Genomic DNA, 111,825 nt, shown 5'->3' with positions numbered 1-111,825 from the left:
GTGGCTCCGGCCCCCGCGCCGAGCAGCGCGAGCACCGACACGCCCGTGGCGAGCCAGGTGGCGCCCAGCCAGTGGGCGCCGAAGTAACCGAGGGCGACGCTGTAGGTGGCCCAGGAGAGGCCGGCCAGGGCGGACCAGGGCAGGAAGTCGCGGGCGCGGCGGTGGGCGGCACCGGCGCCGAGGGAGACGACGGAGCGGCCTGCGGGGGCGAAGCGGGCGAGGACGACCAGCGCGCCGCCGCCGCGGGCCAGTGCCGAGCCGAGACGTTCCTGCGCGAGGCTGAGGCGGGGTGAGCGGGCGATCGCGCGGTCCAGGCGGTCGCCGCCGCGCCAGGCGAGGCGGTAGGCGACCAGGTCGCCGAGGACGGAGGCGGTGGTGGCGCACAGGGTGAGGGCGAGGATGTCGGGCACGTCGTGCGGGACCTTGCCGGTCGCCGCGCCGGTGCCGGCGGCCGCCGCGGTGGCGGCCATGATGACCAGCACCCCGCTCGGCAATACGGGCAGGAACACATCAAAAAGGATCGACACGGCGACCACCGCGTAGATCCATGGGCTGCCGGTCAGCACCCCCACACTCTCCAGCACCGTCACTCCCCGTTGTCCCCCGTAAGCCCCCGAGCCTACGCCTGGGGTGTGACAGAGGGTTCACGGGGGGCTCGTGTGCTCGGCACAGCGTGTTCACGACGACCGTGTCCACGACGACCGTTTCACCGCGACGACAACCGTTTCGCCGCGACGACAACCGTTTCACCACGACGACAACCGTTTCACCACGGCCGTTCACCGCGACGGGGGAGGCGGGGCGGCCCCGAGGTGTTCTCGGCGCCGCCCCGCCGGTGGTCAGGCCGCGACCGGCGACTGCCGCGCGGCCGCTTCCGCTTCCGGGGCCGTGGCGCGGCGGGTGAACAGCCGGTCCAGGCCGAAGGCGCCGGAGCCGGTGAAGACCAGCAGGAAGAAGGCCCAGCAGAACATCGCGGAGGCCTCGCCGCCGTTCTCCAGCGGCCACAGCGCCATCGGCTGGTGGACGTCGAAGTAGGCGTACGCCATGGAGCCGGAGGCGATGAACGCCGCCGCTCGGGTGCCGAGGCCGAGCAGCACCAGGGTGCCGCCGACGAGCTGGATGACGGCCGCGTACCAGCCGGGCCAGGTGCCCGCGTCGATCGTGCCGCCCTCGGTGCCGGCGGCGCCGCCGAGCACACCGAACAGCGAGGCGGCGCCGTGGCAGGCGAAGAGCAGGCCGACCACGGCGCGGAACAGGCCGATCACATACGGCTGCGCACTGTTGAGACGTCCGGTCATAGGGGGCTCCTTCGGTCGGTGGGGCCGGGTGGACCCGTGGGGGACAGAACCGAGTGGAGCGCCCACGTTAGGTGTGCCTAATCAATGCTTGCAAGTTCAACATTTAGCCAGTCTTTAGGTTCCGCTCGCGGTTCCGCGGCCTTCCGCAGCACCGCCCGCGCCACCGCGTCCGCGTCCGACAGCGTCACCGAGTCCACCCCCGGACGGGCCCCCGCCGCGGTCACCCAGTGCACGCCCTCCGTGGGGACGCCGAACGCGAACCGCCGCTCGTGCGGACGGCCGTGCCGGTCCCGCAGGGCGTACGGCCGCGCCGTCACGTCCAGACCTCCGGTCTCGTAACCGTCGACCGTGTGCGGGCGCGCCTGTCCGCTCTCCAGCAGCGCGGCGAGCAGGCCGTCCGCGGTGCGGCGCACGTCCGGTTCCGGCAGCCGCGCCTCGACCAGCGTGGTGACCCGCACCGCCGAACCCGGCACCCGCGGCGACCGCGCCACCCAGGCACCGTCCGCGCAGGACACCTCGAGGCGCGGTCCGAGCACCTCCACCACGCCCGCCGCGACCAGCGCGGCCAGCTCCTCGACGCGCCGCCGGGGCGGGCCGATGGAGAGGAAGGCGTTCAGCGGGGTGTACCAGCGGTCGAGGTGGTCCCGGCGGGACGCGCCGGTCAGTCCGGCGTGGTCGACGATCAGCCGGATCTCGTTGCGCAGATCGCGCAGCACGTCGAGCGCCGCCTTGAGCGGTCCGCGCACATTGCCCAGGGCGGCCTGGGCGGCGTCCTCGCGCAGATGCCCGAGCAGCCACTCCCGCCACTCCCGCGGCCCGGCGAACTCCCGGTCCCCGTAGGGCCGGGATATTCGGTCCCAGGACCAGCGCTCGGCCTCCGGCACGCCGAGCTCGTCGAGCAGCCGCACCTCCTCGGCGGCGCCGTGCGGGACGGCCAGGAACCGGTCGGTGACCTCGGGTCTGCGCAGCAGGGTGGCGTAGTAGACCGTCTCCACCTCCTTCGCCACCAGCGGCCAGATCTCCGCGAGGAAGTCCGGCGCGTCCCCGGAGTCCGCGCGCTTGCGGAAGCCGGAGACGACCTCCGGGGTGAGCACGAGGGGGGTGTGCCTGCCGTAGGGGCCCTTGGCGTTGTCGCCGCGCGCCTGGTGGGGGACACCGCGCCGGGAGCCGGCGTACAGGCGGGGCTCGCGGCCGGAGGGGACGTAGGCCAGCCGCTGTCCGTGCCGCACGAAGCGGCCGCCGCGGCCCGTGGTGAGCAGGGCCATGTGGTCGAAGAAGTTGAGGCCGAGTCCGCGCAGCAGCACCGGTTCGCCGGGCGCCACGCCGCTCAGGTCGGTGTCCGCCGGGTTGGCGGGCGGAACGTGACGCAGGCCGTGCCGGGCGGCGTACGACGCGAGCCGCCGCTGTTCCGGGTCGGCGGCGACCGGCAGATGGCCCTGCGCGAGGACGACGGCGGCGAGGCCGGTCAGGGTGCGGCCGTCGTCCAGGGTCAGCGTCTGCCGGCCGTCGGCGGCGTCGTCGAGCCGCACCGCGCGGGCCCGGTGGACCTGGACCCGCACCTCGGGCGGCGCCTGACGGACCGTCCGGGCGAACACCCACTCCAGGTAGCGGCCGTAGTGGGCGCGGGTCGGGTACTCGTCCGGGCCGAGGGCGCCGGCCGCCCAGGTGTACAGGCTCGGTCCGGGGCGGATCGGGCCCGAGCAGTCGACGCTGTCGTCGGTGAACAGGGTCACCTGGGAGGCGACGGTGTTCATCAGCAGCTCGGCGGACTGGGCGGTGCGCCAGACCTGTCCGGGGCCGGGCGGTGCCGGGTCGACGACGTGGACCGTCAGGCGGGCGCCGGGCGGCAGCAGTTGAGGGGCGGAGGCGCAGAGGCGTTCCAGGACGCTGGTGCCGCGTGGTCCGGCGCCGACCAGGGCGACGGAGAGCCGAGCCGTGGGGTGCGCGGGTGCCGTGGTCTCGGTGTGGTCGGCGTTGGCGGTAGACAAAGGGGTGACTCCCGGGCGTGTGGGGCGCGTTGGAGCAGACCGCCCGCAGGAAGCGGACGGTCCGCCTCATCATGCCGTCGGCCGCCACACAAGCCAACGCGCGCCCCCGACATCCCGGATGTCCCGCAAACGGTCCTCATGGGGTGGTCAGGACCGACTCCTCCACCGTGGTCAGCCGGGCCGGACCGTCCCCCTTCGCCCCCGCGTGCTCCAGCCGCAGCAACGCCGAACGCCCCTGCAGTGTCAGCGTCATGAGCTGGTTGCCGAACCACGGCCCAGCGGTCCTGCGCCAGTCGACCGGCGGCAGCGGGACCCGCCCGTGCCCGGCCAGCCGCCGCCCCACGAACCGCGCCGGACCGCTCCAGGCGACCTTGAAGGCGAGCCGCAGCGGCAGCGGGACGGCGTTGTGCACGGGCGAGCAGGTCAGTTGCAGCACCCGGGCGTCCGGGCCGCGCCCGGCGGGCCACACCGGCTCGGCCACGTAGGCGTGGTGCACGTCGCCGGAGAGCACCAGCACGCTCGCGGGCGCGTCCGGTCCGGAGCCCGCCTCGGCGATCACCTCGGCCAGTTCGGCGAAGGACTCCGGGAAGGCCGCCCAGTGCTCCAGGTCGGCGGCCTGGCGCAGCTTCTCCCCGAGACGGGCCCAGCGCGGGCCCTTCTCGCCCCGGCACAGCGCCGCGTCCCACCCTTCGGCGTCGTGCATCAGCTGTGGCAGCAGCCAGGGCAGCGAGGTGCCGATGAGGAGGTGGTCGCGGGAGCCGGGGTCGTCCAGCGCCTGCTCGCGCAGCCAGGCGGCCTCGCCGGGGTGGAGCATGGAGCGGGCGCCCTCCTCCAGGACGCGGGCCGCGCGGGAGTCGACCATGAGCAGCCGGACCCGGCCGAAGTCGCGCCGGTAGCTCCAGCGCACCGAGGCGGCGTCGGCGTCCGCGCCGACGGCGAAGGCGCGCACCAGGTCGGTGGCGTCGGCCGTGTCGTGCACGGCGGCGTACAGCGGGTCCTCGGCGAGTTCGGCCGGGGACAGGTTGCCGATGTGCTGGTGCACCCAGTACGACATCAGTCCGCTCAGCAGCCGCTCGCGCCACCACGGCGTCTTCCGCATCTCTTCGAGCCAGGCGGCGGAGGTGTTCCAGTCGTCGATGACGTCGTGGTCGTCGAAGATCATGCAGCTGGGGACGGTGGAGAGCAGCCAGCGGACCTCGGGGTCGAGCCACGATTCGTAGTACAGCCGGGTGTACTCCTCGTAGTCGGCCACCTGGGCGCCGGGCGGTTCGCTCAGGTCGCGGCGGGCGGCGAGCCAGTCGCGGGTGGCCGGGGAGACCTCGTCGGCGTACACCTGGTCGCCGAGCAGCAGCAGGACGTCGGGCCGCTCGCCCTCGGGCGCGGCGGCGAGGCGTTCGGCGAGGGTGTCCAGGGCGTCGGGGCCCGCGGGGTCGGAGCCGTGGCCGGGCGGCGCGGCCCAGCGGCAGGAGCCGAAGGAGATCCGCACCGGGTCGTCGGTCAGGCCGGTGCGGATGACCGAGGGCGGGAAGCGGGAGTCCGGCAGCGGCCAGACGTGGTGGTCGTCCAGGATCACCTCGTAGGCCGTCGTGGTGCCGGGGGTGAGGCCGGTGACCGTCACCAGGGCGTAGTGGTGGCCCGCGACCTGGAAGGTGCGGGAGGACCCCCGGGCGCCGTCGGCGCAGCGCACCTCGGCGGTGCAGGGGCGGCTCGTCTCGACCCAGACGGTCGCGGACGTGCCGTCGGTGAATCTCAGCAGTGGTCCCAGGCGCAGTTCGGCCACGGTGATCGCCTCCTCCGTCGCCCCGTACGGTACGGAACGACGGAGGCGAGCGCGGCGGTTCCGGCCAAGTGTTCGCCAGGAGTCGCGCAAGAGATCAGCCGGGGCGGCGCGAGGATCAGCAGGCGGCGAGGTAGCTCGTCAGCGCGCTCTTCTCGGCGGAGTCGACCGAGAGGCCGTAGTAGTACTTCACCTGCACCCAGGCGCGCACGTAGGTGCAGCGGTAGGCGGTGCGGGACGGCATCCAGGTGGCCGGGTCCTGGTCGCCCTTGGCCTGGTTGACGTTGTCGGTGACGGCGATGAGCTGCGGGCGCGTCAGGTCGTTGGCGAAGGCCTGGCGGCGGGAGGTCGTCCAGCTGTCGGCGCCGGAGTCCCAGGCCTCGGCGAGCGGTACCAGGTGGTCGATGTCGAGGTCGGAGGCGAGGGTCCAGGTGGCGCCGTCGTACTGCGAGTACCAGCTGCCGCTGGTGGCGGCGCAGGCGGAGTCGGTGACGACGCCCGAGCCGTCGCGCTTGAGGACCGTCTCGCGGGTGTTGCAGGCGCCGCTGATGGTGATCCAGTGCGGGAAGAGGTCGCGGTTGTAGCCGGTGCGGTCCTCGGCGGCGACGGTGAGGGAGGCAAGATAGGTGCGCGCGGTGGCGGCGCTGACCGGGGTGGGGAGGGCGGCGGAGGCGGAGGGGGCGGCGAACAGCGCCATGGAGGCGATGAGGGCGCTGAACGCCGCGACTATGCCGAGCCGTCGACGCGCGTAGAATCTGGCCATGCGAACTCCCTTGCGAGGTGGGGGTGTTGGCGTGCGAGCGTGGGAATGCTCGCGCCGGAGCGTTGCGAACGGGTGTGCGTCCGGTAAGAAGCTAGTGACGTGCACATGGCACGACAAGGTGCCGAAAGGTTCGGGTTCGAACTTTCGGTCGTGAGCACACGTGAGCGGTCGTCGGTGGGCGGTCGCGTACCATGGGGAGCGCAGAAGGGGAGTAGCTCTTCGCCGGACCGTCGACATACTGCTCAGCTCAGCTGGGCCGGCGCCCGGAGCCGGGTCCCTCGTGGACCGGCCAGCGAGACCTTCGGCAAGCAGTGCACACCCGTGCCCCACGGCACGGGTGCCGTGTGCTGTCCTTGCCGAGGTGTCGTCCGAAGGGCTCAGCACTCTCGGTGGGGGCGGTCCCGACCGATTGAGGAACCTTGATCAGCTTCACCGTGACGGCGCTCGTCTTCGGCGTCGTCTTCCTGGCCGAGCTGCCCGACAAGACCGCGCTCGCCGGTCTCGTGCTCGGCACCCGCTACCGGGCCTCCTACGTCTTCGCCGGAGTGGCCGCCGCGTTCGCGCTGCACGTCGCGCTCGCCGTCGCGGCCGGCAGTGTGCTGACCCTGCTGCCGCAGCAGATCCTGCACGCGCTGACGGGCGTGCTCTTCCTGGGTGGCGCGGCGGTGCTGCTGATGAAGAAGGACGAGGACGAGGAGGAGATCCGCCGGCCGGAGAACCAGTCCTTCTGGAAGGTCGCCGGGTCCGGCTTCATGCTGATCCTCGTCGCCGAGTTCGGCGATCTGACCCAGATCATGACGGCGAACCTCGCGGCGCGCTACGACGATCCGCTCTCCGTCGGCCTCGGTGCGGTGCTGGCCCTGTGGGCGGTGGCCGGACTGGGCATCGTCGGCGGAAAGGCCCTGATGAAGCGGGTGCCGCTGCGGCTGATCACCAAGATCGCGGCGGTCGTCATGCTGCTGATGGGCGTCTGGAGCCTGTGGGAGGCGGTGGCCGCGTGAGCCGGTCGCGGGCGACCGCCGAGCTGAACAGTGGGTGAACGATTCGCCGGGGCGCTGGCGGGATGCCGGATTTATTTTGTACCGTAGAGAAACAAAGTGGCTCCCGCCCGTTTTCCCTGACCGGCGGGCGGGGCCGCTCTGTTCCTCCGGGGGCCACCACCCCTGCGCCCCGCCCCGCGTTCTGGAGCTGCCGATGACGGCCACCGCCGTACTCAACGCCCGCGCCCTCCTGCTCGACATGGACGGCACCCTCGTCGACTCCGACGCCGTCGTCGAGCGCGTCTGGCGCCGCTGGGCCGACCGGCACGGGCTCGACGGGGACGAGGTGATGAAGGTGGTGCACGGCAGGCAGGGATACGCCTCGATGGCCGTGCTGCTGCCGCACCGGCCCATGGAGCAGAACCACGCGGACAACGCGCGCATGCTCGCCGAGGAGACCGCCGACATGGACGGTGTCGTCCCCGTCCCCGGTGCCCCCGGCTTCCTCGCCGCCCTGCGCGGACTCCCGCACGCCCTGGTGACCTCGGCGGACGTCGCCCTCTCCACGGCCCGGATGGCCGCCGCCGGCCTTCCGCTGCCCGATCTCCGTGTCACCGCCGAGTCCGTCGGCGCCAGCAAGCCCGACCCCGAGGGCTTCCTCAAGGGCGCCGCCGAACTGGGCGTCGACCCCGCCGACTGCGTGGTCTTCGAGGACTCCGGCGCGGGCATCACCGCCGGCCGCGCGGCCGGCATGCGCGTCGTCGGCGTCGGCCCTCGCGCGGCCGTCCACCGCCCGGACGTCCTGGTCCGCGACCTGACCGAGGTGCGGGTGGAGGACGCGGGCGACGGCACGATCCGCCTGCGGTTCGGACGGGACGGCTCCTCCGAGGCCCGAACGGCCGCTCAGCGGCGCGTGTAGCGGCCCGGGGTGGCGCCCACCACGCGTTTGAAGTGGCGGGTGAAGTGTGGCTGGTCGTAGAACCCGGCCTCGGTGGCGACCTCGGCCGGGCGCAGGCCGTCCAGCAGCAGCCGCCGGGCGCGGTCGACGCGGCGGGACATCAGGTACTGGTGCGGGGCGATGCCGAAGGCGGCGCTGAAGGACCGCACCAGATGCGTGGGGTGGGCGTGCAGCAGCCGCGCCGCCTCCTCCAGGGCCAGGCCCTCGCGCAGCCGCGCGTCGAGGAGGTCCCGCAGTTCGTGGGCGACCCCTCGGCCGTCCGCCGGGCGGGCCGTGACCGGCAGCGGACGCAGATGGCCCCGCAGCCGCTCGCAGATCAGCGCGAGCCTGCTCTCCGCCTCCAGTTCGTCGCCCCGGTGCCGCAGCGCGGTGTGCAGCTGTCCGACGCGGTGCCGCAGGACCGGGTCGGCGAGGTCGGGGGAGTCCACGGCGGGACCGATGAGGGTCTCGTCCAGCCGGGTCAGGTCCAGGTACAGCACACGTTTGCGGAAGCCGTCCGCGGTGGCCGGCGAGCCGTTGTGCGGGATCTGCGGCGGCAGCAGGGTGACGGTGTCGTGCGGGGTGCCGTGCTCGCGGCGTTCAGGTCGTAGCGCACCGCGCCGGTGTCGACGACCAGCAGCGTCCACGAGTCGTGGACGTGCATCGGGTACGCGTGCTCGGTGAAGCGCGCGTGGAGGACCTCGACCACGCCCGGCACCCGTGGGCGCCACGCGGAGATCTCCTGCCGGGCCACCATGCAAAGAACGTACAAGACGGCCCGCCGGCGCGGACGGCAGGCTCGGACCATGACAAGCACCGATGACGCCGCCGCGAACGCCCCCGTCCGTTTCGACACCAAGATCGCCGTGCTGCTGCGCGAGGACCTGGAGTCCTGGCAGCGGCTGAACGTGACGGCCTTCCTCGTCAGCGGCCTCGGCTCACGGCTGCCCGAGGTGGTCGGCGAGCCGTACGAGGACGCCGACGGCACGCCGTACCTGCCGATGTTCCGCCAGCCCGTGCTGGTCTTCGAGGGCACCAAGGAGACGCTGACCGCCGCGCACGGCCGGGCTCTGACCCGCGCACTGCCCCGGGCCGTGTTCACCTCGGACCTGTTCGCCACCGGCAACGACCGCGACAACCGGGCGGCGGTGCGGGCGGTGCCGGGGGATCAGCTGGATCTGGTCGGCCTCGCGGTGTACGGGCCGCGCAACGCGGTCGACAAGGTGCTCAAGGGCGCCCGTATGCACCCGTGAGGATCACGGCTCGCGGGTCTCCGCCTCCAGCATCCGCCGCGTCTCGGGCCCGTACACGCTCAGCTCCTCCTGGAGACCCCGGGACCACTGGTAGTTGCGCAGCGCCTGTTCCAGGGGGTGGTTGAAGTAGCCGTGGGCCTCGTCGTTGTACAGGTACAGCTGGCCCAGCCGGAGCTGGAGTTCCGTCACCTCGGGGCCGCGGTCGCCGCGCTGGAGGGTGGGACCGGTCGCCGCGGGCGCGCTCGACTCGGTGGCCCGGTCCGGCGTCGCCGACCGGGTCGGCGTGGGCGTCGGGGTGGGTGTGGGCGTCGGGGAGGCGCTGGACGCGGACGGGCTCGGCGAGGCCGACGCACTGGCGCTCGCGGAGGGCGACGGCGAGGCGGACGGGCTCGGCGAGGCGGAGGCGCTCGGGGAGGCGCCGGTGCTGGGGGTGCGGGACGCCTCGGTGGTCCGGGCGTCCGGTACGGCCTCCCGGACGTCCTCGGGCAGCGCGGTGTCCCGCGACGGCGTGTCGTAGGAGAAGAACCCGCTGGCCAGTCCGGCCGCGGCGACCACGGCGACGACCGCGCCCGCCGCCGCGAGCAGCACGGTACGGCGTCGGCGGCGGGCCCTCTCGGGCTGCGGTCCGGGGCCGGCCGGCCGCGGCGCGTCCTCGAACAGGTGCAGGTCGGTCGCGCTGGGCGCGTTGGGCGGCGGCGCCAGCGGCGTCGGCAGCGCGGTGGTGACCGGCTCGGGCTCCACCGCGCGCAGCGGCATGGTCAGCTCGGCGTCCGCCGGCTGCGGGGCCGCCGGGGGCTCGCCCGGGCCGGGGCCCGGAACGGGTCCAGGGCCCGCGCCGGGGCCGGTGCCGTCGAGGTCGACGTACGGCCGGATGCGCAGCGGGTCGAAGTCCTCCGCCGCCGCCTGTTCCGCCGTGCGCGCGTCGCGCAGCGCGTCGGCCGCCCGCCGGCCGCAGCCGCACGACGGGGTGTTGTCGGCCCCCCGGGCCGCCCCGCACTCCGGGCACGCATGCCCCTTCGGCTCCGCCACGCGTCCGTCCCCTCCCCTTGTGACTCCAGTGATTATGCAGATTCCGTGGAGGACATCGACGCGGCCCTTGTCGATCCAGGGGACTCAACAGGCCATAACGGGTCACACCGATCACGATGGAAAGTGTCGATCGAGCCTCGGGAGGTCTTCATGGCCGAGGATGCGCGCAGCACGGCGGCCCAGGTGCCGGGTCCGAAGCGGGGGGTGAGGACCCAGGAGCATGTCTCCCGTGACGTCCTCGTCTCGATCGGCGCCCTGCTGCTGGGGATGCTGCTCGCCGCGCTCGACCAGACGATCGTGTCGACCGCGCTGCCCACCATCGTCAGCGAGCTGGGCGGCATGGACCACCTGTCGTGGGTGGTGACCGCCTATCTGCTGGCGTCGACGGCGGCGACTCCGCTGTGGGGCAAGCTGGGCGACCAGTACGGGCGCAAGCGGCTCTACCAGACCGCGATCGTGATCTTCCTGATCGGTTCGGCGCTGTGCGGCATGGCGCAGAACATGCCGCAGCTGATCGGCTTCCGCGCCTTGCAGGGGCTCGGCGGCGGCGGGCTGATGGTGCTGTCGATGGCGATCGTCGGCGATCTGGTGCCGCCCCGCGACCGGGGCCGCTACCAGGGTCTGTTCGGCGCGGTCTTCGGCGCGACGAGTGTGCTCGGCCCGCTGCTCGGCGGTGTCTTCACCGAGCACCTGAGCTGGCGCTGGGTGTTCTACGTCAATCTGCCGGTCGGTGTGGTCGCGCTCGCGGTGATCGCCGCCGTGCTGCACATCCCGCGCACGCGGACCCGGCACGTCATCGACTACCTGGGCACCTTCCTCATCGCCGCGGTCGCCACCTGCCTGGTGCTGGTCGCCTCCCTCGGCGGCACCACCTGGAGCTGGGCGTCGGCACAGATCGTCGGCCTGGCGGTGCTCGGTGTGCTGCTGGCGGTGGCGTTCGTCGTGGTGGAGCGGCGGGCCGCGGAGCCGGTGCTGCCGCTGAAGCTGTTCCGGATCCGCACCTTCACCCTGTCCGCGGTCATCAGCCTGGTCGTCGGCTTCGCCATGTTCGGCGCGATGACCTATCTGCCGACCTTCCTCCAGGTCGTCCAGGGCGTCTCGCCGACGATGTCCGGCGTGCACATGCTGCCCATGGTGCTGGGCCTGCTGCTCGCCTCCACCGCCTCCGGGCAGATCGTCAGCCGCACCGGCCGCTGGAAGGTCTTCCCGATCGCCGGCACCGGCATCACCACGCTCGGCCTGCTGCTGCTCCACGAACTCGACGAGAACAGCTCGGACGGGCAGATCAGTTTCTTCTTCTTCGTCTTCGGGCTGGGGCTCGGCCTGGTCATGCAGGTGCTGGTGCTGATCGTGCAGAACGCCGTGTCGTACGAGGACCTGGGCGTGGCCACCTCCGGCGCGACCTTCTTCCGGTCCATCGGGGCGGCGTTCGGGGTGGCCGTCTTCGGCACGGTCTTCGCCGGCCGTCTCGGCGACAAGCTCACCGACGCCTTCCGGGGCGCCGAACTGCCGCCCGGGGTCTCCGTGGACGCGCTGGAGGCCGATCCGCGCGGTCTGGCCGAGCTGCCGGGCTCGCTGCGGCCGGCGGCGCTGCACGCGTACGCGACGGCGATCACCGATGTCTTCCTGTACGCGGCGCCGGTCGCCCTGGTCGGCTTCGTGCTGGCCTGGTTCCTGAAGGAGGACCGGCTGCGCGCGTCCGTCACGGCACCCGACGTGACGGAGACGCTGGCCAGCAACCCGGTGGAGCGGTCCTCGTACGACGAGGTGTGCCGGGCGCTGTCGGTGCTCGGCACCCGAGAGGGCCGGCGGGAGGTCTACCGGAAGATCACCGCGCGGGCGGGCTACGACCTGCTGCCCGCGTCGAGCTGGCTGCTGCTGCGGATGAAACGGTACGGCTGGGTGGAGCCCGCGGTGCTCGCCGAGGACACCCATGTGCCGCTGAGCGTCGTCCTGGAGGCGGCCCGGCAGGTGGAGGAGCGGCGGCTCGCCACCCGCGACGGCCTCGACATGGTCCTCACCGACCAGGGGCGCGTGGTCGCCGGGCGGCTGGCGGCCGCGCGGGAGGAGTCGCTGGCGCGGCTGCTGGGCGACTGGTGGGGACCGGACCGGCCGACCGACCTGTCGCGGCTGGTGAAGGAGCTGAACGAGGAGTTGTGCGGTTCCGCGCGCGAGGAGCCGCACGAGTCGCGGCCGGCGCCGAGGTTCAGCTGAGCCGCTTGCCGAACCAGTGCTCGGCGTACGGCTCGTCGTTGTGCGGCGCGGTCTCCTCGTAGCCGAGGCGGGCGTAGAGCGCGCGGGCCTCCACCAGGTCGCCGCGGGTGTCGAGGACGAGCCGGGTGGCGCCGAGCGCGCGGGCGGCGTCCTCGGCGGCGGCGACCAGCGGGGCGGCGCCGCCCCTGCCGCGCAGTTCCGGCAGCAGGAAGACCCGCTTGAGTTCGGCGACGGACGGGTCGGCGGTGCGGCGGACGCCCGCGGTGCCGGCCGGGGTGCCGCCGTACCGCGCGACCAGCAGCAGCCCGCCGGGCGGGGTGAGCCCGCCCTCCGCGCCGGCCGCGATCTCCCGCTCCAGCTCGGCCGGTTCGGTGCGGCGGCCCTCGTGGAGCAGGTACCAGCGGTCGCTGACCTCCGTGTAGTACGCGCGCCAGAGCGCGGTGGCGGCGGGGGAGCGGACGGGCTCCGGGGCGAAGGTCCAGGCCGGGGGGCGGGTCATGGGGGTCATTGTCGGGAGGGCGGGGGGCGCGGGCGCAACCGGATTCCGGGTGGCGGGCGACCGCTCTCGTTTGGACGGGGGTCCTCGGGCAACCCGGACAACGATTCGAGAACCGGAGGGCAAACCCGATGTCCACAGGCTTGATCGTTGCTTTGATCGTGATCGGGGCGGTCGTCGTCATCGCGGCCGTCCTGCTGACCATGCGGTCGCGCCGTGGCGCGACCGGCGGACGGGACCTGAAGCGGCGCTTCGGGCCCGAGTACGAGCGGGTCGTGGCCCGGCACGACGGAGACACCAAGGCCGCCGAGCGCGAACTGACCGAGCGCCTGGAGCGCCACGGCGATCTGCGTGAGCGTCCCCTGGAGCCGGCTCAGCGGCAGCAGTTCGAGGAGCGCTGGGCGCTCGCCCAGGAGCGGTTCGTCGACTCGCCGCAGCAGGCGGTGACCGAGGCGGACCGGCTGCTCGCCGAGGTGGCCGGGGTCCGGGGCTTCCCGGACGGCGGCCAGTACGAGGAGCAGCTGGCGGCGCTGTCCGTGCACCACGCCGACCATGTGCACGGCTACCGGCGCGTCCACCGCATCGCCAACGGCGACGGCGGTGCGGCGCGGACCGACGGCGCGGCCACGGAGGAGATGCGCGAGGCCATGGTCGAGGCCCGCGCCCTGTTCGAGGACCTGGTGGCCGTCGGCCACCGGGACGCCCACGACACCGGCGACCGCCGTCCCCCGTCCCACGCCCGCCGCGGCGGCGCCCATGCGCCGTGGGGCTTCACCAGGCATCACGCGAAGGGGAGTTGAGCCATATGACCGAGGTCCCGCACCGCAGCGGTGACGAACGCAGGCCGCTGGGCACGGACACGCCGGGCACGCAGTCGGCGGGCGGCGCGATGCCGCAGGCGCCGGGTGCCGCACCGGTCCCGCAGACCGCGGGCGGCACGCCGCAGGGCTCGGGCGGACAGCTGCCGTACACCGCGCCCGGCCAGGCCGGGCAGACGGGCGCCACGCAGACCGGCCACGTCACGCAGACCGGCCAGTCTCCCGTCGGTGGCCAGGCGGCCGCCGCGGAGCGCGGGCGGACCGCCGGGGTGGAGTCGGGTGCCGCCCGTTCCGCCAAGGCGTCGCACTCCTCGCCGCTGCTCGCGCACAGCGAGGCCGACAAGCTCTCGGCCCGGCTCCAGCACGCGGTGTCCGGTTTCGTGGACGGTCCGCGCGCGGCCGTGGAAGAGGCCGACCAGGTGCTGGAGGAGATCGCGAACCGCTTCACGGACGCGGTGACCCAGCGCCGCCGTACCCTGCGCCACTCCTGGCAGGAGACGGACGAGGCGACCCCCGGCACGACCGACACCGAGCAGCTGCGGCTCGCGCTGCGCGACTACCGCGAACTCGCGGACCGGCTGCTGCACCACTGAGGCAGCACGGCTGGGGCCGACGCCCTCAGCCTCCCGCCGCCCGGCCCTCCCGCCACCGGCGTACGACGTCCTCGACGTCGTACGGCTTCAGTCCCAGCGGAGGGCCGGGCGGCGGCTTGTACATCATGTCGCGGATCTTGACGTTGACGTCCTCGACGATTCTGCGTGCGGCCCGCTCCGACGGCGCGGCGACGGCCGCGAGCAGCGCGTCCTCCGCCTCCTTGCGCAGCGCCAGCGTCGGCGGCAGGACCGACAGCCCCTCGCGGGCCAGTTTCCGCCTGATCCACCACTGCTCGTCGTACGCGGCTTCCACATCGCTCGGCAGGGGCTTGCCCGCTCCCGGCAGCCGCTCGAACTCGCCGCGCGCCGCCGCGTCTCGGATCTGCTTGTCGGTCCAGGACTCGAAGCTCACGCCGGGTGGCTTTCGCTCGGTCATGCGGCCATTGTGCCGGACGCCGCCGCGCCGGGCGATTTATCATGCGGCGGCGGCAGGCCGATCCGGCCGTCGCGCGAAGGGCGTCACAGGACTAAGGAGCAGCACGTGCTCGAACTGACCATGGCCTCCGTCTCCGGGGCGGACGCGGGTGCCACGGCCGGCATGCTCATGGCTGACGCGCCCAGCGAACCGGGGGCCGTGCTGAGGGTGGGGCGGGACAGGGCCGTGTGCCGTCTGGTGACCCCGGACGACTGGCTGTTCGTCTCGCGGGTGCACCTGGAGTTCCTGTGCGGCCCGGACGGCGGCTGGCAGGTGACCTGGCTGCGCGGCTCCCAGCCCGAGCCGTCCTCGGAGGTCCGGCTGGTGATGGGCGAGTACGCGCAGCCGCTCGCCTACGGCGGCACGGTGCCGCTGCCGCGCGGCGGCAACGGCGAGATCGTGATCCAGGACCGCACCGCCCCGCAGAGCGTCAACGTCGGCTTCTACCACGAGGTCTGACGGGTCCTACGCGAGCACCCGCGCCAGCGCGAACCCGTCGTACCCCTTGGCCCCCACGGTCTGGATCGCGGTGGCGCTCAGGCGCGGGTGGGAGCCGATCAGCTCGATGGCCGCGCGGGTGCCCCGGACGTCCGGGGCGTCGCTGTCCGCGTCGGCGATCCGGCCGCCGCGCACCACGTTGTCGACGACGATCAGGCTGCCGGCGCGGGTGAGCTTCACCGCCCACTCCACGTAGTGGGCGTTGTTGTCCTTGTCCGCGTCGATGAAGACGAGGTCGAAGGGCGGCGGGTTCTCGTCGGCGAGCCGGGGCAGCGACTCCAGGGCGGGGCCCACCCGCACCTCGGCGATCTTGTCCAGCCCCGCGCGGGCGAGGTTGCGGGTGGCGACCTCGGCGTGCCGGGGGCTGTACTCCAGGGAGACCAGCCGGCCGTCGGCGGGCAGCGCGCGGGCCAGCCAGATGGTGCTGTAGCCGCCGAGGGTGCCGATCTCCAGGATGCTGCGCGCGCCCTGGATCTCGGCGAGCAGCCGGAGCAGCTTGCCCTGTGCGGCGGTGACGCTGAGCTGCGGCAGTCCGGCGGCCTCGCTGTCGCGCAGGGCGGCGGTGAGGGGTTCGTCCTCGGGGCAGAGGCGCGAGGAGAGGTATCCGTCGACGGCGTCCCAGATCTGCGACTCGCTCATGCTCTCTGCCCTCTCACAGTCGATTAGAAGACCTAACTAGATGCGCTAACGAAGGTAGTCGGGTCCGGGTTCCCCGGCCGGTAGGGCACGCCGTGCCCCGGCCCGGGACCGCCGTACGACGAGCACCGCCACCGCCGCCGCGACCGCCGCCAGGGCCCCGCCCACGGTCAGCAGCCACGCCGGGACGCCGGCGATCGTGCGCAGCCTGTCCTCGTAGACGACCTGCTGGTAGGTGCTGTCCGTGGCCGTGCGGCGCAGCTCGTGGTCGCCGGAGATCCGGTCCGGCGCCGGGAACTCCTGGGCGACGGCGGTCAGGAACGGCGTGCCCTGGGCCAGTTCGGCGAGCGGTCCGGACGTCTCGCCGACCCGCCCGGCGTAGGTGACCCGCGGCGCGGCGCCGCCGATGTCGTCGCGCGGCTCCATGCGGTGGCCGGCGAGCACGTACAGGCCGAGCGACTGCGGGGTCATGGCGAGCCGGGACAGCCGCATCGGGTAGACCGGGGCGTCGGCGGCGAATTCGAGGTGGATCGTGTCCAGGGTGCCGGTCAGGGCGAGGCCGTCGGCGTCGGGGGCGAGCCGGATCGCCACGTACTCCCAGCGCCGCTCCACGTACGGCGCCAGGGCCTCGCGCAGCCGGGCCGGGAAGGCGAAGCCGTTGTCGCGCAGCCAGGTGTCCAGGGCCGCCGGGTCGGTCGCGGTCAGCCGGGCCACGTCGAACGCGCCGAGCCGCTGCCGCCCGACGACCCCCACTCCGGACCCGGCCGCGTCGCCCGGCATCGGGGCTCCGGCGCTGTCCCCGTCCGCGGTGAACGGCCAGTCGCCGTGCTGCGGCCAGAAGTAGGTGCGGTCCCGGTGCACGGGCGCGGTCGCGGCCCGCACCTCGTCGAACAGCCGCGGGTCGCCGAGCCTCACGGTGGCCCGGTCCGGCACCGGCATGATCCAGGCGGCCCGTTCGGCGTCCCCCTCGACCGTCAGGCTCATCACGATCTGCTCCCGCCGCCCGTCCCAGCGCAGGACGGACTCCTCGCGGTCCACCCGCACCCGCCGCGCGTCGTCCGGCACCATCGCCCCGCAGCCGCACGCGTACGCCGGCCCGATCAGCAGTGAGCCGATCTGGAGGCCGAGCAGTGCGAGGACCACCGCGACCAGCCGTCCCCGGGTCCGCGCCCTGGCTGTGCCCATCACTCTCGCCGTCCCTTTCGTGGAGCCGCTCTCTCTGAGCTGCCGACGGCTGGGCGGACCGCGCGGTTCCACCGGTGGCGTCTTTCAGACAACATGAAAATCGGATGTCAGGTGACAGAGAGTGCGACCTGCGTCTTTCCGTATAAGCCGGTGCGACCCTCTCATAAGGTGCGCACATCGATGCACAGCGCCCACGGAACACACACCTGGGCCTATGGGCGGGAGGCCGGCGAGGCGTGGCGAATGCGGAGCACAGCGAGCGACCTGCGGGCGCCTTCGGGGCGACGGCGGTCGGCGCGACCAGAGCGCGGCTGCGGGCCGCCCGCCTGGGCCTGTGGCTGCTCGCCGCGGTCCTCGCCGTACGGCAGCTGACCCTCGCGCTCCTCACCCGTCCGGCGGAACAGGCCCCCGCCTGGGGGTGGACTTTCGGCACCCTGCTGCTGGTCGTCGCGCTCGGCCTGGTCGCCGCCCGCGCGCTGCCCCAGCCGGTCAGCCACCGCACGGAGCTGTTCGCCGCGCCCGCCGCGATCAGCCTGCTCATGCTGTCGCTGCCGGTCCGCAACGCCTTCTGGCTCGGCCAGAGCAGCATCCTGCCGGTCCTGCTGGTGCTCCTCGGCTGCTTCGCCGTGCGCGGCCGGCGGGCCGGCGGCGCGCTCATCGGGATCGCCGCCGCCCTCCAGCCGGCCCTGCTGCTGTTCACGCCCCTGCTGTGGTTCACCGGCCGCCGCACCGCCGCCGCCTCGCTGGGCACCGCCTTCGCCGTCTGTACGGCGTCGGCCTGGGCGGCGACGCCGCACGACTCGTACACCTCCTGGGTGCGCCACCTGACCGGCGACGGGCCCGCCGACGACCTCGCCAACCAGTCCCTGCACGGCGCGCTGCTCCGCCTCGGCCTCTCCGGCCCACTGGAGATCGGCCTCTTCCTGGCGCTCGGCGCGGCCGTCGCCGTCCTCGGCGTCCGCCGGGCCGTGCGCTACGCGCGCGACGGCCAGCTGCTGCTCGCCGTCGCCGTCACCGGCTGCGCGGCGATCGCGATCTCGCCGGCCACCTGGCAGCACCAGCTCCTGTGGGTGCTGCTCGCGGTCGTCGGCCGGGTCGGCAGACGGGCCGCCGACCGCCCCGTCTGGCCGGTCGCCGTCATCCTCGTCATGACCCTCCCGGCCGGGATGATGCTGCCGGACATGGGCTTCCTGCACCCACTGCGGGACAACACGGCGCTGTTCGTGGCCCTCCTCGCTGCCGCGGCCGTCCCCTTCCTCTCCCGCACCTCGCCGTACTACCGCTCGCCGATCCCCACCGAGTACGCCGCGCCGGTCGCGGCCCGCTTCCGGTGGGTGCCGCTGCTGCCGTTCCTGCACCGGGTGCCGGCCCGGCCGAACCTGCTCCTGGAGCTGCTGCTCATCCGCGTCACCTACGCCGCCTACTCCCAGGTCCGGCTCGCCGCGACCGGCGGCACCATCTCCGGCGGCCGGGAGCGGGCCGAGCGTCACGGCGAGCAGATCCTGTCCCTGGAACGCGTGCTCCACCTCGACATCGAGCACGCCGTCAACCACGCCGTCGTCGACGTCGTCTGGCTGCGCGGATTCTTCGACTTCTACTACACGTCCTTCCACTTCGCCGTCCCGCTGACGGTCCTCGGCCTCCTCTACTGGCGCCGCCCGGTCGACTACCGCTGGGCCCGCTCCACGCTCGGCCTCACCACCCTGCTCGCCCTCGTCGGCTTCTGGCTCTACCCGCTGGCCCCGCCCCGGCTGATGCCGGACCTCGGCGTCATCGACACCGTCCACGGCGTCCAGGACTTCTCCCAGCCCGACTACGGCACCCTGACCGCGCTGACCAACCAGTACGCCGCGATGCCGTCCCTGCACTTCGGCTGGTCCCTGTGGTGCGGCCTGGTCATCGCGATCGTCGCGCCCCGAGCGTGGATGAAGACCGCCGGACTGCTGCACCCGCTGCTCACCGGCCTGGCCATCGTCGCCACCGGCAACCACTGGGTGCTGGACGCGGCGGGCGGCGCGGCCGTCGTCCTCGGCGGTTTCGGCCTCGCGTACGCCCTTCAGGGCCCGAGGGCCGCCGTCGCCGCCGCGCACTCGAACCACACGGTCTTGCCGCCGCCGGACACGGCGTCCACGCCCCACTTGTCCGCCACCGCGTCCAGCAGCACCAGCCCGCGGCCGGTCTCCGAGTCGGCGGACAAGCCGGCGGAGAGGGACGGCAGGTGATCCGACCCGTCGGTCACCTCCACCCGGACCGCCGCGGTCTGCCGCAGCAGCACCACCGTGCAGCGGCGGTCCGGGACATGGCGTACGACGTTGGCGACCAGCTCGGTCACCCCCAGCTCGGCGGCGTCCGCCAGCCCGGCCATGTCCCACTCCTCGAGGAAGGACCGCACGATCCGGCGGATGTGCCGCGCGGAGTGCGTCCCGACGGTGAGGGACATGCGGTACTGGGGAGTGCGTGGCCCCAGGTGGGGCGGGAGAAAGTATGCGTTCACGGTACGAGGCTGACGGGCCGTCGCTACTCTTTGCTACCGAACGGACACAACGGGTCCTGGTGTGGACCGAGTTGTCAGAGAGGGGCCGTACGTGAACATCAACGTCCTTGACCCGGGGGCCTCACCGCTCGACTACTACGGCTTCGAGCTGCGCAGACTCAGAGAGGCCGCGGGGCTCACGCAACGGCAGCTCGGCGACATCGTCAACTACACCGGCTCGCTGGTGGGCCAGATCGAGACGGCGAGGAAGGTTCCGACGGCGGAGTTCAGCGAGCGGGTGGACGCGGCGCTGGGGTCGGACGGGTTGCTGTCCCGCTTGGTGTCGCTGGTGCTGCGCAGTCAGCTTCCGGCGTGGTTCCGGCAGGTGGCGGAGCTGGAGGCGCGGGCGGCCGAGATCTGCACCTTCCAGATGAACATGGTCCACGGTCTGCTTCAGACCAACGCGTACGCGAGGGCCGTGCTCGGTGTGCTGGACGAGACCAACCTCGACGACCGCACCGCCGTGCGGCTGGCCCGTCAGCAGATCTTCGAGAAGGAGACACCGCCGGTGTTCTGGGCGGTGTTGAGCGAGGCCGCGCTGCACCAGGAGATCGGCGGCCGGGAGGTCATGCTCGGGCAACTTCAGCGCCTGTTGTCGTTCGAGAGCAACCCGAGGATCAACATCCAGGTGCTGCCGTACGAGGTCGGCGAACACGCCGGACTGACCGGCTCATTCACCCTCTTCCGCTTCACGAGCGACCCGGCCATCGTCTACACGGAGGGCTATGGCAGCGGCCATCCCAGCGCCAACCCGGAGACCGTCAACGACTGCTCACTCCGTTACGATCATCTGCGAGCCGCCGCCCTCTCCCTCAGAGATTCGGCGGAGCTGATCCGACGCGTGATGGAGGAACGCTATGGCGAGCAACGCGATTGCGGCGGGGGCTCAGTGGCGTAAGTCGAGCTACAGCAGCGATCAGGGCGGCGAGTGCGTCGAGTGCGCGCCGATCGGCGGGCTGGACTGGTGGAAGTCGTCGTACAGCAGCGATCAGGGCGGCGACTGCGTCGAGATCGCCGAACTGTCCGCCACCGTGGCCGTCCGTGACTCCAAGAACCCCGGTGGGCCGATCCTCGCCCTGGCCCCCGGCACCTTCTCGGAGTTCATCGGCTGGGCCGCCCAGCGCTGAACCGCTGACGTGAAAACGCCCGAAGGCGGTGGCCCGGGGATCAGGGGCCACCGCCTTCGGGCGTGCCTCAGGGGTGCAGGTTCGGCTTAGTACCAGCCGTTCGCCTGCCAGAAGTTCCAGGCGCCGACGGGGCTGCCGTAGCGGGAGTTCATGTAGTCCAGACCCCACTTGATCTGGGTCTTGGGGTTGGTCTTCCAGTCGGCGCCGGCGGCGGCCATCTTGTTGCCGGGCAGGGCCTGGACCAGGCCGTAGGCGCCGGACGACGGGTTGGTGGCGTCGACGTCCCAGCCGCTCTCGTGCTCGACGATCTTGCTGAAGGCGTTGTACTGCGCGGCGTTCGGGATCAGCTGCTTCGCGATCGCCTTCGCCTGGCTGGGCGAAGCGTTCGTCGCGGCGTGCGCCGGAGCGGCGGTCAGCGCCATGCCGACGGTGGCGGCGGCCACGGCGGCGGTGGTGAGGGCCTTCTTCGGGGACGCGATGCGGCGGGCGATGCGGGCGACAGTCACGGAGAACCTTTTTCTTCGGGGACGGTGGTGTCGCTGCCTGCCGTGACCCCGCGATGCGAAGTGCCTGACACGCGTCGGCGCCGAGGCCCGTGGGGGCTTGTCGGCGCCGTGCGACGTCATCCAGAGAAGCAGCCAGGAAAGCCGTCCGCAATGACCCCCTTTACTAGTTGTGGCCGCATACCTGACGAAGGTCCCTTGTGTGACGTGGCTCTCAATGCGCAGGTCAGGCGCAGTATTGAGGTGAGCATGGCGTCCGATTTGTCTACTATTTCGTGTCGTATGTGACCTGGGTCCTGTGGGCCGCTTCACGCGCGATGTCCGATTTCGGCCCCTCGAATGTGACCGCGGTCTCGAAAGCGGCCCGTCGGGTGGCCCGCCGGAGGGCCTTCAGCACGGCCGGGCCGACGGCGAAGGTGAGGAGGACCGTCACGAGCGCGCGGCCGAGGTCCCAGCCGAGGGAGGTGGCGAGGCAGTAGGCGAGGAAGCGGGCCACGTTCGCGGCGGTACCCAGGTTCGGATCCGGCGCGATGTCCGAGCCGTCCCGTGGGAGGAAGGGCCAGCCCTGCGCGTTCATCACCAGGCCGTAGGCGAACGCGGCCAGGAAGCCGTAGACGGCCAGCAGCAGCAGCTCACCGCGACCGCGCAGCCGATGCGGACCCGGCAGCAGCCCGGCCCCCATGGCGAACCACCCCGCCGACAGCATCTGGAACGGCATCCACGGACCCACGCCTCCGGTGAGCAGCGCGGACGCGAACATGCTGACCGAACCGAGCGTGAAGCCGAAGCCGGGACCCAGGACCCGGCCACTCAGCAGCATCAGGAAGAACATCGGCTCGATGCCGGCGGTCCCGGCGCCCATCGGCCGCAGCGCGGCCCCCGCGGCGGCCAGCACACCGAGCATCGCCACCGCCTTCGCGCCCAGCGCCGACTCCGCGATCGACGCGGCCACGACGGCGACCAGCAGGACCAGCAGACCCGCGAACAGCCATGGGGCGTCTTGGCTGTGCGCCGTCACCGCCGCCTCGGGCATGGCGAAGAACGGCCACACCACCGCCGCCACGCCGACGGCGCTGACCAGGACGAGCGTGGCGATCGAGCGCGGTCCGAGGCGGACGGGGCGAACCTGGCGGTCGGTCATCGCAGGGCCTCCCGCACCTGGCTCACCGTGAGCCACTCCTGCGGCGCGAGGATCTTCGTCACCTGCGGCGCGAACGACGGAGAGGACACCACCACCTCCGCCGTCGGCCCGTCGGCGATCACCTCGCCCTCGGCGAGCAGCACCACCCGGTGCGCGATCTCCGCCGCCAGCTCCACGTCGTGCGTGGCCAGCACGATGGCGTGGCCCTCGGCGGCCAGCCGGCGCAGCAGCACGGCCAGCCGTGACTTCGCGGCGTAGTCCAGACCGCGGGTCGGCTCGTCCAGGAGCAGCAGCGGCGGGCGGGCGGTCAGCACCACCGCCAGGGCCAGGGTCAGCCGCTGGCCCTCGGAGAGATCGCGCGGATGGGTGTCGTCGGCGACTCCGGGCAGCAGCTCAGAGACCAGCGCCCGGCAGGTGCCCGGCTCCGCGCCCGCGTCCGCGTCGGCCGCCGCGCACTCGGCGGCGACCGTGTCGGCGTAGAGCAGGTCTCTCGGTTCCTGCGGGACCAGGCCGACCCGGCGGACCAGGTCGGGCGGCGAGGTGCGGTGCGGCACGGCGCCGCCGACGCGGACCGAGCCGGACGCCGGCTGCACCAGCCCGACCAGCGACGACAGCAGCGTGGACTTGCCGGCGCCGTTGCGGCCCATCAGCGCGACCGTCTCACCCGCGCGGACCGTGAGGTCGACATGGCGCAGCGCGGCGATCCGGCCCCGGCGGACAGCCAGCGCGCGGACCTCGGCGGCGGGCGCGGCGGCCTCGGACGGCCGGCGGAACCAGCGGCGCGGCATGGGCGGGACGGCGTCCGGCCGCGGTGCCACGGGCAGGGCCGGCGCGGCCGGCGCTTCCTCGTCCCGGAGGCGTTCACGCAGGCCGGACGCGCGACGGCGGGCGTCGCGGACCGTCAGCGGCAGCGGGGACCAGCCGGCGAGCCGGCCCAGCTCCACCACCGGCGGACACACCGGGGACACGGCCATCATCTCGGCCGGCGGGCCCAGCAGCGGGGCGGCGCCGGGGGAGGGCAGCACCAGGACCTGGTCGGCGTACTGCACGACCCGTTCCAGCCGGTGCTCGGCCATCAGCACCGTCGTCCCGAGATCGTGGACCAGCCGCTGGAGGACCGCCAGGATCTCCTCGGCCGCCGCCGGGTCCAGCGCGGACGTCGGCTCGTCGAGGACGAGGACGCTCGGATGCGGCGTGAGCACCGAGCCGATCGCGACCCGCTGCTGCTGGCCGCCCGACAGGGTGGCGATCGGACGGTCCCGCAGGGCGGCCAGGCCCAGCAGGTCCAGGGTCTCCTCCACCCGGCGGCGCATCACCTCCGGCGCCAGGCCCAGCGACTCCATGCCGTAGGCCAGCTCGTCCTCGACGGTGTCCGTCACGAAGTGCGACAGCGGATCCTGGCCGACCGTGCCGACCACGTCCGCCAGTTCGCGCGGCTTGTGGGTGCGGGTGTCCCGGCCGGCCACCGTGACCCGGCCGCGCAGGGTGCCGCCGGTGAAGTGCGGGACCAGACCGCTGACCGCGCCCAGGATCGTCGACTTGCCGACGCCGGACGGGCCGACCAGCAGGACCAGCTCACCCTCCGGCACCTCGAGGTCCACGCCCCGGACGGTGGGTTCCGTGACTCCGTCATAGGTCACGGAGACGTCCTCGAAGCGGATCACGACGGCTCCTTCGGATTCTCGGGCGATGGGGTGACGAACGCGGGGAGCAGACCGAGCAGGACGGCCGCCGCGGGCCACACCGGCAGCGTCGGCGCGACCAGCGGCACGACGCCCGGATGCAGGGCCGCCGGATCGGCGGAGGCGGCCAGCGTCAGGGCCGCGGCCACCGCCGCACCGGAGCCCGACACCAGCCAGGCGCGCGCACCCCACGGGTCCGGCCGGTACCGGGTGCGCAGCGAGCGGCGGCCGCCCAGCCACAGCCCGGCCAGCGCCGCCGCCAGTCCGGCGAGCAGCACCGGGACGCCGTAGCCGGCGCCGTCGGCGGTGAGCAGTCCGTACGTTCCCGCGCAGACCCCGAGCAGACCGGTCAGCGTCAGCGCGGCCGTCGTCCGCCGGACCGCCGGTGGGACCAGCGCCGTACGGCCGTAGCCACGCGAGTCCATCGCGGCGGCCAGCGCGACCGACCGCTCCAGCGCGCCCTCCAGGACCGGCAGGCCCACCTGGAGCAGGCCGCGCACCCCGCGGTCCGGCCGGCCGCGCAGCCGGCGGGCGGCACGCAGCCGCCGCGCGTCCGCGATCAGATGCGGCGCGAAGGTGAGCGCCACCACCACGGCCACCCCCGTCTCGTACAGCGCGCCCGGCAGCGACTTCAGCAGCCGCGACGGGCTCGCCAGCGAGTTCGCCGCGCCCACGCAGATCAGCAGCGCGGCCAGCTTCAGACCGTCGTAGAAGGCGAAGACCACCACCTCGGCGGTCACGTCACCGCCCAGCCGGATGCCCTGCGTCCACTCGGGCAGCGGGACCTCCGGCAGCGACACGAGGACGTGGGTGCCGGGGATCGGCGAACCCAGGGCGACCGCGAACACCATCCGGATCGCGATCACCAGCAGCGCCAGCTTCAGGAACGCCCCGTAGGAACGCGCCCACGGCGCGTTCGGGCGGCGGGCCGCGACGACGTACGCGGAGACCGCGATCAGCTCGCCGAGCAGCAGCGGGTTGGTGGTGCGGGTCGCGGCGACACCCAGCGACAGCGCCCAGAGCCACCAGGCTCCGGGATGCAGCGAAGAGCCGGGACGAAGCGAGGGGCCGGGCCGGGAGCGCGCGTCAGCCATGCCTGCGTCGCCGGGCCTGCCAGACCGCCGCCGCGCCCAGGACCAGGACCGCCGCCGCGCCCGCGAGGAGACCGACGGACGGACCGCTCCCGTCGTCCTCCCCGGCGCTTTTCGCCTCCCGTGTCGCGCTGTCGCCGCTCACCTGCTCACCGCAGCCCTTCTCCGGATAGCCGGAGATGGCGCACAGCAGCGCGTTGGTGTCGTAGCGCAGCGGCTTCGCCACGGCCGCCAGCGCCTCGGCCGTCGTCGCGTCCGGCGCCACGCTCGCACACGCCGTACGGCGCTCCGGCGGCGTCTCGCCGGACGGCGCGTCCGCCGCCGTACCGAAGTCGATCACCAGGGCGACCCGCTTGCGGTCGTCCCGCTCCGGGGTCCGCGCGCAGATGACGTCGAAGTCCGCCGTGCCGCGCGGCTGCGCGGAGCCCTCGGAGTCCTCGCTGACGGCGAACCGGAAGCCCTGCACGTCACCGTCGGCGGGCCGGGCGGTCGCCGGGCCCTGGGTGGCGTAGCTCCAGCCCTCGCCGTCGCGGTCCCAGAAGGACCAGTAGCGGTAGCCGGTGGCCTGCGCCTGGCCGGTGCCGAGCACGAGGAACAGCACGGCCAGGAGCAGTCCGGCGGCACGGCGCGGACTCACGCCGTCCGCCCCTTGCGGCGACCGCTGATGAGGATCCCGCCGCCGACACCGGCGACGAACAGCGAACCGACGATCCACCACACGCCGGTGCCGTCGTCGTTCCCGTCCTCGTCGGCGGTCCGCTCGTCGTCGCCGGCCGCGCTCTCGGCGGCCACCGGCGCCGGGCCGGTCGCGTTCAGCAGGGCGACCAGGTCGTGGCCGCCGAAGTCCCGCGGGTCGGCCTTGGCGGCGCGGGCGGCGAAGATCAGCTGGGCGTAGGCGGCCGGACCGCTCTGCTTCGCCCAGGCGGCGGAGTTCTGCTCCAGCCACTTCAGCGGCTTCTCCGCCTGCTCGGCACCGCCCTGCGCGGCGAGCGCGACGACCGCGTCGGCGGTGTTGCCGTAGTCCGGCTGGTCCTCGGCGCCCGGCAGCGCGGAGGTGAGGTGGCCGCTCTCGGCGACCGCGTCGGCGAGATAGGCGGCACCGTTGGCGGCGGCCTGCTCGGTCGTCCTCGCCGCCGCGCACTTCGGCACGCCGGCCTTCGCGCCCGCCGGGGCGGCCAGGCCCTCGCCGAGCGAGCCCAGCACGGCCGCGGCGGTCGCGTCCGCGTTGGCGGCCAGCTCGCCCTTCTTGTCCGGCTGGTAGGCGAAGGCGCCGCCGCCGTCCTCGTCGCAGGCGATGGCCAGGCCGAGCAGCGCGTCCAACGGCGACTCGCCCTTCTTCGTCACCTCCGCCGGCTTCTCGCCGACCGCGGCGAGCGCGCCGACGACCACCGAGGTCGAGTTGGCGTCGCTGGGCGATCCGGCGCCGTAGCCCCAGCCGCCGTCCTCGTTCTGCACGGACTTCAGCCAGGCGACGGCCTTGCCGGCCGCCGCGTCCCGGCCGCCGAGCGCGGCGAGCGCCTGGACGGCGGCGGAGGTGGCGTTGGTGTCCAGCATGGTCTTGGCGTCACAGGCCTTGGCGGCGTCCGCGCGGAACGAGGCGAACGCGCCGTTCGCGCACTGCTGGCCCACCAGCCAGTCGACGGCCTTCGGAGCGGGCCGCACACCGACGGCGTCCTGCGCGAGCAGCGCGAGCGACTGCCGCCACACGCCGTCGTAGGTCGGGTCGCCGGCGCCGTACAGCCCGGCGGGTATCGCCGGTGAGGCGGACGGGGACGAGTCGGCGGCCTGGGCGACCGGGGTCGCGGCGACACCGATCACTGCGGCGGCGGCCAGGGCCGCGGCGCTGCGGCGGACGTTCATGATCGGCGGATGCCCTTCCCTACGGGGAACCGGGCGGCACGGGAGAACCCCGGGCGGCCCGGCTCCGTGAACCTCGACGGTGCTGAGCCGTTCCACGTCCGCCCGAGGCGATCCGGCTCGCCGAACCCCCGGGGTCCGACTCACGGTTGCGGGTCAGCGCCGGATTTGCACCGGCTTCCCCCCGTACGGGTGTGATGACGACGCGGCCACTTTACCGGGGAGTACAGGGGGTCACTCCGAGTGGTACGTCACGTGGGGCGGGGGCCGTGGAGCGGGGACGGGACGCCGGAAGGTGTCACGCCGTCAGGCGTCCGCCGCCGTCAGGTCGATCAGCCTGCACGCCGTTTCGATGTCGACCTTCACCTGGGCGATGGACGCGCGGCCCGACAGCCAGGTGATGAGGGCCGAGTGCCAGGTGTGTTCGATGACGCGGACGGCGGAGAGCTGGGCGGGGTCCGGGTGGTCCTGGCCCATCGCGTCGAGGATGATCGCCGTGGTCTGGCGGGAGACCTGGTCGACCTCGGGGCTGACGCCGCGGTCGGCGAAGGTCAGGGCGCGGACCATCGCGTCGGCCAGCTGCGGCTCGCGCTGGAGGGCGCGGAAGGCGCGCATGAGGGTCTCCGCGACGCGCTCGCCCGCCGTCTCCCCGGCCGGAGGCCGTCTGCGCAGGGTGCCGTGCATGTGCTCCAGCTGGTCCTGCATGGTCGCGACCAGCAGATGGATCTTGGAGGGGAAGTAGCGGTAGAGCGTGCCGAGCGCCACCTGCGAGGACTCGGCGACCTCCCGCATCTGCACCGCGTCGAAACCGCCCCGGCAGGCGAGCTGCGCGGTGGCGCGCAGGATGCGGCGCCGGCGGGCCTCCTGCCGCTCGGTGAGGGGCGAGGCGGGGCGGGCGGGGGCGGCTTCCACCTTCTCCATGGGTCCCGTTCCGTGACAGTCCGTGAGGGTGTGCGATCACACAGCATGGCAGGGGTTCGCGGCGGGCGCGGGCCGTGGCGTGAATCACCTGATCCACTTCTCACAGCGGCGCTACCTGCCGGTAGATTCAGAGCCTCTTGAACGATCAAGTCTGAAACTTGTTCTAGGTTAGCGTCCCGGCATAATCTCGCGGGACAGTGCAGGCAGAAGGGGGCCCGGAGTGACCGCTGAGGCCAGTCGGGACCTTTCCGGAGAGCGCCCGCTGCGCATCGCGCTCCTGACGTACAAGGGAAACCCGTTCTGCGGCGGCCAAGGCGTCTACGTCCGCCACCTCTCCCGCGAACTCGCCCGCCTCGGCCACCAGGTCGAGGTCATCGGCGCCCAGCCGTACCCGATCCTCGACGAGGGCTACGACGGCCTCAGCCTCACCGAGCTGCCCAGCCTGGACCTCTACCGCCAGCCCGACCCGTTCCGCACCCCGAAGCGCGGCGAGTACCGGGACTGGATCGACGCGCTGGAGGTCGCCACCATGTGGACCGGCGGCTTCCCCGAGCCGCTGACCTTCTCGCTGCGGGCCCGCCGCCATCTGCGCGCCCGGCGCGGCGACTTCGACGTCGTCCACGACAACCAGACGCTCGGCTACGGCCTGTTGGGCGACCTGGGCGCCCCCCTCGTCACCACCATCCACCACCCGATCACCGTGGACCGGCAGTTGGAGCTGGACGCGGCCGAGGGCTGGCAGCGCCGGTACTCCGTGCGGCGCTGGTACGCGTTCACCCGGATGCAGAAGCGGGTCGCGCGCCGCCTGCCGTCCGTGCTCACCGTCTCCGGCACCTCCCGCCAGGAGATCGTCGACCACCTCGGCGTCGAGCGCGACCGCGTCCACGTCGAGCACATCGGCGCCGACACCGACCTCTTCTCGCCCGACCCGTCGGTGCCGAAGGTGCCCGGCCGGATCGTCACCACCTCCAGCGCCGACGTGCCGCTCAAGGGGCTGGTGTTCCTCGTCGAGGCGCTGGCGAAGGTGCGCACCGAGCAGCCCGACGCCCACCTCGTCGTCGTCGGCAAGCGGCCCACCGAGGGCCCGGTCGCCCAGGCCGTCGAACGGTACGGGCTGGAAGGCGCCGTCGAGTTCGTCAAGGGCATCTCGGACGCCGAACTCGTCGACCTGGTGCGCTCGGCGCAGGTGGCGTGCGTGCCGTCGCTGTACGAGGGCTTCTCGCTGCCGGCCGCCGAGGCCATGGCCACCGGCACACCACTGGTCGCCACCACCGGCGGAGCCATCCCGGAGGTCGCCGGAGCGGACGGGGAGACCTGCCTTGCCGTACCGCCGGGCGACGCGGGCGCGCTCGCCGCCGGCCTCGCCCGCCTGCTGGGCGACGAGGACCTGCGCCGCCGGCTCGGCACCGCCGGACGCGACCGCGTCCTGCGGCACTTCACCTGGGCCCGCGCGGCCGAAGGCACGGTGGCCCGCTACCGCGAGGCCATCGCCGGCGCCTCGGGCGCCCCCAGCATCACCAGTGTCACCGGCGTCTACCCCGAAAGCAGGGCCACGTGCTGACCGTCGACTTCTCCCGGTTCCCGCTCGCCCCGGGCGACCGAGTCCTGGACCTCGGCTGCGGCGCCGGCCGGCACGCGTTCGAGTGTTACCGGCGCGGAGCGCAGGTCGTGGCGCTGGACCAGAACGCCGAGGAGATCCGCGAGGTCGCCAAGTGGTTCGCGGCGATGAAGGAGGCCGGCGAGGCCCCCGAGGGCGCCACCGCGACCGCCATGGAGGGCGACGCGCTGGCGCTGCCGTTCCCCGACGAGTCCTTCGACGTCGTGATCATCTCCGAGGTGATGGAGCACATCCCGGACGACAAGGGCGTCCTCGCCGAGATGGTCCGGGTCCTCAAGCCCGGCGGCCGGATCGCGATCACCGTCCCGCGCTACGGCCCGGAGAAGATCTGCTGGGCGCTGTCCGACGCCTACCACGAGGTCGAGGGCGGCCACATCCGCATCTACAAGGCCGACGAACTCGTCGCGAAGGTCCGCGAGGCCGGGCTGAGGCCGTACGGCTCGCACCACGCGCACGCCCTGCACTCGCCGTACTGGTGGCTGAAGTGCGCGTTCGGCGTCGACAACGACAAGGCCCTGCCGGTGCGCGCGTACCACAAGCTGCTGGTCTGGGACATCATGAAGAAGCCCCTCGCCACCCGCGTCGCCGAGCAGGCGCTCAACCCGCTGATCGGCAAGAGCTTCGTGGTCTACGCGACCAAGCCGCACCTGCCCCGGGTGGACGCCAAGTGACCACACCCAGGACGGAACACCTCGTCCTGCCCGGGGTGCTCACCGCCGAGCAGGCCGCCGCGACCGTCCGCGGCATCCTCGCCGTGCAGCGCGAGGACGGCGCGATCCCGTGGTTCCGCGGCCACCACCTCGACCCGTGGGACCACGTCGAGGCCGCCATGGCACTGGACGCGGCCGGCGAGCACACCGCCGCCGAACAGGCCTACCTGTGGCTCGCCCGGCACCAGAACGAGGACGGCTCCTGGTACGCGGCGTACGCCGACGGCGACGCCCACGACATCACCGACCGGGGCCGCGAGACCAACTTCGTCGCCTACGTCGCCGTGGGCGTCTGGCACCACTACCTCTCCACCGGCGACGACACCTTCCTCGACCGCATGTGGCCGGTGGTGCACGCCGCCGTGGAGTTCGTCCTGCGACTCCAGCAGCCCGGCGGGCAGATCGGCTGGAAGCGCGAGGACGACGGCACGTCCACCGCGGACGCGCTGCTCACCGGCTCCTCCTCCATCCACCACGCGCTGCGCTGCGCGCTCGCCATCGCCGAACAGCGCGAGGAGCCCCAGCCCGACTGGGAGCTGGCCGTCGGCATGCTGCGGCACGCGATACGCCGGCACCCGGAGCGGTTCCTCGACAAGGACCGCTACTCCATGGACTGGTACTACCCGGTGCTGGGCGGCGCCCTCACCGGCGCCGAGGCCAAGGCCCGCGTCGAGGAGGGCTGGGACCGCTTCGTCGTCCCCGGGCTCGGCGTGCGGTGCGTGGTGCCGAACCCGTGGGTGACCGGCGGCGAGTCCGCCGAACTGGCCCTCGCCCTGTGGGCGATGGGCGAGTCGGACCGCGCGCTGGAGGTCCTTCAGTCCATCCAGCACCTGCGCGATCCGGAGACCGGCCTGTACTGGACGGGCTACGTCTTCGACGACGACGCCGTCTGGCCGCGCGAGCTGACCTCCTGGACGGCCGGTTCCCTGCTGCTCGCGGTCGCCGCTCTCGGCGGCCACGAGGCGACCTGCGCCGTCTTCGGCGGGGACCTGCTGCCCAGGGGCCTGGACGAGCCGGAGTGCTGCGAGGCCTGACGCCGGGCCGGTGGTCAGTGACGGTAGATGCGGTTGGCGATCGCGTGCCCCACGAACAGGTACACGACCGCGGCGAGACCGTAGCCGGCCACCACGCGCGCCCACGCCTCGTCGAACGTGAACAGATCGTGCGACCAGCCTGCCAGCCAGCGGGCCACGTCGTGCACGAACTGCACGAAGTCGTTGCCGCGGTTGGCGTCGAACAGGTACATCAGGATCCACAGTCCCAGGATGAGGGCCATGATGTCCGCGACGATCGCGATCGCCCGGCCTGCCTGGGTGGAGCGATATCGAGAGGCCATGGACGTCGGATTGCCGCTCCGCCCGCCTCGAAACCGTGTGCGGTCCAGCTTCCCCCGGATTCACCGGAGTTGACCTTCGGGCGGCGCCGTCTTCCCGTGACACACCGCCCGCACGACGACGGCCCCCCGCCGGAAGGGCGAGGGGCCGTGCACGTCTTGCGGCGGGCTGTCAGCCGCGCTGGATGCCGCTGGTGTCCTGAAGGACACCCCGGCGACCGTCCTGCGTCTGCGCGACCAGGGCCGCACCGCGCTGCTCGACGGCCAGGTACCAGGTGCCCGGCGCCAGTTCGGCGATCGGGGTGGGCGAGCCGTCCTCCGCGAACAGCGGACGCGGCACCGGAACGGCGAACCAGAACGGGGAGAAGTCACCCGCCGGGGCCTGCGGAGCCTGCGGGGCCTGCGCCTGCTGGGGCTGGTGCGGCTGACCGCCGTACGGCGGCTGCTGCGGACCGGGACCCGGCTGCGGCTGACCGCCGAACGACGGCTGCTGCGCGCCCGGGTAGCCGTAACCACCCTGGGGCTGGCCGCCGTAGGGCTGCGGGGCGGCCGGGCGCGGGGCGCCGACGAGGGCGGCCTTGAGCGCCGGGACCAGCGGGGTGGCGACGGCCGCGGCGGCCAGGACCAGGGTCGCGATGAGCGCCAGGATGAGGCCGACGCCGGCGTCGGGACCGTCACTGGTGTCACCGACGTTGTTGGCGCCGCCCGCCGGGTCGAAGATGTTGCCGAGCGCGCTCCAGGCCGCGAACACCGTGAAGGCGACGCCGAACTGGCCCAGGTCCAGGCCCGCGATCTTGCGCGGCTGCGGCAGCCCCCGGGAGACGACGACGAGCGCGGCGCCGATCAGACCGGCGAGCACGACACCGAGCAGAACCGGTCCGCTCGCCCAGAGGTTCGGGAGGTCGTAGCTGTCGGGGATCCCGTCGATCGAGTACAGATCGAGGAACGACGCGATGAACAGCAATACCGCTGCTCCGATCACCACGCCGTCGCCTCTAGTGAGGGAGCGGATATTCACTTCAGGTCCTTCGTCAGTCGTCTCGTCGTCAGTGGAGGCATCGCTGTCACCATGTCGCCGTCAGGCCCGGGTGTGAAGCGCGGGGGTGGCCCCTCATCGTACGGACGACCCTATCGCCCGCCCGGTGAGGCTGTCCGCCGGGATACCCGCGCCGATCACTACCCGCGCAGGAAACTCACGATTCCCTCAGAGATCCCCCGCGCGGCCTTCTGCCGCCAGGCGCCGCTGGTCAGCAGTGCCGCGTCCTTGGTATCGCGCATGTTGCCGCACTCGATGAACACCTTGGGAACCGTTGACAGATTGAGACCGCCCAGGTCCTCACGCGTGACGAGTCCGGTACCCCCGCCCACGTAGTTGGAGGGCGCGCTGCCGGTCACGCGCACGAAGCTCCCCGCGATGCGCTCACCCAGGTCCGCGGAACGACCCACGATGGGGCGGGTGTCGGCGGCACCGGCGTGCACCTCGCCCGGCAGGATCACATGGAATCCGCGGTTCCCGGCCCCGGAGCCGTCGGCGTGGACGGACACCACGGCGTCCGCGTCCGCCTCGTTCCCGATCCGCGCCCGCTCGTCGATACAGGGCCCGTACGGCCGGTCGCCGTCCTGGGTGAGCTTCACCGTCGCGCCCTGCTCCTCCAGGAGGTCACGCAGGCGGTGGGCGACGTCGAGGGTGAACTCGGCCTCGGTGTAACCGTCGTCGGTGGAGGTGCCGGTGGTGTCGCACTCCTTCGACCCGGTGCCGATCCCGACCTGGCGGTTGATCTCGCCGGTGTGCCGGAAGTTGCCGGGGTTGTGCCCGGGGTCGATGACGACGACCTTGCCCTTGAGCGGACCGCCGCGGGGGCCGGCGGTGGCGCTCGGGCCGGTGGCGGCCGGGTCCGGCTTCGCGTCGCCGGAGCCGCTGGGCGCGGCGGAGGACCCGGAGGCGGACGGCGAGGTGCCCGCCGTGCCCGAGGCCTGCCGGCCGCCGCCGTCCGATCCGCCGGTGCCCTGCACCACCAGCCACCCGGCCAGCGCGCCGGCCACCAGCGCGGCGCCCACCACGGCCATCAGCCTGCGGCGCGGACGGCGGGCGGGGGGCGGATCGAATTCCGGACCTGCGTACGACACGGGGCCACCCTACGGCCTCACCGGGCCGGCGCCCGCTCCTCGGCCGGCAGCCAGACCGCCATCACCATCGCGCCCACCACCAGCACGCCCGCCGACACCCGGAACGCCAGCGCGTACCCTTCCGTGAGTTCCACGGCCCCCGCGCTCCGCCCGGTCCGTGCCGCCGCGATCGTCGACATCACCGCGAGCCCCAGCGAACCGCCCATCGTGCGCGAGGTGTTGACCATCCCCGAGACGAGTCCGGCGTCGCGCGGGTCCGCGCCGGAGGTGGCGAGGGAGGCGAGCGGTGTCGCCGCCAGGCCCGCGCCGAGCATCATCAGGACGCCCGGAATCATGATCCCGGTCAGATACGTCCCCTCCGCGCTCATCGTCGACTGCCAGCCGAAGCCGGCCGCCGCGACCAGCGTGCCCAGCACCGCGACCCGGCGGGCGCCCAGGCCGCGCATCAGACGCGGGGCGGCCTTGGAGCCGACGACCACGGCGAGCGAACTGGGCACCAGGGCGAGGCCGGCCTCCAGCGGCGCGTAGCCGAGCACGTTCTGCGCGTACAGCGTCATGAAGAACCACATGCAGAACATCGCCGAACCGCTGAGGAACATGGCCGCGTTCGCCGATGCCACCGGCCGCAGCCCGAGCAGCCGCAGCGGCATCAGCGGCGCCGCCGTACGCGCCTCCACCAGCAGGAACAGCCCGATCAGCAGCAGCCCGGAGACCAGCGGGACCAGGGTCGCGGACGCCGCCCAGCCCTCCGCCTCGGTCTGTGAGATGCCGTACGCCAGCGTGCCGAGCCCCGCCGTCACCAGCACCGCGCCCGGCAGGTCGAGGCGGCGGCCGTCGCCCGCGCGGCTCTCGGTGAGCCGGAGCAGGGCCGCGGCGAGGACGACGGCGCCGACGGGCACGTTGATCAGCAGCACCCAGCGCCACGACAGCCCCTCGACCAGCGCGCCGCCGACCAGCCCGCCCGCGGCGCCGCCGCCCGCGCCGACCGCCGTCCAGGTGGCGATGGCCCGCGCCCGGGCGGCGCCCTCGGGGACGGCGGCGGTGAGGAGGGTGAGCGTGGACGGGGCGAGGACGGCGGCGCCGAGTCCCTGCACCGCCCGCGCGGCCAGCAGTTCCCAGCCCTCCTGGGCCAGCCCGCCGGCCGCCGAGGCCAGCGTGAAGAGCGCCAGCCCGACGAGGAACATCCGTTTGCGGCCGTAGAGGTCGCCGGCCCGCCCGCCGAGCAGCATGAACCCGGCGAAGGCGATGGCGTAGGCGTTCACCACCCACTGGAGTCCGGGACCGCTGAGCCCGAGGTCGGTGCGCATCGACGGCAGCGCCACGTTGACGACGGACACGTCGAGCACGACCAGGAACTGTCCGGCGCAGGCGAGCGCCACCACCAGCCAGGCGGGGGGCGCGGGGCGGCGCGGGACTCGGGTGGTGGTGTCAGCGGCTCGGAGCATGAGAGCCATGTTCTCAACCACCGGGTGCCTCAGGCATCGGTATTTCGTCCCGGAACCGACTCGGTCGTACGGCCCGGAGCGGGTCGTACGACCGAGGAGGGACGAAGGTCCGGGTCAGGAGGCCGTACAGGCTCCGATCACCGGGGCCGCCGAGTTGCCGTTCTTCATGACGGTGAAGCCGAAGCTGGTCGAGGCGCCGGCGGCCAGGCTGCCGTTGCCGCTCGGCCGCATCGTCATGACGTTGCCGCTGCTGTCCCAGGTGGGCGAGCCGTTCCAGGTGGTGACGATCTTCTGCGGCGAGGTGACGGTGACCGTGGTGCTCCAGCCGGTGATCGCCGTGCTGCCCGCGGTGATGGTCACCCGGCCGTTGAAGCGGTCACTCCACTCCTCCGCCTTGCTGTAGGTGGCGGTGCAGGTCGCGCCGCCGGGCGTGCCGCCGCCGGAGGAGCCGCCGAGCGCGGTGAGCACGGCGGTGTACGCGGGCTTCTTGACGTAGTTGGAGTCGAACAGCAGCGGGGTGCCGCTGGACCGCCAGGAGTACTTGTCGGTGATGCCCCAGACGGTGATGCCGGTGCAGCGGGTGACGGCCAGACAGGCCTTGACGACGTTGCCGTAGCTCGTCGCCTGGCTGGTGCCGGAGCCCTCGATGTCCAGCTCGGTGATCTGGACGTCGACGCCGAGGTCGGCGAAGCGCTGGAGGTTCGCCTGGTAGTCGGCGGGGACCGGGGAGGCGCTGTTGAAGTGGGACTGGAAGCCCACGCAGTCGATGGGGACGCCGCGCGCCTTGAAGTCCCTGACCATGTTGTAGACGGCATTGCTCTTCGCGTTGACGCCGTCGGTGTTGTAGTCGTTGTAGCAGAGCTTGGCGGCCGGGTCGGCGGCGCGGGCGGTGCGGAACGCCTCCTCGATGAAGCCGTTGCCGAGCTTGTCCTGGAAGGGCGAGCTGCGGCGGGCGCCGCTGCCGCCGTCCTGGAAGGCCTCGTTCACCACGTCCCAGGAGTGGATCTTGCCCTTGTAGTGGGCCATGACCTGGTTGATGTGGTTGTTCATCGCCGTTCTGAGGTCGGAGGCGCCGAGGCCCGAGACCCAGCCCGGCAGCTGGGAGTGCCAGACCAGGGTGTGGCCGCGGACCGCCATGCCGCGGCCCTGGGCGTGGCTGACGATCCGGTCGGCGGCGCCGAACGAGAACGAGCCGCGGCTGGGCTCGACGGCGTCCCACTTCATCTCGTTCTCCGGGGTCACCGAGTTGAACTCGGTGTTGAGCGCCGAGACGTACGCCGCCTCGCCGAGGTGGTTGGCCGCGACCGCGGTGCCGAAGTAGCGGCCCTTCTCGGCGGCCGCCGCCCCGAGCGTGCTCGCCGCCCCGGCGGTCCCGGACGCGACGGTCACGCCGGCTGCGGCGAGGAGACCGGCGAGGCCGAGGACGAGTGCCCTTCGGGCACGGGAGGACGTGCTGGTGTGCATGAATGTCTCCCGAAAGTTTCGTGCGGGTTTCCGATTGGTGCGCAGACGGTACGGGCATACGGCGGACGCGTCAACGGGGTGCGCAGGGGTGGGATTTGGCCTTCTTGGAGGCGCACAGCGGAGCGAAACTTTCGCTGGGCTTCTGTGCTGATGGCGGGTCAGATCGCCATGACTGGGTCAAGAAATGCTTAGCGACTCAAAGCATCGGAATAGTTGCCCGGGCAGACGGGGTTCATCCTGCACACATACCGCCGTCCCTCACTTCCGCTCATCGAGCCGGCTGCCTGGAGGCCCCTTCCCATGACGCTCACGACCGACCGGCCCACCCGAAGCGCGAGCGGGGCCCTCGTCCCCGTCCTCGCCTTCGCGGGCATCGTGGTCGCGGTGATGCAGACCCTGCTCGTCCCGGTGATCAAGGACCTGCCGCAGCTGCTGGACACCGAACCCAGCAACGCCACCTGGGTCCTGACCTCGACCCTGCTGTCCGGAGCCGTCGCCACGCCGATCATGGGCCGGCTCGGCGACCTCTACGGCAAGCGGCGCATGCTGATCACCAGCCTCGCCGTGATGGTCGTCGGCGCCCTCGTCAGCGCCCTCACCAGCACCCTGCTGCCGATGATCGTCGGCCGCACCCTCCAGGGCTTCGCCATGGGCGCCATCCCGCTCGGCATCGGCCTGATGCGCGACATGCTGCCGCGCGAACGGCTCGGCTCGGCGATGGCCCTGATGAGCTCGTCGATCGGCGTCGGCGGCGGCCTCGCGCTGCCCGCCGCCGCCCTGGTCGCCCAGCACACCGACTGGCACGCCCTCTTCTACGGCGCCGCGGGCCTAGGCGTCCTCGCCATCGCGCTCACCCTGCTCGTCGTCCCCGAATCACCCGTCCGCGCCCCCGGCACCTTCGACCTGCCCGGCGCCCTCGGCCTCTCCGCCGGCCTGGTCCTGCTGCTCCTGCCCGTCACCAAGGGCAGCGACTGGGGCTGGTCCTCCGGCACCACCCTCGGCCTGTTCGCCGCGGCCGTCCTGGTGCTCCTGCTCTGGGGCCTGATGGAGCTGCGCCTGGCCGCGCCCCTCGTCGACCTGCGCACCACCGCCCGCCGCGAGGTGCTGCTCACCAACCTCGCGTCGATCATGGTCGGCGTCTCCTTCTACGTCGTCTCCCTCGTCCTGCCCCAGCTCCTCCAGCTGCCCTCCGCCACCGGTTACGGCCTCGGGCAGTCGATGGTCGTCGCCGGCCTCTGCGTGGCGCCGCTGGGCCTGACGATGATGTTCACCGCGCCCCTCTACGCCCGCCTCTCCGCCCGCTACGGCCCCAAGACCACCCTGATCACCGGCCTCGTCGTGATCGCCGTCGGCTACGCCGGAGGCCTCGGCCTGATGGACGCCGCCTGGCAGACCGTCGTCACCTCGGTGGTCCTCGGCGCCGGCATCGGCCTCGCCTACTCCTCGCTGCCCGCGCTGATCGTCGGCGCCGTCCCCGCCTCCGAGACGGGCGCCGCCAACGGCCTCAACACCCTGATGCGCTCCATCGGCACCTCCGTCTCCAGCGCCGTCATCGGCATGGTGCTGGCCGACACCGCGAACGTCACCGGCGGCGTCGCCGTCCCCACCATGCACGGCTTCCGGGTCTCCTTCCTCATCGCCACCGCCGCCGTCGCCGTCGGCCTGCTGCTCGCCCTGTTCCTGCCCGGACAGCGCCCCTCGGGCAAGCCGCAGCTGCGCGCCGCCAGTGAGGAGGACGCCAACCTGGAGCGCGCCACCGCGGCACTGGGCGGCTTCCGGGGCCGGGTCCTGGACGCCGAGGGCGCGCCCGTCGCCCAGGCCCGGGTCACCCTGATCGACCACCGGGGCCGCCGCGCCGGCGCGACCCTCTCCGGCGCGGACGGCGGCTACGCCCTGGCCGTATCCGCCGCCGGCCCGTACGTCGTCGCCGCCCGCGCCGCGGGCCACGCCCCGCACGCCTCCGCCGCGACCCACGCCGGCGACGACCGCCTGGTCGAGCTGGACCTGTCGCTGCCGGGCGAGACGGTCAGCGCCTAGGGGGTGTCTCGCCGATCATGCCGGGCGCCGGAAGCCCGGCCGTGTCCGCCTTCCCGTACCCCCTGCCGTCCCGCGCCAGGGGGTACGGCAGCATGGGGCGCCAGTTGCGCACGTACGACCGAGAGGAACCCCATGAACGCGGCACCCGAGCCGGAGATCCTGGCCGCCTTCGAGGCCGCGAAGGGGTTCATGCCCGTCGACGAAGGGCTGGCGCTGTACGAGGCCGCCGCCGAGGCCGGCCGGCTCGGGCTGCCGCTGCTGGAGGTCGGCACCTACTGCGGCCGCTCCACGATCCTCCTCGCCGACGCGGCCCGCGCCGCCGGCGTCACCGCGATCACCGTCGACCACCACCGCGGCAGCGAGGAGCAGCAGCCCGGCTGGGACTACCACGACCCGGAGACCGTCGACCCCGAGCTGGGCCTGATGGACACCCTGCCCACCTTCCGCCGCACCCTGCACCGGGCCGGCCTGGAGGACCACGTCGTCGCCCTGGTCGGCCGTTCCCCGCAGATCGCCGCGTTCTGGGCCACTCCTCTCGGCCTGGTCTTCGTCGACGGCGGCCACACCGACGAACACGCCGGCGCCGACTACGAGGGCTGGGCCCCGCACCTCGCCGAGGGCGGACTCCTCGTCATCCACGACGTCTTCCCGGACCCGGTCGACGAGTTCACCGGCCAGGCGCCCTACCGGATCTATCTGCGGGCGCTGGAGTCCGGCGCGTTCACGGAGGTGTCGGCGACGGGGTCGATGCGCGTGCTGCGGCGCACGGCACCGTAGCCGACGTACCGTCAGCACCGCCGAGCGCCGGCAGGAGGAGCACATGCCCATCGACGCGGCCCAGGCGCTCGCCGCCGGACCACGGACCCGCCAGATCGCCTGGACCGCCGAGGACGTCCTGCTCTACCACCTCGGCATCGGCGCCGGCGTGCCCGCCCGCGACCCCCGCGAACTGCGCTACACCCTGGAGTCCCGGCTGCACGTCCTGCCGAGCTTCGCCACCGTCGCCGGCGGCGGCCCGCCGGGCGTGATCCGGGCCCTGTCCATGCCCGGCGTCGACGTCGACCTCGCCCACGTCCTGCACGCCGGACAGTCCCTCACCGCGCACCGCGCGATCCCACCGGAGGGCCGGGCCACCGCCACCTCCCGGATCACCGCCGTCCACGACAAGGGCAGGGCCGCCGTCCTCGTCCTGCGCACCGACGCCGCCGACGCCGAGGGCCCGCTGTGGACCGAGGAGGCCCACGTCCACGTACGCGGCGAGGGCGGCTGGGGCGGCGACCGGGGCACCGCCACCCGGCGCGAACCGCCCGCCGGCGCACCCGACCGGACCGTCGAGCGCCCCGTTCGCGAGGACCAGGCCCTGCTCTACCGCCTCTCCGGCGACCGCAACCCGCTGCACGCCGACCCGGACTTCGCCGCGCGCGCCGGATTCGACCGCCCGGTCCTGCACGGCCTGTGCACCTACGGCATCACGCTCAAAGCGGTCGTCGACACCCTGCTCGGCGGGGACGTGACCCGGGTGCGCGGCTTCGCCACCCGCTTCGCCGCAGTGGTGTACCCGGGCGAGACCCTGCGGGTGCGCATGTGGCGCGGCGACGGGGAGATCCGGGCCGCCGTCGGCGCCGTCGAGCGGGCGGACGCGCCGGTCCTCGCCGACACCGTCGTCCGGCACCGCTGACGCGCGGCACGGCGAAGCCCCGCCCACCGTGCGGTGAACGGGGCTCGACACTGCCGAGAAGGGTGCCGTCAGGCCGCCGACTCGGCCTGCTGCTCCCTCGGCCTGCGGTGCCGGCCGTGCGGGGCCGTCTCGGTCTCCTGCGCCGAGACCGGACCGCGGTGCTTGCCGTGACCCGGCGCCGTGGCGGCGTCGGCGGACAGCGGCTGGGACGTGCTGGCGTCGCTCATCGGAAGAATTCACCCCGTCAAAACATGATCATTCCTACAGCGGGGGAGTTTAACCGGCAGGGCTCGGGCCGAATCCAGACGGCCACGCCGACCGCCACTACTTCGTTACCAGACGCCCCAGCGGAGCCTGCTGCAACGGCACCGGACGCGGCGCGACCGGGGCCGGAGCATCCGGTTCCGCCGGTTTCTCCGCGTGCGCGGCGGACTCGGAGGGCGCCGAGGGTGCCGGAGGAGCGGCCGGCGGTGCGGGCGCGGCCACCTCGGTCACTCCGCACGGCACCGCCTCCGTGGCGTACGGCAGCCGCAGCACCCCCGCCGCCGTCCACCATCCGGTGCCCGTCAGCCACCCCTCCGGCGCCGGCAGATGGTGCACCTGGCGTTCCGCCGCCCGCCACACCCCGAGCCAGCTGCCCGCCGGACCGTCGATCCGCAGGGCCACCCCGCAGCTCTCCGGCGTCAGGATCTGCCCCGGCTGGACGGCGAACGGCGTCACCGCGCAGTCCTCCGCCACCCGCAGGCAGTCCGGGAACCGCACCGGAAGCGTGCTGCCCAGCACCCCCCAGCCCAGCCGGGCCCGGCCGGGCGAAGGCGCGTCGGAGGTGATCAGCAGCAGCCCGCTGTCGAGATCGGCGAGCAGCAGCCGGTCGTCGCTGTCGGCGGCGATCTGGAGCAGCGGCGACACCTCGCCACCCCGCTCCAGATCGACCACCACGGTCTTGGTGCGGCCGTCCTGCTCCCGGTCCAGCGCCAGCATCCGCCCGGTGCGGTCCAGCCACACCCCGCCCGAGCAGCGCCCCGGGATCAGGGCCAGGTGCTCCGGCCCGAACGCGCCCCCGGCCACCAGCCACACCGCGCTGGAGCTCGCCCCCACCGCGAGCGCGTAGGCCCGGTCGCCACCGGGCGCGGGCGGCAGCAGCCACAACTCGGCGTCGGCGCCCTCCACCGCGCCCAGCGGCAGCTCGCCGGTGCCCGGCCCGGTCGGGTACAGCAGGGAGAAGAGATGGCGGCCGTCGACGTGACGGCGGATGAGGACCCGCCCGTCGCCCATCGGCTGCACCTCGGTGCCGGGCTCCTCCGGCTGGTTGCCGGGCAGCGGCACGGCGTACGGCTCGGGGCCGTCCAGGGTCCAGCGCTCCGGGAACCAGCTGTCGCCGCTGCGGGCGAGGCGCGCGGCATAGCCGCCGTCCACCGTGATCACGCAGCCCGCCCGCGGGGAGAAGCCGTCCTGGTCACCCGCCGCAGGCTCGATCGCACACGCCGTCATCGTTCGGTCACCTCCGGCGACGAAGCTAGTTTTCGTACGCACAGACGGAGGACCGGCCGACCGCCGCTTCACACATACGGGTGGCCGCCTGGCGGTTCGCCTGAGGAAACGGGGACGCTTGTGCTCCGCGGGGCGCCGGCCCCGGAGCGCGGGCGACAGCGGTTCAGCCGCGCGAAACAGGCAGGTAGCCTGTCTTCCGTGCCCCGTCTGTCTGAAGTCATCACCGCGCTGGAGAACCTGTGGCCCGCCGAGCGGGCCGAGTCCTGGGACGCGGTCGGCACGGTCGTGGGCGACCCCGGCCAGGAGGTCACCCGGGTCCTGTTCGCCGTCGACCCGGTCCGGGAGATCGTCGACGAGGCGGTCGAACTCGGCGCCGACCTGCTGGTCACCCACCACCCGCTCTATCTGCGCGGGACGACGACGGTCGCGGCCTCCACCTTCAAGGGCCGCGTCGTGCACACCCTGATCAAGAACGACATCGCGCTGCACGTCGCCCACACCAACGCCGACACCGCCGACCCCGGAGTCTCCGACGCCCTCGCCGGCGCGCTGGACCTGCGGGTCGTCGGACCGCTGGTGACGGACCCGACCGACCCCGAGGGCCGCCGCGGCCTGGGCCGGATCTGCGAACTGGACCATCCGCTGACCGTCCGCGAGCTCGCCGCCCGCGCCGCCGAGCGGCTGCCCGCCACCGCGCAGGGCATCCGGGTGGCCGGCGATCCCGAGGCCACCGTCCGTACGATCGCCGTCAGCGGCGGATCCGGCGACAGCCTCTTCGAGCAGGTCCGGGCGGCCGGAGTGGACGCCTTCCTCACCGCCGACCTGCGCCATCACCCGGCCTCCGAAGCGGTGGCCCACAGTCCCCTCGCGCTGCTCGACGCGGCGCACTGGGCCACCGAGTGGCCCTGGTGCGAGCTGGCCGCGAGCCAGCTCGACGAAATCTCCGACCGTCACGGATGGGGCCTGCGGGTCCACGTCTCGAAGACGGTCACCGACCCCTGGACCGCCCACGCGGCGTCCACCACGACCTCTAGCGCAATGGGAGCCCCCAACTGAACGCCGCGCCCGCCGACCAGATCCGCCTCCTCGACGTCCAGGGCCTCGACGTCCGCCTCCAGCAGCTCGCGCACAAGCGCAGGTCGCTGCCCGAGCACGCCGAGATCGAGTCGCTGACCAAGGACCTCACGCAGCTGCGCGACCTGCTGGTGGCCGCGCAGACCGAGGAGAGCGACACCGCCCGCGAGCAGACCAAGGCCGAGCAGGACGTCGACCAGGTGCGCCAGCGCGCCGCACGCGACCAGAAGCGCCTCGACTCCGGCGCGGTCGGCTCGCCCAGGGACCTGGAGAACCTCCAGCGGGAGATCGCCTCGCTCGCCAAGCGGCAGGGCGACCTGGAGGACGTCGTCCTGGAGGTCATGGAGCGCCGCGAGTCCGCGCAGGAGCGGGTCGCCGAGCTGACCGAGCGGGTCGCCTCCGTCCAGTCGAAGATCGACGACGCCACCGCGCGCCGGGACGCCGCGTTCGAGGAGATCGACGGCGAGACCGCCTCGGTCACCAAGGAGCGCGAGGTCGTGGCCGCGGCCGTCCCCGCCGACCTGCTGAAGCTCTACGACAAGCTGCGCGCGCAGCAGGGCGGCATCGGCGCGGCCAAGCTGTACGCGCGCACCTGCCAGGGCTGCCGCCAGGAGCTGGCCATCACCGAGCTGAACGAGATCCGCAAGGCCGCCGCGGACACCGTGGTGCGGTGCGAGAACTGCCGCCGCATCCTGGTGCGCACGGCCGAGTCGGGCCTGTAGGGGCAGTCGCGGTGCGGGAGTTCATCGTCGAGGCCGACGGCGGGTCACGGGGCAACCCGGGGCCCGCGGGCTACGGGGCCGTGGTGATCGACGCGGCGACGGGCGAGACGCTGGCCGAGGAGGCCGAGTTCCTGGGCGTGGTGACGAACAACGTCGCCGAGTACCGGGGCCTGCTCGCCGGGCTCCGCGCCGCCCGCGCCCTGGACCCCACCGCCCGGATCCACGTCCGGATGGACTCCAAGCTGGTCGTCGAGCAGATGTCCGGCCGCTGGAAGATCAAGCACCCCGACATGAAGCCGCTCGCCATGGAGGCGTCCCGGGTCTTCCCGCCGGAGCAGGTCACCTACGAGTGGATCCCCCGCGAGCGCAACAAGCACGCGGACCGGTTGGCGAACGAGGCGATGGACCGGGGCACGGCCGTCTCCCCGGCCGAGCCCACCGCCGCCGCGCAGGGCGAACCCACCGCCGCACCGCTCGAGCCGGCGGCCGCCTCGCCGGTGGAGCCGGTGGCCGCCTCGCCGGTGGAGCCGGTCTCTGCGGTGGAGCCGGTGGCTGCCTCTCCGGTGGAGCCGGTCTCTCCGGTGGAGCCGACCGCCGCTCCCGTGAGCGGACCCGCCGCCGCCTCTCCGATGGGGCCCACCGCCGTCTCCGTGAGCGAGCCCGCCGCCGCCTCCCCGGCCGGGGCCGCCGCCGACCTGCGTGCCGCCCGTACCGTCGCCACCCCCACCGTCGGCTGGGGCTCCGCCCCGGACCTCGGGGCGCCGGCGACGTTCGTGCTGCTGCGCCACGGTGAGACACCGCTGACCCCGCAGAAGCGCTTCTCCGGCAGCGGCGGCAGCGACCCGTCCCTCTCCGACGTCGGCCGCGAACAGGCCGAACGCGTCGCGGCGGCGCTGGCGCGGCGCGGGACGATCCAGGCGATCGTGTCGTCACCGCTGGCCCGCACCCGGCAGACCGCCGGGATCGTCGCCGCCCGCCTCGGCCTGGAGGTGGGGATCGACGACGGGCTGCGGGAGACGGACTTCGGTGCCTGGGAGGGGCTGACCTTCGCCGAGGTGCACGAGCGCCACCCGGAGGACCTGAGCACCTGGCTGACCTCCCCGGACGCCGAACCGACCGGCGGCGGCGAGAGCTTCGCGGCGACCGCGACCCGGGTCGCCGCCACCCGCGACAAGCTGGTCGCGGCGTACGCGGGCCGCACCGTGCTGCTGGTCACCCATGTCACGCCGATCAAGACGCTGCTGCGGCTGGCCCTCGGCGCCCCGCCGGAGTCCCTGTTCCGCATGGAGCTGTCGGCGGCCTCCTTGTCGGTGGTGGCCTACTACGCCGACGGCAACCCCAGCGTCCGCCTGTTCAACGACACCTCGCACCTGCGCTGAGCCCGGCCGCCTCCCGGGCGAGGTCCTCGATCCGCGCCCAGTCCCGCGCCGCCACCGCGTCCGCGGGCAGCATCCAGCTCCCGCCCACACAGCCGACGTTGGGCAGCGCCAGATAGCCGGGCGCCGAGTCCGGGCCGATCCCGCCGGTCGGGCAGAACCGCGCCTGCGGCAGCGGCCCGGACAGCGACCGCAGATAGGCCGTACCGCCCGCCGCCTCGGCCGGGAAGAACTTCATCTCCCGCACCCCGCGCTCCAGCAGCGCCACCACCTCCGAGGTGGTCGACACCCCCGGCAGGAACGGCACCCCGGACTCCCGCATGGCGGTCAGCAGGACCTCCGTCCAGCCCGGGCTCACCAGGAACCGCGCCCCCGCCGCCACCGCCTCGCCGACCTGCTCCGGCGTGATGACCGTGCCCGCGCCGACGACCGCGTCCGGCACCTGGGCGGCGATCGCACGGATCGCCTCCAGGGCGCCGGGCGTGCGCAGGGTCACCTCGATCGCGGGCAGTCCGCCGGCGACCAGGGCGCGGGCCAGCGGCACCGCGTCGGCGGGGTCGGCGACGACCACGACGGGGACGACGGGCGCGAGGTCGAGGACGGAGGCGGCAGGGGGAACCGAGGGCAGGACCATGGCGTCATCCTGCCCTTGGTGAAGCGCTGTGCGCAAAGGGCGTTGCGCATATTGCAACGCGCCGGGTGTGGCCCGGTGACTACGGCGTCAGTGGATCTCGTCCACCAGCACATCCAGCGCCCACGCCTGCCCCGCCTTCGCCGGAGCCTGCGCCTCCACCTCGTACCCGAGGTCCCGCAGCGCCTCCACCAGCTCCGCGGGCCCCGACGGCGTCACCCCGGCCGACAGCAGAGCGCGCACCATCCGCCCCTTGGTCGCCTTGTTGAAGTGGCTGACCACCTTCCGGGTCGGCGCGTGCAGCACCCGCACCGTCGCCGTCCGCCCGGCCGTCCCGCCCTTCGGCTTCCACGCCGCCGCGTACGCCGCCGACCGCAGATCCAGCACCAGCCCGTCCCCGGCCGCCTCCGGCATCGCCGCGGCCATCGGCGCCCGCCAGAACGCGCCCAGCGCCCCCAGCCCCGGCAGCCTCACACCCATGGAGCAGCGGTACGACGGGATCCGGTCCGTCACCCGGACCGCGCCCCACAGCCCCGAGAACACCAGCAGCGAACGCGCGGCGCGCCGCTTCGCCGCCGTCTCCAGCGAGGCCAGGTCCAGAGCGTCGTACAGCACACCGGTGTAGATCTCCCCGGCGGGCCGCGCCCCGGCCGTGCGCAGCTCCGCGTTCTTCGCCACCTCACCGCGCAGGCCCTCGCTCAGCCCCAGCACCTCGCGCGCCTTGTCCTCGTCCGCCGCGCACAGCTCGACCAGCTCGCCGAGGACGGCCTCACGGGCCTCCGTCAGCGCGGGCAGCGACAGCGACTCGACCTTCAGCGGGGCGCCCCGGCCGGAGGAGGCCTTTCCCTCCGAGGGCGGCAGCAGGACCAGCACACGAACTCCTTCGGTAGAACTCCCGCCAGCGTACGGCGTGCCACCCGGCACCCCGCGGCCTACGCTCGCCGTATGCCCCGCCGTCCCCTCCGCGTGACCGGCGCCCCCGAAGCCCCGCTGCGGGCCGCCCTCGCCGCGCTGCGCACCGAACTCGGCGTCCCCGACGGCTTCCCGCCCGAGGTGCTGGCCGAAGCCGAACAGGCGGCCAGGACGCCCACCCTCCCGTCGTACGACGCCACCGACATCCCCCTGTTCACCATCGACCCGCCCGCCGCCACCGACCTCGACCAGGCGATGCACCTGTCCCGGCAGGGCACCGGCTACCGCGTCCGGTACGCCATCGCCGACGTCGCCGCCTTCGTGGCCCCCGGCGGAGCGCTGGACGCCGAGACCCACCGGCGGGTGACGACCCTCTACTTCCCCGACGAACGCGTCCCCCTGCACCCGCCGGCGCTCGGCGAGGCCGCCGCCAGCCTGCTCCCCGACGGCCCCCGGCCCGCCGCGCTCTGGACGATCGACCTCGACGCGGACGGCCGCACCCTCACCGTCGACGTCCGCCGCGCCCTGGTCCGCAGCCGGGCCAGACTGGACTACGCGGGCGTCCAGCGGCAGCTCGACGAGGGCCGGGCCGAGGAACCCGTCGCCCTGCTCAAGACCGTCGGCCTGCTGCGCGAGCGCCTGGAGGCCGAACGCGGCGGCATCTCCCTCAACGTTCCCGAGCAGGAGATCGTCCCCCAGGACGGCACCTACGCCCTGGCCTATCGCGCCCCCTTCCCCGCCGACGGCTGGAACGCCCAGATCTCCCTGCTCACCGGCATGGCGGCGGCCGAGCTGATGCTCACCCACGGCACCGGAGTGCTGCGCACCCTGCCCGCCGCCCCCGACGGCGCCGTCGGCCGCCTGCGCCGCACCGCGCACGCCCTGCGCGTCGACTGGCCGCACCACGTCTCGTACGCCGACCTGGTCCGCTCCCTCGACCCGCACACGCCACGCCATGCCGCCTTCCTCCTGGAGTGCACCACGCTGCTGCGCGGCGCCGGCTACACCGTCTTCCGCGACGGCGCCCTGCCCGCCATCACCACCCACGCCGCCGTGGCCGCCCCCTACACCCACTGCACCGCGCCCCTGCGCCGCCTCGCCGACCGCTACACCGCCGAACTGTGCCTGGCCGCCGTCGCCGGTCAGGACCCGCCCGACTGGGTGCTCGCCGCGCTCGCCTCCCTGCCCGCCGAGATGAGCACGGGCGCCCGCCGGGCCGGCGCGGTGGAGCGCGAGTGCGTCGACGTGGTCGAGGCGGCGGTCCTCGCCGGCCGGGTGGGCGAGACCTTCGACGCCTGCGTGATCGACGTCGAGGAACACCACCCGGACACCGGCACCGTCCAGCTCACCGACCCGGCGGTCATCGGCCGCGTCGACGGCACCGCCCTCCCGCTCGGCGACCGTCTCCGGGTACGCCTCACACAGGCGGACCCGGCAACGGCCACGGTCCGGTTCGTGCCCGCGTGAGGGGAGCCGGGTGTGCCACGATCGAGGGAACGGCCCGCAGGCCGACCGCGAGACCAAGCGCCGCTGCTACGCCCGCGGGGGCATCCCGCTCCACCTGCTCGTCGACCGCGGTGCCTTTGTGGTGACGCTGTTCAGCGCCCCGGAGGAGGGCGAACACCGGGAACTCCGCACGCTCGCCTTCGGCAAGCCCCTCACCCTCCCCGAGCCCTTCGGGTTCGATCTGGACACCGGCGACTTCCTCTGATCCCCTGTCCCCGGGGGTGTGCGGTGGACGTGAGGGAGAACGCGCGGTGGACGCGGGCCCGGCTCGGGCGGTGCGGGCCGGCGCTGGATCTGCTCACCGCCTGCTTCGACCGGCACGTCTACGCGCCGCACGCGCACGACGAGTTCACCGTCGGAGTGACCGTCGGCGGACTGGAGTCCATCGACTACCGGGGCGGTCGCATCCGCTCCGGGCCCGGCTCGATCGTCATCCTCGAACCCGGCGAGATGCACACCGGCGGCCCCGCCACCCCTGATGTCGGCTACTCCTACCGCGCGCTCTACGCCGCGCCCGACCTCCTCGCCGACGGCACGCTCGGCGCCGGGCAGCGGCACTTCCAGGACGCCGTGCTCGACGACCCGGAACTCGCCGCCGCGCTGCTGAACACCCACACCGAGCTGAGCGCCTGCCCCGACCCGCTGGAGGCCGAGTCGCGGGTGCCGTGGCTGCTGACCGCGCTGGCCCGGCGGCACTCCACGGCCCGCCCCGTCAGCGACACCGTGCCGGGCGCCGGTGCCGTCGTACGCGCCGTACGCGACCGCCTCGCCGACGAACTCACCGAACCGCCGTCCCTCGCCGCCCTCGCCGCCGACCTGGGCCTGTCCCGCTACCAGCTGCTGCGGGCCTTCCGTACCGAGATGGGCGTGCCGCCGTACGCCTGGCTCGCCCAGTACCGCGTGCACCGGGCGCGCCGGCTGCTGGAGTGCGGGCTGCGGCCCGCCGAGGTGGCCGCCCTGGTCGGGTTCGCGGACCAGGCGCATCTGACGCGGTGGTTCCGGCGGGTGCTGGGGGTGACCCCGGCGGCGTACCGCAACAGCGTTCAAGACCGCCGCTAGCCGCGGCGGCCAGACTGCCGCCATGACTGCACGCGGCTGGGCCCTGTTCTCCCTGATGGGAGTCGTCTGGGGCGTCCCCTATCTGATGATCAAGGTGGCGGTGGACGAGCTGTCCCCGTCCGTCGTGGTGTTCACGCGATGTGCGCTCGGCGCCGCGCTCCTGCTCCCGTTCGCCCTGCGCCAGGGCGGTCTGGCCCGGACCGTGCGCACGCACTGGAAGCCCATGCTGGCCTTCGCCGTCATCGAGATCGTCGGCCCCTGGTGGACCCTGACCGACGCCGAACGCCACCTGTCCAGCTCCACCGCCGGACTGCTCATCGCGGGCGTGCCCATCGTCGGCATCGTCCTGGCCCGCTTCTTCGGCGCGGCGGAACGCGTGGGCGCCCGCCGTGTCACGGGACTCGCCCTCGGTCTCGCGGGCGTCACCGTCCTCACCCTGCCGCACCTCACCGGCGGCGACGCCCGCTCCCTCGCCGAGGTGCTGGTCACGGTCGTCGGCTACGCCGTCGCGCCGCTGATAGCCGCCCGGCACCTCAAGGACGTCCCGACCCTCCAGCTCATCACCCCCTGCCTCGCCCTGGCCGCCATCGTCTATGCCCCGGCCGCCTTCCTGACCCGGCCCGCCACCGTGCCCCCGGGCGAGGTACTGGCCGCCCTCGCCGGCCTCGGCGTCGTCTGCACCGCGATCGCGTTCGTGGCCTTCCTGGAGCTGATCAAGGAGATCGGCCCGACCCGCGCCGGCGTCATCACGTACGTCAACCCGGCGGTCGCCGTCGCCGCGGGCGCCCTCTTCCTCGACGAGGAACTGACCCTCGGCATCGGCGTCGCCTTCACCCTCATCCTGGCGGGCTCGGTGCTGGCCACGGCCGCGGCACCGAAGCGGGAGATCGGCCGGATCCGGCGGGTACCATGGTCGGCACGGCAGACGAGCCGGGCGGACGGCCGCGTGGAGTCCCCCTAGGGGGCTTCCCGAGGAACGTCCGGGCTCCACAGGGCAGGGTGGTGGCTAACGGCCACCCGGGGTGACCCGCGGGACAGTGCCACAGAAAACAGACCGCCGGGGACCTCGGTCCTCGGTAAGGGTGAAACGGTGGTGTAAGAGACCACCAGTGCCCAGGGTGACCTGGGCAGCTAGGTAAACCCCACCCGGAGCAAGGTCAAAAGGGAACCCCCAGGGGTTCCTGCGCGGACGCATGAGGGCTGCCCGCCCGAGTCCGCGGGTAGACCGCACGAGGCCGGCGGCAACGCCGGCCCTAGATGGATGGCCGTCGCCCGGGGCTCCGCGAGGAACCCCGGGAACAGAACCCGGCGTACAGCCCGACTCGTCTGCCGCTCAGGGCTTCTGGCCGGCGAAAGTGCAGTTCAGTCGCCCTTTTTCGCGTGTTGGTGGGCCTCGCTGGACCCCGGTCCACACCGGTTCGGACCGGATCGCGCGGCTACGTACGCAGCCATGAAGGCAGCCGTACCTCGGGCGCTGAAACCGGGCGACACGGTCTCATATGGCGGGTGCGCCGTCCCGGAGGTACAGCGGCCGTCCCGCGTCCAGTGCCTTCAGAGCGTGCTCGAACCGGCGCCGGGCGCGGTCCCGGAGGCGGCCGGCGGCTTCGGCGGCCGTGACGAAGGCGGCTTCGGACAGCTCGTCGTCCCGTGGCCGTAGCCGGTCGGCCTGGTCCTCGTCCAGGGTGCCGCCGTCGAAGACGAACGCGAGCTGGTCGTCCCAGGGGCCGTGCGGGGCCACCCAGTCCACCACCAGCAGCCCGAGCAGGGTGATGCGCACGCCGAGTTCCTCCATCAGCTCACGGCGTGCCGTGTCCTCCGGCGGCTCGTTGGCCTCCGCCATGCCGCCGGGCAGATCCCATCCCGGTTTGTAGGTGGGGTTCACCAGGAGCACACGGCCGGACGGATCCCGCAGCAGCACATCGGCCGCCACGCGTTTGCGGGCCTGCTTGGCGTTGCCCTCCGCGAGGTACGCATTCCACGCGTCGGTGTCGGCGGGATCGGGTGCTGTGGGCCTCATGCGGTGGTGCCTCTCTGGGGCGGCGGGATCAGATCGGCCAGCAGGAGCATTCTGGCGCGGCGTGCATCATCGAACCGCGCCAGGTACTCCCGGACCGGCCGGTACCCCCGGTGTGGCTCCAGCAGCCGTCGTAGCCCGTCAAGCTGCTGCACCACGCGGACCGAACCGAGAGTCGGCTCGTACCGAGGAGGTCGTGGCCGACGCTCACCGCGGCGTCCAGGTCACCCCGGCGCACGTGGATGTCCACCAGGCTGATCCGGCTGAGAGCCAGGGACCGCGCCCGGCCCGCCTCGCGCAGCGCAACAGCTTGTTCGGCATGCGACAGTGCCTCGTCGTACTGCTCCAGGTCACGCAGGATCAGAGCTGACTCGCTGGCCAGCGCGGCGGCGTCGAACGGGCTCAGCCACGGGTGATCAGCAGCGGGTGAAGCCGTAAGGTCGCGGTGCGCGGCCTCCAGCGCGTGGGCGGCCGGGGTGCGCTGGGACGCGACCGCCAGCGCACGCGCCTGCATGGAGTGCAGCCGCGCCGTCAGCGCGGGAATCCGAGGCCCCTGCGCTGCCAGTTCGAGCCCGGTCCGCGCCCAGCCGACAGCACCGGCCGCATCCCCGGTCTCAAGGGCAAGGTGGGCGCTGCTCGCAGCGACGTGCGCGGCCAGCGGGAGGTCACCAGAGGCGCGGGCCAGAGGGAGCGCGCGGGCGAAATGCTGGGCCGCGCGGTCGTCATGACCGGAGTCGTGAGCCATCCAGCCCGCCATCTCCGTCAGCGCGGCTGCTGCGGCGAACACCTGCGGACCGCTGCCGATGTCGACCAGCCGGGGCGCCACCCGGTCCGACAGATGCCGGACGACAGCCCCGTACAACCTGCCGCCGCCGGTTTGCTGGTCAGCGCTGCGGAAATGATCCATCGCCACCAGGTCGTCACCGTCCGGCGGCCGGTCCGTCCGCTCGTGCTCGGCGGTCGCCGGCGCGGGCTCCCACGAGCGTCGAGCCAGCCCCAACAGACGGCCGGGGATGTGGAAGGCGTCGGAGATCTGCTCGAACAGGGTCAGCTTCTCCACCCGGCTCTTGCCGTTCATGTAGTCGTACAGCCGCCCCTGCGTGATGTCGACGGCGGCAGCGATGCGCCGCGTACTGACACCGCGCGCGTTGAGCATCCGGAACACCGCGCCCATGTCCCGCTCGGCGCAGGCATGGAGCAGGCGTTCGTCCCCGAGCAGACCGGCGACGACCTCACGCGGGTCCGGTGACAGACGGTCCATCTGTGACTCCCCCGAGTAGCGAATGGAGCCGATGCTAAGGCCAGCGCCGCTCACCTGACTCCGCGTTGGAGTCACCTTCCGGAGTCTCCCCGCCCTCTCCTCCGCGCGTTGACTGACTGTCAGCCGCCGGGAGACGCACCTGTGCACGCATCTCGGCGCCGCCCCGCCCGCAGGCTTCTCCCCCGAGGCGCGCGGGCGGGCCATCCCCCAGCCGCCCAGACCAAGGCGTGACGATGACCATGACCAACGAGCGAGTGAGCCCCGGGCGATACCCGCGCCAGAGCGTCACCCTCGCGAGCGAGGCCGCGAGTGTTCCAGTGGCGCGTCAGATAGTCCGCGAGGCGTGCGCGGAGTGGGGCATGGACCAGGACACCGCAGAGACTGGCACGTTCCTGATCTCCGAAATCGTCACCAACGCAGTCCGCCACGGTCACTCTCACAGCGTCCGGGTGATCGCCGAGCAGCCGCACCCCGGCCGGCTCCGCGTCGCCGTGGTCGACAAGTCCCGCCGCATGCCCGAGCTGCACATCCCTGGACCAGATGCCATCGGCGGTCGTGGCCTCCTCCTGGTCGACGCCCTCTCCGACCGCTGGGGAACCGATGTCCTTCCCTGGGGTAAGCGCGTCTGGGCCGAGATCGCGATCAAGGTCGGCAACCAATGATCGGCCGTCGCCGCATGCTGCAAGCCGACGGGGCAACCGCCGGCACCGGGCTCCTGGGGGCCGTCGCCGTTGGGCTCGGGCTGGTGGTGTCCATGGTCTTCGACGAAGTCCACACGGATTCTGCCCCGGCTGCGCACTCCGTTCCCGACAAGGAGCCGCACGTAGCGGCTCTCGCCACACCGGACCGCCCCCATAGCCATCCCTGCCGGTGTGCGCAGCGGGCTGAGCCCTTCCGCCGTCCGGAAGCCCTGGGCGGCGACTTCCACTGTCGGATCATCTGAGAGACGAGGAGACTCATGCAACAGCCCTTGACGCCACTGGTTCAGGTCAAGCCCTGGGGACTCGGACGCATGCGGCCCTACCCGACTGCGGCCGTCCTCTCCGCCGCCCGGCCCGTCCTCGACCCGCACACGCAGGTCCCCGCGTGGGTCGGCCCCGACGGCGCACCGCTGACGGCGGAGGCCAAGCACAAGCGCTCGGAGACGTCGCAGGAGACGAGCACGAAGACCAGTCTGGACGGCACCCCGGACCAGGGAAGCGACCAGAACGGGGACTCTGACTGATGGCTGTGGGTGGGCCGCCCGTCCTCGTCGTCACGCGCCTGGACGACGCGACCGCGGATGAAGTGATCACCGAACTGAACCAGCGTCGCGTGCCAGTGGTCCGCCTGGATCCCGGCGACTTTCCCCGCGAGGTGACCCTGTCGGGCACTTTCGCCGGCATCCGGACCGGCGGCACTCTCGCCACCGCGTCCCGGAGCGTCGACCTCGGGAACGTTCGCTCGGTGTACTGGCGGCGGCCCACCCCCTACACCGCCGACCTTGCCATGGACGAGCAGACCGGACGGTGGGCCGTCGAAGAAGCCCGGTACGGCCTCGGCGGCATCCTCGCCGCTCTGCCCGGCGCGCACTACCTGAACCACCCATGGCGCAACCGGGATGCCGAGTACAAGCCGGCGCAACTGGCCACGGCTGCCGCCTGCGGCTTCACCGTGCCACCCACGCTCATCACCAACGACCCCGAGCGCGCCCGCACCTTCGCCGCCGAACACGGGCCGGTCCTCTACAAGCCGCTCAGGGAAACCGAGCACACCGACGACACCGGCCGCCCGCTCACCGTGTGGATCGAGGACGTCACCCCAGAACAGATCGACGACCGTCTACGTCACACCGCGCACCTCTTCCAGCAGCGCGTCAGCAAGTCCGCCGACATCCGCCTCACTGCCGTCGGCGACTACCTCACCGCCGTCCGTATCGACGGTTCACCTGGCGTGGACTGGCGCCGCCACTACGAGCGGCTCCTCTACACCCCCGTGCCCGTCCCCCCGGCCATCGCCAGAAGAGTGCGCGCCTACCCCGAAGCTTTCGGACTCGGCTTCGGCGCCTTCGACTTCGGTCTGGACCGTGATGGCGTCTGGCACTGGTACGAGTGCAACCCCAACGGTCAATGGGCCTGGTTCCCCGACCACATCACTGCTCCCATCAAGCACGCCATCGCCGACCGCCTACAGCATGGAGCCCTCGCATGACCGACCCCGCCGACCTGCGCCGCCGACTCGCCGCCGCCGTCCCCGTGGGCGACCCGGCATGGCGCACAGCCCTCGAAACGGTGCCCCGCGAACTCTTCCTGGGCAACGGCCTGTTCCAGTTCGACGGCCGCGGGTGGGCCCCCGTGCACCGCGACTGGACCGATCCCGGAAAGTGGATGAGGCTCGTCTACCAGGACACCACCTGGGTCACCCAGGTCGACGGCACCACCGCGGTCGACGCCACCGGACCCGTCACCGGCCGCCCCACCTCGTCCAGCACGCTGCCCTCCCTGATCGTGCGCATGCTCGACGTCGCCGGGGTCAGCGAGGGCCACAAGGTGCTGGAGATCGGCACCGGCACCGGCTATTCCACCGCCATCCTGTGCAGCCGCCTCGGCGACGACAACGTGTACTCCATCGAGTACGACCCGGGCTTGGCCGCCGCGGCGGCCGACCACATCCACGCCGCCGGTTATCACCCCACGCTGATCACCGGCGACGGCCTCGCCGGACACAAGGACGACGCCGAATACGACCACATCGTGGCCACCTGCGCCGTCCGCCACATCCCCCCAGCATGGCTGTACCAAGTACGCGCCGGTGGAACCGTCACCACCACCATCAGCGGATGGATGCTCGCCTCCGGACTCGTCCGCCTCACCGTCCAGGACGACGGCACCGCCACCGGCCGCTTCCGCCCCGACCAGATGGGCTACATGCTCGCCCGCCCCCACGAACGCCCGCCTCGGCCCATCTTCCAGCAGTATCCCGGCCACACCCGCACCACCCGCGTGAACCCCGCACTCCTGGAAGACTGGACAGGGCAGTTCCTCGCTCAGCTCGCCGCACCGTCCGCCGAACTCATGACCACTGGCACGGGCGTGATCCTCGTGGACGTCGCCACCGGATCACAGGCGTGGACCGAACCGGACGGATACGGCTGGACGGTGCACCAGCACGGCCCTCTTCGCCTCTGGGATCAGGTGGAAGACGCTCTCACCGCCTGGCAGGACGCGGGCTCGCCCCCACACTCGGACCTCGGGCTGACCGTGGACCCGGACGGCACCCAACGCGTGTGGTTGGGAACACCCGACGGCCGCTCCTGGAACCTGCCGGTCTGACCTACCGGTCGCAAGAGAGTCCGTCACCGAGCTGGGGCGGGTGCCGTCCGGACGGCACCGAGGCCTCATCTGCCCCGACTCCCCGGCATGGGCCGCCGCCGTCCCGCACGTCAGCCCGGGCGCCCCGTCGCGCTAGCGCCGCCCCTGTCCGTCCCCGCCCGCCCCCGTCCGGCTCACCCGTACCCGCTCCCCGGCCAGCTCCGGGGTCAGGTCGACCTGGACCTGGTGGGTGGTCTGGCGGTCGATCTGGCCGCCCAGTTCCGCGGTGACCACGCCGATGCGGACGCCCGCGCGGCCGGTGCCCGCGCGGTGCACCTGGACGGTGAAGGTCAGGCTCACGTTCTCCACGGTGAAACCCAGGGCGCGGCCCTGTGCCTCCTCGCGGGCCTCCTCCAGTTCGCCGCGGATCTGGCGGATCACCTCGGCCAGTCCGACGAATCCCTGTTCGGCAGTCGAGTCGGTCAAGTCGCCTCCTAGGACGGTCTGTTGAAAAACTGTCACGTCAGTATGCGGGGCCACCAAGCGCCCGTATAGTTTCGATATGGCTGCTGGCGGGGGAGTCCATGCCGCCTCGTCGATGGAGACACCGCCCTGGGTGGTGCGGATCCGGGGAGCCGACGGGGAGATCGCGGGGGCCGGGATTCTGCTGAGCCCCGACCGGGTCCTGACCTGCGCCCATGTGGTGGACCGGGCGGCTCGCCGGGTCACCGCGGAGTTCGTCGGCGCGGCCGACCACACCGTGCCGTCGGTGCCGGCCTGGGTCGACGCGGACGCCTATGTGCCGGAGACCCAGGACGCCGACGGCGACCCCAGCGGGGACGTCGCCCTGCTCCGGCTGGAGCGGCCCAGACCCGAGGCGGAGACGGTCCGCCTGCACCGGCTGTCCGCGCCCAACCGCGAGGTGCGGATGTACGGCTTCCCGTACGACCACAACGGCGGCATCTGGTTCCGGGCCACCGTCGTCGGCGGACGCGGACGCGACGGACAGGTGCAGCTCATCCCGACCAGCCCCGGCGAGCTGGCCAGCCCCGGATGCAGCGGCGCCGGAGTGGCCGACAGCCGCACCGGCGAGGTCATCGGCATGGTGCTCAGCGCCATGCGGGACCGGCACGGCAACCTGTTCTCCTTCATGTCCCCGGCCGAGACCATCATCCGGCACCTGCCCGTCGTCGACCGGTGGACGGTCGGCCGGACAGCCGTGGACGACCGGCTCCGCTCGACCGCCGACGACGCCTCCGAGGCCCTGCTCGACGAGCCGTTCGCCCAGCGCCTCGCCGCCTGGCTGCGGGACGACGGACAGCAGGTGAAGATCAGTGTCGTCCGGCACGGCGACGGCCCCCGGGCCGCCACCCTGCGCCGCGCGATCACCCTCGCCGACCGCGAGTTGCGCACCGCCGTGTCCGTCGACCGGGTCTCGCTCGACCCGCCGGACACGGTCCCGTCGGCCGGCGGCCACGATCTGGCGGTGGACGCCGACGGCCTCACCAGCGCCGAGATAGCCGAGCGGATCGCCGAGCGCATGGGCCTGTGGCAGCACCCCGACGAGTCGGCGACCGACCGGATCCGGTCCGCGAACGTCAGCCTCGACCTGGTCGTCGTGGGCGTCGACGAGGCGGTCGACCCGCCCGCGCTGCTGGATCTGCTGGAGGTGCTGCGCGCCGGCGGAAGCCGGCTGCTGCTCGTCTTCCGCACCGCCGGCGCCTGCCACCGCCACGCCCGCCACCAGCTCCTCGTCCGGCCCGCGCAGCAGCGCCGCGCCCGGCTCGTCGAACGGCTCGAGGAGATCACCGGGCCGCTCGCCCGGGCCCTGTACGAGCGCAGGGCCGCCATCCTCGCCGAGGGCGTGCGGCCCGCCGACTCCGACCTCGTCGCCGCGCACGCCGCGCTGGCCGACCTCACCCGCACCGGCCGCGACCCCGGGCAGGGGCCCGACCCGGCGCGGTACGAGCGGCTGGCCGAACGGGTGGCCGCGCGGCTCGCCCGGGACATCGCCCGCCTCGACCGGCTCCGCGACCGGCGCGACGAACTCGGCGGCCGGCTGCGCAGCTACCACGTCCTGCACCAGTACTCCACCTTCGGCGAGGAGGACCCCGCGGTGGACGCTCTCTATCTCCGGGCGCACGAACTGCTCCAGGCCAGACCCTGCGACGTACGGGCGGCCGAGGCGGCGGTGGAGGCGTATCTGCGCAGTGTCGACGGCGGCGACGGCGGCACCCGGCGGGGGCAGCGCGGCGGGTCCGGCGGGGATTCCGCCCGATGACCACCGCGCCGGCCTGTGTCAGACCCGACTGCCCCGGCGGCGGCCAGATCATGGGGACCGGGTTCTGCGACACCTGCTTCCGCCGCCCGCTCGCCCCCGCCGCCCCCGAGCCCCCGCGCACCGCACGGGACGACCCCGCCGAGCCCGCCGGCCCCGCCCACGGCCCCGTCCACCGCCCCACCGGTCCGGTCACCGGCGAACTGGACCGCGACGGCCTGCTGGTGCTGCCGTACCTGCCCTCCCCGGAGCCCTCCGAGGCCGCCGAGACCACCCCCCGGCCGCCCACCGGCGGGCGGCGCTGCGGCGCCGACGGCTGCGCCGGCACCATCGGGGTGTCGTACGACGGCGGACCGGCCCCCGACCACGGGTTCTGCACAGAGTGCGGCACCGAGTACTCGTTCCGACCGAAGCTGCGGCCCGGCGACCGGGTCGGCGGCCACTACGAGGTGCTCGGCTATCTCGCGGTGGGCGGACACGGCTGGGTCTACCTGGCCGAGGACACCCGGGTGCCGGGCCTGCACGTCGTCCTCAAGGGGCTGATCAACACCGGTGACGCCGTCGCCCGGCGGGCCGCCGTCGAGGAGCGCCGCTCGCTGACCACGCTCCACCACCGCGACATCGTCCGCATCGTGACGTACGTCCAGCACCAGACGGCCGGGGAGCGCGAGCCGACCGGCTACATCGTGATGGAGTACGTCGGCGGCCGCTCCCTCGCCTGGATCCGCTTCGCGCCCGAGGAGGAGCTGGCCCGGCTGTTCGGCGGCGGCTTCGACTTCGGGCACGTCATCACCTACGGCTGCAAGATCCTCGGCGCCCTGGAGTACCTGCACGACCAGGGCCTGCTCTACTGCGACATGAAGCCCGAGAACGTCATCCACTACGGGCGCGAGATCAAGGTCATCGACCTCGGCGCGATCCGCCGCACCGACGACCGCTCCTCCGGGCTCGTGTACACGATGGGCTACTCGCCGCCGAAGAAGGAACGCGACGAACGCGGTCTGCACATCGACAGCGACCTCTACACCGTCGGCCGCACCCTGAAGGTCCTCGCCGAGCGCGCCGCGCCGCCCGCCGGGCTCGCCGCCCGCTCCTTCGAGGCGCTGATCCGGCGCGCCACCAACCCGCAGTGGGACGCCCGGTTCCGCTCCGCCGCCGAGATGTCCCGCCAGCTGTGGGAGGTGCTGCGCGAGCACCAGGCGCTCAGCGGGCACCAGCCGTACCCGGAGCGCTCCACCCGGTTCGAGCCGACCGCCGCGCTCTTCGGCGCCGCCCTCGGCACCGTCCCGCCGCTGGAGCACTGGACGGGCCGGACCGGGACCGAGGTGCCGGAACTGCCCGCCCGCGCCCCCGACCCGCGCGGCACCGCCCGCGCACTGCCCGTGCCGATCCCCGACGCCCGGGACGGCGCCGCCGTACTGCTCGGCGGCCTCGCCGCGGCCACCCCGGACCGTATCGCCGAGCGGGCCGAGCACGACCCGGCGCTGCGCACGGTGGAGACCGCGCTGTGGCTGTGCCGCTCCTACCTGGGCGCCGGCAACGCCGGCCGGGCCGGCCGCTGGCTGGACCGGGCACGGGAGCGGACCGACGAGCACGACTGGCGGATCTTCTGGCACCGGGGCCTGCTGCACCTGACGCGCGGCGAGGTGGACAAGGCGGAGGGCGAGTTCGCGGCGGGCTACGCCGCGCTGCCCGGCGAGTGGGCGCCGAAACTGGCCCTCGGCTACTGCTCGGAGTACCTGTCCGAGCGGCTGCGGGACGCGGCGGAGGAGAACATCACGGGCGCGGCCGCCGGAGCGGGCCCGGCCCGGATCCAACGCGGCGAGGAGCAGCGGCTCAGGCGCGCCGAGGCCCGGGAGCGCCAGGCCGAGGAGTACTACGAGGCCGTCCGGCGACGGGACCCCGCCCAGGGCAGCGCCGCCTTCGGCCTGGCCCGTATCCACCTGCGCCGGGGCGAGCGGCTGCGGGCGGTCGCCGTGCTCGACGAGGTGCCGACGACATCACGGCACTACGACGCCGCGCTCGTCGCCGCGGTCCGGGCGCTGTCCGGCCGGCTCCCCGGTGGACACGAGCCCTCCCCGGCGGGGCTGCGGGAGGCCGCCGTACGGCTGCCCGGACTGCACCTCGACGGCAGCGGCGCCTGGGACCGGCTGGTCACCGAACTCCGCGAGCACGCGCTCGTCTGCCGCCCGCCCGGCGGATGGGAGCACGAGCTGCCCGCCGGTGAACTGTTCGGCCCCGCGGACACCCCGCAGGCGTCGGCCGTCCTGCTGTCCCGGTCGCTCAAGCGGCTCGCGGACCAGGCGCGTGACGCCCGGGACCGGGGCGACCTGCTCGACCGGGCCTACGCGGTGCTCCCCGAACCGGCCGGTTTCCGGGAGCTGCTGCGCGGCCTGCGGCGTACGGCATGACGGCGCCACGGCGCGAGGGAGCGACGACGAGGGCGAGGAGCACGGACATCGTGGAGACCGGAACGCCCCGTACGGGCGAGACGACCGGACAGGTCAGCGTCGGGCTGGAGATCAGCCAGTGGAAGTACCTGTCCGGTGAGGCGAACGACCCGCAGATGCACGCCATCCTCAGCGTCGGCGTCGAGGGCACCGAGGGCGGCGGCTCGGGCGGGCCGGTGCTGGCGCAGGTGCTGGCCGTGGACTGCTCCAGCTCGATGACCTGGCCGGTGGAGAAGCTGCACGCCGCCCAGCAGGCGGCCGTCGCCGCGATCCGGATGCTGCCCGACGGCACCCCGTTCGCGGTGGTCCGGGGCACCGAGGGCGCCGCCATGGTCCACCCGGACACGCCGGGCATGGCACGCGCCGACGACCGGCAGCGGGCCGCGGCGGAACGGGCCGTGCTCCGGCTGGTCGCCGGCGGCGGCACCTGCATCGGCGCCTGGCTGGACCTGGCCCGCCGGCTGCTGACGGAGCAGGACGCGCCCATCGGCCACGTGCTGCTGCTCACCGACGGCAAGAACCAGCACGACGAGCAGATGCCGCTGGCGGACGTCCTGGAGACCTGCGCGGGCCGGTTCGTGTGCGACGCGTGGGGCATCGGCGAGGGCTGGGACGGCCGGGAGCTGCTGCGCATCACCCGCCGGCTGCACGGCAGCGCCTCCTCGGTGCGCGAGGAGTCGGCCCTGGCGGCCGAGTACGAGAAGCTGATGGACCGGCTGCTCACCAAGACCGTGCCCGAACTCGGCATCACCGTCACCCCGATGCCCGGCACCGAGGTGCGCTACCTCAAGCAGGTCTTCCCGACCGAGGCCGAACTCGCCGCGGAGGACGGCGGCCGCCGGTTCACCACCCGCGCCTGGGGCGACGAGACCCGCCGCTACCAGCTGTGCCTGACCGCCGACCCGGCCGGCCGGCCGCGCCGCGAGGACCTCCAGCTCGCCGTCGTCGCCGTCGACGTGCCCGGCTCCGCCGAGGTGCGGCTGCCGCCGCCGCAGGCGTGCGTGGTCCACTGGACCGACGATCCCGCCCTGTCCCGGCACACCGACGCCCAGGTCGAGCACTTCGAGCAGCACCAGCGGCTCGGCGAGGCCGTCGCCGCCGCCACCGACGCGTACCGGCGCGGCGAACGCGGGTCGGCCGAGCACCAGCTGGGCCGGGCCGTGCAGCTCGCCCACGCGATGGGCGCCGACCAGCAACTCGTGCGGCTGGCCCGGCTGGTGGCCATCGAGGACGCGGCGTCCGGGCGGGTGCGGCTGCGGGCCGACGTCACGGCCGTCGACTTCGAGCACCTCATCACCGCCAGCAGCCACAGCACCTACGGCCCCGCGTCCGGCACCGCGTCCGGCCCCGCGTCCGGCACCGGCGCCGCGCGGCCCGGCGGGGCCACCGTGCGCTGCCCGGCCTGCTCCGCCAAGGCGCCGGCGGGCGGACGGTTCTGCCCCTCCTGCGGCCACCGCTTCGAGGAGCGGCCGTGAGCACCACCCGCCGCGACCTGACGAGAAGACTCCGGCTGCTGCTGGCGCTCACGGCCGCCACCACCGCCGTGCTGTTCCTCGCCTACCGGGGCGTGCACGACGACACCGTGCCGCTGGCGGCGGACAGCGCCCCGGGGATACTGGCCGTCGACACCGCGCGCAACGCGATGCGCGAGGCCCACGAGGTGGTCCGCGACAGCGGGCCGCGGGGCGCCACCGGCGGTGAGTTCCACACCCAGGTCTCGGTCGCCCAGCAGAGCCTGGCGCGCGCCGCCGCCGAGGACGTCATCGGCGTGGAGGGCCGCCACGACCTCCAGACGATCACCGGGCTGATCGCCGTCTACTCCGGCTATGTGGAGCTCTGGGGCCGGGAACCGGACGGCTCGCCGCTGCGCGCCGCCTATCTGGTCTACGCGGAACGGGTGCTGGGCGTCGGCGCCGGGACCCCGACCGGCGAGGACATCCTGAGCCGCCTCGGCGACCTGCGCGACAAGCAGCTGGACGAGGCCGGCCGGCAGGCGGACTTCCCCTGGCAGCTGTGGCTCGGATGGAGCACGGTCCTGCTGCTGTACGTCGCCCTGTGCGCGGCCCTGCTGGAGACGCAGCGCTACGTCCGGCGCCGTTTCCGGCGGCCGGTGCAGCTGCGGCTGCTCGCCGCCACCGTGCTGTGCGCGGCCGCGGTGCCGGTGCTGGCCTGGCTCTCGCGCGTCGCGCACGACGCGATGGCGCGGTCCGTCACCGCGATCAGCGCGCCGCGGACCGACTCCGACGACATACCGGGAGTCGCCGGGCAGGTGCGCCACGAGCTGGGTGACGCCGGGTTCTGGGCGTCGCTGTCCGACTGGGTGCTGCTGGGAGGGGCGGTAGTGATGGCACTGACCGCGTGGGGGCTGTGGCCGCGTATCTCCGAGTACCGGTTCAGGGTGCCGCGATGAACCGGCGGCCCAGGCCCCGTACCCTCGGCGTCCTCTGTGTCTGCCTGGTCCTGCTCGGCGCCGGCGTGTTCGCGGGCGTGCGCTGGGCGCAGGGCTGGAAGGGCTCCGTGACCCTGCTGGCGAACTGGAGCGACGCCGAGTACGACCGGTTCGAGGAGAACGTCATCGAGCCGTTCGAGAAGAAGTACCGCATCGACGTCGTCTACCAGGGCAGCTCCGCGCTCAGCCAGGTGCTGGCCGCCGACATAGCGGCCGGCACCCCGCCCGACGTGGCCGTGCTGCCCGGGCCGGGCGAACTGCTCGCCTATGCCGTCGACGGCCGGCTCCACCCGCTGGACGACCTGTTCGACCGCCGGGACTACGACGACATCTGGGCGCCGCAGGTGCGGCTGGAGGACCGCGGCAGCCACACCTACTGGCTGCCGGTCAAGACGGGGCTGAAGAGCATGGTCTGGTACACGGGGGAGCGGCCGACCGTGCGCGGCGCGGACGGCCCCGGACGCTGGTGCCTGGGCATGGAGTCCGGCGCCACCTCCGGCTGGCCCGGCACCGACTGGGTGGAGGACATCCTGCTCCAGCAGGCCGGGCCCGGGGTGTACGAGGACTGGGCGAACGGCAAGCTGCCCTGGACCGCCGACGCCGTCGAGGACGCCTGGACCACCTGGGGCGAGATGGTCGGCGCGGGCGGCCCCGCGGCCGAGAAGGCGCTGACGGCCGGATTCGGGGAGCCCTGCGACCCGTCCCGCCTGGAGCACCAGGCCTCCTTCCGCGCGGACGACTGGGAGCGGGAGGGCGGCGACTACGTCCACTCCTCCGCCGTCGTCCCGGACGTGGGCGAGGAGGCCGGCGCCTGGGAGATCTCCGGGGACCTCGCGGCCCTGCTGAACCCGACGGACGAGGCCGAGCAGCTGATCCGCTACCTGGCCGACCCCGCGACCGCCCTGCCGCAGTACACGGTGAACAAGGCGGCGGACGACGGCGACCGGGACGGGACGCGCACGGAGATCGGCGAGATCCTGCGGGAGCCGGGGGAGCGGCGCTGCTGGGACGCCTCCGACGCGATGCCCCGCGCCACCCGGGACGCCTTCCACCAGGCGGTGCTGCGCTACCTCGTCGAGCCGGCCGAGCTGACGGACCTGCTGACCGAACTGGACCGGCTGAGGGTCGAGCAGCACCTGCCCGTGTGCGGCCGCGACTGAGCCGGGCTGGGCGGAGTCGGCGGTGACTGAGTCAGGCCGGTGAGCTGGGCCGGGGGGAGCCGGTGGTGAGCGAGCCGGCCTGACCGGGCCCAGCCAGGCAGGCCCAGCCGGGCCCGGTCAGGCCGGTGATTCCTCGAACAGGGCGTCCTGCTCGGCGCCGCCGCCCGACTCCTGCTGCACCCTCTTGTTGCGGGTGCCCACCACCACCGTGGTGACCGCCGCCGCGACGCCGAGCGCGGCCGGGACCATCCAGCCGCGGTCCAGGACGTGCCGCAGGGCGTGGTCGAGGGAGAGACGGCCGGGGCCGGTCACGGCGAGGCCGGTGGCGGCGAGGCCGAGGGTGGCGGCGTACTCGTAGCCGCCGCTCTGGTTGAAGAAGCCGTTTGGGGTGTGCACGGCGGCCGCGCCCGCCATCGCGCCGGCCGCCGCCGCGCCCGCCGCCGGAGTGGCGAGGCCGAGGGCCAGCAGCACACCGCCGCCGGTCTCCGCGAGGCCCGCCGCGGTGGCGCTGGCCTTGCCCGGCCTGTAGCCGACGGACTCCATGAACTGTCCGGTGCCCTCGATGCCGTGGCCGCCGAACCAGCCGAACAGCTTCTGCGTACCGTGCGCCGCGAGCACCCCGCCCGCCCCCAGCCGAAGCAGCAGCAGGCCCAGATCACGTCGGTGGTAGAAGGTCACGTTGTCTCCCGGAGCGGATGAGCGGAACAGCTGTCGGACGTCCCCGCCCCGGTTTCCCCGCGTCAACCGTCGCATCCCCAGGCTCAGGGGTCCCTTTCGCGGCGGCCGTTCGGGTGGCGCGAGGAGGGACGCGGGCGGACGAGGTGCGGTGGCGGGGGCCGTGGGGCGGTGTGACGCTGCTGGCATGACGATTCAGACCGCCAAGCTCAGCGACCCGGCCGTGCGTGCCTTCGTCGCGGCCGTCAACGCCCATGACCGCGAGGCGTTCCTGGCGCTGCTGGCGCCCGACGCGACCATGGCCGACGACGGTTCGGACCGGGACCTCACCGAGTGGATCGACCAGGAGATCTTCACCTCCCACGGCCACATGGAGGTCGACAACGAGTCGAACGGCGGCCGCGCGCTCGTCGCCCGCTACAGCAACGACACCTGGGGCGAGATGCGCACCCGGTGGCGCTTCACGGTCGGGGACGACGGCCGCATCTCCCGCTTCGAGACCGGACAGGCGTAGCGCCCGGCAGGCCGTCCGCCGCCGCCGTCCCTCTTGCCTTCGCGTGCGCTTCAACTCCTAGCGTCGGCGGGCATGGAGAGCACTTCACGCGTCCTGGGACGCAGCGGGATACAGGTCAGCGCCCTCGGCTTCGGCTGCTGGGCCATCGGCGGCGAGTACCGCACGCCCGACGGGCAGCCCCTGGGCTGGGGCCGGGTCGACGACGAGGAATCAGTACGGGCCGTCCGCCGGGCCCTCGACCTCGGCGTCACCTTCTTCGACACGGCCGACTCCTACGGGACGGGGCACAGCGAACGCGTCCTCGGCCGCGGTCTCGGCAAGCGCCGCGCCGACGCGGTGATCGCCACCAAGTGGGGGTTCACCTTCGACGCGGCCACCCGCACCTTCACCGGCGGCGACGACTCCGTGGCGTACGCCCGGCGGGCGCTGACCGAGTCGCTGCGCCGCCTGGACACCGACCACGTCGACCTCTACCAGTTCCATCTGCCCGACGCCGATCCGGAGCGGGCCGTGCTGCTGCGGGAGGCGTGCGAGGACTTCGTCCGCGAGGGGCTGATCCGCGCGTACGCCTGGAGCACCGACGACCCCGCCCGCGCCGCCCTCTTCGCCGAGGGGGAGCACTGCGCGGCCGTCCAGCACACGGCCAACGTGCTCCAGGACGCGCCGGACATGTTCGCGCTGACCGGGGAGCTGGGGCTCGCGAGCATCGTGCGCAGTCCGCTCGCGATGGGTCTGCTGACCGGTCGCCACGCGGGCCGGCCACGTCCGGAGGCGGGGGACATCCGCAGCCGGCCGCCGGCCTGGCTTCAGGGGTTCGGGGACGGCTCCGGTGCCGACCCGGAGTGGCTGGCGCGGGTGGAGGCGCTGCGCGAGGTGCTCACCGCCGACGGCCGCACCCTCACCCAGGGCGCGCTCGGCTGGCTCTGGGCGCGCAGCCCGCGGGCGGTGCCGATCCCCGGCTTCCGCTCGGTCGCGCAGGCGGAGGAGAACGCGGGCGCGCTCGCCAAGGGGCCACTGACGGCTGGGCAGTTGGCGGAGATCGACCGGATCCTGGGACGCGACCCGGTCGGCGTGTGAGGCAGCCGTGTGTGACGGGTGCCCTGGGGTCATCGCGGCAGCCGTTCCGCGGCCCGGTGCGCACCCCGCGGTCCCGCGCGAGGTCCACCCCCATCCGGTGCCGGGAACGGCTGCCGCCTCCTCCCCCTGGTGTTGGCCGACGGAAGCCATGGGCTCCAAGTGTGGAGTTCTCGTGGAGAGGGGTTGAGCATAAGCCGCCCATCGGCGGCAATGAGGTCGGAAGGTCGAACTCCGCTTGTGTAGGTTGACGCTTGGACGACTCAGCCGCGGCCCACGTACGGCATCGCCGTGGCCAGCACCGTCGCGAACTGCACATTCGCCTCCAGCGGCAGTTCCGCCATGTGCCGGACCGTGCGCGCCACATCGGCGACGTCCATCACGGGCTCCGGCGCGACCTCGCCGTTGGCCTGGAGCGCACCCGTCTGCATCCGGGCCGTCATGTCGGTCGCCGCGTTGCCGATGTCGATCTGCCCGACCGCGATGCCGTACGGCCGGCCGTCCAGCGACAGGGCCTTGGTCAGACCGGTCAGCGCGTGCTTGGTGGCCGTGTAGGCGACCGAGTGCGGACGGGGTGTGTGCGCCGAGACGGAACCGTTGTTGATGATCCGGCCGCCCCGCGGAGACTGCTCCTTCATCTGCCGGTACGCCGCCTGCGCGCACAGGAACGCCCCGTTGAGGTTGGTGTCCACCACATGCCGCCAGGCGTCGTACGGCAGCTCCTCGACCGGCACCCCGCCCGGCCCGAACGTCCCCGCGTTGTTGAACAGCAGGTCCACCCGCCCGAACCGCTCGACGGTGGCGGCGAACAGCGCGGCCACGTCCTCGGGCCGCGCCACGTCCGTCCGTACGGCGAGCGAGGCGCCCGCGGGCACCAGCGCCGCCGTCTCCTCCAGTGTCCCGGTCCGGCGGCCGGCCAGCGCCACCGACCAGCCCGCGCGCAGCAGCTCCACGGCGACCGCGCGGCCGATGCCGGAGCCCGCGCCGGTCACCACGGCGATCTTCGACCGGCGGTCCGTCCGGCGGTCCGTCCGGCTGTCCGCCTGGCTGTCCGTTCGGTTTGCGTCCATGGAGCCGCAGCGTACGGCAGACTCCGCTATGCGGAAACAGCTATCCGCCATGTGGATGACCGTGGCGGATGTGCGGGCGTCAGACGGGCAGCAGCTCCGCCGCCGGGTCGGTGTCGGGCGCGTCACCGGGGTAGCGGACGCCGACGCGGTCCCGGATGGCGTCGAGCGTGCGCATCACGGCGAGCGTGCCGTCGAGCGGGACCAGCGGCGACTCCGTCTCCCCGGCGCGCAGCGCCCGCATCACCTCGCGGGCCTCGTGCTTGAGGCTGTTGTGCGGGGCGTGGGCCGGGTCGTGGACGAACTCCTCCGGCTCGCGGCCGGTGCGGTGCAGCACGAACCGCTCGGGGTGGAAGAAGCCGTACGGGATGTCGATCCGGCCCTGCGAGCCCGTGACCGACGCCGCCACCGGCGTACCCCCGACGATGGAGCAGTGCACCGAGGCGAGAGCACCGCTCTCGTACGAGAGCACGGCTCCCGTCTGGAGATCGACGCCCTCCGGCGAGAGCACCGCACTCGCCGCGATCCCCGACGGCTCACCCAGCAGCAACTGCGCGAAGGACACCGGGTACACCCCGAGGTCCAGCAGCGCGCCGCCGCCCTGGAGCGGATCCCGCAGCCGGTGCGAGGGCGGGAACGGCCCCGCCAGCCCGAAGTCCGCCTGCACACTGCGCACCTCGCCGACCGCCCCGTCGTCGACCAGCGCCTTCAGCCGGCGCATCAGCGGTGAGCAGTACATCCACATGGCCTCCATCAGGAAGCGTCCGTGCTCCCGGGCCAGCGCCACCAGTTCCGCGGCCTCCCGCACGTTCAGCGTGAACGGTTTCTCCAGCAGCACGTTCCGCCCGGCCGTCAGGCACAGCCCGGCCGCCGCCCGGTGCGCCGAGTGCGGCGTGGCGACGTACACGACGTCGACCTCCTCGTCGTGCGCCAGCGCGTCCCAGCCGCCGTACGCCCGCGCGATCCCGAACCGCTCCGCGAAGGCCTCCGCCGAGGCCGCCGTCCGCGAGGCCACCGCCACCACCTCCGCGTCCGGCAGATCCACCAGGTCCGCCGTGAAGGCCGCCGCGATCCCGCCCGTCGCCAGGATCCCCCACCGCACGCTGTCCGCCGTCATTTGCCGCCCCACGCTCGTCTCAGTGACACCAGGCACTCTGTTCGAGCTGAGAGCATAGGGAGCCGACCGCGGACAAAGGGAGGGGCACATGCCCGAAGGCGGGGCATCCATACCGGAACTGTCACAGGCGGCCGCGCCGAGGACGCGGCCGCCCCGGCGTGCGGAGCGTCGAACCGGACTGCTGGTGACCCTGGTCCTCGGCGGTCTCACCGCGACACCGCCGCTGGCGATGGACATGTACCTCCCCGCGCTGCCGGAGGTCACCCGCTCCCTGCACGCCCCCGCCGCCACCGTGCAGCTCACCCTCACCGCCTGTCTGGCCGGCATGGCGCTCGGACAGCTGGTGGTCGGCCCGATGAGCGACCGCTGGGGCCGGCGCCGCCCGCTGCTCGCCGGCCTCGCCGTGTACGTCGTCGCCACCGCGCTGTGCGCCCTCGCGCCCACCGTCGAGTCGCTGGTCGCCTTCCGGCTGGCGCAGGGCCTCGCCGGCGCCGCCGGGATCGTCATCGCCCGCGCCGTCGTCCGCGACCTCTACGACGGCGTGGAGATGGCCCGCTTCTTCTCCACCCTCATGCTGATCTCCGGAGTCGCCCCGATCGTCGCCCCGCTGATCGGCGGACAGGTCCTGCGGATCACCGACTGGCGGGGCGTGTTCGTGGTGCTCACCGTCGTCGGGGCGCTGCTCGCCGCGGTGGTGTGGGCGCGGCTGCCGGAGACGCTGCCGGCCGCCGAACGGCACTCCGGCGGCGTCGGCGAGGCGCTGCGCTCGATGCGCGCACTCCTGGCCGACCCGCCGTTCACCGGCTACCTGCTCACCGGCGGCTTCGTCTTCGCCGCGCTCTTCGCCTACATCTCCGCCTCGCCCTTCGTCGTCCAGGAGATCTACGGCGCCTCCCCGCAGACCTTCAGCCTGCTGTTCGGCCTGAACTCCATCGGGCTGGTCATCGCCGGGCAGATCAACGGCAAGGTGCTGATCGGGCGGGTCCGGCTGGACCGGGTGATCGCCGTCGGCCTGGTGATCATCGTGCTCGCCGCGACCGCGCTGCTGCTGATGACCCTCGGCGTCCTCGGCGAGGTGGGGCTGGCGCCGGTGGCCGCCGCGCTGTTCGTGCTGATGTCCGCGATGGGCATCACCCTGCCCAACGCCCAGTCCCTCGCGCTCCAGCGCACCCGGCAGTCGGCGGGCTCCGCCTCCGCCCTGCTCGGCACCTCCTCCTTCCTCATCGGCGCGATCGCCTCCCCGCTGGTCGGCGTCGCCGGGGAGGACACCGCCGTTCCGATGGCCGTCGTCCAGCTGGTGGCGACGCTGGTGGCGGCCGTCTGCTTCATGGGAATGTGCCGCCCCTGGAAGACTCGGGCGATCGCGGAGGGAGCGGAACGCTGAGCGCACCCAGACTGCGCGGCGGCACACCGGAACGGGCCGGACTCGACCCCGGCGAACTCGGCCGGCTCGTCCGCGAGGTCCGCGACCTCACCACCGGCGAGCGCCCCTGGGCGGCCGGCGCGGTGGTGGTCGCCGGGCGCGGGCCGGTGCTCGCGGTGGCGGAGGCGGCCGGCTGGGCCGTGCGGTACGCGGCCTACGACCCGCAGCGCGACACCGGAGTGGAGCTGCCCGAGGCGGCCCGTGTGCCGATGACCGTCGACACGCCGTTCGACCTGGCCTCGCTGACCAAGCTGTTCACCTCGGTCGCCGCGGTCCAGCAGATCGAGCGCGGCACCCTCGGCATCGACGCGCGGGTCGGCGCGTACCTGCCGGAGTTCCGGGCGGCGGCCCGGCACGGCATCACCGTGCGCCAGCTGCTCACCCACACCTCCGGACTGCGCCCCGAACTACCGCTGTACGACTGCGCCCACGACGCCGAACGGCTGGCCCTGCTGCGCGCCGAGCCGCCGACCGGTGAGCCCGGCGTGTACCGCTACTCGGACCTGAACATGCTGCTGCTCCAGCACGTCCTGGAGCGCGTCACCGGGCGCGCGCTGGACGCCCTGGTCCGCGACGGCATCACCCGCCCGCTGGGCATGACCGCCACGCACTTCGGGCCCTGCCCCGGCGCGGCGGCCACCGAGGACCAGCGGCGGCCGTGGGCCAAGGCGGACCGGGGGATGCTGCGAGGCGTCGTGCACGACGAGAACGCCTGGGCGCTGGGCGGGGTCGCGGGGCACGCCGGCCTCTTCTCCACCGGGCGGGACCTGGCGGTCTTCTGCCGGGCGCTGCTCGCGGGCGGCGCGTACGGGCCGGCCCGCATCCTGGGGCCGGACTTCGTCGAGCTGCTGCTGTCCCCGCCCGGGCTGGGCTTCGCGCTGGACCAGCAGTGGTTCATGGGCGCCCTGGCGGGCCGCGGCGCGGCCGGCCACACCGGCTTCACCGGCACGTCTCTGGTCCTGGACCCGGCGACGGACACCTTCCTCGTCCTGCTCGCCAACACCGTCCACCCCAGACGCCACCCGCCGGACAGCCGCCCGCGCGCGCTGGCGGCGTCCCGGGTGGCCCGGGCGGTGCGGGGGGCGTGAGGGGGTTCGGCGGGGTGTCCTCGGGACCTGAGAGAATCGCAAGGTGAACGCCCCCGCTCCGACCCCCGCCTCCACGCCGGCCGCCACGCCCGCCGCCACCGCCGGGTCCGCCACCGCCGGGTCCGCCTCGGCCGGGTCCGCCTCGGCCGAGACCCTGCGGGCCGCTCTCGCCGGGCTGCTCGACGGGCTGCCGCCGAAGCAGGCCGCGCAGGCCGTGGAGCGCTTGATCGCCAACTACCGCGGGGCCACGCCGACGGACGCGCCGATCCTGCGGGACCGGGCGGACGTGGTGGCGTACGCGGCGTACCGGATGCCGGCCACCTTCGAGGCGGTGCGGTCGGCGCTCGGGGCGTTCGCGGACGCGGTGCCTGGCTGGGTGCCGGAGAGCCACATCGACGTCGGCGGCGGGACCGGGGCCGCCACCTGGGCCGTCGGCGCGACCTGGCCGGGCGTGCGGCCGGTCACCGTGCTGGACTGGGCGGAGCCGGCGCTCGCGCTCGGCCGGGAGATCGCCGCAGCCCAGCCGGCCCTGCGGGACGTGCGCTGGCAGCGCTCTCGGATCGGAGCGGCGCTCACACTGGAGAGCACCGATCTCGTCACTGTCTCCTACGTCCTCAACGAGCTGTCCGAGCCCGACCGCGCCGCCCTCGTCGACGCCGCCGCGGCGGCCGCCCGGGCGGTGGTGATCGTCGAGGCCGGCACCCCCGACGGCTACGCCCGGATGCTCGCCGCCCGCGACCGCCTGGTCGCCGCCGGCTTCCACATCGCCGCGCCCTGCCCGCACAGCGCCGCCTGCCCCATCGCCCCGGGCACCGACTGGTGCCACTTCTCGGCCCGGGTCAGCCGGTCCTCCCTGCACCGCCAGGTCAAGGGCGGCTCGCTCGCCTACGAGGACGAGAAGTTCAGCTACGTCGCCGCCGCCCGCTTCCCGGTCGCCCCGGCACCGGCCCGTGTCGTCCGCCGCCCGCAGATCCGCAAGGGCCAGGTGCTGCTCGACCTGTGCGAGGCCGAGGAGCGGCTGCGCCGGACGACGGTGACCAAGCGCCACGGCGACGACTACCGGGCCGCCCGCGACGCCGACTGGGGCGACGCCTGGCCGCCGGCGCGGGACGACGCCGACGGCCCGGCCTAGGCCTGTCAGACAGGCCCTCAGGTCACTTCCGTTCTTCCTGGAGCCTGCGCAGCAGCTCCCGCTTCTGCGCCTGGGGGTCCTGGCCGGCGCCGCCGATCCGGCCGCCCCTGCCACCGCCGCGCAGCGCCTTGCGGCTGAGGTTCCGCCGCGTGCCGCCGACGCCCAGCATGCTTCCTGCTCCGCCTCGGGTCATGGGTGTGCCTCCTCGTCGCGCCATACTGAAACGAGACGTATCGTCTCGCAATATTGCTCTCCAAGAGTGTGGCGAGACGCACCGTCTTGTCAACCTGATAGATTCGGACCATGTCCCCGAAGACCGCCCCCGACTCCACCCGTCGCAGCGAGAAGTCCCGCCGCGCGATCTACGACGCCGCGCTCGCCCTCGTCGGCGAGGTCGGCTACCCCAGGACCACCATCGAGGGCATCGCCGCCCGCGCCGGCGTCGGCAAGCAGACGATCTACCGCTGGTGGTCCTCGAAGGCCGACGTCCTGCTGGAGGCCTTCCTCGACCTCGCCGACCAGGCCGCCGAACAGGCCGGTCAGCCCGAGGGCGAGTACGCCATCCCCGACACCGGCGACCTCGCCGCCGACCTCAAGGGCGTACTGCGCGCCACCGTCGACGAACTGCTCGACCCGCGCTTCGAGGTCCCCTCCCGCGCCCTCGCCGCCGAGGGTGTGGTCAACGAGGAGATGGGCCGGGTCTTCGTCACCAAACTGCTCGAACCCTCGCTCCAGCTGTACGTCGACCGGCTGCGCGCCGCCCAGGACTCCGGCGACGTCCGCCCCGAGGTCGACCCGCGCATCGCCCTCGAACTGTTCGTCTCCCCGCTGGCCCAGCGCTGGCTCCAGCGCACCGGCCCGATCTCCTACGACTACACGGACACCCTCGTCGACTACGCCCTGTACGGCCTCGCCCCCCGCTGAGCGCCCGGCCCGCCGCCGCCCCGAATCCCGGCGAAGCGCCCGATGTGTCCCGGTCCAGGTGTGGAGTGCGTCTCGTCCCACCTACCCCGGTTGGGTACTTGGGCCCCCCGGAGCGCAGGATGGTGGGACGATAGGGCATGCTGTCCGCACGACAGGCGAGGCGAGGGGATAGATGAGCGCGGAGTTCGGCGGCCGGACCGGCCTGCGGGGCAAACTCTCCCAGTGGCTGCGCGGAGGCGGCACCAAGGACGCCGCCGACGACGACAGCCGGGAGCCCCTGCTGCTCGCCGCCGCCGCCGCGGGGCTGCCGCTGGCGCCCGCCGCGCACCCGGCGCCCGGTTATCGATGTTCCTGCGACCGCGTCGGCTGTCCGACGCCCGCCCGGCACCCGGTGTCCTTCGCCTGGCAGACGCAGTCCACCACGGACCGCGCCCAGATCGAGCGCTGGGCCCGCCACCAGCCGCAGGCCAACTTCATCACCGCGACCGGCATGGTGCACGACGTCCTCGACGTGCCCCTGGAGGCCGGTCGTGTGGCGTTGCGGGAACTGCTCGCCGCACAGGTCGAGGTCGGACCGGTCGCCGAGAGCGACGACGGCCGCATGCTGTTCTTCACCCTCACCCGCGGCACCCCCGAGGACGAGGACGAGTGGTGGCCGTGCGAGCTGGACTGCCATCCCGAGACCATGGACGAGCATCCCGGCCTGCGCTGGCACTGCCGCGGCTCGTACGTCCTCGTACCGCCCGCGCGGCTGCCCGGTGACGGCCGGAGCGTGCGCTGGGTGCGGGGCCTGGAGCACCCGCTGCCCGACCCGCTGACGCTGCTGGAGCACCTCACCGACGCCTGCGCCCGCTACGCCGGCGAGGAGCCGGGCCACACGGGCGCGGCCTGGCCCCTCCGGCGCTGAGGCGCTATTCGCCCTTCGCCGACGTCAGTCCCTGGATCCGCCCGAGCACGGACACCTCGCCGGAGCCCTTCTTCGGGTCCAGCGCCACCTCGTTGGAGACGAACTCCATCGTCAGCGACTGCTTGATCTCGCCCGTGGTGAGCGCCAGCACGTCCTTGTTCGGCACCGGCACGGAGGTGCCCGCGTGCGCGGTCTGCTTCTCGAAGTGGCGGGTGGTGAAGAACACCAGCGCCCCGCCGTCCTTGGTGCGCAGCCCGACCGGCGCGTAGGCGCCCGAGGTCATCGGCTCGTCGATGTACTGGGTGGCCAGGCCCGGCCTGCTCTCGTTCTTCTTGCGCAGCGCCCGCCACTGGCTGGTGTGGGTGCCGGCCGCGAAGGCGTCGCCGCCGTCCTTGAGATAGCCGGTGTACGTCTCGCTCAAGTCGCCCGGTGAGACGGCCAGTTCGGGAGAGTTCGCGGGGACGGCCTCGGCCCAGCCGTCCTTGTCCGTCTTGAACTCCGGTACGTCGGCCGGGGCGACCAGTGTCAGATAGGACACCTGCCACGCTTCGTCGAGGGAGTCGCGGGTGAACACCAGCAGCCAGCGGGCCTGACCGCCCTTGTTCGCCTGTGCGTCGGCGAGGAACCAGCGCGGCCAGCCGGCCTTCTTGGGGATGGTGTACTCGGCGTCGGAGAACTCCAGCGGGCTGTGATTCGGGTTGCCGCCGGGGTTGTTGGCCCGGCCCGCCTTCAGCCGGGCACCGTCGATGTCGGCGAGCGGTCCGGTGACGTGGTCGGCGTCGAGCGTGCTGTCGTAGTCCTTGTCGGCCTTGTTGTACGCGGTCGTGAACTCCTGAAGCGCCTCGGCGGCCTCGGCGCGCGTGGTCGCGGGCAGCACCTCACGCTCTCCGTGCACCACCACGCATCCGCTCGCCGTCAACGACAAAACCGTCAACGAGGCCGCTATGAGAGCGTTCCGGTCACGCCTGCGAAGGCCGCACCGGCTGTGATCCCTGATCATCGGGCTCCTTCACCTTCCCCTTCCCGGAGGCGAACCCTACCGGGGCGGGACACCCGCCGAACGCCGGGACCGCGCACAGCGGCCACACCGTGACCCTCGCCGGCGCCGACGCCCGCCGTCGCCCCATTCCGGCGACACCTTGACGGGCCGTCACAGCGACGAGAACCGCCCTCGCGTCCCGGCCGTACGACGGGCGCCGTGCGGAGCTGTGGCCTGCGGGTGTTTCAATGCCCCGGTGACTGACTACGACGTGCTGCGCGTGTTCTGCGCGGCGAACGGCGGATACGGCAACGAACTCGGTGTCGTCCGCGACGGATCGGTGCTGCCCGAGGAGAGCGAACGGCAGGCGTTCGCGGCGAAACTCGGCTTCAGCGAGACGGTCTTCGTCGACGACCCCGAGCGCGGCGTCGTCGACATCTACACGCCCACCCTGCGCCTGCCCTTCGCCGGCCACCCGTGCGTCGGCACCGCCTGGCTGCTGGACCTGCCGGAACTGGTCACGCCGGCCGGGGTGGTGGGCGCCCGGCAGGACGGGGAGTTCAGCTGGATCGAGGCGCGGCCGGAGTGGGCGCCGCCGCGCACGCTGCGCCAGTACGCGACGGCCGCCGAGGTCGACGCGCTGCCGGTGCCGCCACCGGGTGAGTGGATCTACGCCTGGGCCTGGGAGGACGAGCCCGCCGGCCGCGTCCGAGCCCGCGGCTTCCCCGGCCGCGACGACGGCATCGACGAGGACGAGGCGACCGGCGCGGCGGCCCTGCTGCTCACCGACCGGCTGGGCCGCGCCCTGAACATCACCCAGGGCGCGGGCTCCCAGATCCTGACCGCGCCGCAGCCCGGGGGCTGGGTGGAGATCGGCGGCCGCGTCCTCCTGGAGCGCTAGGCGCCCAGGCGCCCAAGCACTCAGGCGCTCAGGCGCTCAGCGGGAACTCCTCGCCGAGGGCCCGGAAGACGGCCGTGTTCAGCGTGAACGCCCGCTTGCACTCCGCCACGATCCGCTGCCGCTCCAGCTCGTCGGCGTTCACCGCGTCCAGCCGTTCCCGGTAGCCCCGCTTGAACCCCGCCGGGTTGGAGATCTCCTCGAAGACGTAGAACCGGACGCCGTCGCCCTTCTTCTGGAAGCCCCAGGTCCGCTCCGCCTTGTCGCGGATGATCTGGCCGCCGGAGAGATCGCCCAGGTACCGCGTGTAGTGGTGGGCGATGTAGCCGGCCGGCCACCGCTCGGCGCACTCCCGCACCCGGTCCGCGTACGCCCGGGTCGCGGGCAGCGCGCTCAGGGTGTCCCGCCAGCCGGGGCCCCGCAGATGCTCCAGGTCCCGCTCCAGGGCGGCCAGCCGGAACAGTTCCGGCCGGATGAACGGGCCCGCCACCGGATCCGACGCCAGCCGCCCGGCCCCGGTCTCCAGCGCCTCGTAGACGAACCACAGCTGCTCGGTGTAGCGCGCGTACGCGTCGACGCCGAGCCGGCCGCCGAGCAGATCGCTCATGAACGTCGAGGTCTCCGCCTCCACGTGCTGCTCGTGGGAGGCGGTGCGCAGGAGAGTCGAGAACGAGTCCATGATCCGGATTCTCTTGGTTAGGCTTACCTAAGTCAATGCCTTGCCGACATGCTGTCGGTAAATCCCTACCCCTCATCCGCACCGCCCGCACCTCGAACCGCACAGCGAAAGAGCCCGCCCTCCGAAGAGAGCGGGCTCCAGGCGTGCGCGGCGGCCGAGGCGGCGGCCACGGCTACGGCAGGGTCAGGATCTCCGCCCCGGTCTCCGTCACCACCAGCGTGTGCTCGAACTGCGCCGTCCGCTTGCGGTCCTTGGTGACCACGGTCCAGCCGTCGTCCCACATGTCGTACTCGTGCGTCCCGAGCGTCAGCATCGGCTCGATCGTGAACGTCATCCCCGGCTGCATCACCGTCGTCGCGTGCGGGCTGTCGTAGTGCGGGACGATCAGGCCGGAATGGAACGCCGAGCTGATGCCGTGCCCGGTGAAGTCCCGCACCACGCCGTAGCCGAACCGCTTGGCGTACGACTCGATGACCCGGCCGATCACATTGATCTGCCGGCCCGGCCGGACCGCCTTGATCGCCCGGTTCAGCGCCTCACGCGTCCGCTCCACCAGCAGCCGGCTCTCCTCGTCCACGTCACCCACGAGATAGGTGGCGTTGTTGTCGCCGTGCACCCCGCCGATGTACGCGGTGACGTCGAGGTTGACGATGTCGCCGTCCCGCAGGACCGTCGAGTCCGGAATGCCGTGACAGATCACCTCGTTGACCGAGCTGCACAGCGACTTCGGAAAGCCCCGGTAGCCGAGCGTCGAGGGATAGGCGCCGTGGTCGCACATGTACTCGTGCGCCACCTTGTCCAGTTCATCGGTGGTGACACCCGGAGCGATGATCTTCGCGGCCTCCTCCATCGCCTGCGCGGCGATACGGCCGGCGATCCGCATCGCCTCGACGGTCTCCGGCGTCTGCACCTCCGGCCCGGTGTACGGCGTCGGCGCGGGCTTGCCGACGTACTCGGGGCGACGGATGTTTCCGGGCACGGAACGGGTGGGAGACAGCTCCCCTGGGACGAGCAGCGACTGGCCAGACATGTCAGCGAGTCTAACCAGCGGGCATACGACACCATGTCCCTGGCGAAAGGAGCCGGTCATGGCCCTGTTCAAGAAGCGCACGGTCGGAAAACCGGGCGAGTGGTACTACTGCCTCGAGCACAAGAAGGTCGAGGAGGGGCCCGACTGTCCCGGCAAGGACCGCTTCGGGCCGTACACGACCCGCGCGGAGGCCGAACACGCGATGCAGACCGCCCGCGACCGCAACCTCCAGTGGGAGAACGACCCGCGCTGGCACGACGCACCCGCGCCGGGCAGCTCCGACGAGGGCTGATCAGGCCGCCGGCGCGGGGTCCGCGGCTGCGCGCCGCTCGCGCAGCCGCACCGCGTGCTCGTCGGTCCGCACGTCGTAGGTCATCAGCCGCGGCAGGCACAGCGCCAGCAGCGCCACCCCGGCCGCGCACAGCAGACCGCCCGACCAGACCGACGTCCGCACCCCCCACCACGCGGCGAACGCGCCGGAGCGGACCTGGCCGAGCTGCGGGCCCACCGAGTACGACAGCAGTTCGATCCCGGCGAGCCGGCCGCGCAGCTCGTCGGGGATCGTCTGGTTCCACATGGCGCTCCGGAAGACGCCGCTGACCATGTCGAACCCGCCGGCGAGAGCCAGGCACAGCAGCACCAGCCACACGTTCCCGGCGACCCCCGCCGCGCCGATCGACAGACCCCACAGCAGCGCCGCGACCACCACCATCCGCCCGTGCCGGTGCACCCGCGAGGTCCAGCCGCTGGTCAGGCTCACCACCAGGGCACCGGCGGGCAGGGCGGCGTACATCAGGCCCAGCGACCACTCGGCGTCCAGCTCGTCGGCGAGGAACGGCAGGACCGCGAGCGGCATCGCCAGGAACATCGCCGACAGGTCGACGGCGTACGTGCCCAGCAGCTCCTTGCGGCTCCAGGCGTACCGGGCGCCCTCCACGACGGCCTTCAGCGACGGCTCGGCCGCCTCGTGCGAGGCGGGGGACCGCCGCAGCCGCAGCACCAGGGCCACCGATACGACGAAGGTGACCAGGTCCACGGCGTACGCCCAGCCCATCCCCGCGAACGCCACCACCACACCCGCCAGCGCCGGACCCGCGATCCCGCCGACCTGCCAGCGCAGCGCGTTCAGCGCGGCGGCGGCCGGCAGCTGCTCGTGCGCGACGATGCGCGGGATCAGCGAGTCCAGGGCGGGCCGCTGGACCGAGGCCAGCGCCGAGGCGAGCGCGGCGACCACGTACAGCGGCCAGACCGCGGGGCTCGGCAGCAGCGCGTTCACCAGCAGCACCGCGCACAGCAGGCCCTGCCCCGCCTCCGACCAGACGATCAGCTTCCGCTTGTCCCAGGCATCGGCCAGCGCACCGCCGTACAGCCCGCACACCACCAGCGGCACCACCTCCACCGCGCCGATCGCGCCGACCGCCGCCGCGGACCCGGTCAGTTCCTTGATCTGCACCGGCAGCGCGACAAAGGTCAGGAAGCTGCCGAAGTTCGTGATCAGGCCCGACAGCCACAGCCGCCGGAAGTCCGCGGAGGCGCGCCAGGGCGCGAGATCGGGCAGCAGGGCGCGGAGACCGGAGGGGGCGTCGTCGTTCACGACGGGCCATGCTCGGTCCGCGGCAGCGACACGGGCAACCCGTTTTCCCGGCGGTACCGGACCCGCCTACCAGCGCGCCGGCGGCGGCGCCGTCAGCCGGTCCGCCAGCCGCGAGAGCCGGTCGCGCAGCCGGCGGGGGCCCCGCGCGGACGGCAGCGCGTTCTCCCCGGCCGCCGCGCCGACCAGGTGCTGCACGGTGTCCAGGTCCAGTTCGGAGCCCTCGGGCACGGTCAGCGCCTCGTGCGCCATCGCGGTCAGATCGTCCTCGCCGGGGGAGAGCGCGAGCACCGTGACACCGGCCCGGCGGGCGTCGTGCACCCGCTCCAGAAGCGGCGCGTCCGCCTCCGCCGGTGACACCACGAGCAGCGTCTCACCGCGCCGGGCCGCCTCGATACGGCCGGGACCGACCGCCAGATGCGCCGGATCCGTCGGACGCGCGTCATACCGCACGAGCGTCGGCACCAGCTCCGGCGTGCCCGACCACGCCGCCTCGTCCACCAGATGCGCGGCCAGATGCCACGGCTCGTACGCGGGCGTCCCCACCAGCAGCAGCCCGCCGCCGTGCGCCACCACCGACCCGCGCAGCGCACCCGCGAACCGCCGCGTGGCCGGCAACCACTCGGTCCCGGCCAGCACTTCCCGCAGCAGCGCGACCCGTACGGCGTCCATGCGACCGCATCCTGCCGCAACCCGCCGTGTCCGGCCCGCAGTTCGCCGCGGATTCGCCCGACCCGGGCAATGCCGCCCGAGCGTCCGTGACGCGGCTCACCTCGTCCCGTGCCGCGCCACGCGCGGACGTAGAGTCGGCCCATGACCTCTACCGACAGTGCACAGACCCCCGCGAAGGCCCCCGCCAAGGACCCCTGGGACCTGCCCGACGTCTCCGGGCTCGTCGTCGGCGTGCTCGGCGGGACCGGTCCGCAGGGCAAGGGCCTCGCGTACCGGCTCGCCAAGGCCGGCCAGAAGGTGATCATCGGTTCGCGCGCCGCCGACCGGGCGCGGGCCGCCGCCGAGGAACTGGGTCACGGCATCGAGGGCGCCGACAACGCCGAGTGCGCCCGCCGCAGCGACATCGTGATCGTCGCCGTGCCGTGGGACGGCCACGCCAAGACCCTCGAATCGCTGCGCGAGGAGCTGGCCGGGAAGCTGGTCGTCGACTGCGTCAACCCGCTCGGCTTCGACAAGCAGGGCGCCTACGCGCTCAAGCCGGAGGAAGGCAGCGCCGCCGAGCAGGCCGCCGCCCTGCTGCCGGACTCCCGGGTCACCGCCGCCTTCCACCACCTGTCCGCCGTCCTCCTCCAGGACCCGGAGATCGACGAGATCGACACCGACGTCATGGTGCTCGGCGAGGCGCGCGCCGACGTGGAGACCGTCCAGGCCCTGGCCAGCCGGATCCCCGGGATGCGCGGCATCTTCGCCGGGCGGCTGCGCAACGCCCACCAGGTGGAGTCACTGGTCGCCAACCTGATCTCGGTGAACCGCCGCTACAAGGCGCACGCCGGGCTCCGCGTCACGGACGTATGAGCCCATGGGGGACACTGGTGGGCAGCAAGCCCAGCAGTGTCCCCTGACAGGAGCCGACCGACATGCCCCGTCTCGCCCTCTACGCCCTCGTCGTCTGCGTCCTCGCGACCGCCGCGGCCGTGGTCTCCTTCGTCCAGGGCAGCTGGCTGGGGATCGTGTGGGTGCTGATGGCCGGACTGTCGTCCAACATGTGCTGGTACTACCTCAAGCGCCACCGCGTCACCGACTGACCGAGCAGAGCTCGTTCCCGCCGCGCCAGAAGCGGTACAGGTCGTAGCCGCAGTGCACACACGACCATGTACTCTGCGCTACCATGGCGCCCCCTAAGGGGGGCACCATGGCAAAGACGCTGCGCGGCCTGCGCGCTATCCGCCTGTCTGTACTGACCGACTCGACCACCAGCGTTGAACGTCAGCGGGAGGCCGGTAACCGATCCGCCGCCGCGCTGGACATCGACTTCGGCGAAGGCGACAACCTCCGTGAGGCCGTCGACCTCGACATTTCCGCGCTGAAGTTCAGCCCGTTCGACCGACCACAGCTTGGCTCCTGGCTTGCGCGTCCCGACGAATACGACGCCATTGTGTGGTGGCGATTTGATCGCGCCATCGCATCCATGTCGGACATGCATGACCTCGCCAAGTGGGCCAAAGACCATCGAAAGATGCTCGTCTTTGACGAGGGTGTAGGGAACGCCGGCCGACTCATCTTCGACTTCCGCAACCCCATGGATCCCATGGCGGAATTGATGATGATGCTCTTTGCCTTCGCCGCTCAGGTGGAGCGACTGAGCACCAAAGAGCGCGTCACGGGAGCGCACGCAGCGCTGCGCAATATGCGCTACAGGTGGAAAGGCGGGCGACCTCCGTTCGGCTATGAGCCCCGGCGCCTGGAGGGCGGAGGATGGACTCTCAAGCCTGATCCCGACGCTGTCAAGGTGATTCAGCGAATCATCCGAGACCTGAAGGGGGACGACGCCACAGGGAAACGGGGGAAGTCGCCGACGGCCATTGCTGTGGCGCTGGCGGCCGAAGGCGTGCCTACTCCGGTCAAATATTGGATGGAGAAGCGGGACAGGCTGCGGGCTACTGAGACCGCCGAGAGTGGGGAGCTGGAAGTCGTCGACGAGTCGTCCGACGTCGACGAGAGCGACACTCGCCGAAAATCCTTCGAGGGCCGCGGGTGGGTTGGAACCGTCATTAAGGACATGCTCACCAGCCACGCCATGCTTGGGTGGAAGACCTACAAGGGCAGTGTGGTCCGGGATCCCAAGACAGGCGAGCCCATCCCATTCACTGACGAGCCCATCCTGACGCGCACAGAGTTCGACTACCTCCGCGACCTGTTCGCCTCCCGCTCACGTCAGCCGGTCGAGCGGAAGGACACCAACGCGCCGTTGCTCGGTGTCCTCCGGTGCGACGCATGTGGAGGAAAGATGTACCTCCAGCGACGCCAGAGCGCACAGAACTACGTCTGCCAGGCGTTCAGCCCCGGGAACCTCTGTGAGGCCCCTTCGTCGATCAAGCAGGCTTGGGCAGAGGAGTACGTGGAGCGCGAGTTCCTGCGGCATCTTGGGGGCCTTCGCGTCCTGGAGCACATTACGATTCCCGGCTACGACCCGGGCCCGGAGATCGAAGAGACGGAAGCAGAGTTCAAAGCTCACCTGGCGGAGCGAGGCAAGCAGAAGTCCCGAGCAGCCATTGCGGCATGGCAGGAGCGTCACGACGCGCTGGACGCCCGCCTACAGGAGCTGGAGGCACGCCCGAAGACGGAGGCGCGGACCATCGTCAAGGAAGGCGCCGCCACCTACGCGCAGATGTGGGACGCCGGCGACGACCTGGAGCGCCGAGCGATGCTTCTGGACTGTGGCGTCGTTGTCCGCGTCAAGCGCGGTACCCGCGGAGGATGGCGACGACTGGACGAGTCGCGTGTCTCCTTCGAGGTGACAGCCGAGTTCTTCGGGGATGCTGCGCTGGAGTTGGCGGCCCTCGCTGACGACCTGGCCGGCTGAAAAAGAACAGAGCAAGAGCCCCGGCGGTTGTTCTCCGGGGCTCTCGTCATGTCTGTGGGGGCTCGCTCCACGGCCCCTTCGCCGGCCGCTCTGGCGGCTCTGCGCCTGGCCGACGGAGATACCAGAGGATCGCCTCCCGCACGACCGCTGAGCGGTCTGTCTGAGCTTCCTTGGTGGCCTCGTCGAAGGCGTCCCATGTCTCGTCGTCAATACCGCGGATGCCGCGCAGCTTGTGTTTGTGAGCGTTGGCCATAACGGCAGTCTGCCAGGGTGGTTGACCACCTGTCGACCCTGTGCCACTATCGAGGCGGTTAACCACCCCCGACAAGCTAAGCGGGGGCTCGCACGGACTTGGCGGAACGACGAGCCCCCCTCTCCCTGAAGGAGTAGGCCCATGTTCGCACGCATCGACTCCACGAACCTCACCCCCGCTCAGCTCGACGGTATCGCCTGCATCGTCTGCAACGAAGAAGACGGCGCCATGGTCCCCGTCGGTACCGTCGACGGCTGCCAGGTCTTCGCTCACCGGGCGTGCATCAGCGAGACCTCCCGCACCGTCCTCGTCGTCGGCAACACCACCACCTCCGACGCTCTTGCCGACGCCTTCGCCTTCGCCTGTGACGTCGCCGACCGCCTCCGCTTCCCGACCGTCGTCGCCACCCACCGCGACTACAACCCGGGGGACTATGAAGCGGTGGTGCTCGCCGACGGCTGGGCGACGTCGTTCGCGTCGGCAGCGCTGGCTGCGGAGGCCCTGCACACCGATGTCTGTGTCCTCTGGGCGCACGAGGTCGATGAGTACCCGATCAACACGGTGTGCTCGCACTGCTGGACGGGCGATCCGGAGGCCGCTCCCGTCCGTACCGACGAGGGGTGGACCACGTCGATCTGCCCGCCCTGCGCCGACGCCTCCCGCCGGCTGGCGCTCCCCGGAGCCCTCGTCGCCGCCTGAGGCCTCAGCGCCCGACGGACAGCCCGCCCCGAGACTGCTCGGGAGCGGGCTTCGTCGCGTCTCGGGTGCCTCGTCGACGTCCTCCGCGCCGCCCCGGTGGCAAACCTGGCCGGACTGAGGTCAAACCGTCAGGCGGTGCGTCCGTCGCGTACACCCCCGTTGACCTGCGGTTTCTCGTCATACTTCTATCTTTCTCGGTCAGACTAGACAAAATAAGGGTGTTTTCCAGGTTCTCCTTAACGTGTTATAGGGCCTCTTGGAAATGCCCTTTGGTTTGGCACTTTGGCGCGGAGTTTGGACGACGAGGCCGCACCGAGGGAGTGTGACGGACATCACCCCCACATCTGCCGACGATTCCCCCATTACGTACGTGTAAGGGCGCACGACCGTGTGCCCTGTCGACGTCTAGGGGCAGACATGCATGATGACAACGGCTCGCCCATCCGCCGACGCTCCCGTCTGACGGGCGAGGCGGAGGAGCTTCGATATCTGGCGTTGGAGCTGGAGACCGACCACGACGCCTTCGTGTCCCGAGGGCGCGCACCGTGGCGGGGGCTGAGCGGGCAGGACCCGCTCGACGACGTCTCCGACGAGGAGTTCGGGGAACGTCAGTGGGAGGACTGGCACGATGGCATGTACGACGAGGACGACCGGGAGCGCCCGCATCGACATCGGTCGTCGGGCCGGGACGTGGACATTGTGCCTCCGGTGGTCGGGGAGGTGACCGTTCGCGTCGACCCGGAGATAGCGCGGCGTTTCGCGGAGCGCCAGGCGCAGGCGGAGCCCCGGGCGACGTGGGAGGTCGAGGGCGGCACGGTCACCGTCGTGGGCGACTTCAAGGTCTTCCGCGGTACCTGCGAGCACTGCGGAGAGCCCTACGAACTCCGCCGACCGGCAAGCCAGCGTCGTAAATGGCGTGTCACGTGCGGCGACGGGTGCGCGAGGGCGCTGGACCGAGCGAAGGCCCGGGAGCGCATGCGCAAGCGACGAGGCACCGACGCCGCCTGACGTTCGAAATACACGAGGGAAGGGGAGGGGAACTGCCCCTCTCCTCCCCTCTCTCCGCGGAGCCTCCGGACCCGGAACACCAGCCGTTGAAGGCTCGCGCACCGCGTGACGTCGCCCTCTCCTCCGACGCCACGCCTAGACCCCTACTGCCTGCGTCCCCTCGGGGAGCGTGTCGAGCGCCGGTTCCCCCTTCGTGGCCGTGCCGCTCCACGCCGCTACTCCGCGGGCGGTAGGGGTCTTTCCATGCCCAGATTTCGAGCTATAGAGCGAACACCACGGACGGAGAGACCATGCGCGTTCTTGACGTGCCGGCCCCCGGCTCACGGCCGTGCCGGACATGCGGGGAGACATTCCCCGTCACCTTGGATTACTGGCCGTTCGACGCCGCTGGACGAGGCGGGACACGCCCTCACTGCTTGGCTTGCTACAGGGCAAAGCGGCGTGAGGCCTACGCACGCAACCCCGAGCCAGCGCGACGACGTATGCGAGAGCGGTACGCCGCCCGCGCGGCTCACTACCGACAGGCCCTTGCCCCTCGCGGGCAGGGGCCTGAGTTGTTTCCCGACACGAAGGACTGATCATGAACCCTGACCTTGCGGCAGCGCTCGCTACAGTGCCTGAAATCGCGCGTACGGAGCGGCTGCTCGACGAGGCGAAGCAGCGTCTTCGCGAACACCCGCAGGGCGCCGTGCCCGACGTCGCCCGCAATGAAGTCATCGACGCTGCCGTGACGGCGTTCCAGGCTGACGGATCCTGGCCGTCGGACATCGGCCGGCGAGCGTCGAAGGCGCACACAACCGCCCTGGAGTGGGAGGCCGAACGACTGGCCCGGCAGCGCGCGAAGGAGTCGACGGAACTCCTCGCCTACGACACCCGCCAGGCGCTCGCCTCTGACGCACTGGAACACCTCAGGACGAGGCTGGACGAGGTGCTGAGCGACGCCAGGAAGGCCGCGGAGGTGCTTGGCGACGTCCGGTCGGCAGACGACGCTATCAAGGCCGGAGGTGCCGTCGTAGAGGCGTGGGGACGCCTTCAGGGGCTCGTCGACGACCTTACGAACATCCGCGCAGCGCAGTGGTCGCTCCTCACTCCTGCGCCCCGTCCCCGGTCCATCGCAGGCGACCACGACGACGAGCAACGCCGGAACCTGCGTCAGTGGAAGCGGGAGGGTTACGGAGAGGTTCAGGGCATCCGTCCCGCTGACGCCCCCGCCTTCGCCCTCGATGCCATGCGGACGCAGCGCTATACGGAGGCCTACCTCCTGTGGCTGGCAGCGACGGGGAAGGCCTATGTGCCGACGTCGTACGGCGACCTGGAGGCGGATGTCGCGGCGTCGAAGGAGCCTGTCGCCTACGACGACCACGGGCCGGTGATTGACCTCTCCCCGCGCGTCCTCCCGCTGCGTAAGCCACGGCCCGCGCATACCTACACGCACTCCAGTACGCCCCACCTGGACCACTCGCAACCGAAGCCGGCGAAGCCTGAAGCCAACGCCGCCCACTCCGACCGCGAGCCCTCGACCACCGACTACTTCTAGGAGCGCCCATGAGCGAGCCCACCACTGAGCAGCAGCTCACCGAAGCCCGAACCGAACTCGCGCGCCTGCGCGCTGGACTCGCCGCCGGCCTGACGCCAGAGCAGAGCGCCCGACTTCACGGCAACACTGACGAGGAGCTGACGGCCGACGCGCAGGCGTTTGCCGCGGAGCTGGGGCTCGCCGGCCCGCCTGCTCCTCCAGCGCCCCGTTCCGGTGGCCCCCGCGGAACCGACGTCGGAGCCGGCGCCGGGACTCTGGCGGCCGGCGCGGAGGCGTACCGGCGCAGACACGGCCTGGACGAGGACGGACGACGCCCCGAGCGACGCCCGACGCCGCTTGATGGCGGCAACCCCTTCCGAGAGCGCACCTACGAAATGAACGGACGGTAAGAGCCCATGACCACGACATACCTCTTCGACGAGTACACCTCCGCGATTCGAGACCACGCCATGACTCTGAACGGTCAGGCGGTCGTGGTGGAACTCGTTAGCGGCAAGACGATCACGGGAACCCTGGCGTACGCCTCGACGCCTACGGGGTACATGGGTGCGGAGGTCTGGCCGACGCTGCTTACCGTCACGGTCGCCGCGAAGGTGCACAAGATCCGCATCGATCATGTGTCGTCCCTGGGCCAGGGCTAACCCTCCCGGCGCGACGCCCACCAACGCCGAAGAGCCGCCCAGCAGCGACGGACACGGAGCCACATAGCGTTGGCGATGTGCTGCCCGAAGCCAGTCAGAACGCCAGCAGCAAGGGCAGTGAAGAGGAATGTACCCACCGAGAATCCTTCGCGGACTGAAGCGGTGGGGCAGAAAACCCGGGGACCCCACCACAAGCGAATGCGGTTGCGGCTCGCTGCCTGCGAGCGTCCACGTGGGGTCCCGCGTGGTCGGGCTGTAGGTGGGGACGCACTCACCCACCCGTATGCGTCGAGTGTAGCGGGCGCCTGCCGCCAACACCCCATCAAAGGAGGAACCATGCCGCACCGCGGAAGACCCGGGCCCGCACCGAACCCCAGCGCACGCAACTCCCGGCACCGGGGCGACGAGAGGCCCGTTACCTATCTCCCGCCTGACGGATGCCAGGACGATCCGCCCCCGCTCCCGCCGGGACGCGCGTGGTCGGAGGCGGAGGAGCAACACTGGCGTGAGCTATGGCAGTCACCGCAAGCAGAGGTGTGGGAGGACTCAGCGTTCCCCGCTGTCGCCGCTCTCGTCGTCGCCACGTCGACGATCCTCGGCGGAGGACGGCCGAGCGCTCAGCTCATCGGTGAGGCGCGAGCACTGATGTCGGATCTAGGTCTGACGCCCGCGTCGATGGAGCGCATGCGCTGGGTGATCGGTGAGCAGCCCAACACCACACGGGCGGCGTGATGGGCCGACGTCAGCAGCGCGCACAACGCTTGCGCGACGAGGCGCGTGGCGTGAACACACGCACGGGCGAGGTGCGTGCCTATCCGTGTCCGCCCCGCCTACTGGCGCCGGCCGTGGTGGAGGAGTGGCTGACGCCCGTGGAGCTGGACGCCCTGAGCGACACGGAGGCACTGATCAGGGCGCGTCGACGCTGGGTCGACGCACGCGACGGCTACGCGCTGTCTCTCGACGACAGCACACACCATCTGCGTGCTCGTGTCGCGCAGCTCTGCGGCCCGACGAGCCGGCCCGTGTGGCGTGACGAGCTGGGCGCGCCGTGGCACACGCGGCAACCGTGACAACGCTCTGACCTGCGGTGATACCAGGGGGGTGATCTGGGCCCCGTCAGCACGCTGACCGAAGAGGTGCTGGGCGTCGCTCCGTAACCGCTCAGCAGATAGTCCACGGGAGTGCAAGGGGGAAGCTCCGAGATCGCCCGGGAGGCGCCCGCACAGGGCTTCCTAGAGGCATCTGGGTAACGCCCTGAGCGGTTTAGCCGCCAGAAAGTGTAACACGGGCGCAGCCTAAAACAGCAGGTCACGCCGCATGTAGCCGTTACAAAGCCCCGGAGAAGTCATCCCCGGGGCTTTCCTATTTCCGCAGGAGGAATCCGTGTCCGTCAACCATCAGCCTGAGTCCTGCCAGCGTCCGGGGTGCGCGTTCAGCCGCGCTTACCGACTGCACCCGTCGGGCGGGTATCGGCGTCAACGGCATTGCTCTCCGGAGTGCTACGTCTGGAGTCGGCGGGCATTCGGTGCGTCGGCGGCGGGAAACGTGACAGAGGCATCGGAGCTAATGGAGTTGGTCAAGCTCCTCGACGCACGCCAGGACCCCCGGGAGCGCGTTCCCGACGTCTTCACGGAGTTCCGGCCCTAAATATCACGGCGTCAGCAGGCGCCCCATAAACCATCCAAACCCCGGTGAACGCACCGGGGTTTTTTCATGCCCGTTTGGACGTCCAATGACCAATGACAACACGCGTTGCGCGCGACCAACGTGCGCGTTCAGCGTGGAACCACAGCTAACAGAAATCGGCACGCTGGCGGTTGCCGAATTCTGTTCAGATGCGTGCCGGGAATGGCTTGTAAACGCGGTGGACAACGCGCGTTGTGAGCCCTCGCCGGCCGTGGAACGCCAGGCGCGGCGGCTGTTCCTTATCCATGAGCTTCTGAACCTTCGGGATCACCCGTCCGACGTTGTGTTCTACACGCTGCCCGCGGATCCGCTGGGGGCTCAAGATGGCTGCTGACCTGGACATTGTCGGCACAGCGGCTGTCGACGTCGTCCCCATCGCACCCCGGTTCCACTCGAAGCTAGAGGCCATCGTCCTCCCCGCTGCGGATCGGGTGGGTCGCCAGGCCGGCGAGATTATCGGCGATCAAATTGGGCGACAGATAGCAACCGCTATTCCGTCGGCAATCAACAACGGTGGCAACGCTGCTCGCAACGCCGCAACGCGGGCAGGAAACAACAACGGCGGGGCGTTTGCGAGAGCTTTCGAGAACCGGCTCCGCGCAGCCTTCCAGTCGCTCCCGCGCCCTGACGTCCGTCTTTCGACGACTGGCTTCGACGCTGACCTTGCACGTCTCCGGGCGCGTATGGAGACGCTGTCGAACAAGACGATCGGTGTCGACATCGACGCCGCGACGGCCATCGCAGAAATGGAGGCGATTGACGCCAAGCTCGCGGAGCTGGGGTCGCGTTCGCCAAACGTGCAGATTCGTGCAGACGTGGCTACGGCACGCGCTGAGCTTGCTGCTCTGCAGCGGCAGATCAACGACATTGATCGCGACGACGTCAACATCAAGGTCCGCGCGAACACAACGCAGGCGCATGCGGCACTCCTGCAACTGACTGTCGCGATGGGCGCCGTAGCGGCCCTCCCCGTCATACCGGTCGCTGCCGCAGCCATCGGGGCTATCGCGTCGGCCGCATTCGTCGCTGCTGCCGGCGTCGGTGCGCTCGCCCTGGCAGCCGTCCCCGCCATTAAGGGCGTGACTGGCGTCATTCAGGCGAAGAGCGCCGCGGAGAAGGAGGCGGCGTCCGCGACGGACAAGAGCGCTGCCGCCAACGTCCGGGCCGCTCAGAACGCCCTCCAGATGGCCTCCGCGCAGCAGGCACTCACGTCCGCGCACCGCAACGCCGCCCGCTCCATCGCACAGGCCAACCGGCAGGTGGAGGACGCGGAGCGTGCCCTCGCGCAGGCGGCCGTGCGTGCTATGGAGCAGCGCGAGCAGGCGGCGGAGCGCGTCGAGGACGCGGAGCAGTCGCTCGCCGACGCTAAGCGCGCCTCGCGCCAGGCGGAGGAAGACCTCACGCAGGCCCGCCGGGACGCTGCGCAGCAACTCGAAGACCTCAACTCCCGGCTCGCCTCCGGCGCCCTCGACGAGCGGGAGGCCGCTCTCCGCGTACAGGAGGCCTACGAGGATCTGCAAGCCACTCTCGCAGACCCGACGGCCTCCGACCTCCAGCGTGATCGGGCGCAACTGGCCTATGACCAGGCCGTCCAGAATCAGAAGGACCAGGCGACGGAGTACCGCCGCCTCCAGCAGACGGCGGCGGAGCAGCACAAGGCCGGCGTCGAGGGCAACGAGGACGTGCGCCGCGCGACGCAGTCCGTCGCCGACGCGCAGCAGAACGTCCGGGACCAGGCTGAGGCACTGACCGACGCGCAGCGCGACGCGGCACAGACGCAGGTGGACGCGGCGCAGTCAGTTGCCGACGCTCAGCGCAACCTCGCCGACGCCGTGGACAACGCGGCTGTCGCGCAGGTCCAGGCGGCGGAGTCTATAGAGGCCGCGGAGCGTGGCGTCGAGTCGGCCCGCTTGTCGAGCATCGACACGACGGCCAATGCGAAGACGAAGGCGGACGAGTTCCGTGAGGCACTAGCGAAGCTCACGCCAGAGCAGCGCGACTTGTACGATTCCATCGCCGGTCCGGACGGTCTTTCGGCCGCTTTCAAGGAATGGTCGGCGTCGCTTCAGCCCGACGTCCTGCCGATTTTCACGCGGTTTGTCGACGGCGCGAAGAACGCTCTTCCGGGACTGACGCCGCTCGTCGAGGAATCCGCGGACGCAGTCAACGAGCTGATGGACCGCGCGAGCGAAGACATGAAGGGCGATCCGTTCTGGGATCGCTTTAAGACGGGAATCGTCGAGAGTGCTCAGCCGGCCATTGTCGGGATGGGAACGGCGTTCGGCAATGTCTTCAAGGGCATGGCCGGAATCCTGGACGCATTCTTCCCGCACATGGATTCCATCTCCCAGCGAATGCAGGACATCACCGGTCGCTTCGCCGAACGGGGGACGGGACTCCAGGGCTCCCCAGAGTTCGAGAGCTTCCTCCAGTACGCGAGCGACGTGGGCCCTCTCGTCGCTGAAACCATCGGTGACATTTTCTCCGCGGTGTTCGACGTCGCGAAGTCTCTGGAGCCAGCCTCGCGATTTCTGCTGACGATCTTCGGGTATGTAGCCGACTCCATCAGCTGGATTTCCGAGAACGCACCGTGGGCCGTCAACGCTATCTATGCGCTCTTCATCGTCTCCCGGCTCTGGGCTATGGCGATGGCAATGAACCCCATCGGTGCTGTCATCCTGGGGCTTATCGCACTGGCCCTCGCCGTGAAGTACGCGTGGGATCATTTCGAATGGTTCCGCGACATCGTCACGGCAGTCTGGGAGGGAATTCAGGGGGCGGCGGAGTGGGCCTGGACGAAGGTGCTCCAGCCGGTATTCCTGGGAATCTGGGAGGCTATCAAGTGGGTGGGCGACGCCTTCGTATGGCTCTGGCAAGAGGTGGTCGTCCCTGTCTGGAATGCAATATCGCTGATCGTCCGGACGGCCGTCGCGGTGATCGTGACGGTGCTCCTCACGCCGCTCTGGTTGGCTATCCAGGCTGCTGGTCTGCTGGTCATGTGGCTTTGGGAAGACTGCTTCAAGCCGACGTGGGATCTTATCGCCGCACTCGCCACATGGCTCTGGGACTACGTCCTGTCGCCATTCTTCACGGCGATTTGGGAGGGCATCAAGTGGGTCGGCGACCAATTCGTCTGGCTTTACGATCACGCCGTAAAGCCCTCAGCTGACTGGATCGTCGAAAAGCTCACGTGGCTTTGGAACGAAGCCCTTACGCCGCTGTTCGGATTCATCTGGGACGGCGTGAAGTGGGTCGGCGATAAATTCGTCTGGCTCTACGATCACGCGGTAAAGCCAGCGTTCGACTTCATCACCGAAGCCGCAGACTGGCTGTGGGACAAGGGCCTTAAGCCTGCCTTTGACACCATCAAAGAGGCTGTCGGACTCGTCGGTGACGCCTTCGACGATGCGAAAAAGGCGATCAAGGCCGCTTGGAACGAAGTAGCCGGCATCGCTGCCGCCCCCGTTAACTTCATCGTGGAATGGGTATACACGCGCGGAATTAAGGCAGTTTGGGATCGCGTGGCGGAATTCGTCGGCCTCGGCAAACTTCCTGACGCTCCGAAGCTTCTCGACGAAGACCCGAAATTCGCCTCCGGCGGACGTGTCTTCGGCGGTATCCCCGGTAAGGACAGCGTCCGAGCCTGGCTTATGCCCGGAGAGTACGTCGTCAAGACGGACAGCGCCCGAAAGATAGGGTACGCAAACCTCGAACACCTCAACCGCACGGGCGAGGTGCCTGGTGTCCCTAAGTTCGCCGACGGTGGCGTTGTTGGTGCCCTAGGAAGCGCATGGGACTGGACGACAGGCAAGGTCGGTTCCGCCGTTGATACCGGCATTGATTGGGCGAAGACTGCGGCGGACTTCCTGACTAATCCCTCGAAGATCTGGGATTCGCTCATGAAGCCGATTCTTGGCGACGTCGCTGAACACCTTGGCGTCGCTCAGATGGGCAAGGTACTCGCCAAGTACCCGCTGAAGATGGCCGGTGACCTGAAGGACAAGATCGTCTCCTTCGTCCTCGGTGGAGGCGGGGGCGACGGTACCGGCCCCCTGGGTAACGGCCAGTGGGCGAAGCCCGTCAACGCCCCCTTCGGCACACGCTTCGGCGTGGCCGGCTCGATGTGGTCCAGCGGTCACCACACCGGTTTGGACTTCCCCGCCGCCACGGGGACGCCCATCCGCGCGGTGGACAGGGGACGTGTCGTGACGGCCGCTAGCGGCGGTCCGTACGGGCGGCACGTGCTCATCGACCACGGAGGCGGCCTGGCGTCGCTCTACGCCCACATGTCCCGGATGGCGACGGCCGTCGGCCAGGCGGTCACCCGCGGGCAGACGATCGGTGCCGTGGGGGCGACGGGCAACGTCACCGGACCGCACCTCCACCTGGAGGCGCGACGGAACGGACGGACCATCGACCCCATGCCGTTCCTTTACGACGATGGGGGATACCTCCAGCCCGGCATGAACCTCGTTGCCAACGGGACAGGCAAGCCTGAGCCGGTGCTGACGTCGGCGCAGTGGGCGGAGATCCGCGCCGCGAAGAGCGGCGGCGGGCCCGTGACGGTCAACGTCGAGTCGAAGACGTACCTCGACGGCCGCGAAGTCGGCGGATTCGTCGACCAGCGCATCGAGGTCTACGACGCCGAGAGTGCACGCTCCCTCGACAACGGCCGGTGGGTCTGACGCACACCTAGCCGCCTCTCCGCCACGGAGGGGCGGCTCGCACACTTCACCACGCGCGCCCCGCTGGCCGTCAGGGCTGGCGGGGCGCTCCCATGACTTCTAGGAGGAGCAACGATGTTCGACTTCACGAAGGGCGCGAAGAGCCAGTCCGTCACCTGCCCGCAGTGCGGTGCCGATGTGGAGCAGAAGCCCGGCGCCGGGCGGGTGCGGCAGTACTGCACGCCAGGGCACGGCAAGGCGTGGCGGCGCCGGATGCGTCACGCAGGGTGGCTCTAGGCGGTCTTGACTGGCTCCCCCGCGGGCGGAAGGGTCGTAGACATCTGTAGAACCCGCAGAAGGGTATGAGCAGCTATGCCGCTACGGTTCATCGCGAAGGATCCGAACACGGACGGGGCAAACTGTCCGACGGTATGGGTCGACGAGGAACGGCAGGAACTCGTCATGCAGGGTTGGAAGATCGACGATGTGACTCGCGCCGACTGCCTGACGACCGGCCCGATCCCCGACAACGAAGAGGTCGTGCGGCTCCCCATGCGAATGGTCGCCGCCATCAGGGAGGCATGTGATGCTGCGGAGCGCGCCGCCGTTCAGTGAGCTACTGGCGGGCTGTCGTCGGTCGGCTGTTCACCTGGAGATGCGCGACCACTACGACGACCCGGACGAGGCTCCCCGTGTCGCAGCGTGGAAGTCCGGCTACCGCCCAGACCCTGACGACCGTTCGACGTGGTGGCGTCCCTGGCTGGACATGGTCGCGGAGACGGTCGCGCGGGGCGTTGTCATCCGTCGCGCCCGCATCGTCTCCGAGCCCGTGAGTGAGTACACCCGCTATCTGTATGACGGCACGTTCACCAACGTCGCCGCCGGCGAACAGATCCGGTGGCTACCGCGGAGGAATGCCTCCGACTTGGCGTTGCCCGGTAACGACTTCTGGGTCTTTGACGACCGCATCGTCCGGTTCGGCTACTTCTCTGGCGAAGGGACCTACCTGGGTGACGAGGTCACCGAGGAGCCGGCAGTGGTGAAACTCTGCGCCGACGCCTTCGAAGGTGTCTGGAGCAGGGCGACGCCGCACGAGGACTACGGGATCTGACGAGCAACACAGCGCATGCCAACGTCGCCATCATCAAGCGTCCAGTCAGCCCGCAAAGCCGTGGCCGACCGGCTCCGGGAGATCCGCCGGGATGCCGGCCTGACGGGTAAGGACGTTGCAGCGCGCACGGGATGGCAGCGTTCGAAGGTCTCCCGACTGGAGAACGCTGTCACGCCCCCGTCAGACGACGACATCCGGGCATGGTGCCGGGCCTGCGACGCCGACGGGCTGACCGCAGACCTTATCGCGGCCTCCCGTACGGCGGACTCTATGTACGTCGAATGGCGCCGGTTGCAGCGCACGGGGCTGCGACGGTTGCAGGAGTCCTACCTGCCGCTCTTCGAGCGGACACAGACCTTTCGGATCTACTGCTCGAACGTGGTCCCCGGCATACTTCAGACCGATGGATACGCGACGGCGCTGCTGGGCTCCATCGCGGCGTTCCGGGGGACACCCGACGACGTAGCGGAGGCCGTACAAGCCCGTATGGAGCGCTCGCGCGTCATCCGCGAAGGTAATCACCGGTTCGCGCTCCTGGTCGAGGAGGCAGTGCTCCGGCACCGTGTCGGAGGCGCCGCAGTGATGGCCGGCCAACTGGGTTACTTGCTCTCGATCATGGCGCTTCCGTCCGTCTCGCTAGGCGTCATCCCGTTCACTGCCGACCGGCGGATGTGGATGCTGGAGACGTTCAGCGTCTACGACGAGGCTCAGGCGCAAGTGGAGCTGCTGACAGCACAGGTCAACGTCACGGCCCCCTCAGAGGTAGGGCAGTACCTCCAGGCCTTCGGCGAGTTCTCGAAGTTGGCCGTCTACGGCGCCGGTGCCCGCGCCCGGATCACCGCAGCGATCGACGCTCTTGGGTGAATGGATAGAACTCCGTAGAACTCTGTGGCATCCCGACTGTGACGGTCCGTAACGTCAACGCACGCCATTCCGCCCACAGTGGGTGATCACATGCAGGGATTAGGAGGGGCTATGCCGCGCCCTGAACAGAAAGAGCTGCCGGCCGTCGGGACGGTCTTCGTCGATACGGCACGATCCCTGATCGGGGAGTTCCGGGGCGTCGAGGGGGACAGCTACTGCCTTCGCCCTCTCGGGGGAGGGCGGGAATGGACGTGTCACCCGCGATGGCTGGAGCCCGCGACGGACGAAGACCGGCGCGACCCGGTACTCAATGCCCGTCGCCTCTGGCACACGCCGGGAGCCATGAAGTGACAGCCGAAACAGCGATGGAGGTCTCCCTCCGTCCCGGCTTCTGGTGTGAGTGCTGGACGAAAGATCTCAATAGCCCGGAGGAGGAGCCGGTCTTACATGGATCGACCGGCGCCTACTCGCCGGCGCGGGCTGACCGATGGATCGCAATCGCGCTCCGCACCATCTCGTCAGCCCTGGACACCGACGCTTCCGACCAGGCGTGGGAGTGGCTGCGGGACAGCCGCATCGACACGCGGCGGGCGCTGCTGCGCAATGAGCCGTGTTCGGTGACGATCACGAACGGACCCACTCAGGTCACGTGGGCCGTGCGGCCGGTGCTCTTCCTGCCCCTGGCGAACCATCAGTGCCCGTAGACCCGCAGCCGGCGCCCGTGCGTCGAACTGCGGAGGGCGCGGCGGGGGCTGGGCACTGCCGGTGAGGTCGGTAGGTGCCGCTCCACAGCCCCCGCTAGCGTCCCTTGATCCTCGTCCCCGGGGCTTGCTCCGTTCGACCGGGGACGAGAACCCCGCCCGTGCCGACCCCCTCGACTCGTCGAGGGGGAGGGCGGATGCCGCCCCGCCCACTTCCTCCCCCGTGGAGGTGGGCGGGGCTTTCGCATGCACTCTGATCAGGGCGTGCAGCCGACGTCGGGTCCGACATCCCGCAGCGCACTGAATACATAGTTGTATAGGTACTGGCCGCAGTACGTGTCGAAGTCGCTGATGCCGAGGCCGCGCAGCAGCGCGTCGATCAGGTCGAAGAACGCGCCGTTCACCGCCGGGATCCACAGCAGCGCGAACACGATCAGCAGGCCGAACGGCGCCAGCGGCTCCACCTGGCGCCGCACCTCCCGCGACAGCCAGGGCTCGATCACGCCGTAGCCGTCCAGGCCCGGCACCGGCAGGAAGTTCAGCAGCGCGGCCGTCACCTGGAGCAGCGCGAGGAACGCCAGCGCGAACCGGAAGTCCCGCGGCACGCCGTCCAGCGCGTCCAGCCAGAACGGCGCGGTGCACACCACCGCGAACAGCACGTTCGTCAGCGGGCCCGCCGCCGAGATCAGGCTGTGCCGCCAGCGGCCCCGGATCCGGCCGCGCTCGATGAACACCGCACCGCCCGGCAGACCGATCCCGCCCATGATCACGAACACCACCGGCAGCACGATGCTCAGCAGGGCGTGCGTGTACTTCAGCGGGTTCAGCGTGAGATAGCCCTTCGCGCCGACCGTGATGTCACCGCTGTGCAGGGCGGTGCGCGCGTGCGCGTACTCGTGCAGGCACAGGGAGACGATCCAGGCCGCCGTCACGAACAGGAAGACGGCCAGCCCGGGCTGCTCCGCGAAGCCCGTCCAGGTGGCCCAGCCGGTGACCGCGGTGACGGCGACGATCCCCACGAAGACGGGACTGATCCGCCGGTCGCTCGGACGGATGGCGGCGGTGGTCATACGGCTCCCCCTCGGGCACGGCGGCTGCGCCCGACCGTACCGGGCACAACGGGAAAACGTCTCGCGCCCGGGTGTCGGTTCCAGGAAGGTGGGTCCATGGGATCGTGCTGGAAGCTCCACGGCGACACGGACGCCGCCCGTACCGTGCGCGCCGGCACCCCGGGGCATGGCCGGCCGGTGGGCGAACCGTGCCGGGACGGGGCGGGCGGGACCGGCGGTCCCGGGGTGCCGACCTGACCGACCCCCGGCCCTGTGACCGCCCCGACCGGCCCCCGGCCCTGTGACCGCCCCGACCGCTACCGGAGACAATGGACCCCGTGCGCTACCGCATTCTCGGCACCACCCAGGCAATCCGCCCCGACGGCACGGCTGTCCCCGTGGGCGGAGCACGGCTGCGCGCCCTGCTCACCGTGCTGGCCCTGCGGGCCGGCCGGGCCGTTCCCGCGGGGCTGCTCGTCGACGAGGTGTGGGACGGCGACCCGCCCGCCGACGCACCGGGCGCGCTCCAGGCGCTGGTCGGCCGGCTGCGCCGGGCCCTGGGCGCCGGCGCCGTGGAGTCGGTCGACGGCGGCTACCGGCTGAGCGCCGTCCCCGACGACATCGACCTGCACCGCTTCACCCGGCTGGCCGACGAAGGCGCCCGCGCGCTCGCCGACGGCGACGCCGCCAAGGCCGCCGACCTGCTCGACGACGCCCTCGCCCTGTGGCGCGATCCCGCCCTCGCCGACCTGCCCGACCGTACCGCCGAGGCCGCCCGCTGCGCGGCCCGCCGGCTGGACGCCCGCCGCGCCCGCCTCGCCGCCACCCTCGCGCTCGGCCGGGCCGGGCAGGCGCTGCCCGAACTGACCGCCCTGTGCGACGAACACCCGCTGGACGAGCCGCTCCAGGCGCTGCGGCTGCGCGCCCTGCGCGAGGCGGGCCGCACCGCCGAGGCACTGGCCGCCTACGACGACGTACGCCGTCTCCTCGCCGACCGGCTCGGCTCCGACCCGGGACCCGAACTGCGCGCCCTGCACGCCGAGTTGCTGCGCCGGCAGGGCGCGCCCGCACCGCCGCCCGCCGTCGACGGCCACCGTCCGCCGGGGAATCTGCGGGCCCGGCTCACCTCCTTCGTCGGCCGGGACACCGACATCGAGGCCATCCGCGACGACCTCGACGCCGCCCGGCTCGTCACCCTGCTGGGGCCGGGCGGCGCCGGGAAGACCCGGCTGTCGCAGGAGGCCGCCGAGACCGTCGGGGACGCCGCGCGGGACGGGGCGTGGCTGGCGGAGCTGGCGCCGGTCGACGACCCGGCCGCCGTACCGGAGGCCGTGCTCACCGCGATCGGCGCCCGCGAGACCGTGCTGCACGGCGCCGGCGCGGAGGAACTGCGGGCCGCCGTCGCCGACCGCCACGACGACCCCGTGGAACGCCTCGTCGAGTACTGCGTGCGGCGCCGCATGCTGATCGTCCTCGACAACTGCGAGCACGTCGTGGAGGCCGCCGCCCGCCTCGTCGCCGAACTGCTGGAGCGCTGCCCGGAACTGACGGTGCTCGCCACCAGCCGCGAACCCCTCGGCGTACCCGGTGAACTGCTGCGGCCGGTGGAGCCGTTGCCCGAGCCGTACGCGCTGCGGCTGTTCGCCGACCGCGGGGCCGCCGCCCGGCCCGGATTCCGCACCGAGGACGACCCCGAGGCGTGCGCCGAGATCTGCCGCCGCCTCGACGGCCTGCCCCTCGCCATCGAACTCGCCGCCGCCCGGCTGCGGATGCTCACGCCCCGTCAGATCGCCGACCGCCTCGACGACCGCTTCCGCCTGCTCACCTCCGGCAGCCGGACCGTGCTGCCCCGCCAGCAGACCCTGCGCGCCGTCGTCGACTGGTCCTGGGACCTGCTCGACACCGACGAACGCGAGGTGCTGAGCCGGCTGTCGGTCTTCGCCGGCGGCTGCGACCTGGCCGCCGCCGAGGCCGTCTGCGGCCCGGCCGCCCTGGACGCGCTCGCCTCCCTCGTCGACAAGTCCCTGGTGGTGGCCGCTCCGGCCGGCGACGGCGAGATGCGCTACCGGCTGCTGGAGACCGTCGCCGAATACGCCAGGGAACGCCTCGACGCCTTGGGCGGACGCCCCGCCACGGCCCGCGCCCATCTCACCTACTACCGCGAACTCGCCCGCACCACCGATCCGTTGCTGCGCGGCCCCGGCCAGCTCGCCGCCGTCGAACTGCTCCAGCGCGAGTACGAGAACCTGCGCACCGCCCTGCGCCACGCCGTCGCCGAACGCGACGAGCAGGAGGCGCTGTGCCTGGTGCTGTCGCTGACCTGGTACTGGCAGATGCGCGACCTGCGCATCGAGGCCCGCAACTGGTGCCTCACCGTCATGGACCTCGGGCCCGACCCGTTCGCCGAGCCGCTTCGCAAGGCCGCCCCCGTCTGGCAGCGCTGCACCGCGGAGCCGCCGCCGATGACCGGCGAGGTGCTGCTGGAGGCGCGGCGCGGTGTCCACCTGGCGCACCTCGCCTGCATGGACACCGAACTGGACGCCTGGCAGACCCCCGAGGCCCAGCGCAAACTGCGGGCCATCTCCGCGGTCTACGAGCCCGGCCTCCCGCAGACCTGCCGCAGTCCCGGCATGCTCGCGTTCTACGCCGTGATCCTGACCGGCGGCATGGAGCGGCTGGCCGCGCTCCTCGACGCCGCCGTGGACGTCTGCCGCCGCACGCCGGGCTACGACTGGGAGCTGGCCACCAGCCTCCAGATGCGCGCCAACGTCCTCGCCAACCGCGCCGACCGGGCGGGCGAAGCCGGCCGGGACGCCGACGAGTCGCTGGAGCTGTTCGCCCGCCTCGGCGACATCTGGGGCAGCGCCGAGGCGCTGTCCGCGCGCGCCGAGGCCCATGAGCGCGAGGGGCGCTATCACGCGGCCGCCGCCGACTACGAGGCGGCCATGGCCCACGCGCTGCGGCTCGGCGCCCGCGCTCAGCACGCGGTCCTCAGCGCCCGGCTGGGCAGCGCCCTGCTGGAGGCGGGCGAGGCCGAACGGGGCGAGCGGCTGCTGCGGGAGGTGGTCGACAAGGAGGACGGCGCGCACAACGAGGCGATGCCGTTCGGCCGGGTCATGCTCGCCGGCTGGCTCAGCCTGACCGACCGGACCGCGGAGGCGCGGGAGATGCTGCGGGCGCTGCGTGAGGAGTTCACCATCTCCCGCTTCGTCGTCTTCGACGCGTTCATCCTCGGCCAGGAGGCGTGGGTGGACGCCGTCGACGGCCGTTACGCGGAGGCCAGGGAGAAGATCCGGCGCGGCCTGGCCCAGGCCGACGACCCGCTGACGCGGGTCATGGCGCCGCAGCTGGCCTCGGCGTACCTGGCGGTCGCCGCCCTGGCGATGGCCGGGGACGGCGGTGGGCGGGACGGCGGGGACGCGGCCCGCTGCCTCGGCGCCGCAGAGGCCCTGCGGCCCGCCGGCCACCACGCCTCCGCCATGGAGCGCCAGGCGTACGAGCGGGCCGAGGCAGCGGTACGGGCCGTACTGCCCGCCGAGGAGTTCGCGGTCTGCTACGCCGAAGGCGGCGGCCTCACCGCTCAGGAGGCCGCCGCCCTGGTGTGAGCCGGGTCAGCTCTTCGTCTTGAACTTGTGGATGGCGACCGGCGCCATCACCGCGGTGATCGCCACCGACCAGCCCAGCGTCACCCACAGGTCGTGCGCCACCGGGCCGCCCACCATCAGTCCGCGCGCCGCGTCCGCGAGCGTGGACAGCGGGTTGTAGTCGGTGAACGCCTGGAGCCAGCCGGGCATCGACGCCGTCGGGGCGAAGATCGACGAGCCGAACTGGAGCGGGAAGAGCACCAGGAAGCCCATCGCCTGCACCGACTGCGCGTTCTTCAGGACCACGCCCAGGGTGAGGAACACCCACATGATCGACGAGGCGAACGCGGTGGACAGGCCCACGGCCGCGAGCAGACCGAGCCAGTGCTCGATGTCGAAGCCGACCAGGACGGCGACGATCATCAGCACGGTGGTGGCGAACAGCATCCGCACCAGTTCGACCGAGATCTTCGCGAACAGCACCGAGCCGCGGCCGATGGGCAGGGACCGGAACCGGTCCATGACACCGGAGTTGAAGTCCTGGCTGAAGCCGGTGCCGACGCCCTGGGACAGCGTCATGCTCATCATCGCGATCATGCCGGGGATCACGTACTGCACGTACCCGTCCTGACCGCCGCCCAGGGCCTGCCCGATCGAGCCGCCGAAGACGTACACGAACAGCAGGGTGAAGACGACCGGCATCAGCAGGGCGTCGAACATGGACTCCGGGTCCTGTCTGATCCACAGCAGGTTGCGGCGGATCAGGGCCCCGGTGTGCCGCAGGTGCCCGCGCAGCGGGATGCGGGTGTCGGGGGTGGGGACGAGGGTGGGGGAAGGGGCGGCGGCGCTCATACGGCGACCTCCTCGCGGGCGGCGGCGGGCACGGTGTCCTGCGGCGCACTGGCACGGTGGCCGGTGAGCGACAGGAACACCTCGTCCAGGCTGGGCAGTTCGGTGGTGACCGCGGACAGGGTGATGCCGCGGCCGACGGCGGCGGAGACCACCGCGGTCAGCTGCTCGTCGCTGAGGATCGGCACCAGGACGGTGCCGCGCTCGGCGTCCACGGTGGTGGTGGCGAGCCCGGTGATGCCCAGGTCGTCCAGGGCGTGGGCCAGCGGCCGCAGCTGGAGCGGATCGGCGGGCCGCAGCCGCAGCGTCCGCCCGCCCACCTTGGCCTTCAGCTCGTCGATACCGCCGGTCGCGATGACCTGGCCGCGGTCCACGACGGTCAGCTCGGAGGCCAGCTGTTCGGCCTCCTCCATGTACTGCGTGGTCAGCAGGACGGTCACGCCGTCCCCGACCATCCGCTTGACCTCGTCCCAGACCTCGTTGCGGGTGCGCGGGTCGAGGCCGGTGGTCGGCTCGTCCAGGTAGAGCACCGCCGGGCGGCCGATCATCGAGGCGGCCAGGTCGAGCCGGCGGCGCATACCGCCGGAGTAGGTCGCGGCCGGGCGCTTGGCCGCCTCGGTCAGCGAGAAGCGCTCCAGCAGCTCGTCGGCGCGGGCGCGGGCGTCCTTGCGGGACAGGTCCAGCAGCCGCCCGATCATGTACAGGTTCTCCCAGCCGGGCAGCTTCTCGTCGACCGAGGCGTACTGCCCGGTGAGCCCGATCACCCGCCGCAGCTGGCGGGGCTGCTGTACGACGTCGTAGCCGGCGACGGTCGCCTGTCCGGCGTCCGGGGTGATCAGCGTGGACAGGATCCGGACCAGGGTGGTCTTCCCGGCGCCGTTCGGCCCGAGCACCCCCATCACGGTGCCCTCGCGCACCTCCAGGTCGACGCCGTCCAGCGCCTTCGTCTCCCCGTAGTGCTTCACCAGCCCTCGTACGGTCACGGCCGTGGTGCCGCTCTGCTTCTCGATGTGTGTCATGCCGATGACGGTGTCAGGGCCCACCGACAAACGGCCGACAGGCCACCGACAGCCACCGACGACCCGCCGACGGGCTGCCGACAGCCGCCGTCAGCCTCGGGAACGGGGACAGCCCCGCCGACGGGGGAAGATCGGCGGGGCTGTCTGGTACCGCAGTGGCTCGATGTGCTGAGGGCCCGGTGTGCCGACGGCTCGGTGCACGAGGGCTCAGCGCACGGAGGGCTCAGCGCACGGACGGCTCAGCGCACGGAGGGCTCAGTGGACGGAGTGCTCCTCCTGCGGGAACGTTCCGCCGACCACGTCCTCGGCGAACGCCTTCACCGCGTCGCCCATGACCTCACGCAGGTTCGCGTACTGCTTGACGAACTTCGGCACCCGGCCGCCGGTCAGCCCCAGCATGTCGGTCCACACCAGCACCTGGGCGTCCGTCTCAGGACCGGCCCCGATGCCGACCGTCGGGATGTGCAGGGTGCGTGTCACCTCGGCCGCCAGCTCGGCCGGCACCAGCTCCAGCACCACCGCGAACGCGCCCGCGTCCTGTACCGCCTTGGCGTCCCGCAGCAGCTGCTGCGCGGCCTCCTCGCCGCGCCCCTGCACGCGGTACCCCATGGCGTTCACCGACTGCGGGGTCAGCCCGATGTGGGCCATCACCGGGATGCCGGACTCCACCAGCAGCCGGATCTGCTCGTGCGACCGCTCGCCGCCCTCCAGCTTCACCGCCTGGACGCCCGCCTCCTTCACCAGCCGGGTCGCCGAGCGCAGCGCCTGCACCGGGCCCTCCTGGTAGGAGCCGAACGGCAGGTCGCCGACGATCAGCGAACGCCGGGTGCCGCGCACCACCGCGGCGGAGAGCAGCGCCATCTCGTCGAGGGTGACGGGCACGGTGGTCTCGTACCCCAGGTGGCAGTTGCCCGCCGAGTCGCCGACGAGGATCACCGGGATCCCGGCCTCGTCGAAGACGGACGCGGTCATCGCGTCGTACGCGGTGAGCATGGGCCACTTCTCGCCGCGCTCCTTGGCGAGGGCGATGTCGCGGACGGTGATGCGGCGTGTGCCCTTGCCCCCGTACAGAGCCCTGCTGCCGTCTGAGGTTGCGGTCTTCGCAGGCTGGGCAGCCGAAAGCTGCGTCATGGCTACGACTCCTTACGTCATCTCGAGGCGCCCTCACGGCGTCCCCGGACCACTCCCCATGGTGGCACCTCGTGTCACGAGCGGCTAGGGGACCCCCGTCACGCGTCCGGCTCCGTCAAGAGCACGGTAAGAATCATTCGATACGGAACCGTCTCGTATCGTAAATGCCCTAGGCTCGGCCGTATGACTGATCCCGCCGTCCCCGCGGCCCCTCGCATACCGGAAGCGGTGCACCGGCGCCGCTGGGCCATCCTCGGGGTGCTCATGCTGAGCCTGCTGATCGTGGTGCTCGACAACTCCATCCTGAACGTCGCCATCAAGACGATCTCCACCCCGGCGCCCACCGGCATCGGCGCCACCCAGAGCGAGCTGGAGTGGGCGATCAACGCCTACACCCTGGTCTTCGCGGGCCTGCTGTTCAGCGCCGGTCTCCTCGGCGACCGCCTCGGCCGCAAGAAGGTGCTGCTCGGCGGACTGCTGGTGTTCGGCGCCGGCTCCGCGCTCGCCGCCTTCTCCGGTTCCCCGGCCGAGCTGATCACCTACCGCGCGGTGATGGGCCTCGGCGCCGCCTTCGTGATGCCGGCCACCCTCGCCGTGCTGATGAACGTCTTCGAACGCGACGAGCAGCCCAAGGCCATCGGCATCTGGGCCGGCGGCGTCGGCCTCGCCATCGCCATCGGACCGATCACCGGCGGTGTGCTGCTCGACCACTTCTGGTGGGGCTCGGTCTTCCTGATCAACGTGCCCATCGTGGTGCTCGCGGTGGCGCTGATGGTGTGGCTGGTGCCCGACTCCCGCGACCCGAACCCCGGCCGGGTCGACCCCGTCGGCGTGGTGCTCTCCGTCGTCGGCCTGGTCCTGCTGGTCTTCGGCATCATCCGCGGCGGCGAGCTGGCCGACTTCACCGACCCGACCGTCCTGGCCACCGTCGGTGCGGGGCTCGCGGTGCTCGTCGCCTTCGTGGTGTTCGAGAAGCGCAGCGACCATCCGTCCATCGACGTCACCTACTTCAAGAACCGGGTCTTCTCGGCCGCCGTCGCCGCCATCGCCCTGGTCTTCTTCGCACTGATGGGCGTGACCTTCTTCTCGGTCTTCTACACCCAGAGCGTGCGCGGCTACACACCGCTGGAGACCGGTCTGCTGATGCTCCCGCTGGCCGCCGCCCAGATGATCTTCGCGCCGCGCGCCCGGCTGCTCGTCGACCGCTTCGGCAACAGGGCCACCACCACCGGCGGCATGCTGCTGCTCGCCGCGATGCTCGGCGCGTTCGCCACCTTCGAGGCGGACACGCCGATCTGGCTGCTGGAGGTCGTCTTCTTCCTCATGGGCACCGGGATGGCGCACATCATGACGCCCACCAGCGTCGTCATCATGCAGGCCCTGCCGCGCGAGAAGGCCGGCTCCGCGTCCGCGCTCAGCAACACCTTCCGCCAGGTCGGCGGCGCGCTCGGGATCGCGGTGCTCGGCTCCGTGCTCTCCGCGGCCTACCGCAACGGCGTCGAGGACGAGCTGACCGCGCTGCCCGCGTCCCTCCACCACACCGCCGGCGAGTCCATCGAGGCCACCCTCGCGGTCGCCGAGCGGCTCGGCCCGCGCGGCGACGCCCTCGTCGCCCCGGCCCACGACGCCTTCCTGCACGCCATGCACATCACCGCCCTGTGCGGCGCGGGCGTGGCGGCGGCCGGCGCCCTGGTGGTGGCCCTGTTCCTGCCGGGCCGCGGGGCGCGGCCGCTGCCGGGCGCACGGGAGCAGGAGCTGGTGACGGCGGAGTAGCCACGGGCGGTGGCGGGGGAGCCGCAAGCGGCGGTGGGGGAGCCGCGGGCCGGGCCGGGGGAGCAGTGAGCGGCCGGGAGTCAGGGGCGGCGGGAGGCACGCCGAGCGGAGCGGCCCGTACCGGCCCGGGGCGCGGGACAGGGAGAATCACTCCCGGTGATCACCGGGAGCCGGTGACCACGGGAAGAGCGATCACGGAAAGGACAGCGACGTGAGGCTCGCCGACAGCCACCCCGGCCAGGACACCCCCACCAGGGGCCGCCCCCGCAGCGAAGCGGTGGAGCGGGCCATCATCGAGGGTGTGGTGAAGCTGCTGGAGGACGGCGTCCCGCTCGCGGAGCTGTCCATCGAGCGGATCGCCCGCACCGCCGGCGTCGGCAAGGCGACCATCTACCGCCGCTGGCCCGGCAAGGAGGAACTGTTCGTCGACGTGGTCCGCGCCGCCGAACCCCCGGACCCCGAACTGCCCGGCACCTCCCTGCGCGACGACCTGGTGGCCCTGCTCGAACAGCTGCGCCGGCGCGGTCTGATGGCCCAGTCGTCGGCGATCCTGCTCAACGTCTACGCCCAGATGAAGAGCAGCCCGAAGATCTGGGCCGCCTACCACGCGAACGTCGTCGAGCCGCGCCGCCGGGCCCAGCTGGAGGTGCTGCGCCGCGGCCAGCGCAACGGCGAACTGCGCGAGGACGTCGACGTCGAGCTGCTGAACGACCTGTTCGTCGGCCCCATGCTGCTGCGCACGGTGATGCGCCCCGGCGCGGACCTGCCGGAGGGCCTGGCGGAGGAGATCGTCGACCGGCTGCTGGAAGGACTGCGGCCGCCCGCCTCACCGACCGTCAGTTCGCCACGCCCGTAGCCGGAATGTGCGCGTTTCGTCACAGTGGCCGCCCAAGGCGCCGCAATCGGAACTCCACGCCCCGCCTTCTTCGTCCTCGCCCCCGTACGGCCGTCATGGGACGGCAGGATCGGAGCCGATCATCCCCTAGGGTCGTAGGTCACGGGGGACGACGGTGTGCACGGCAGGTAGCGAGGCGACGGTATGGCGCAGCAGGCGTACGTGACGGAGACGGACGGCGGCGGCTCGGGACCCGAGCGCCGGGGATCCGGCCTACGGCGCCTGGCGAACCGTCTCGTCAGCGGCTGGCGCGGCGATCCACGGATCTGGCGCCGCGGGCTGGTGGTCGCCGCCCTGGCCGTGCTGCTCGCCCTGGTGATGCTGACGCACGCGCACATCCCCAACCGCTACGGCAACCTCGGCAGCCTCATCGAGACGTTCCTGCCCTGGCTGGGCCTGTTCGTGCCGGTGCTGCTCCTCGCGGGCTTCGTGCGCCGGTCGGCGAGCGCGCTGATCGCGGTGCTGGTGCCGGCGATCGTCTGGCTCAACCTCTTCGGCGGGCTGCTCTCCGACAAGGCCTCCGTCGGCGGTGACCTCACGGTCGCCACGCACAACGTGAACGCCGACAACGCCGACCCGGCCGGCACCGCCCGCGCCGTGGCGGCGTCCGGCGCGGACGTGGTGGCCCTGGAGGAGCTGCGGGCCTCGGCGGTGCCGACGTACGAGAAGGCGCTGGCGTCGACGTACCCGTACCACTCGGTGCAGGGCACGGTCGGGGTGTGGAGCAAGTACCCGCTCGGCGGGATCGCGCCGGTGGACATCAAGCTGGGCTGGACCCGCGCCATGCGGGCCACCGTGACCACCCCGAAGGGGCAGATCGCGGTGTACGTCGCCCATCTGCCGTCGGTGCGGGTGAAGCTGGAGGCCGGGTTCACCGCGCGGCAGCGGGACACCAGCGCCGACGCGCTCGGCGAGGCCATCGCCGCCGAGCGGCTGGAGCGGGTGATCCTGCTCGGCGACCTCAACGGCACCATGAACGACCGCGCGCTCAACGCGGTGACCTCGCAGATGCGCTCCACGCAGGGCGCGGCGGGCAGCGGCTTCGGGTTCAGCTGGCCGGCGTCGTTCCCGATGGCGCGGATCGACCAGATCATGGTCAAGGGGGTCGAGCCGCTCAGTTCCTGGACGCTGCCGGAGACGGGGAGCGACCATCTGCCGGTCGCGGCGCGGGTGAAGCTGTCCACAACGTCCTGACGGGGGCCGGGGAACACGGGGCCGGGGAATACGAGGCTCGGGAATACGGGGCGAGGGCGACTTTGTTCCGCTCTTGAACATACTATGGGGGCAGCACCCCGCTCCCCTCGCTCCCCAGAACGCCCCGGAAAGGCAAGGTCCCCATGCCCCTGGCCCTGCTCGCGCTGGCCATCGGCGCCTTCGGCATCGGCACGACCGAGTTCGTGATGATGGGCCTGCTGCCCGATGTCGCGGCCGACCTGCACATATCCATCCCCAGTGCCGGACACCTGGTCTCCGCGTACGCCCTCGGCGTCGTCATCGGCGCCCCGCTGCTCGCCGCGGTCACCGCCCGCATGTCCCGCCGCGCGGTCCTCATCGGCCTCATGGTGCTGTTCGTGGCGGGCAACGCCCTCTCCGCGTTCGCCCCCGACGAGCACTACCTGCTGGCCGCCCGCTTCCTCAGCGGCCTCCCGCACGGCGCCTTCTTCGGCGTCGGCGCGGTCGTCGCCACCACCCTGGTCGCGCCCGAGCGCAAGGCCCGCTCGGTCTCCCTGATGTTCCTCGGCCTGACCGTCGCCAACATCGCCGGCGTCCCCGCCGCCACCCTCGTCGGCCAGCACCTCGGCTGGCGGGCCGCCTTCCTCGGCGTCAGCGTGATCGGCCTCGCGGCGATCGCCTCCCTCGCCGCGCTGATCCCGCACGACCGCACCCAGGCCCCCTCGGCAGGACTGCGCGGCGAACTGGCCGCCCTGCGCTCCCTCCCCGTCTGGCTGGCCCTCGGCACCACGGTCGCGGGCTTCGGCGCCCTCTTCGCCGCCTACAGCTACATCACCCCGATGCTCACCGACTCCGCCGGCTATGCCGGGTCCAGCGTGACCGTGCTGCTGGCGCTGTTCGGCGTGGGCGCGACGGCCGGCAACCTGCTCGGCGGGCGGTTCGCCGACCACGCGATGCGCGCCACCCTCTTCGGCGGCCTGCTGGCCCTGGCGACGGTGCTGGCCGCCTTCCCGCTGCTGATGGCCACACCCTGGACGGCGGCCCTCGCGGTGGCCCTGCTCGGCACGGCCGCCTTCGTCACCGGCTCACCGTTGCAGCTGATGGTCATGGAGAAGGCCGCCGCGGCCCCCTCCCTCGCCTCCTCCGCCAACCAGGCCGCCTTCAACCTCGCCAACGCGGGTGGCGCCTGGATCGGCGGTCTCGCCCTCGCCGCCGGCTTCGGCGCCACCTCGCCGGCGCTCGCGGGCGCGGTCCTCGCGGTACTGGGCCTCGCGGTCGCGGCGGTCGCCCACGCCGTCGACCGGCGCCGCGCCGCACCGAGCACGGGCCGGAAGCGGCTCGTGGCGGGCGGAATGCCGGCGGAACCGGAGCGCGTACGGAGCTGAACCGCCGCTCGGGGCACGGGAATGCCGCGGCTCCTCCACGCCGCGGCACTGTCCTCCTCGTGTCACCCGCCGCCTCGCGCGACGGAACGGATCAGTTCTGTCCAGGCGGAGCCTGGCCCGCCGGGTTCTGGTTCTCGGACTCCTGCGTGAGCCCGCCGCCGTTGCAGGTGGGCTGCTGGCCTCCTGGCTGGTTCCCGCCGCCGTTGGTGCACTGGGTGTTCACCGGTGTGATCTTGGCGTCGGCGACTCCCGCCGTACCGAGCCCCAGGGCCACCACCGCGGCACCGGCGCCGAACGCCGTGGCAAGCCGCTTCACGGTCAGTCTGCGGGCCGGCCATGGTCGCCGGACAAACGCGAGGGGCCGACGGTCACCGACCGTCGGCCCCTCTGTGCCGTTCCAGCGGGACACCCGCCGTGACCTGCCCCTACAGCACCGGCAGATTCTTCCGCAGCTCGAACGCCGTGACCTCCGAGCGGTACTCCTCCCACTCCTGCCGCTTGTTGCGCAGGAAGAAGTCGAAGACATGCTCTCCGAGGGTCTCGGCGGCCAGTGCGCTGCCCTCCATGAGGGTCAGGGCCTCGCCGAGGTTCTGCGGGAGGGGCTCGATGCCCATCGCGCGGCGCTCGGCGTTGGACAGCGCCCACACGTCGTCCTCGGCGCCCGGCGGAAGCTCGTACCCCTCTTCGATGCCCTTGAGGCCGGCGGCCAGCAGGAGGGCGTAGGCCAGGTACGGGTTGGCCCCGGAGTCCAGGGAGCGGACCTCGACGCGGGCCGAGCCGGTCTTGCCGGGCTTGTACATGGGGACGCGGACCAGCGCGGAGCGGTTGTTGTGGCCCCAGCAGATGTAGGAGGGGGCCTCGCCGCCCGCGCCGGCGGTGCGCTCGGAGCCGCCCCAGATGCGCTTGTAGGAGTTCACCCACTGGTTGGTGACCGCCGAGATCTCCGCGGCGTGCTTGAGCAGGCCCGCGATGAAGGAGCGGCCGACCTTGGAGAGCTGGTACTCCGCGCCGGACTCGTAGAACGCGTTGCGGTCGCCCTCGAAGAGCGAGAGGTGGGTGTGCATACCCGAGCCGGGGTGCTCGGAGAAGGGCTTCGGCATGAAGGTCGCCTGCACCCCCTGCTCCAGCGCCACCTGCTTCATGACCAGGCGGAACGTCATGATGTTGTCCGCCGTGGACAGCGCGTCCGCGTACCGCAGGTCGATCTCCTGCTGGCCCGGCGCGCCCTCGTGGTGGGAGAACTCCACCGAGATGCCCATGGACTCCAGCATGGTGATCGCCTGGCGGCGGAAGTCCATGCCGATGTTCTGCGGGGTGTGGTCGAAGTAGCCGGAGTTGTCGGCCGGCGTCGGGCGCGAGCCGTCGAGCGGCCGGTCCTTCAGCAGGAAGAACTCGATCTCCGGGTGCGTGTAGAAGGTGAAGCCCAGGTCCGAGGTGCGGGCCAGGGCGCGCTTGAGCACGTACCGCGGGTCCGCGAAGGACGGGGAGCCGTCCGGCATGAGGATGTCGCAGAACATCCGGGCGGTGCCGGGGGCCTCCGCGCGCCAGGGCAGGACCTGGAAGGTGGACGGATCGGGCTTGGCGATCATGTCGGACTCGTAGACCCGGGCGAAGCCCTCGATCGCGGAGCCGTCGAAACCGATGCCCTCGTCGAAAGCCTGCTCCAGCTCGGCCGGGGCCACGGCGACGGACTTGAGGAAGCCCAGCACGTCCGTGAACCACAGGCGTACGAACCGGATGTCGCGCTCCTCCAAGGTCCGGAGCACGAACTCCTGCTGCTTGTCCATCTTCCGCTTCCCCATCCTTGCTGGTCAGGCCGCCTGCCCCGCGCACCACCGGGAGGCGGTCGGGCACCTGAGCATCCCACCACAACACCATTTCATGCGCGTTGCGGACCTTGATCGGCCGGCCGACCCCGGTCTGAACGGCTCGGGTACGGCAGGTGTACGGCTCTGGAGCCCATCTTGCCTGCTCGAACCGACATCCGTAACGGGCGTTCGGCCCGCCGAGGCGCCGCAGGTGGATCGGGCCATTCCACGGGCCATTCCTGTGACCTCCCTACGAGACCGGCCGGGTTCCCCATTACGATCAGCGCACCCGACCGTCACTCGTTCCCCAGAAGGGCCGGCCCCATGGGTTCCGCCAAGAACAAGAGCAGTGCGGCGCGCCAGGCGCGCATAGCCGAGATGCGGCGTGCCGAGCAGAACCGCGAGCGCCGCAACCGGATCCTCACCGTCGCCGCGAGCGTGGTGATCGTCGCCGGTCTCGTCGTCGGCGGCGTCGTGCTGGTGCAGTCGCAGTCCGACGACTCCGACACCGCGGCCGGCGACGGCAAGACCACGGGCAAGTTCGTCACCGGCTCGGACGGGGTGCGCACGTGGGAGGGGACGCTGTCCCGCAACCACGTCACGAAGGACGTCAAGTACCCGGTGGAGCCCCCGGTCGGCGGTGACCACCACCAGGCGTGGATGAACTGCAACGGGGACGTCTACACCGAGGAACTGAACAACGTGAACGCCGTGCACTCGCTGGAGCACGGCGCGGTGTGGGTCACCTACAGCAGCAAGGCCTCCAAGGCCGACGTCGACAAGCTGGCCGAGAAGGTCAAGAAGACGCCGTACACGCTGATGAGCCCGAACGACAAGCAGGCCGACCCGATCGTGCTGACGGCGTGGGGCCACCAGCGGACGGTGACCGGCGCGGACGACCCGAACGTGGGCAAGTTCTTCGAGAAGTACGTGCAGGGCGAGCAGACCCCCGAGAAGGGCGCCGCCTGCACGGGCGGACTGCCCCAGTGAGGGGACGGGCACAGTGAGGCACGGAGCGAGGCGGACGCGGTGAGGCACGGAGCGGGGCGGGCACAGTGAGGCGCGGAGCGGGGCGGGCCCGGTGAGGCAGACGCAGGCGTGCTGGATCGCGGGCGCCGCCGCGGCGGCCCTCGTCGCGGCCGGCGCGATCACCTACGCGGTGGCCTCGGACGGCGGCTCGGACGCGGTGCCCGCCGCCGACTCCGCGGACGCCGGGTTCGCGCGCGACATGGCGGTCCACCACCAGCAGGCGGTGGAGATGTCGTACATCGTGCGCGACCGCACCGACGACGAGGACGTGCGGCGCCTCGCGTACGACATCGCGCAGACCCAGGCCAACCAGCGCGGCATGCTGCTGGGCTGGCTGGACCTGTGGAAGCTGCCGAAGGTGTCCGCCGAGCCGCCGATGAGCTGGATGGGCATGGGCGACGCCCCGTCCAAGGGCGACGGCTCGCTGATGCCGGGCATGGCGACCGACGACGA

Annotated in this window: 107 protein-coding genes, 1 other RNA gene and 5 pseudogenes (2 of these 113 running past the window's edge); 66 read left to right on the top strand and 47 right to left on the bottom strand. The window is 72.3% G+C overall.

Annotated features, from left to right (window positions below; all coding sequences use genetic code 11):
* The 5 genes from ABT232_RS05165 to ABT232_RS05145 all read right to left on the bottom strand — a co-directional run.
* Positions 1–584, bottom strand: partial view of a DedA family protein gene (locus ABT232_RS05165; protein WP_351836060.1) — the 5' portion only. 22 nt of this gene lie to the left of the window's left edge; the window shows 584 of its 606 coding nt (coding positions 1–584); it begins with the start codon at positions 582–584; its stop codon lies off the left edge, out of view.
* Positions 585–839: 255 nt separating this feature from the next.
* Positions 840–1,298 (bottom strand): DoxX family protein, encoded by a 459-nt coding sequence (locus ABT232_RS05160; RefSeq protein WP_351836057.1) that lies wholly within the window; start codon positions 1,296–1,298, stop codon positions 840–842.
* 77 nt (positions 1,299–1,375) lie between these two features.
* Entirely contained in the window at positions 1,376–3,286 is a 1,911-nt protein-coding gene (locus tag ABT232_RS05155; protein ID WP_351836056.1) for an FAD/NAD(P)-binding protein, read from the bottom strand.
* Positions 3,287–3,422: 136 nt separating this feature from the next.
* Positions 3,423–5,066, bottom strand: a complete 1,644-nt coding sequence (locus ABT232_RS05150; RefSeq protein ID WP_351836053.1) for an alkaline phosphatase D family protein — start codon at positions 5,064–5,066, stop codon at positions 3,423–3,425.
* A gap of 115 nt (positions 5,067–5,181) precedes the next feature.
* Positions 5,182–5,826 carry an HNH endonuclease family protein gene (locus ABT232_RS05145; protein ID WP_351836050.1) on the bottom strand — a complete coding sequence of 215 codons (645 nt, stop codon included), beginning with the start codon at positions 5,824–5,826 and terminating at the stop codon, positions 5,182–5,184.
* A gap of 419 nt (positions 5,827–6,245) precedes the next feature.
* Here ABT232_RS05145 and ABT232_RS05140 point away from each other — a divergent pair, with 419 nt between their 5' ends.
* Positions 6,246–6,827, top strand: coding sequence for a TMEM165/GDT1 family protein (locus ABT232_RS05140; protein WP_351836047.1), 582 nt, complete (start codon positions 6,246–6,248; stop codon positions 6,825–6,827).
* A 193-nt stretch (positions 6,828–7,020) separates the two neighbouring features.
* Entirely contained in the window at positions 7,021–7,725 is a 705-nt protein-coding gene (locus ABT232_RS05135) for an HAD family hydrolase (RefSeq protein WP_351836045.1), read from the top strand.
* On the opposite strand, the pseudogene ABT232_RS05130 reads toward ABT232_RS05135, so the two are convergent.
* A pseudogene (locus ABT232_RS05130) lies at positions 7,710–8,500 on the bottom strand (AraC family transcriptional regulator). The gene ABT232_RS05135 and the pseudogene ABT232_RS05130 sit on opposite strands and share 16 nt — an antisense overlap.
* A gap of 49 nt (positions 8,501–8,549) precedes the next feature.
* Between ABT232_RS05130 and ABT232_RS05125 the strand changes: the two are divergent.
* Positions 8,550–8,996, top strand: a complete 447-nt coding sequence (locus ABT232_RS05125; RefSeq protein WP_351836042.1) for a DUF2000 family protein — start codon at positions 8,550–8,552, stop codon at positions 8,994–8,996.
* A 3-nt stretch (positions 8,997–8,999) separates the two neighbouring features.
* On the opposite strand, the gene ABT232_RS05120 is transcribed toward ABT232_RS05125, so the two are convergent.
* On the bottom strand, positions 9,000–10,025 hold the full coding sequence (locus tag ABT232_RS05120; protein WP_351836040.1) for a peptidoglycan-binding domain-containing protein: 1,026 nt from the start codon (positions 10,023–10,025) through the stop codon (positions 9,000–9,002).
* A gap of 150 nt (positions 10,026–10,175) precedes the next feature.
* On the opposite strand from ABT232_RS05120, the gene ABT232_RS05115 reads away from it, so the two are divergent.
* Entirely contained in the window at positions 10,176–12,239 is a 2,064-nt protein-coding gene (locus ABT232_RS05115; RefSeq protein WP_450871571.1) for an MDR family MFS transporter, read from the top strand.
* Here ABT232_RS05115 and ABT232_RS05110 read toward each other — a convergent pair.
* Positions 12,232–12,738, bottom strand: a complete 507-nt coding sequence (locus tag ABT232_RS05110) for a GNAT family N-acetyltransferase (protein WP_351836037.1) — start codon at positions 12,736–12,738, stop codon at positions 12,232–12,234. The two genes, ABT232_RS05115 and ABT232_RS05110, sit on opposite strands and share 8 nt — an antisense overlap.
* Before the next feature lie 128 nt (positions 12,739–12,866).
* Between ABT232_RS05110 and ABT232_RS05105 the strand changes: the two genes are divergently transcribed.
* The gene (locus ABT232_RS05105; protein WP_351836035.1) at positions 12,867–13,535 is read left to right on the top strand and encodes a hypothetical protein; all 669 of its coding nucleotides are present in this window, start codon (positions 12,867–12,869) and stop codon (positions 13,533–13,535) included.
* A gap of 5 nt (positions 13,536–13,540) precedes the next feature.
* Positions 13,541–14,146, top strand: coding sequence for a hypothetical protein (locus ABT232_RS05100; protein ID WP_351836033.1), 606 nt, complete (start codon positions 13,541–13,543; stop codon positions 14,144–14,146).
* Between the two features lie 25 nt (positions 14,147–14,171).
* Here the strand turns inward: ABT232_RS05100 and ABT232_RS05095 are convergent, their stop codons facing one another.
* Positions 14,172–14,582, bottom strand: coding sequence for a DnaJ family domain-containing protein (locus tag ABT232_RS05095; RefSeq protein WP_351836031.1), 411 nt, complete (start codon positions 14,580–14,582; stop codon positions 14,172–14,174).
* A gap of 105 nt (positions 14,583–14,687) precedes the next feature.
* Here ABT232_RS05095 and ABT232_RS05090 point away from each other — a divergent pair, with 105 nt between their 5' ends.
* Entirely contained in the window at positions 14,688–15,080 is a 393-nt protein-coding gene (locus ABT232_RS05090; protein WP_351836030.1) for an FHA domain-containing protein, read from the top strand.
* A 6-nt stretch (positions 15,081–15,086) separates the two neighbouring features.
* Here ABT232_RS05090 and ABT232_RS05085 read toward each other — a convergent pair whose 3' ends face one another.
* Both ABT232_RS05085 and ABT232_RS05080 read right to left on the bottom strand, forming a co-directional pair.
* Positions 15,087–15,758, bottom strand: coding sequence for an O-methyltransferase (locus ABT232_RS05085; protein WP_351836027.1), 672 nt, complete (start codon positions 15,756–15,758; stop codon positions 15,087–15,089).
* 45 nt (positions 15,759–15,803) lie between these two features.
* Positions 15,804–16,940, bottom strand: a complete 1,137-nt coding sequence (locus ABT232_RS05080; RefSeq protein ID WP_351836024.1) for a DUF2330 domain-containing protein — start codon at positions 16,938–16,940, stop codon at positions 15,804–15,806.
* A gap of 236 nt (positions 16,941–17,176) precedes the next feature.
* On the opposite strand from ABT232_RS05080, the gene ABT232_RS05075 reads away from it, so the two are divergent.
* Positions 17,177–19,162 (top strand): bifunctional glycosyltransferase 87/phosphatase PAP2 family protein, encoded by a 1,986-nt coding sequence (locus tag ABT232_RS05075; protein WP_351836023.1) that lies wholly within the window; start codon positions 17,177–17,179, stop codon positions 19,160–19,162.
* Here the strand turns inward: ABT232_RS05075 and ABT232_RS05070 are convergent.
* Positions 19,093–19,305: pseudogene (locus ABT232_RS05070) on the bottom strand (ATP-binding protein); the annotation flags it as partial. The gene ABT232_RS05075 and the pseudogene ABT232_RS05070 overlap by 70 nt on opposite strands.
* 220 nt (positions 19,306–19,525) lie before the next feature.
* Between ABT232_RS05070 and ABT232_RS05065 the strand changes: the two are divergent.
* Together ABT232_RS05065 and ABT232_RS05060 are read left to right on the top strand one after the other, a co-directional pair.
* Positions 19,526–20,371 carry a helix-turn-helix domain-containing protein gene (locus tag ABT232_RS05065; protein ID WP_351836020.1) on the top strand — a complete coding sequence of 282 codons (846 nt, stop codon included), beginning with the start codon at positions 19,526–19,528 and terminating at the stop codon, positions 20,369–20,371.
* Entirely contained in the window at positions 20,331–20,600 is a 270-nt protein-coding gene (locus tag ABT232_RS05060) for a DUF397 domain-containing protein (protein ID WP_351836018.1), read from the top strand. Before ABT232_RS05065 ends, ABT232_RS05060 begins: the two co-directional genes overlap by 41 nt.
* Positions 20,601–20,686: 86 nt before the next feature.
* Here the strand turns inward: ABT232_RS05060 and ABT232_RS05055 are convergent, their stop codons facing one another.
* The 7 genes from ABT232_RS05055 to ABT232_RS05025 form a co-directional block, all read right to left on the bottom strand.
* On the bottom strand, positions 20,687–21,106 hold the full coding sequence (locus tag ABT232_RS05055) for an aggregation-promoting factor C-terminal-like domain-containing protein (protein ID WP_351836015.1): 420 nt from the start codon (positions 21,104–21,106) through the stop codon (positions 20,687–20,689).
* A gap of 265 nt (positions 21,107–21,371) precedes the next feature.
* Positions 21,372–22,244 carry an ECF transporter S component gene (locus ABT232_RS05050; RefSeq protein ID WP_351836012.1) on the bottom strand — a complete coding sequence of 291 codons (873 nt, stop codon included), beginning with the start codon at positions 22,242–22,244 and terminating at the stop codon, positions 21,372–21,374.
* On the bottom strand, positions 22,241–23,908 hold the full coding sequence (locus ABT232_RS05045; RefSeq protein ID WP_351836010.1) for an ABC transporter ATP-binding protein: 1,668 nt from the start codon (positions 23,906–23,908) through the stop codon (positions 22,241–22,243). The genes ABT232_RS05050 and ABT232_RS05045 overlap by 4 nt, the downstream gene beginning before the upstream one ends.
* Complete coding sequence (locus ABT232_RS05040) at positions 23,905–25,020, bottom strand: energy-coupling factor transporter transmembrane component T (protein ID WP_351836008.1); 1,116 nt, start codon at positions 25,018–25,020, stop codon at positions 23,905–23,907. The genes ABT232_RS05045 and ABT232_RS05040 overlap by 4 nt, the downstream gene beginning before the upstream one ends.
* Positions 25,013–25,654 carry an SCO2322 family protein gene (locus ABT232_RS05035; RefSeq protein WP_351836005.1) on the bottom strand — a complete coding sequence of 214 codons (642 nt, stop codon included), beginning with the start codon at positions 25,652–25,654 and terminating at the stop codon, positions 25,013–25,015. The genes ABT232_RS05040 and ABT232_RS05035 overlap by 8 nt, the downstream gene beginning before the upstream one ends.
* Positions 25,651–26,877 (bottom strand): SCO2321 family membrane protein, encoded by a 1,227-nt coding sequence (locus ABT232_RS05030; RefSeq protein ID WP_351836003.1) that lies wholly within the window; start codon positions 26,875–26,877, stop codon positions 25,651–25,653. Before ABT232_RS05030 ends, ABT232_RS05035 begins: the two co-directional genes overlap by 4 nt.
* A 303-nt stretch (positions 26,878–27,180) precedes the next feature.
* Positions 27,181–27,795, bottom strand: coding sequence for a TetR family transcriptional regulator (locus ABT232_RS05025; protein ID WP_351836000.1), 615 nt, complete (start codon positions 27,793–27,795; stop codon positions 27,181–27,183).
* Positions 27,796–28,015: 220 nt separating this feature from the next.
* Between ABT232_RS05025 and ABT232_RS05020 the strand changes: the two genes are divergently transcribed.
* Genes ABT232_RS05020 through ABT232_RS05010 form a run of 3 tightly spaced genes read left to right on the top strand, consistent with a single transcriptional unit; the run spans position 28,016 to position 31,157 of the window.
* Complete coding sequence (locus ABT232_RS05020) at positions 28,016–29,356, top strand: glycosyltransferase family 4 protein (protein ID WP_351835997.1); 1,341 nt, start codon at positions 28,016–28,018, stop codon at positions 29,354–29,356.
* Entirely contained in the window at positions 29,350–30,084 is a 735-nt protein-coding gene (locus ABT232_RS05015) for a class I SAM-dependent methyltransferase (RefSeq protein WP_351835995.1), read from the top strand. The genes ABT232_RS05020 and ABT232_RS05015 overlap by 7 nt, the downstream gene beginning before the upstream one ends.
* Positions 30,081–31,157, top strand: a complete 1,077-nt coding sequence (locus ABT232_RS05010) for a prenyltransferase/squalene oxidase repeat-containing protein (RefSeq protein ID WP_351835992.1) — start codon at positions 30,081–30,083, stop codon at positions 31,155–31,157. Before ABT232_RS05015 ends, ABT232_RS05010 begins: the two co-directional genes overlap by 4 nt.
* Before the next feature lie 14 nt (positions 31,158–31,171).
* On the opposite strand, the gene ABT232_RS05005 is transcribed toward ABT232_RS05010, so the two are convergent.
* From ABT232_RS05005 to ABT232_RS04985, 5 genes are all read right to left on the bottom strand, one after another.
* Positions 31,172–31,459 (bottom strand): hypothetical protein, encoded by a 288-nt coding sequence (locus tag ABT232_RS05005; protein ID WP_351835989.1) that lies wholly within the window; start codon positions 31,457–31,459, stop codon positions 31,172–31,174.
* Between the two features lie 169 nt (positions 31,460–31,628).
* Complete coding sequence (locus tag ABT232_RS05000; RefSeq protein ID WP_351835986.1) at positions 31,629–32,474, bottom strand: hypothetical protein; 846 nt, start codon at positions 32,472–32,474, stop codon at positions 31,629–31,631.
* Positions 32,475–32,632: 158 nt separating this feature from the next.
* Positions 32,633–33,583, bottom strand: a complete 951-nt coding sequence (locus ABT232_RS04995) for an N-acetylmuramoyl-L-alanine amidase (protein ID WP_351835984.1) — start codon at positions 33,581–33,583, stop codon at positions 32,633–32,635.
* 17 nt (positions 33,584–33,600) lie between these two features.
* Entirely contained in the window at positions 33,601–35,037 is a 1,437-nt protein-coding gene (locus ABT232_RS04990) for an MFS transporter (protein WP_450871570.1), read from the bottom strand.
* Positions 35,038–35,142: 105 nt separating this feature from the next.
* Positions 35,143–36,492, bottom strand: a complete 1,350-nt coding sequence (locus ABT232_RS04985; RefSeq protein ID WP_351835979.1) for a glycoside hydrolase family 10 protein — start codon at positions 36,490–36,492, stop codon at positions 35,143–35,145.
* 300 nt (positions 36,493–36,792) lie between these two features.
* Here ABT232_RS04985 and ABT232_RS04980 point away from each other — a divergent pair, with 300 nt between their 5' ends.
* The 3 genes from ABT232_RS04980 to ABT232_RS04970 all read left to right on the top strand — a co-directional run bounded on the left by ABT232_RS04980 (position 36,793) and on the right by ABT232_RS04970 (position 40,207).
* Positions 36,793–38,529 (top strand): MFS transporter, encoded by a 1,737-nt coding sequence (locus ABT232_RS04980; RefSeq protein WP_351835976.1) that lies wholly within the window; start codon positions 36,793–36,795, stop codon positions 38,527–38,529.
* 132 nt (positions 38,530–38,661) lie between these two features.
* Complete coding sequence (locus tag ABT232_RS04975; protein ID WP_351835973.1) at positions 38,662–39,306, top strand: class I SAM-dependent methyltransferase; 645 nt, start codon at positions 38,662–38,664, stop codon at positions 39,304–39,306.
* Positions 39,307–39,349: 43 nt separating this feature from the next.
* The gene (locus ABT232_RS04970) at positions 39,350–40,207 is read left to right on the top strand and encodes a MaoC family dehydratase (RefSeq protein ID WP_351835971.1); all 858 of its coding nucleotides are present in this window, start codon (positions 39,350–39,352) and stop codon (positions 40,205–40,207) included.
* 68 nt (positions 40,208–40,275) lie between these two features.
* Here ABT232_RS04970 and ABT232_RS04965 read toward each other — a convergent pair whose 3' ends face one another.
* Together ABT232_RS04965 and ABT232_RS04960 are read right to left on the bottom strand one after the other, a co-directional pair.
* The gene (locus ABT232_RS04965) at positions 40,276–40,434 is read right to left on the bottom strand and encodes a hypothetical protein (protein WP_351835969.1); all 159 of its coding nucleotides are present in this window, start codon (positions 40,432–40,434) and stop codon (positions 40,276–40,278) included.
* Between the two features lie 97 nt (positions 40,435–40,531).
* The gene (locus tag ABT232_RS04960) at positions 40,532–41,698 is read right to left on the bottom strand and encodes a hypothetical protein (RefSeq protein WP_351835966.1); all 1,167 of its coding nucleotides are present in this window, start codon (positions 41,696–41,698) and stop codon (positions 40,532–40,534) included.
* 198 nt (positions 41,699–41,896) lie between these two features.
* On the opposite strand from ABT232_RS04960, the gene ABT232_RS04955 reads away from it, so the two are divergent.
* Genes ABT232_RS04955 through ABT232_RS04945 form a run of 3 tightly spaced genes read left to right on the top strand, consistent with a single transcriptional unit; the run spans position 41,897 to position 44,873 of the window.
* The gene (locus ABT232_RS04955; RefSeq protein WP_351835965.1) at positions 41,897–42,754 is read left to right on the top strand and encodes a Nif3-like dinuclear metal center hexameric protein; all 858 of its coding nucleotides are present in this window, start codon (positions 41,897–41,899) and stop codon (positions 42,752–42,754) included.
* Positions 42,751–43,494: a zinc ribbon domain-containing protein gene (locus tag ABT232_RS04950; RefSeq protein ID WP_351836304.1), complete on the top strand. Its 744-nt coding sequence runs from the start codon at positions 42,751–42,753 to the stop codon at positions 43,492–43,494. The genes ABT232_RS04955 and ABT232_RS04950 overlap by 4 nt, the downstream gene beginning before the upstream one ends.
* Positions 43,495–43,505: 11 nt before the next feature.
* Positions 43,506–44,873, top strand: coding sequence for a bifunctional RNase H/acid phosphatase (locus ABT232_RS04945; RefSeq protein WP_351835962.1), 1,368 nt, complete (start codon positions 43,506–43,508; stop codon positions 44,871–44,873).
* Here the strand turns inward: ABT232_RS04945 and eda are convergent.
* Both eda and yaaA read right to left on the bottom strand, forming a co-directional pair.
* Positions 44,848–45,504 carry a bifunctional 4-hydroxy-2-oxoglutarate aldolase/2-dehydro-3-deoxy-phosphogluconate aldolase gene (eda, locus tag ABT232_RS04940; protein ID WP_351835960.1) on the bottom strand — a complete coding sequence of 219 codons (657 nt, stop codon included), beginning with the start codon at positions 45,502–45,504 and terminating at the stop codon, positions 44,848–44,850. The genes ABT232_RS04945 and eda overlap by 26 nt on opposite strands.
* A gap of 87 nt (positions 45,505–45,591) precedes the next feature.
* Positions 45,592–46,374: a peroxide stress protein YaaA gene (gene yaaA, locus ABT232_RS04935; RefSeq protein WP_351835958.1), complete on the bottom strand. Its 783-nt coding sequence runs from the start codon at positions 46,372–46,374 to the stop codon at positions 45,592–45,594.
* A gap of 72 nt (positions 46,375–46,446) precedes the next feature.
* Here yaaA and ABT232_RS04930 point away from each other — a divergent pair, with 72 nt between their 5' ends.
* From ABT232_RS04930 to rnpB, 5 genes and pseudogenes are all read left to right on the top strand, one after another.
* A complete protein-coding gene (locus ABT232_RS04930) occupies positions 46,447–47,880 on the top strand; it encodes an RNB domain-containing ribonuclease (RefSeq protein ID WP_351835956.1) in 1,434 nt (477 codons plus the stop codon).
* A 34-nt stretch (positions 47,881–47,914) separates the two neighbouring features.
* A pseudogene (locus tag ABT232_RS04925) lies at positions 47,915–48,124 on the top strand (Uma2 family endonuclease); the annotation flags it as partial.
* Positions 48,125–48,147: 23 nt separating this feature from the next.
* Complete coding sequence (locus ABT232_RS04920) at positions 48,148–48,978, top strand: AraC family transcriptional regulator (protein ID WP_351835953.1); 831 nt, start codon at positions 48,148–48,150, stop codon at positions 48,976–48,978.
* A 22-nt stretch (positions 48,979–49,000) separates the two neighbouring features.
* A pseudogene (locus tag ABT232_RS04915) lies at positions 49,001–49,780 on the top strand (DMT family transporter); the annotation flags it as partial.
* A gap of 124 nt (positions 49,781–49,904) precedes the next feature.
* An RNA gene (gene rnpB / locus ABT232_RS04910) (RNase P RNA component class A) lies at positions 49,905–50,307 on the top strand.
* Positions 50,308–50,473: 166 nt separating this feature from the next.
* Here rnpB and ABT232_RS04905 read toward each other — a convergent pair.
* Both ABT232_RS04905 and ABT232_RS04900 read right to left on the bottom strand, forming a co-directional pair.
* Positions 50,474–50,995 (bottom strand): NUDIX domain-containing protein, encoded by a 522-nt coding sequence (locus ABT232_RS04905; RefSeq protein WP_351835950.1) that lies wholly within the window; start codon positions 50,993–50,995, stop codon positions 50,474–50,476.
* Between the two features lie 28 nt (positions 50,996–51,023).
* A complete protein-coding gene (locus ABT232_RS04900; RefSeq protein ID WP_351835948.1) occupies positions 51,024–52,253 on the bottom strand; it encodes a tetratricopeptide repeat protein in 1,230 nt (409 codons plus the stop codon).
* 233 nt (positions 52,254–52,486) lie between these two features.
* On the opposite strand from ABT232_RS04900, the gene ABT232_RS04895 reads away from it, so the two are divergent.
* From ABT232_RS04895 to tgmC, 4 genes are all read left to right on the top strand, one after another.
* Positions 52,487–52,915 carry an ATP-binding protein gene (locus tag ABT232_RS04895; protein WP_351835946.1) on the top strand — a complete coding sequence of 143 codons (429 nt, stop codon included), beginning with the start codon at positions 52,487–52,489 and terminating at the stop codon, positions 52,913–52,915.
* Between the two features lie 296 nt (positions 52,916–53,211).
* Entirely contained in the window at positions 53,212–53,478 is a 267-nt protein-coding gene (tgmA, locus tag ABT232_RS04890) for a putative ATP-grasp-modified RiPP (RefSeq protein ID WP_351835943.1), read from the top strand.
* Positions 53,478–54,443: an ATP-grasp ribosomal peptide maturase gene (tgmB, locus tag ABT232_RS04885; protein ID WP_351835940.1), complete on the top strand. Its 966-nt coding sequence runs from the start codon at positions 53,478–53,480 to the stop codon at positions 54,441–54,443. Before tgmA ends, tgmB begins: the two co-directional genes overlap by 1 nt.
* Positions 54,440–55,564 carry an ATP-grasp peptide maturase system methyltransferase gene (gene tgmC / locus ABT232_RS04880; protein WP_351835937.1) on the top strand — a complete coding sequence of 375 codons (1,125 nt, stop codon included), beginning with the start codon at positions 54,440–54,442 and terminating at the stop codon, positions 55,562–55,564. The genes tgmB and tgmC overlap by 4 nt, the downstream gene beginning before the upstream one ends.
* A gap of 132 nt (positions 55,565–55,696) precedes the next feature.
* On the opposite strand, the gene ABT232_RS04875 is transcribed toward tgmC, so the two are convergent.
* The gene (locus tag ABT232_RS04875) at positions 55,697–56,029 is read right to left on the bottom strand and encodes a trypco2 family protein (RefSeq protein WP_351835935.1); all 333 of its coding nucleotides are present in this window, start codon (positions 56,027–56,029) and stop codon (positions 55,697–55,699) included.
* A gap of 76 nt (positions 56,030–56,105) precedes the next feature.
* Here ABT232_RS04875 and ABT232_RS04870 point away from each other — a divergent pair, with 76 nt between their 5' ends.
* The 5 genes from ABT232_RS04870 to ABT232_RS04850 are packed head-to-tail and all read left to right on the top strand — an operon-like array spanning position 56,106 to position 63,880.
* Positions 56,106–57,824 (top strand): trypsin-like serine peptidase, encoded by a 1,719-nt coding sequence (locus tag ABT232_RS04870; protein WP_351835932.1) that lies wholly within the window; start codon positions 56,106–56,108, stop codon positions 57,822–57,824.
* On the top strand, positions 57,821–60,232 hold the full coding sequence (locus ABT232_RS04865) for a tetratricopeptide repeat protein (RefSeq protein ID WP_351835929.1): 2,412 nt from the start codon (positions 57,821–57,823) through the stop codon (positions 60,230–60,232). Before ABT232_RS04870 ends, ABT232_RS04865 begins: the two co-directional genes overlap by 4 nt.
* Positions 60,233–60,282: 50 nt before the next feature.
* Positions 60,283–61,746: a vWA domain-containing protein gene (locus ABT232_RS04860; protein ID WP_351835926.1), complete on the top strand. Its 1,464-nt coding sequence runs from the start codon at positions 60,283–60,285 to the stop codon at positions 61,744–61,746.
* Complete coding sequence (locus tag ABT232_RS04855; protein ID WP_351835923.1) at positions 61,743–62,681, top strand: GlnX family signal transduction membrane protein; 939 nt, start codon at positions 61,743–61,745, stop codon at positions 62,679–62,681. Before ABT232_RS04860 ends, ABT232_RS04855 begins: the two co-directional genes overlap by 4 nt.
* Positions 62,678–63,880: an ABC transporter substrate-binding protein gene (locus ABT232_RS04850; protein ID WP_351835921.1), complete on the top strand. Its 1,203-nt coding sequence runs from the start codon at positions 62,678–62,680 to the stop codon at positions 63,878–63,880. The genes ABT232_RS04855 and ABT232_RS04850 overlap by 4 nt, the downstream gene beginning before the upstream one ends.
* A 117-nt stretch (positions 63,881–63,997) precedes the next feature.
* Here ABT232_RS04850 and ABT232_RS04845 read toward each other — a convergent pair whose 3' ends face one another.
* Positions 63,998–64,558 carry a DoxX family protein gene (locus tag ABT232_RS04845; protein WP_351835918.1) on the bottom strand — a complete coding sequence of 187 codons (561 nt, stop codon included), beginning with the start codon at positions 64,556–64,558 and terminating at the stop codon, positions 63,998–64,000.
* 184 nt (positions 64,559–64,742) lie between these two features.
* Here ABT232_RS04845 and ABT232_RS04840 point away from each other — a divergent pair, with 184 nt between their 5' ends.
* Positions 64,743–65,069, top strand: coding sequence for a nuclear transport factor 2-like protein (locus tag ABT232_RS04840; protein WP_351835916.1), 327 nt, complete (start codon positions 64,743–64,745; stop codon positions 65,067–65,069).
* Between the two features lie 72 nt (positions 65,070–65,141).
* Complete coding sequence (locus tag ABT232_RS04835; RefSeq protein ID WP_351835913.1) at positions 65,142–66,146, top strand: aldo/keto reductase; 1,005 nt, start codon at positions 65,142–65,144, stop codon at positions 66,144–66,146.
* 260 nt (positions 66,147–66,406) lie between these two features.
* Here ABT232_RS04835 and ABT232_RS04830 read toward each other — a convergent pair whose 3' ends face one another.
* Positions 66,407–67,213 (bottom strand): SDR family oxidoreductase, encoded by an 807-nt coding sequence (locus tag ABT232_RS04830; RefSeq protein WP_351835911.1) that lies wholly within the window; start codon positions 67,211–67,213, stop codon positions 66,407–66,409.
* 79 nt (positions 67,214–67,292) lie between these two features.
* Positions 67,293–68,327: a Gfo/Idh/MocA family protein gene (locus ABT232_RS04825; protein WP_351835909.1), complete on the bottom strand. Its 1,035-nt coding sequence runs from the start codon at positions 68,325–68,327 to the stop codon at positions 67,293–67,295.
* Between the two features lie 88 nt (positions 68,328–68,415).
* On the opposite strand from ABT232_RS04825, the gene ABT232_RS04820 reads away from it, so the two are divergent.
* The 3 genes from ABT232_RS04820 (at position 68,416) to ABT232_RS04810 (ending at position 71,970) form a co-directional block, all read left to right on the top strand.
* Positions 68,416–69,711, top strand: coding sequence for a multidrug effflux MFS transporter (locus ABT232_RS04820; RefSeq protein WP_351835907.1), 1,296 nt, complete (start codon positions 68,416–68,418; stop codon positions 69,709–69,711).
* Positions 69,663–70,838 (top strand): serine hydrolase domain-containing protein, encoded by a 1,176-nt coding sequence (locus ABT232_RS04815; RefSeq protein WP_351835906.1) that lies wholly within the window; start codon positions 69,663–69,665, stop codon positions 70,836–70,838. Before ABT232_RS04820 ends, ABT232_RS04815 begins: the two co-directional genes overlap by 49 nt.
* A gap of 154 nt (positions 70,839–70,992) precedes the next feature.
* Positions 70,993–71,970, top strand: a complete 978-nt coding sequence (locus tag ABT232_RS04810; protein WP_351836301.1) for a small ribosomal subunit Rsm22 family protein — start codon at positions 70,993–70,995, stop codon at positions 71,968–71,970.
* Positions 71,971–71,992: 22 nt separating this feature from the next.
* Here the strand turns inward: ABT232_RS04810 and ABT232_RS04805 are convergent, their stop codons facing one another.
* Entirely contained in the window at positions 71,993–72,163 is a 171-nt protein-coding gene (locus tag ABT232_RS04805) for a DUF6243 family protein (protein WP_351835903.1), read from the bottom strand.
* A 110-nt stretch (positions 72,164–72,273) separates the two neighbouring features.
* On the opposite strand from ABT232_RS04805, the gene ABT232_RS04800 reads away from it, so the two are divergent.
* Positions 72,274–72,894: a TetR/AcrR family transcriptional regulator gene (locus ABT232_RS04800; protein WP_351835901.1), complete on the top strand. Its 621-nt coding sequence runs from the start codon at positions 72,274–72,276 to the stop codon at positions 72,892–72,894.
* A gap of 172 nt (positions 72,895–73,066) precedes the next feature.
* Positions 73,067–73,801, top strand: coding sequence for a bifunctional DNA primase/polymerase (locus tag ABT232_RS04795; RefSeq protein ID WP_351835898.1), 735 nt, complete (start codon positions 73,067–73,069; stop codon positions 73,799–73,801).
* Between the two features lie 4 nt (positions 73,802–73,805).
* Here the strand turns inward: ABT232_RS04795 and ABT232_RS04790 are convergent, their stop codons facing one another.
* Together ABT232_RS04790 and ABT232_RS38425 are read right to left on the bottom strand one after the other, a co-directional pair.
* The gene (locus tag ABT232_RS04790; protein WP_351835895.1) at positions 73,806–74,801 is read right to left on the bottom strand and encodes an SCO2278 family lipoprotein; all 996 of its coding nucleotides are present in this window, start codon (positions 74,799–74,801) and stop codon (positions 73,806–73,808) included.
* Positions 74,761–74,898, bottom strand: a pseudogene (locus ABT232_RS38425) (iron transporter); the annotation flags it as partial. The gene ABT232_RS04790 and the pseudogene ABT232_RS38425, both read right to left, overlap by 41 nt.
* 138 nt (positions 74,899–75,036) lie before the next feature.
* Between ABT232_RS38425 and ABT232_RS04785 the strand changes: the two are divergent.
* Entirely contained in the window at positions 75,037–75,681 is a 645-nt protein-coding gene (locus tag ABT232_RS04785; protein ID WP_351835892.1) for a PhzF family phenazine biosynthesis protein, read from the top strand.
* A 28-nt stretch (positions 75,682–75,709) separates the two neighbouring features.
* Here the strand turns inward: ABT232_RS04785 and ABT232_RS04780 are convergent, their stop codons facing one another.
* Entirely contained in the window at positions 75,710–76,357 is a 648-nt protein-coding gene (locus ABT232_RS04780; protein ID WP_351835889.1) for a biliverdin-producing heme oxygenase, read from the bottom strand.
* A gap of 172 nt (positions 76,358–76,529) precedes the next feature.
* The gene (gene map / locus ABT232_RS04775; RefSeq protein ID WP_351835887.1) at positions 76,530–77,387 is read right to left on the bottom strand and encodes a type I methionyl aminopeptidase; all 858 of its coding nucleotides are present in this window, start codon (positions 77,385–77,387) and stop codon (positions 76,530–76,532) included.
* A 58-nt stretch (positions 77,388–77,445) separates the two neighbouring features.
* On the opposite strand from map, the gene ABT232_RS04770 reads away from it, so the two are divergent.
* Complete coding sequence (locus ABT232_RS04770) at positions 77,446–77,679, top strand: hypothetical protein (RefSeq protein ID WP_351835884.1); 234 nt, start codon at positions 77,446–77,448, stop codon at positions 77,677–77,679.
* Here the strand turns inward: ABT232_RS04770 and ABT232_RS04765 are convergent, their stop codons facing one another.
* Both ABT232_RS04765 and ABT232_RS04760 read right to left on the bottom strand, forming a co-directional pair.
* Positions 77,680–78,981, bottom strand: a complete 1,302-nt coding sequence (locus ABT232_RS04765; RefSeq protein ID WP_351835882.1) for an MFS transporter — start codon at positions 78,979–78,981, stop codon at positions 77,680–77,682.
* Between the two features lie 66 nt (positions 78,982–79,047).
* The gene (locus tag ABT232_RS04760; protein WP_351835879.1) at positions 79,048–79,650 is read right to left on the bottom strand and encodes a hypothetical protein; all 603 of its coding nucleotides are present in this window, start codon (positions 79,648–79,650) and stop codon (positions 79,048–79,050) included.
* Positions 79,651–79,791: 141 nt separating this feature from the next.
* On the opposite strand from ABT232_RS04760, the gene npdG reads away from it, so the two are divergent.
* The 17 genes from npdG to ABT232_RS04675 all read left to right on the top strand — a co-directional run bounded on the left by npdG (position 79,792) and on the right by ABT232_RS04675 (position 95,680).
* The gene (npdG, locus tag ABT232_RS04755; RefSeq protein ID WP_351835876.1) at positions 79,792–80,505 is read left to right on the top strand and encodes an NADPH-dependent F420 reductase; all 714 of its coding nucleotides are present in this window, start codon (positions 79,792–79,794) and stop codon (positions 80,503–80,505) included.
* A 62-nt stretch (positions 80,506–80,567) separates the two neighbouring features.
* Positions 80,568–80,735 (top strand): hypothetical protein, encoded by a 168-nt coding sequence (locus ABT232_RS04750; protein ID WP_351835873.1) that lies wholly within the window; start codon positions 80,568–80,570, stop codon positions 80,733–80,735.
* Between the two features lie 107 nt (positions 80,736–80,842).
* Positions 80,843–82,513, top strand: coding sequence for a recombinase family protein (locus ABT232_RS04745; RefSeq protein ID WP_351835870.1), 1,671 nt, complete (start codon positions 80,843–80,845; stop codon positions 82,511–82,513).
* A 394-nt stretch (positions 82,514–82,907) separates the two neighbouring features.
* On the top strand, positions 82,908–83,465 hold the full coding sequence (locus ABT232_RS04740) for a hypothetical protein (RefSeq protein ID WP_351835867.1): 558 nt from the start codon (positions 82,908–82,910) through the stop codon (positions 83,463–83,465).
* 417 nt (positions 83,466–83,882) lie between these two features.
* Positions 83,883–84,473 carry a hypothetical protein gene (locus ABT232_RS04735; RefSeq protein ID WP_351835864.1) on the top strand — a complete coding sequence of 197 codons (591 nt, stop codon included), beginning with the start codon at positions 83,883–83,885 and terminating at the stop codon, positions 84,471–84,473.
* Positions 84,474–85,053: 580 nt separating this feature from the next.
* Positions 85,054–86,010 (top strand): hypothetical protein, encoded by a 957-nt coding sequence (locus tag ABT232_RS04730; protein WP_351835862.1) that lies wholly within the window; start codon positions 85,054–85,056, stop codon positions 86,008–86,010.
* Positions 86,011–86,018: 8 nt separating this feature from the next.
* Entirely contained in the window at positions 86,019–86,399 is a 381-nt protein-coding gene (locus tag ABT232_RS04725; protein WP_351835859.1) for a hypothetical protein, read from the top strand.
* 6 nt (positions 86,400–86,405) lie between these two features.
* Positions 86,406–86,651: a hypothetical protein gene (locus tag ABT232_RS04720; protein WP_351835857.1), complete on the top strand. Its 246-nt coding sequence runs from the start codon at positions 86,406–86,408 to the stop codon at positions 86,649–86,651.
* A gap of 75 nt (positions 86,652–86,726) precedes the next feature.
* Positions 86,727–87,383, top strand: coding sequence for a phage terminase small subunit (locus ABT232_RS38420; protein WP_450871581.1), 657 nt, complete (start codon positions 86,727–86,729; stop codon positions 87,381–87,383).
* Positions 87,384–87,433: 50 nt separating this feature from the next.
* The gene (locus tag ABT232_RS04710) at positions 87,434–87,721 is read left to right on the top strand and encodes a hypothetical protein (RefSeq protein WP_351835851.1); all 288 of its coding nucleotides are present in this window, start codon (positions 87,434–87,436) and stop codon (positions 87,719–87,721) included.
* Between the two features lie 662 nt (positions 87,722–88,383).
* Complete coding sequence (locus tag ABT232_RS04705) at positions 88,384–88,671, top strand: hypothetical protein (protein ID WP_351835849.1); 288 nt, start codon at positions 88,384–88,386, stop codon at positions 88,669–88,671.
* Entirely contained in the window at positions 88,661–93,022 is a 4,362-nt protein-coding gene (locus ABT232_RS04700) for a peptidoglycan DD-metalloendopeptidase family protein (RefSeq protein ID WP_351835846.1), read from the top strand. The genes ABT232_RS04705 and ABT232_RS04700 overlap by 11 nt, the downstream gene beginning before the upstream one ends.
* Positions 93,023–93,136: 114 nt before the next feature.
* Positions 93,137–93,298, top strand: a complete 162-nt coding sequence (locus tag ABT232_RS04695; protein WP_351835844.1) for a hypothetical protein — start codon at positions 93,137–93,139, stop codon at positions 93,296–93,298.
* A 75-nt stretch (positions 93,299–93,373) separates the two neighbouring features.
* The gene (locus ABT232_RS04690) at positions 93,374–93,616 is read left to right on the top strand and encodes a hypothetical protein (RefSeq protein WP_351835842.1); all 243 of its coding nucleotides are present in this window, start codon (positions 93,374–93,376) and stop codon (positions 93,614–93,616) included.
* Positions 93,588–94,112 carry a DUF6879 family protein gene (locus tag ABT232_RS04685; RefSeq protein ID WP_351835840.1) on the top strand — a complete coding sequence of 175 codons (525 nt, stop codon included), beginning with the start codon at positions 93,588–93,590 and terminating at the stop codon, positions 94,110–94,112. Before ABT232_RS04690 ends, ABT232_RS04685 begins: the two co-directional genes overlap by 29 nt.
* Before the next feature lie 15 nt (positions 94,113–94,127).
* Positions 94,128–94,976, top strand: coding sequence for a helix-turn-helix domain-containing protein (locus tag ABT232_RS04680; RefSeq protein ID WP_351835838.1), 849 nt, complete (start codon positions 94,128–94,130; stop codon positions 94,974–94,976).
* A 365-nt stretch (positions 94,977–95,341) separates the two neighbouring features.
* Entirely contained in the window at positions 95,342–95,680 is a 339-nt protein-coding gene (locus ABT232_RS04675) for a hypothetical protein (protein ID WP_351836299.1), read from the top strand.
* A gap of 254 nt (positions 95,681–95,934) precedes the next feature.
* Here the strand turns inward: ABT232_RS04675 and ABT232_RS04670 are convergent, their stop codons facing one another.
* Complete coding sequence (locus ABT232_RS04670) at positions 95,935–96,747, bottom strand: site-2 protease family protein (RefSeq protein WP_351835835.1); 813 nt, start codon at positions 96,745–96,747, stop codon at positions 95,935–95,937.
* Between the two features lie 308 nt (positions 96,748–97,055).
* Between ABT232_RS04670 and ABT232_RS04665 the strand changes: the two genes are divergently transcribed.
* The gene (locus ABT232_RS04665; RefSeq protein WP_351835832.1) at positions 97,056–100,331 is read left to right on the top strand and encodes an AfsR/SARP family transcriptional regulator; all 3,276 of its coding nucleotides are present in this window, start codon (positions 97,056–97,058) and stop codon (positions 100,329–100,331) included.
* A gap of 6 nt (positions 100,332–100,337) precedes the next feature.
* On the opposite strand, the gene ABT232_RS04660 is transcribed toward ABT232_RS04665, so the two are convergent.
* From ABT232_RS04660 to panB, 3 genes are all read right to left on the bottom strand, one after another.
* Entirely contained in the window at positions 100,338–101,162 is an 825-nt protein-coding gene (locus ABT232_RS04660) for an ABC transporter permease (protein ID WP_351835829.1), read from the bottom strand.
* Positions 101,159–102,178, bottom strand: coding sequence for an ATP-binding cassette domain-containing protein (locus ABT232_RS04655; RefSeq protein WP_351835826.1), 1,020 nt, complete (start codon positions 102,176–102,178; stop codon positions 101,159–101,161). The genes ABT232_RS04660 and ABT232_RS04655 overlap by 4 nt, the downstream gene beginning before the upstream one ends.
* Before the next feature lie 255 nt (positions 102,179–102,433).
* Positions 102,434–103,309 carry a 3-methyl-2-oxobutanoate hydroxymethyltransferase gene (gene panB / locus ABT232_RS04650; protein ID WP_351835823.1) on the bottom strand — a complete coding sequence of 292 codons (876 nt, stop codon included), beginning with the start codon at positions 103,307–103,309 and terminating at the stop codon, positions 102,434–102,436.
* Positions 103,310–103,492: 183 nt separating this feature from the next.
* Here panB and ABT232_RS04645 point away from each other — a divergent pair, with 183 nt between their 5' ends.
* The 4 genes from ABT232_RS04645 (at position 103,493) to ABT232_RS04630 (ending at position 108,535) form a co-directional block, all read left to right on the top strand.
* Positions 103,493–105,082 carry an MFS transporter gene (locus ABT232_RS04645; protein WP_351835821.1) on the top strand — a complete coding sequence of 530 codons (1,590 nt, stop codon included), beginning with the start codon at positions 103,493–103,495 and terminating at the stop codon, positions 105,080–105,082.
* Between the two features lie 211 nt (positions 105,083–105,293).
* A complete protein-coding gene (locus ABT232_RS04640; protein WP_351835818.1) occupies positions 105,294–105,938 on the top strand; it encodes a TetR/AcrR family transcriptional regulator in 645 nt (214 codons plus the stop codon).
* Positions 105,939–106,121: 183 nt separating this feature from the next.
* Positions 106,122–107,171, top strand: a complete 1,050-nt coding sequence (locus ABT232_RS04635; protein WP_351835816.1) for an endonuclease/exonuclease/phosphatase family protein — start codon at positions 106,122–106,124, stop codon at positions 107,169–107,171.
* A 143-nt stretch (positions 107,172–107,314) separates the two neighbouring features.
* A complete protein-coding gene (locus ABT232_RS04630) occupies positions 107,315–108,535 on the top strand; it encodes an MFS transporter (RefSeq protein ID WP_351835813.1) in 1,221 nt (406 codons plus the stop codon).
* Positions 108,536–108,626: 91 nt separating this feature from the next.
* Here the strand turns inward: ABT232_RS04630 and ABT232_RS04625 are convergent, their stop codons facing one another.
* Positions 108,627–108,851, bottom strand: coding sequence for a hypothetical protein (locus ABT232_RS04625; protein WP_351835811.1), 225 nt, complete (start codon positions 108,849–108,851; stop codon positions 108,627–108,629).
* Between the two features lie 109 nt (positions 108,852–108,960).
* Entirely contained in the window at positions 108,961–110,322 is a 1,362-nt protein-coding gene (gene glnA2, locus ABT232_RS04620; protein WP_351835808.1) for a gamma-glutamylpolyamine synthetase GlnA2, read from the bottom strand.
* A gap of 345 nt (positions 110,323–110,667) precedes the next feature.
* On the opposite strand from glnA2, the gene ABT232_RS04615 reads away from it, so the two are divergent.
* A complete protein-coding gene (locus ABT232_RS04615; RefSeq protein WP_351835805.1) occupies positions 110,668–111,333 on the top strand; it encodes a thioredoxin-like domain-containing protein in 666 nt (221 codons plus the stop codon).
* A 91-nt stretch (positions 111,334–111,424) separates the two neighbouring features.
* A protein-coding gene (locus tag ABT232_RS04610) for a DUF305 domain-containing protein (protein WP_351835803.1) crosses the window boundary here: on the top strand, positions 111,425–111,825 show its 5' portion. 223 nt of this gene lie beyond the right edge of the window; 401 of the gene's 624 nt are visible here — the first part of the coding sequence; its start codon is at positions 111,425–111,427; its stop codon lies beyond the right edge, outside the window.

This window comes from Streptomyces sp. NPDC001532 (genome assembly GCF_040298625.1).
Taxonomy (GTDB): Bacteria; Actinomycetota; Actinomycetes; order Streptomycetales; family Streptomycetaceae; genus Streptomyces.
Note: the sequence above shows the minus strand (reverse complement) of the source record. Positions and strands in the feature narration are given on the sequence as shown.

Excerpts from the sequence above, each read along its gene's own strand:
- ABT232_RS05160 (WP_351836057.1), bottom strand. The coding sequence starts at position 1,298 with ATGACCGGACGTCTCAACAGTGCGCAGCCGTATGTGATCGGCCTGTTC.
- ABT232_RS05145 (WP_351836050.1), bottom strand. The coding sequence starts at position 5,826 with ATGGCCAGATTCTACGCGCGTCGACGGCTCGGCATAGTCGCGGCGTTC.
- ABT232_RS05135 (WP_351836045.1), top strand. The coding sequence starts at position 7,021 with ATGACGGCCACCGCCGTACTCAACGCCCGCGCCCTCCTGCTCGACATG.
- ABT232_RS05125 (WP_351836042.1), top strand. The coding sequence starts at position 8,550 with ATGACAAGCACCGATGACGCCGCCGCGAACGCCCCCGTCCGTTTCGAC.
- ABT232_RS05115 (WP_450871571.1), top strand. The coding sequence starts at position 10,176 with ATGGCCGAGGATGCGCGCAGCACGGCGGCCCAGGTGCCGGGTCCGAAG.
- ABT232_RS05110 (WP_351836037.1), bottom strand. The coding sequence starts at position 12,738 with ATGACCCGCCCCCCGGCCTGGACCTTCGCCCCGGAGCCCGTCCGCTCC.
- ABT232_RS05105 (WP_351836035.1), top strand. The coding sequence starts at position 12,867 with ATGTCCACAGGCTTGATCGTTGCTTTGATCGTGATCGGGGCGGTCGTC.
- ABT232_RS05100 (WP_351836033.1), top strand. The coding sequence starts at position 13,541 with ATGACCGAGGTCCCGCACCGCAGCGGTGACGAACGCAGGCCGCTGGGC.
- ABT232_RS05095 (WP_351836031.1), bottom strand. The coding sequence starts at position 14,582 with ATGACCGAGCGAAAGCCACCCGGCGTGAGCTTCGAGTCCTGGACCGAC.
- ABT232_RS05085 (WP_351836027.1), bottom strand. The coding sequence starts at position 15,758 with ATGAGCGAGTCGCAGATCTGGGACGCCGTCGACGGATACCTCTCCTCG.
- ABT232_RS05080 (WP_351836024.1), bottom strand. The coding sequence starts at position 16,940 with ATGGGCACAGCCAGGGCGCGGACCCGGGGACGGCTGGTCGCGGTGGTC.
- ABT232_RS05060 (WP_351836018.1), top strand. The coding sequence starts at position 20,331 with ATGGCGAGCAACGCGATTGCGGCGGGGGCTCAGTGGCGTAAGTCGAGC.
- ABT232_RS05050 (WP_351836012.1), bottom strand. The coding sequence starts at position 22,244 with ATGACCGACCGCCAGGTTCGCCCCGTCCGCCTCGGACCGCGCTCGATC.
- ABT232_RS05040 (WP_351836008.1), bottom strand. The coding sequence starts at position 25,020 with ATGGCTGACGCGCGCTCCCGGCCCGGCCCCTCGCTTCGTCCCGGCTCT.
- ABT232_RS05030 (WP_351836003.1), bottom strand. The coding sequence starts at position 26,877 with ATGAACGTCCGCCGCAGCGCCGCGGCCCTGGCCGCCGCCGCAGTGATC.
- ABT232_RS05025 (WP_351836000.1), bottom strand. The coding sequence starts at position 27,795 with ATGGAGAAGGTGGAAGCCGCCCCCGCCCGCCCCGCCTCGCCCCTCACC.
- ABT232_RS05005 (WP_351835989.1), bottom strand. The coding sequence starts at position 31,459 with ATGGCCTCTCGATATCGCTCCACCCAGGCAGGCCGGGCGATCGCGATC.
- ABT232_RS04990 (WP_450871570.1), bottom strand. The coding sequence starts at position 35,037 with ATGGCTCTCATGCTCCGAGCCGCTGACACCACCACCCGAGTCCCGCGC.
- ABT232_RS04985 (WP_351835979.1), bottom strand. The coding sequence starts at position 36,492 with ATGCACACCAGCACGTCCTCCCGTGCCCGAAGGGCACTCGTCCTCGGC.
- ABT232_RS04980 (WP_351835976.1), top strand. The coding sequence starts at position 36,793 with ATGACGCTCACGACCGACCGGCCCACCCGAAGCGCGAGCGGGGCCCTC.
- ABT232_RS04975 (WP_351835973.1), top strand. The coding sequence starts at position 38,662 with ATGAACGCGGCACCCGAGCCGGAGATCCTGGCCGCCTTCGAGGCCGCG.
- ABT232_RS04970 (WP_351835971.1), top strand. The coding sequence starts at position 39,350 with ATGCCCATCGACGCGGCCCAGGCGCTCGCCGCCGGACCACGGACCCGC.
- ABT232_RS04965 (WP_351835969.1), bottom strand. The coding sequence starts at position 40,434 with ATGAGCGACGCCAGCACGTCCCAGCCGCTGTCCGCCGACGCCGCCACG.
- ABT232_RS04960 (WP_351835966.1), bottom strand. The coding sequence starts at position 41,698 with ATGACGGCGTGTGCGATCGAGCCTGCGGCGGGTGACCAGGACGGCTTC.
- eda (WP_351835960.1), bottom strand. The coding sequence starts at position 45,504 with ATGGTCCTGCCCTCGGTTCCCCCTGCCGCCTCCGTCCTCGACCTCGCG.
- ABT232_RS04930 (WP_351835956.1), top strand. The coding sequence starts at position 46,447 with ATGCCCCGCCGTCCCCTCCGCGTGACCGGCGCCCCCGAAGCCCCGCTG.
- ABT232_RS04905 (WP_351835950.1), bottom strand. The coding sequence starts at position 50,995 with ATGAGGCCCACAGCACCCGATCCCGCCGACACCGACGCGTGGAATGCG.
- ABT232_RS04900 (WP_351835948.1), bottom strand. The coding sequence starts at position 52,253 with ATGGACCGTCTGTCACCGGACCCGCGTGAGGTCGTCGCCGGTCTGCTC.
- ABT232_RS04895 (WP_351835946.1), top strand. The coding sequence starts at position 52,487 with ATGACCATGACCAACGAGCGAGTGAGCCCCGGGCGATACCCGCGCCAG.
- tgmA (WP_351835943.1), top strand. The coding sequence starts at position 53,212 with ATGCAACAGCCCTTGACGCCACTGGTTCAGGTCAAGCCCTGGGGACTC.
- tgmB (WP_351835940.1), top strand. The coding sequence starts at position 53,478 with ATGGCTGTGGGTGGGCCGCCCGTCCTCGTCGTCACGCGCCTGGACGAC.
- tgmC (WP_351835937.1), top strand. The coding sequence starts at position 54,440 with ATGACCGACCCCGCCGACCTGCGCCGCCGACTCGCCGCCGCCGTCCCC.
- ABT232_RS04870 (WP_351835932.1), top strand. The coding sequence starts at position 56,106 with ATGGCTGCTGGCGGGGGAGTCCATGCCGCCTCGTCGATGGAGACACCG.
- ABT232_RS04865 (WP_351835929.1), top strand. The coding sequence starts at position 57,821 with ATGACCACCGCGCCGGCCTGTGTCAGACCCGACTGCCCCGGCGGCGGC.
- ABT232_RS04850 (WP_351835921.1), top strand. The coding sequence starts at position 62,678 with ATGAACCGGCGGCCCAGGCCCCGTACCCTCGGCGTCCTCTGTGTCTGC.
- ABT232_RS04840 (WP_351835916.1), top strand. The coding sequence starts at position 64,743 with ATGACGATTCAGACCGCCAAGCTCAGCGACCCGGCCGTGCGTGCCTTC.
- ABT232_RS04835 (WP_351835913.1), top strand. The coding sequence starts at position 65,142 with ATGGAGAGCACTTCACGCGTCCTGGGACGCAGCGGGATACAGGTCAGC.
- ABT232_RS04830 (WP_351835911.1), bottom strand. The coding sequence starts at position 67,213 with ATGGACGCAAACCGAACGGACAGCCAGGCGGACAGCCGGACGGACCGC.
- ABT232_RS04825 (WP_351835909.1), bottom strand. The coding sequence starts at position 68,327 with ATGACGGCGGACAGCGTGCGGTGGGGGATCCTGGCGACGGGCGGGATC.
- ABT232_RS04820 (WP_351835907.1), top strand. The coding sequence starts at position 68,416 with ATGCCCGAAGGCGGGGCATCCATACCGGAACTGTCACAGGCGGCCGCG.
- ABT232_RS04805 (WP_351835903.1), bottom strand. The coding sequence starts at position 72,163 with ATGACCCGAGGCGGAGCAGGAAGCATGCTGGGCGTCGGCGGCACGCGG.
- ABT232_RS04800 (WP_351835901.1), top strand. The coding sequence starts at position 72,274 with ATGTCCCCGAAGACCGCCCCCGACTCCACCCGTCGCAGCGAGAAGTCC.
- ABT232_RS04795 (WP_351835898.1), top strand. The coding sequence starts at position 73,067 with ATGAGCGCGGAGTTCGGCGGCCGGACCGGCCTGCGGGGCAAACTCTCC.
- ABT232_RS04790 (WP_351835895.1), bottom strand. The coding sequence starts at position 74,801 with ATGATCAGGGATCACAGCCGGTGCGGCCTTCGCAGGCGTGACCGGAAC.
- ABT232_RS04780 (WP_351835889.1), bottom strand. The coding sequence starts at position 76,357 with ATGGACTCGTTCTCGACTCTCCTGCGCACCGCCTCCCACGAGCAGCAC.
- map (WP_351835887.1), bottom strand. The coding sequence starts at position 77,387 with ATGTCTGGCCAGTCGCTGCTCGTCCCAGGGGAGCTGTCTCCCACCCGT.
- ABT232_RS04770 (WP_351835884.1), top strand. The coding sequence starts at position 77,446 with ATGGCCCTGTTCAAGAAGCGCACGGTCGGAAAACCGGGCGAGTGGTAC.
- ABT232_RS04760 (WP_351835879.1), bottom strand. The coding sequence starts at position 79,650 with ATGGACGCCGTACGGGTCGCGCTGCTGCGGGAAGTGCTGGCCGGGACC.
- npdG (WP_351835876.1), top strand. The coding sequence starts at position 79,792 with ATGACCTCTACCGACAGTGCACAGACCCCCGCGAAGGCCCCCGCCAAG.
- ABT232_RS04750 (WP_351835873.1), top strand. The coding sequence starts at position 80,568 with ATGCCCCGTCTCGCCCTCTACGCCCTCGTCGTCTGCGTCCTCGCGACC.
- ABT232_RS04745 (WP_351835870.1), top strand. The coding sequence starts at position 80,843 with ATGGCAAAGACGCTGCGCGGCCTGCGCGCTATCCGCCTGTCTGTACTG.
- ABT232_RS04740 (WP_351835867.1), top strand. The coding sequence starts at position 82,908 with ATGTTCGCACGCATCGACTCCACGAACCTCACCCCCGCTCAGCTCGAC.
- ABT232_RS04735 (WP_351835864.1), top strand. The coding sequence starts at position 83,883 with ATGCATGATGACAACGGCTCGCCCATCCGCCGACGCTCCCGTCTGACG.
- ABT232_RS04730 (WP_351835862.1), top strand. The coding sequence starts at position 85,054 with ATGAACCCTGACCTTGCGGCAGCGCTCGCTACAGTGCCTGAAATCGCG.
- ABT232_RS04725 (WP_351835859.1), top strand. The coding sequence starts at position 86,019 with ATGAGCGAGCCCACCACTGAGCAGCAGCTCACCGAAGCCCGAACCGAA.
- ABT232_RS04720 (WP_351835857.1), top strand. The coding sequence starts at position 86,406 with ATGACCACGACATACCTCTTCGACGAGTACACCTCCGCGATTCGAGAC.
- ABT232_RS38420 (WP_450871581.1), top strand. The coding sequence starts at position 86,727 with ATGTGCTGCCCGAAGCCAGTCAGAACGCCAGCAGCAAGGGCAGTGAAG.
- ABT232_RS04705 (WP_351835849.1), top strand. The coding sequence starts at position 88,384 with ATGACCAATGACAACACGCGTTGCGCGCGACCAACGTGCGCGTTCAGC.
- ABT232_RS04700 (WP_351835846.1), top strand. The coding sequence starts at position 88,661 with ATGGCTGCTGACCTGGACATTGTCGGCACAGCGGCTGTCGACGTCGTC.
- ABT232_RS04695 (WP_351835844.1), top strand. The coding sequence starts at position 93,137 with ATGTTCGACTTCACGAAGGGCGCGAAGAGCCAGTCCGTCACCTGCCCG.
- ABT232_RS04690 (WP_351835842.1), top strand. The coding sequence starts at position 93,374 with ATGCCGCTACGGTTCATCGCGAAGGATCCGAACACGGACGGGGCAAAC.
- ABT232_RS04685 (WP_351835840.1), top strand. The coding sequence starts at position 93,588 with ATGCTGCGGAGCGCGCCGCCGTTCAGTGAGCTACTGGCGGGCTGTCGT.
- ABT232_RS04680 (WP_351835838.1), top strand. The coding sequence starts at position 94,128 with ATGCCAACGTCGCCATCATCAAGCGTCCAGTCAGCCCGCAAAGCCGTG.
- ABT232_RS04675 (WP_351836299.1), top strand. The coding sequence starts at position 95,342 with ATGGAGGTCTCCCTCCGTCCCGGCTTCTGGTGTGAGTGCTGGACGAAA.
- ABT232_RS04670 (WP_351835835.1), bottom strand. The coding sequence starts at position 96,747 with ATGACCACCGCCGCCATCCGTCCGAGCGACCGGCGGATCAGTCCCGTC.
- ABT232_RS04665 (WP_351835832.1), top strand. The coding sequence starts at position 97,056 with ATGGACCCCGTGCGCTACCGCATTCTCGGCACCACCCAGGCAATCCGC.
- ABT232_RS04660 (WP_351835829.1), bottom strand. The coding sequence starts at position 101,162 with ATGAGCGCCGCCGCCCCTTCCCCCACCCTCGTCCCCACCCCCGACACC.
- ABT232_RS04655 (WP_351835826.1), bottom strand. The coding sequence starts at position 102,178 with ATGACACACATCGAGAAGCAGAGCGGCACCACGGCCGTGACCGTACGA.
- panB (WP_351835823.1), bottom strand. The coding sequence starts at position 103,309 with ATGACGCAGCTTTCGGCTGCCCAGCCTGCGAAGACCGCAACCTCAGAC.
- ABT232_RS04645 (WP_351835821.1), top strand. The coding sequence starts at position 103,493 with ATGACTGATCCCGCCGTCCCCGCGGCCCCTCGCATACCGGAAGCGGTG.
- ABT232_RS04635 (WP_351835816.1), top strand. The coding sequence starts at position 106,122 with ATGGCGCAGCAGGCGTACGTGACGGAGACGGACGGCGGCGGCTCGGGA.
- ABT232_RS04630 (WP_351835813.1), top strand. The coding sequence starts at position 107,315 with ATGCCCCTGGCCCTGCTCGCGCTGGCCATCGGCGCCTTCGGCATCGGC.
- glnA2 (WP_351835808.1), bottom strand. The coding sequence starts at position 110,322 with ATGGACAAGCAGCAGGAGTTCGTGCTCCGGACCTTGGAGGAGCGCGAC.
- ABT232_RS04615 (WP_351835805.1), top strand. The coding sequence starts at position 110,668 with ATGGGTTCCGCCAAGAACAAGAGCAGTGCGGCGCGCCAGGCGCGCATA.